The organism is Lysobacter panacisoli, from assembly GCF_009765165.1.
GTDB classification, from domain to species: Bacteria; Pseudomonadota; Gammaproteobacteria; order Xanthomonadales; family Xanthomonadaceae; genus Lysobacter_J; species Lysobacter_J panacisoli.
On sequence record NZ_VLNU01000001.1, the window covers coordinates 2035001 to 2150343 of the forward strand.

General features: G+C 67.8%; 97 protein-coding genes, 2 rRNA genes, 1 other RNA gene and 1 riboswitch (2 of these 101 running past the window's edge). Of the genes, 62 read left to right on the plus strand and 38 right to left on the minus strand.

The annotated features are described in order from the left end of the window. Positions 1-2841, plus strand: a 23S ribosomal RNA gene (locus FOF45_RS09600) (it extends 23 nt beyond the left edge of the window). 107 nt (positions 2842-2948) lie between these two features. After that, positions 2949-3063, plus strand: a 5S ribosomal RNA gene (rrf, locus tag FOF45_RS09605). Between the two features lie 187 nt (positions 3064-3250). Here rrf and FOF45_RS09610 read toward each other — a convergent pair. The 8 genes from FOF45_RS09610 to FOF45_RS09645 all read right to left on the minus strand — a co-directional run bounded on the left by FOF45_RS09610 (position 3251) and on the right by FOF45_RS09645 (position 12205). After that, positions 3251-4717, minus strand: coding sequence for a Y-family DNA polymerase (locus FOF45_RS09610; protein WP_158984291.1), 1467 nt, complete (start codon positions 4715-4717; stop codon positions 3251-3253). A 116-nt stretch (positions 4718-4833) separates the two neighbouring features. Beyond that, positions 4834-5496, minus strand: a complete 663-nt coding sequence (rpiA, locus tag FOF45_RS09615) for a ribose-5-phosphate isomerase RpiA (RefSeq protein ID WP_158984292.1) — start codon at positions 5494-5496, stop codon at positions 4834-4836. A gap of 42 nt (positions 5497-5538) precedes the next feature. Further along, complete coding sequence (locus tag FOF45_RS09620) at positions 5539-6009, minus strand: EVE domain-containing protein (RefSeq protein WP_158984294.1); 471 nt, start codon at positions 6007-6009, stop codon at positions 5539-5541. Then, positions 6006-6596, minus strand: coding sequence for a 5-formyltetrahydrofolate cyclo-ligase (locus FOF45_RS09625; RefSeq protein WP_158984296.1), 591 nt, complete (start codon positions 6594-6596; stop codon positions 6006-6008). The genes FOF45_RS09620 and FOF45_RS09625 overlap by 4 nt, the downstream gene beginning before the upstream one ends. 143 nt (positions 6597-6739) lie before the next feature. After that, a non-coding RNA gene (gene ssrS, locus FOF45_RS09630) (6S RNA) lies at positions 6740-6926 on the minus strand. A gap of 95 nt (positions 6927-7021) precedes the next feature. Then, on the minus strand, positions 7022-7327 hold the full coding sequence (locus tag FOF45_RS09635; RefSeq protein WP_158984298.1) for a cell division protein ZapA: 306 nt from the start codon (positions 7325-7327) through the stop codon (positions 7022-7024). A 7-nt stretch (positions 7328-7334) separates the two neighbouring features. Beyond that, a complete protein-coding gene (locus FOF45_RS09640) occupies positions 7335-7556 on the minus strand; it encodes a TIGR02449 family protein (protein ID WP_158984300.1) in 222 nt (73 codons plus the stop codon). A 74-nt stretch (positions 7557-7630) separates the two neighbouring features. Then, on the minus strand, positions 7631-12205 hold the full coding sequence (locus tag FOF45_RS09645) for an EAL domain-containing protein (protein WP_158984302.1): 4575 nt from the start codon (positions 12203-12205) through the stop codon (positions 7631-7633). A 116-nt stretch (positions 12206-12321) separates the two neighbouring features. Between FOF45_RS09645 and FOF45_RS09650 the strand changes: the two genes are divergently transcribed. Continuing rightward, positions 12322-12861: a UPF0149 family protein gene (locus tag FOF45_RS09650; RefSeq protein ID WP_158987407.1), complete on the plus strand. Its 540-nt coding sequence runs from the start codon at positions 12322-12324 to the stop codon at positions 12859-12861. A gap of 81 nt (positions 12862-12942) precedes the next feature. Then, on the plus strand, positions 12943-14268 hold the full coding sequence (locus FOF45_RS09655; RefSeq protein WP_158984304.1) for an aminopeptidase P N-terminal domain-containing protein: 1326 nt from the start codon (positions 12943-12945) through the stop codon (positions 14266-14268). Between the two features lie 68 nt (positions 14269-14336). On the opposite strand, the gene pepQ is transcribed toward FOF45_RS09655, so the two are convergent. The 8 genes from pepQ to rph form a co-directional block, all read right to left on the minus strand. Next, on the minus strand, positions 14337-15653 hold the full coding sequence (pepQ, locus tag FOF45_RS09660; RefSeq protein ID WP_158984306.1) for a Xaa-Pro dipeptidase: 1317 nt from the start codon (positions 15651-15653) through the stop codon (positions 14337-14339). An 88-nt stretch (positions 15654-15741) separates the two neighbouring features. Further along, positions 15742-16026 (minus strand): PilZ domain-containing protein, encoded by a 285-nt coding sequence (locus FOF45_RS09665; protein WP_233264115.1) that lies wholly within the window; start codon positions 16024-16026, stop codon positions 15742-15744. A gap of 62 nt (positions 16027-16088) precedes the next feature. After that, positions 16089-18551, minus strand: coding sequence for a DUF1631 domain-containing protein (locus tag FOF45_RS09670; protein WP_325063849.1), 2463 nt, complete (start codon positions 18549-18551; stop codon positions 16089-16091). Then, the gene (hemW, locus tag FOF45_RS09675; protein WP_158984312.1) at positions 18508-19716 is read right to left on the minus strand and encodes a radical SAM family heme chaperone HemW; all 1209 of its coding nucleotides are present in this window, start codon (positions 19714-19716) and stop codon (positions 18508-18510) included. Before hemW ends, FOF45_RS09670 begins: the two co-directional genes overlap by 44 nt. A gap of 25 nt (positions 19717-19741) precedes the next feature. Next, on the minus strand, positions 19742-20041 hold the full coding sequence (locus FOF45_RS09680; RefSeq protein ID WP_158984314.1) for an antibiotic biosynthesis monooxygenase family protein: 300 nt from the start codon (positions 20039-20041) through the stop codon (positions 19742-19744). A gap of 5 nt (positions 20042-20046) precedes the next feature. Next, positions 20047-20643 carry an RdgB/HAM1 family non-canonical purine NTP pyrophosphatase gene (gene rdgB, locus FOF45_RS09685; RefSeq protein ID WP_158987409.1) on the minus strand — a complete coding sequence of 199 codons (597 nt, stop codon included), beginning with the start codon at positions 20641-20643 and terminating at the stop codon, positions 20047-20049. A gap of 8 nt (positions 20644-20651) precedes the next feature. Next, on the minus strand, positions 20652-21041 hold the full coding sequence (locus tag FOF45_RS09690; RefSeq protein ID WP_158984316.1) for a VOC family protein: 390 nt from the start codon (positions 21039-21041) through the stop codon (positions 20652-20654). Positions 21042-21044: 3 nt separating this feature from the next. Then, positions 21045-21809: a ribonuclease PH gene (rph, locus tag FOF45_RS09695; protein ID WP_158984318.1), complete on the minus strand. Its 765-nt coding sequence runs from the start codon at positions 21807-21809 to the stop codon at positions 21045-21047. A gap of 80 nt (positions 21810-21889) precedes the next feature. Between rph and FOF45_RS09700 the strand changes: the two genes are divergently transcribed. The 5 genes from FOF45_RS09700 to FOF45_RS09720 all read left to right on the plus strand — a co-directional run bounded on the left by FOF45_RS09700 (position 21890) and on the right by FOF45_RS09720 (position 26669). After that, a complete protein-coding gene (locus FOF45_RS09700) occupies positions 21890-22750 on the plus strand; it encodes a YicC/YloC family endoribonuclease (RefSeq protein WP_158984320.1) in 861 nt (286 codons plus the stop codon). Between the two features lie 2 nt (positions 22751-22752). Beyond that, entirely contained in the window at positions 22753-23379 is a 627-nt protein-coding gene (gmk, locus tag FOF45_RS09705; protein ID WP_158984322.1) for a guanylate kinase, read from the plus strand. Between the two features lie 144 nt (positions 23380-23523). Beyond that, entirely contained in the window at positions 23524-23823 is a 300-nt protein-coding gene (rpoZ, locus tag FOF45_RS09710; protein WP_158984324.1) for a DNA-directed RNA polymerase subunit omega, read from the plus strand. Between the two features lie 191 nt (positions 23824-24014). Then, on the plus strand, positions 24015-26195 hold the full coding sequence (locus FOF45_RS09715) for a RelA/SpoT family protein (protein ID WP_158984326.1): 2181 nt from the start codon (positions 24015-24017) through the stop codon (positions 26193-26195). A 90-nt stretch (positions 26196-26285) separates the two neighbouring features. Beyond that, entirely contained in the window at positions 26286-26669 is a 384-nt protein-coding gene (locus FOF45_RS09720) for a RidA family protein (RefSeq protein WP_158984328.1), read from the plus strand. A gap of 69 nt (positions 26670-26738) precedes the next feature. Here FOF45_RS09720 and FOF45_RS09725 read toward each other — a convergent pair whose 3' ends face one another. Beyond that, positions 26739-27788: an AraC family transcriptional regulator gene (locus FOF45_RS09725; RefSeq protein WP_158984330.1), complete on the minus strand. Its 1050-nt coding sequence runs from the start codon at positions 27786-27788 to the stop codon at positions 26739-26741. 179 nt (positions 27789-27967) lie between these two features. Between FOF45_RS09725 and FOF45_RS09730 the strand changes: the two genes are divergently transcribed. The 11 genes from FOF45_RS09730 to FOF45_RS09780 all read left to right on the plus strand — a co-directional run bounded on the left by FOF45_RS09730 (position 27968) and on the right by FOF45_RS09780 (position 41593). Further along, positions 27968-29218, plus strand: coding sequence for a parallel beta-helix domain-containing protein (locus tag FOF45_RS09730; protein WP_158984332.1), 1251 nt, complete (start codon positions 27968-27970; stop codon positions 29216-29218). Continuing rightward, positions 29215-30366, plus strand: a complete 1152-nt coding sequence (locus tag FOF45_RS09735; RefSeq protein WP_158984334.1) for an SO2930 family diheme c-type cytochrome — start codon at positions 29215-29217, stop codon at positions 30364-30366. The genes FOF45_RS09730 and FOF45_RS09735 overlap by 4 nt, the downstream gene beginning before the upstream one ends. Positions 30367-30438: 72 nt before the next feature. Further along, positions 30439-32862 carry a TonB-dependent receptor gene (locus FOF45_RS09740; protein ID WP_158984336.1) on the plus strand — a complete coding sequence of 808 codons (2424 nt, stop codon included), beginning with the start codon at positions 30439-30441 and terminating at the stop codon, positions 32860-32862. 108 nt (positions 32863-32970) lie between these two features. Continuing rightward, positions 32971-35088: an ATP-dependent DNA helicase RecG gene (recG, locus tag FOF45_RS09745; RefSeq protein ID WP_158984338.1), complete on the plus strand. Its 2118-nt coding sequence runs from the start codon at positions 32971-32973 to the stop codon at positions 35086-35088. An 82-nt stretch (positions 35089-35170) separates the two neighbouring features. Further along, positions 35171-36190, plus strand: coding sequence for a glucokinase (locus FOF45_RS09750; protein WP_233264116.1), 1020 nt, complete (start codon positions 35171-35173; stop codon positions 36188-36190). A gap of 24 nt (positions 36191-36214) precedes the next feature. Next, positions 36215-37222 carry a glycosylasparaginase gene (locus FOF45_RS09755; protein WP_158984340.1) on the plus strand — a complete coding sequence of 336 codons (1008 nt, stop codon included), beginning with the start codon at positions 36215-36217 and terminating at the stop codon, positions 37220-37222. A 2-nt stretch (positions 37223-37224) separates the two neighbouring features. Further along, positions 37225-37950, plus strand: a complete 726-nt coding sequence (locus tag FOF45_RS09760) for a copper homeostasis protein CutC (RefSeq protein ID WP_158984342.1) — start codon at positions 37225-37227, stop codon at positions 37948-37950. Positions 37951-37987: 37 nt separating this feature from the next. Then, positions 37988-38923: a nucleoside hydrolase gene (locus FOF45_RS09765; RefSeq protein WP_158984343.1), complete on the plus strand. Its 936-nt coding sequence runs from the start codon at positions 37988-37990 to the stop codon at positions 38921-38923. An 80-nt stretch (positions 38924-39003) separates the two neighbouring features. Further along, positions 39004-39249 carry a type B 50S ribosomal protein L31 gene (locus FOF45_RS09770; RefSeq protein WP_158987413.1) on the plus strand — a complete coding sequence of 82 codons (246 nt, stop codon included), beginning with the start codon at positions 39004-39006 and terminating at the stop codon, positions 39247-39249. 415 nt (positions 39250-39664) lie between these two features. Continuing rightward, complete coding sequence (locus FOF45_RS09775; RefSeq protein ID WP_158984345.1) at positions 39665-40969, plus strand: citrate synthase; 1305 nt, start codon at positions 39665-39667, stop codon at positions 40967-40969. A 21-nt stretch (positions 40970-40990) separates the two neighbouring features. Beyond that, the gene (locus FOF45_RS09780) at positions 40991-41593 is read left to right on the plus strand and encodes a hypothetical protein (RefSeq protein ID WP_158984347.1); all 603 of its coding nucleotides are present in this window, start codon (positions 40991-40993) and stop codon (positions 41591-41593) included. Positions 41594-41614: 21 nt separating this feature from the next. Here FOF45_RS09780 and FOF45_RS09785 read toward each other — a convergent pair whose 3' ends face one another. Beyond that, entirely contained in the window at positions 41615-42280 is a 666-nt protein-coding gene (locus FOF45_RS09785; RefSeq protein WP_158984349.1) for a hypothetical protein, read from the minus strand. 249 nt (positions 42281-42529) lie between these two features. After that, positions 42530-45016: a penicillin-binding protein 1A gene (locus tag FOF45_RS09790; protein ID WP_158984351.1), complete on the minus strand. Its 2487-nt coding sequence runs from the start codon at positions 45014-45016 to the stop codon at positions 42530-42532. 247 nt (positions 45017-45263) lie between these two features. Here FOF45_RS09790 and FOF45_RS09795 point away from each other — a divergent pair, with 247 nt between their 5' ends. The 15 genes from FOF45_RS09795 (at position 45264) to FOF45_RS09865 (ending at position 63353) form a co-directional block, all read left to right on the plus strand. Continuing rightward, complete coding sequence (locus tag FOF45_RS09795; protein ID WP_158984353.1) at positions 45264-46322, plus strand: pilus assembly protein PilM; 1059 nt, start codon at positions 45264-45266, stop codon at positions 46320-46322. Continuing rightward, a complete protein-coding gene (locus FOF45_RS09800; RefSeq protein ID WP_158984355.1) occupies positions 46322-47101 on the plus strand; it encodes a PilN domain-containing protein in 780 nt (259 codons plus the stop codon). The genes FOF45_RS09795 and FOF45_RS09800 overlap by 1 nt, the downstream gene beginning before the upstream one ends. Beyond that, positions 47098-47826: a type IV pilus inner membrane component PilO gene (locus tag FOF45_RS09805; protein ID WP_158984357.1), complete on the plus strand. Its 729-nt coding sequence runs from the start codon at positions 47098-47100 to the stop codon at positions 47824-47826. The genes FOF45_RS09800 and FOF45_RS09805 overlap by 4 nt, the downstream gene beginning before the upstream one ends. A 1-nt stretch (position 47827) precedes the next feature. Next, positions 47828-48379, plus strand: coding sequence for a pilus assembly protein PilP (locus FOF45_RS09810; RefSeq protein ID WP_158984359.1), 552 nt, complete (start codon positions 47828-47830; stop codon positions 48377-48379). Between the two features lie 121 nt (positions 48380-48500). Continuing rightward, positions 48501-50345 (plus strand): type IV pilus secretin PilQ, encoded by a 1845-nt coding sequence (locus FOF45_RS09815; protein ID WP_425481954.1) that lies wholly within the window; start codon positions 48501-48503, stop codon positions 50343-50345. A gap of 198 nt (positions 50346-50543) precedes the next feature. Further along, the gene (locus FOF45_RS09820) at positions 50544-51593 is read left to right on the plus strand and encodes an AAA family ATPase (RefSeq protein ID WP_425481911.1); all 1050 of its coding nucleotides are present in this window, start codon (positions 50544-50546) and stop codon (positions 51591-51593) included. A gap of 44 nt (positions 51594-51637) precedes the next feature. Further along, positions 51638-52576, plus strand: a complete 939-nt coding sequence (locus tag FOF45_RS09825) for a DUF58 domain-containing protein (protein WP_158984365.1) — start codon at positions 51638-51640, stop codon at positions 52574-52576. After that, positions 52576-53070 carry a DUF4381 family protein gene (locus tag FOF45_RS09830; protein ID WP_158984367.1) on the plus strand — a complete coding sequence of 165 codons (495 nt, stop codon included), beginning with the start codon at positions 52576-52578 and terminating at the stop codon, positions 53068-53070. The genes FOF45_RS09825 and FOF45_RS09830 overlap by 1 nt, the downstream gene beginning before the upstream one ends. Continuing rightward, a complete protein-coding gene (locus FOF45_RS09835; protein WP_158984369.1) occupies positions 53070-54089 on the plus strand; it encodes a vWA domain-containing protein in 1020 nt (339 codons plus the stop codon). The genes FOF45_RS09830 and FOF45_RS09835 overlap by 1 nt, the downstream gene beginning before the upstream one ends. Next, positions 54086-55798 carry a VWA domain-containing protein gene (locus FOF45_RS09840; protein ID WP_158984371.1) on the plus strand — a complete coding sequence of 571 codons (1713 nt, stop codon included), beginning with the start codon at positions 54086-54088 and terminating at the stop codon, positions 55796-55798. The genes FOF45_RS09835 and FOF45_RS09840 overlap by 4 nt, the downstream gene beginning before the upstream one ends. After that, on the plus strand, positions 55795-57507 hold the full coding sequence (locus tag FOF45_RS09845) for a BatD family protein (protein ID WP_233264117.1): 1713 nt from the start codon (positions 55795-55797) through the stop codon (positions 57505-57507). The genes FOF45_RS09840 and FOF45_RS09845 overlap by 4 nt, the downstream gene beginning before the upstream one ends. Positions 57508-57557: 50 nt before the next feature. Continuing rightward, positions 57558-58910, plus strand: a complete 1353-nt coding sequence (locus FOF45_RS09850; protein ID WP_158984373.1) for a dicarboxylate/amino acid:cation symporter — start codon at positions 57558-57560, stop codon at positions 58908-58910. 108 nt (positions 58911-59018) lie between these two features. Beyond that, positions 59019-60335: a dicarboxylate/amino acid:cation symporter gene (locus tag FOF45_RS09855; protein WP_158984375.1), complete on the plus strand. Its 1317-nt coding sequence runs from the start codon at positions 59019-59021 to the stop codon at positions 60333-60335. A gap of 156 nt (positions 60336-60491) precedes the next feature. After that, a complete protein-coding gene (gene tkt / locus FOF45_RS09860; RefSeq protein WP_158984377.1) occupies positions 60492-62477 on the plus strand; it encodes a transketolase in 1986 nt (661 codons plus the stop codon). A 144-nt stretch (positions 62478-62621) separates the two neighbouring features. Next, a complete protein-coding gene (locus FOF45_RS09865; RefSeq protein WP_158984379.1) occupies positions 62622-63353 on the plus strand; it encodes a GAP family protein in 732 nt (243 codons plus the stop codon). Here FOF45_RS09865 and FOF45_RS09870 read toward each other — a convergent pair. The 4 genes from FOF45_RS09870 to FOF45_RS09885 form a co-directional block, all read right to left on the minus strand. Further along, the gene (locus tag FOF45_RS09870; protein ID WP_158984381.1) at positions 63325-65262 is read right to left on the minus strand and encodes an acetyl-CoA hydrolase/transferase C-terminal domain-containing protein; all 1938 of its coding nucleotides are present in this window, start codon (positions 65260-65262) and stop codon (positions 63325-63327) included. The two genes, FOF45_RS09865 and FOF45_RS09870, sit on opposite strands and share 29 nt — an antisense overlap. Positions 65263-65386: 124 nt before the next feature. After that, positions 65387-65806, minus strand: a complete 420-nt coding sequence (locus FOF45_RS09875; RefSeq protein WP_158984383.1) for a YeeE/YedE family protein — start codon at positions 65804-65806, stop codon at positions 65387-65389. Then, positions 65803-66228 carry a YeeE/YedE family protein gene (locus FOF45_RS09880; RefSeq protein WP_158984385.1) on the minus strand — a complete coding sequence of 142 codons (426 nt, stop codon included), beginning with the start codon at positions 66226-66228 and terminating at the stop codon, positions 65803-65805. Before FOF45_RS09880 ends, FOF45_RS09875 begins: the two co-directional genes overlap by 4 nt. A 6-nt stretch (positions 66229-66234) precedes the next feature. Next, on the minus strand, positions 66235-67101 hold the full coding sequence (locus FOF45_RS09885; protein ID WP_158984387.1) for an MBL fold metallo-hydrolase: 867 nt from the start codon (positions 67099-67101) through the stop codon (positions 66235-66237). A gap of 157 nt (positions 67102-67258) precedes the next feature. Here FOF45_RS09885 and FOF45_RS09890 point away from each other — a divergent pair, with 157 nt between their 5' ends. Together FOF45_RS09890 and FOF45_RS09895 are read left to right on the plus strand one after the other, a co-directional pair. Next, positions 67259-67546: an ArsR/SmtB family transcription factor gene (locus FOF45_RS09890; RefSeq protein ID WP_158987417.1), complete on the plus strand. Its 288-nt coding sequence runs from the start codon at positions 67259-67261 to the stop codon at positions 67544-67546. Then, positions 67543-68088, plus strand: a complete 546-nt coding sequence (locus FOF45_RS09895; RefSeq protein WP_158984389.1) for a protein tyrosine phosphatase family protein — start codon at positions 67543-67545, stop codon at positions 68086-68088. Before FOF45_RS09890 ends, FOF45_RS09895 begins: the two co-directional genes overlap by 4 nt. Here FOF45_RS09895 and FOF45_RS09900 read toward each other — a convergent pair whose 3' ends face one another. Together FOF45_RS09900 and FOF45_RS09905 are read right to left on the minus strand one after the other, a co-directional pair. Continuing rightward, positions 68089-68889, minus strand: coding sequence for a S1/P1 nuclease (locus tag FOF45_RS09900; RefSeq protein ID WP_158984391.1), 801 nt, complete (start codon positions 68887-68889; stop codon positions 68089-68091). Between the two features lie 72 nt (positions 68890-68961). Further along, on the minus strand, positions 68962-69585 hold the full coding sequence (locus tag FOF45_RS09905) for an OmpW/AlkL family protein (RefSeq protein ID WP_158984393.1): 624 nt from the start codon (positions 69583-69585) through the stop codon (positions 68962-68964). A gap of 174 nt (positions 69586-69759) precedes the next feature. Here FOF45_RS09905 and gap point away from each other — a divergent pair, with 174 nt between their 5' ends. From gap to FOF45_RS09925, 4 genes are all read left to right on the plus strand, one after another. Then, positions 69760-70764, plus strand: a complete 1005-nt coding sequence (gene gap, locus FOF45_RS09910; protein WP_158984395.1) for a type I glyceraldehyde-3-phosphate dehydrogenase — start codon at positions 69760-69762, stop codon at positions 70762-70764. Between the two features lie 80 nt (positions 70765-70844). Beyond that, positions 70845-71255: a group III truncated hemoglobin gene (locus tag FOF45_RS09915; RefSeq protein WP_158984397.1), complete on the plus strand. Its 411-nt coding sequence runs from the start codon at positions 70845-70847 to the stop codon at positions 71253-71255. Between the two features lie 131 nt (positions 71256-71386). Then, on the plus strand, positions 71387-74161 hold the full coding sequence (locus tag FOF45_RS09920; protein WP_158984399.1) for a DUF2339 domain-containing protein: 2775 nt from the start codon (positions 71387-71389) through the stop codon (positions 74159-74161). Then, entirely contained in the window at positions 74158-75495 is a 1338-nt protein-coding gene (locus tag FOF45_RS09925) for a DUF3999 domain-containing protein (protein ID WP_158984401.1), read from the plus strand. The genes FOF45_RS09920 and FOF45_RS09925 overlap by 4 nt, the downstream gene beginning before the upstream one ends. 42 nt (positions 75496-75537) lie before the next feature. Here FOF45_RS09925 and FOF45_RS09930 read toward each other — a convergent pair whose 3' ends face one another. Both FOF45_RS09930 and FOF45_RS09935 read right to left on the minus strand, forming a co-directional pair. After that, complete coding sequence (locus FOF45_RS09930; RefSeq protein ID WP_158984403.1) at positions 75538-76548, minus strand: ribonucleotide-diphosphate reductase subunit beta; 1011 nt, start codon at positions 76546-76548, stop codon at positions 75538-75540. A gap of 192 nt (positions 76549-76740) precedes the next feature. Continuing rightward, positions 76741-79104 carry a ribonucleoside-diphosphate reductase subunit alpha gene (locus FOF45_RS09935; RefSeq protein ID WP_233264216.1) on the minus strand — a complete coding sequence of 788 codons (2364 nt, stop codon included), beginning with the start codon at positions 79102-79104 and terminating at the stop codon, positions 76741-76743. 305 nt (positions 79105-79409) lie between these two features. Beyond that, a riboswitch (cobalamin riboswitch) is annotated at positions 79410-79641 on the minus strand. 188 nt (positions 79642-79829) lie between these two features. Here FOF45_RS09935 and FOF45_RS09940 point away from each other — a divergent pair. From FOF45_RS09940 to FOF45_RS09990, 11 genes are all read left to right on the plus strand, one after another. Next, complete coding sequence (locus FOF45_RS09940) at positions 79830-81005, plus strand: phosphoglycerate kinase (protein WP_158984407.1); 1176 nt, start codon at positions 79830-79832, stop codon at positions 81003-81005. Positions 81006-81178: 173 nt separating this feature from the next. Continuing rightward, positions 81179-81817, plus strand: a complete 639-nt coding sequence (locus tag FOF45_RS09945; protein ID WP_158984409.1) for an HAD hydrolase-like protein — start codon at positions 81179-81181, stop codon at positions 81815-81817. A 196-nt stretch (positions 81818-82013) separates the two neighbouring features. Next, on the plus strand, positions 82014-83477 hold the full coding sequence (pyk, locus tag FOF45_RS09950) for a pyruvate kinase (protein WP_158984411.1): 1464 nt from the start codon (positions 82014-82016) through the stop codon (positions 83475-83477). A gap of 72 nt (positions 83478-83549) precedes the next feature. Further along, on the plus strand, positions 83550-84059 hold the full coding sequence (locus tag FOF45_RS09955; protein WP_158984413.1) for a hypothetical protein: 510 nt from the start codon (positions 83550-83552) through the stop codon (positions 84057-84059). A gap of 138 nt (positions 84060-84197) precedes the next feature. Next, positions 84198-85208: a class I fructose-bisphosphate aldolase gene (locus FOF45_RS09960; RefSeq protein WP_158984415.1), complete on the plus strand. Its 1011-nt coding sequence runs from the start codon at positions 84198-84200 to the stop codon at positions 85206-85208. A gap of 200 nt (positions 85209-85408) precedes the next feature. Continuing rightward, positions 85409-85570: a periplasmic nitrate reductase, NapE protein gene (gene napE / locus FOF45_RS09965; RefSeq protein WP_158984417.1), complete on the plus strand. Its 162-nt coding sequence runs from the start codon at positions 85409-85411 to the stop codon at positions 85568-85570. Between the two features lie 3 nt (positions 85571-85573). After that, positions 85574-86077, plus strand: a complete 504-nt coding sequence (napF, locus tag FOF45_RS09970; RefSeq protein WP_158984419.1) for a ferredoxin-type protein NapF — start codon at positions 85574-85576, stop codon at positions 86075-86077. Then, complete coding sequence (locus FOF45_RS09975; RefSeq protein ID WP_158984421.1) at positions 86074-86376, plus strand: chaperone NapD; 303 nt, start codon at positions 86074-86076, stop codon at positions 86374-86376. Before napF ends, FOF45_RS09975 begins: the two co-directional genes overlap by 4 nt. Beyond that, a complete protein-coding gene (gene napA / locus FOF45_RS09980) occupies positions 86373-88865 on the plus strand; it encodes a periplasmic nitrate reductase subunit alpha (RefSeq protein ID WP_158984423.1) in 2493 nt (830 codons plus the stop codon). The genes FOF45_RS09975 and napA overlap by 4 nt, the downstream gene beginning before the upstream one ends. A 10-nt stretch (positions 88866-88875) precedes the next feature. Further along, positions 88876-89487: a nitrate reductase cytochrome c-type subunit gene (locus FOF45_RS09985; protein ID WP_158984425.1), complete on the plus strand. Its 612-nt coding sequence runs from the start codon at positions 88876-88878 to the stop codon at positions 89485-89487. Beyond that, positions 89487-90083: a cytochrome c3 family protein gene (locus tag FOF45_RS09990; protein WP_158984427.1), complete on the plus strand. Its 597-nt coding sequence runs from the start codon at positions 89487-89489 to the stop codon at positions 90081-90083. The genes FOF45_RS09985 and FOF45_RS09990 overlap by 1 nt, the downstream gene beginning before the upstream one ends. 339 nt (positions 90084-90422) lie before the next feature. On the opposite strand, the gene FOF45_RS09995 is transcribed toward FOF45_RS09990, so the two are convergent. Together FOF45_RS09995 and cysK are read right to left on the minus strand one after the other, a co-directional pair. Further along, positions 90423-90947 (minus strand): O-acetyl-ADP-ribose deacetylase, encoded by a 525-nt coding sequence (locus tag FOF45_RS09995; RefSeq protein ID WP_158984429.1) that lies wholly within the window; start codon positions 90945-90947, stop codon positions 90423-90425. Positions 90948-90957: 10 nt separating this feature from the next. Next, a complete protein-coding gene (gene cysK / locus FOF45_RS10000; RefSeq protein WP_158984431.1) occupies positions 90958-91914 on the minus strand; it encodes a cysteine synthase A in 957 nt (318 codons plus the stop codon). A 271-nt stretch (positions 91915-92185) separates the two neighbouring features. On the opposite strand from cysK, the gene FOF45_RS10005 reads away from it, so the two are divergent. From FOF45_RS10005 to FOF45_RS10020, 4 genes are all read left to right on the plus strand, one after another. Next, positions 92186-93277 carry an efflux RND transporter periplasmic adaptor subunit gene (locus tag FOF45_RS10005; protein ID WP_158984433.1) on the plus strand — a complete coding sequence of 364 codons (1092 nt, stop codon included), beginning with the start codon at positions 92186-92188 and terminating at the stop codon, positions 93275-93277. Positions 93278-93281: 4 nt separating this feature from the next. Then, positions 93282-96407 carry an efflux RND transporter permease subunit gene (locus tag FOF45_RS10010; RefSeq protein ID WP_158984435.1) on the plus strand — a complete coding sequence of 1042 codons (3126 nt, stop codon included), beginning with the start codon at positions 93282-93284 and terminating at the stop codon, positions 96405-96407. A gap of 281 nt (positions 96408-96688) precedes the next feature. Further along, on the plus strand, positions 96689-97252 hold the full coding sequence (locus tag FOF45_RS10015) for a GNAT family N-acetyltransferase (RefSeq protein WP_158984437.1): 564 nt from the start codon (positions 96689-96691) through the stop codon (positions 97250-97252). After that, positions 97242-98174 (plus strand): TrmH family RNA methyltransferase, encoded by a 933-nt coding sequence (locus FOF45_RS10020; RefSeq protein ID WP_158984439.1) that lies wholly within the window; start codon positions 97242-97244, stop codon positions 98172-98174. The genes FOF45_RS10015 and FOF45_RS10020 overlap by 11 nt, the downstream gene beginning before the upstream one ends. Before the next feature lie 142 nt (positions 98175-98316). Here FOF45_RS10020 and FOF45_RS10025 read toward each other — a convergent pair whose 3' ends face one another. The 6 genes from FOF45_RS10025 to FOF45_RS18470 all read right to left on the minus strand — a co-directional run bounded on the left by FOF45_RS10025 (position 98317) and on the right by FOF45_RS18470 (position 106144). After that, positions 98317-99207 carry a sensor histidine kinase gene (locus FOF45_RS10025; protein WP_233264118.1) on the minus strand — a complete coding sequence of 297 codons (891 nt, stop codon included), beginning with the start codon at positions 99205-99207 and terminating at the stop codon, positions 98317-98319. Positions 99208-99299: 92 nt separating this feature from the next. After that, positions 99300-100472, minus strand: a complete 1173-nt coding sequence (locus FOF45_RS10030) for a methyl-accepting chemotaxis protein (protein ID WP_158984443.1) — start codon at positions 100470-100472, stop codon at positions 99300-99302. Positions 100473-100778: 306 nt separating this feature from the next. Continuing rightward, the gene (locus tag FOF45_RS10035) at positions 100779-101831 is read right to left on the minus strand and encodes a protein-glutamate methylesterase/protein-glutamine glutaminase (RefSeq protein ID WP_425481955.1); all 1053 of its coding nucleotides are present in this window, start codon (positions 101829-101831) and stop codon (positions 100779-100781) included. Positions 101832-101848: 17 nt separating this feature from the next. After that, positions 101849-102451: a chemoreceptor glutamine deamidase CheD gene (gene cheD / locus FOF45_RS10040; RefSeq protein WP_158984447.1), complete on the minus strand. Its 603-nt coding sequence runs from the start codon at positions 102449-102451 to the stop codon at positions 101849-101851. Continuing rightward, entirely contained in the window at positions 102448-103293 is an 846-nt protein-coding gene (locus FOF45_RS10045) for a CheR family methyltransferase (RefSeq protein WP_158984449.1), read from the minus strand. Before FOF45_RS10045 ends, cheD begins: the two co-directional genes overlap by 4 nt. A 181-nt stretch (positions 103294-103474) precedes the next feature. After that, positions 103475-106144 (minus strand): methyl-accepting chemotaxis protein, encoded by a 2670-nt coding sequence (locus FOF45_RS18470; RefSeq protein ID WP_158984451.1) that lies wholly within the window; start codon positions 106142-106144, stop codon positions 103475-103477. A gap of 462 nt (positions 106145-106606) precedes the next feature. On the opposite strand from FOF45_RS18470, the gene FOF45_RS10055 reads away from it, so the two are divergent. The 6 genes from FOF45_RS10055 (at position 106607) to FOF45_RS10080 (ending at position 111259) form a co-directional block, all read left to right on the plus strand. Further along, positions 106607-106918, plus strand: a complete 312-nt coding sequence (locus tag FOF45_RS10055) for an energy transducer TonB (RefSeq protein WP_158984453.1) — start codon at positions 106607-106609, stop codon at positions 106916-106918. 217 nt (positions 106919-107135) lie between these two features. Further along, on the plus strand, positions 107136-107726 hold the full coding sequence (locus FOF45_RS10060; protein WP_233264119.1) for a penicillin-binding protein activator LpoB: 591 nt from the start codon (positions 107136-107138) through the stop codon (positions 107724-107726). Between the two features lie 51 nt (positions 107727-107777). Continuing rightward, on the plus strand, positions 107778-107915 hold the full coding sequence (locus FOF45_RS10065; RefSeq protein ID WP_158984455.1) for a hypothetical protein: 138 nt from the start codon (positions 107778-107780) through the stop codon (positions 107913-107915). A 13-nt stretch (positions 107916-107928) separates the two neighbouring features. After that, the gene (locus FOF45_RS10070; protein ID WP_199244467.1) at positions 107929-108405 is read left to right on the plus strand and encodes a putative periplasmic lipoprotein; all 477 of its coding nucleotides are present in this window, start codon (positions 107929-107931) and stop codon (positions 108403-108405) included. 17 nt (positions 108406-108422) lie between these two features. Continuing rightward, positions 108423-109250: a hypothetical protein gene (locus FOF45_RS10075; RefSeq protein WP_158984457.1), complete on the plus strand. Its 828-nt coding sequence runs from the start codon at positions 108423-108425 to the stop codon at positions 109248-109250. Positions 109251-109252: 2 nt separating this feature from the next. Beyond that, positions 109253-111259 carry a COG3014 family protein gene (locus FOF45_RS10080; RefSeq protein WP_158984459.1) on the plus strand — a complete coding sequence of 669 codons (2007 nt, stop codon included), beginning with the start codon at positions 109253-109255 and terminating at the stop codon, positions 111257-111259. A 66-nt stretch (positions 111260-111325) separates the two neighbouring features. On the opposite strand, the gene FOF45_RS10085 is transcribed toward FOF45_RS10080, so the two are convergent. From FOF45_RS10085 to FOF45_RS10095, 3 genes are all read right to left on the minus strand, one after another. Next, on the minus strand, positions 111326-111748 hold the full coding sequence (locus FOF45_RS10085) for a hypothetical protein (RefSeq protein ID WP_158984461.1): 423 nt from the start codon (positions 111746-111748) through the stop codon (positions 111326-111328). A gap of 301 nt (positions 111749-112049) precedes the next feature. Then, positions 112050-114317, minus strand: coding sequence for a methyl-accepting chemotaxis protein (locus FOF45_RS10090; protein WP_158984463.1), 2268 nt, complete (start codon positions 114315-114317; stop codon positions 112050-112052). A gap of 206 nt (positions 114318-114523) precedes the next feature. Continuing rightward, positions 114524-115343, minus strand: the 3' end of a protein-coding gene (locus FOF45_RS10095; RefSeq protein ID WP_158984465.1) for a methyl-accepting chemotaxis protein. 1028 nt of this gene lie beyond the right edge of the window; only the last 820 of its 1848 coding nucleotides appear in the window; its start codon lies off the right edge, out of view; it ends in the stop codon at positions 114524-114526.

The following is a 115343-nucleotide window of genomic DNA, read 5'->3' on the forward strand; positions in this document are numbered from 1 at the left end:
GTGGATGCCTTGGCGGTCAGAGGCGATGAAGGACGTGGCAGCCTGCGAAAAGCGCGGGGGAGCTGGCAACAAGCATTGATCCCGCGATGTCCGAATGGGGAAACCCACTGCGCAAGCAGTATCCTGCAGTGAATACATAGCTGCTGGAAGCAAACCCGGAGAACTGAAATATCTAAGTACCCGGAGGAAAAGAAATCAACCGAGATTCCCTAAGTAGTGACGAGCGAACGGGGACTAGCCCTTAAGTCGAATGAGTTTCAGCAAAACGACCTGGAAAGGTCGGCCATAGACGGTGACAGCCCAGTATGCGAAGGGGCTCATTCGATGAAATCGAGTAAGGCGGGGCACGAGAAACCCTGTCTGAACATGGGGGGACCATCCTCCAAGGCTAAATACTCCTGACCGACCGATAGTGAACCAGTACCGTGAGGGAAAGGCGAAAAGAACCCTGGTGAAGGGAGTGAAATAGACCCTGAAACCGTGTGCGTACAAGCAGTCGGAGCCCGCAAGGGTGACGGCGTACCTTTTGTATAATGGGTCAGCGACTTACTGTTCGTGGCGAGCTTAACCGTATAGGGGAGGCGAAGGGAAACCGAGTCTGATAAGGGCGCATAGTCGCGGGCAGTAGACCCGAAACCGGGTGATCTAGTCATGCCCAGGGTGAAGGTTGAGTAACATCAACTGGAGGCCCGAACCCACTCCCGTTGCAAAGGTAGGGGATGAGGTGTGATTAGGAGTGAAAAGCTAATCGAACCCGGAGATAGCTGGTTCTCCTCGAAAGCTATTTAGGTAGCGCCTCATGTGAATCTTCCTGGGGGTAGAGCACTGTTATGGCTAGGGGGTCATTGCGACTTACCAAACCATGGCAAACTCCGAATACCAGGACAGAATGCATGGGAGACACACGGCGGGTGCTAACGTCCGTCGTGAAAAGGGAAACAACCCAGACCCACAGCTAAGGTCCCAAATTTCGTGCTAAGTGGAAAACGATGTGGAAAGGCACAGACAGCCAGGAGGTTGGCTTAGAAGCAGCCACCCTTTAAAGAAAGCGTAATAGCTCACTGGTCGAGTCGGTCTGCGCGGAAGATTTAACGGGGCTAAGCACGGAACCGAAGCTTGGGGTGCACACTTTGTGTGCGCGGTAGAGGAGCGTTCCGTAAGCCGATGAAGGTGGATTGAGAAGTCCGCTGGAGGTATCGGAAGTGCGAATGCTGACATGAGTAACGATAATGCGGGTGAAAAGCCCGCACGCCGAAAGCCCAAGGTTTCCTTGCGCAACGTTAATCGACGCAGGGTGAGTCGGCCCCTAAGGCGAGGCAGAAATGCGTAGTCGATGGGAAGCTGGTTAATATTCCAGCACCTCGCGTAAGTGCGATGGAGGGACGGAGAAGGTTAGGTTGGCCGGGCGTTGGTTGTCCCGGTGAGAGAGTTGAGGCGGTCCCCTTAGGCAAATCCGGGGGGGCAACGTTGAGACTAAGGACCAGCCCATTAGGGCGAAGCAACCGATATCACGCTTCCAGGAAAAGCTCCTAAGCTTCAGCTTACGCAGACCGTACCGTAAACCGACACAGGTGGGCAGGATGAGAATTCTCAGGCGCTTGAGAGAACTCGGGTGAAGGAACTAGGCAAAATAGCACCGTAACTTCGGGAGAAGGTGCGCCCTTTTTGGTTAATAGCTGAGAAGGGCCGCAGTGACCAGGCCGCTGCGACTGTTTATCAAAAACACAGCACTCTGCAAACACGAAAGTGGACGTATAGGGTGTGACGCCTGCCCGGTGCCGGAAGGTTAATTGATGGGGTCAGCCGCAAGGCGAAGCTCTTGATCGAAGCCCCGGTAAACGGCGGCCGTAACTATAACGGTCCTAAGGTAGCGAAATTCCTTGTCGGGTAAGTTCCGACCTGCACGAATGGCGTAACGACAGCGGCGCTGTCTCCACCCGAGACTCAGTGAAATTGAAATCGCTGTGAAGATGCAGCGTTCCCGCGGCAAGACGGAAAGACCCCGTGAACCTTTACTATAGCTTTACACTGAACGTTGAGTTCTTCTGTGTAGGATAGGTGGGAGGCTATGAAACGCAGGCGCTAGCTTGCGTGGAGCCATCCTTGAAATACCACCCTGAAGTGCTTGACGTTCTAACCTGGGTCCGTAATCCGGATCGGGGACCGTGTATGGTGGGTAGTTTGACTGGGGCGGTCTCCTCCCAAAGTGTAACGGAGGAGCACGAAGGTACGCTCAGCGCGGTCGGACATCGCGCACTGTGTGCAAAGGCATAAGCGTGCTTGACTGCAAGATCGACGGATCAAGCAGGTACGAAAGTAGGTCTTAGTGATCCGGTGGTTCTGTATGGAAGGGCCATCGCTCAACGGATAAAAGGTACTCCGGGGATAACAGGCTGATACCGCCCAAGAGTTCATATCGACGGCGGTGTTTGGCACCTCGATGTCGGCTCATCACATCCTGGGGCTGTAGTCGGTCCCAAGGGTATGGCTGTTCGCCATTTAAAGTGGTACGCGAGCTGGGTTCAGAACGTCGTGAGACAGTTCGGTCCCTATCTGTCGTGGGCGTTGGAGATTTGAGAGGGGCTGCTCCTAGTACGAGAGGACCGGAGTGGACGAACCTCTGGTGTTCCGGTTGTCACGCCAGTGGCACTGCCGGGTAGCTATGTTCGGAAGCGATAACCGCTGAAAGCATCTAAGCGGGAAGCGCGCCTCAAGATGAGATCTCCCGGGAGCTTGACTCCCCTAAAGGAACCATCAAGACCAGGTGGTTGATAGGCAGGGTGTGTAAGTGCAGCAATGCATTGAGCTAACCTGTACTAATGATCCGTGTGGCTTGACCATATAACCTCAAGTGGCCTTGGACTCGACGATACGTCGACGACATTCGCCTGACTCGCTACTTTTCCACCCCATGCAAGCTGGCGCTCATGCGCCGCTTCACCCCCTTGTCCAGTGACCATAGCGGTGTGGTCCCACCCGATCCCTTTCCGAACTCGGAAGTGAAACGCACCCGCGCCGATGGTAGTGTGGCTTAAGCCATGCAAGAGTAGGTCATCGCTGGACATTTATCCCGAACGCCCCGTCCCAAAAGGACGGGGCGTTCTTCTTTGCGCCAAACATAATCCGAAACATTATCGCCGCAGCGACCTGCGGGCCGCGGACCTGAGGTTTGCGTTGGGGGTTCCCGGTGCGCTAGTGCCGGTTAGATGAGCCGAGAATCAAGGCAGCCGCCGAGTGCATCCGGTTGCGATCAAAACAACGACGGCGCTGTTTCATCCGAGTCCGAATCGGTTTGCGTGCGCACCCATCCGCCCGCGCCATACGCGGCGGGCAAGGTCGGTTTGATCGGCCGCGTGCGCGCTTGGCGATGAGCCAGTTCCGCCATGACCTTGAACTGCCGTTCGCGCTGGAGCCAGAGCTCCTCTCCTGAATCCCGTACCTGCTTGCGCGTGGTCACCGCATCCTCTTCCAGGCTCGCTTCCGGGATGTTCGAGAAGGGAATGCGCATCGGTGCGGCGTCCTGCGTGACGGCATCCTGCATTGCACCGAAGTACAGCGTGTTGTTGCCGTAGCGCCGGTTGATGGAGTCCAGCGTCGCGCTCAGCGCTTTCGCGCGGCCACGCGGCTGGAGGAGTTCGTGGGTCACGGCGTCACGAGCTTGAAGGTGCGTCAGGGTCACGGCCACGGACAGCGGCGGATGACGACGCGACCGGACACGCCCTAATCGATCCGTTCCGCGAAGCGCCTCGAGTTGTTCCCCCAGCAACCCGAGCAGCGTCGGCGTATCGTCCAGCGCCGCGAAAGTCATATCGCGTTCGAAGCGTTCTTCCACGCCGACGAAGCGAATCCGGATCGACAGGCCGCCGGCCACGAATCCCTCGTGCCGCAAGCGCATCGCGGCCTTGGCGAGCAGCTTGAACAGCACCGCTCGCGCACCATCGAAGCTGCGCAACTCCGGGCCGAGCACATGCGAATGGCCGAGCGAACTGCGCTGCTCGGCGGGTCGTGGCAGTTCGTGCCCACGGAGCTGCAGCCAATAGCGTTCGCCTTCCACGCTGCCCCAGGCCAGACGCAACTGTTGTCGCGATGCCGCGCACAGCTGCTCGACGGTGCGGATGCCGGCACGAAGCAGGCGTTGCTCCATCGAAGGCCCGATGCCACAGAACTCGCGCAGGGCAAGACCATGCAGCGCATGCGGAAGATCGGCGTCCTCGAGTACGGTCAATCCGTCCGGCTTCTGCATGTCGGACGCCGTCTTGGCGAGGAAGCGATTGGGCGCGATGCCGATCGAGCAGCGGATGGCGGGGCTCAATCCCTCGTCGACGAACCGTTGCTTGATCCGTCGCGCGATGGCCTCGGCGTTCTCACGCCGGCGCTCGCGTCCGATCAGCCAGCATGGAACTTCGTCGATCGACTCCGCCTTTCCGTGCGGGATGCAGTCCTCGATCGCCGCCATCAGCCGATGGTGCATGGCCACGTAGCGCGCGGGGCGCGCTTCGCGCAGCGTCAGGTCGGGGCATAGCTCCAGCGCTTCCCACACCGGCGTACCGGTTTTCACGCCGAACGCCTTCGCTTCGTAGCTGGCGGCGATGCAGCACGTGGTCGCCGACATCACGGGTACGACCGCGACGGGACGTCCGAGCAGGGACGGATCGTCGTACTGCTCGACCGACGCGAAGTACGAATTGAAGTCGACGAAAAGGCAGCGCAGGGTCATCGGCAATACCCGCCGGGTCGGACGGGGAAGTCAGTCTCGCAGCGCGCGGGCGCAGCCGCGCGCGCGATTCCATTGTCGCGAGACCGGGTCTCAGCGTGCGAGACGGCGGCGAGCCCTCAGAGGACGGTCGGCGGTTCGCCGCCGACGATCACCACATCGGCCGGACGACGCGCGAACAGGCCCACGCTGACCACGCCCGGGATCTGGTTGATCGCCTGCTCCAGGCCGACGGGATCGACGATGGACAGGCCGTGGATGTCCAGGATCACGTTACCGTTGTCGGTGACCACGCCCGCACCATCGGCGGATTGACGCCACACCGGCTGGCCGCGCGTCATCGCCTGGATCTCGCGCGCCACCAGGCTGCGTGCCATCGGAATGACTTCCACCGGCAACGGAAAGCGTCCCAGCACATCGACGCGCTTGCTCGGATCGACGATGCAGACGAAGGTCTGGCTCGCCTCGGCGATGATCTTCTCGCGCGTCAGCGCCGCGCCACCGCCCTTGATCAGCCGCTTGTGCGGATCGCATTCGTCCGCGCCGTCCACGTACAGCGACAGCGTGCCGGTGGAATTGAGATCGAGCACCTCGATGCCGTGCGCGCGCAGGCGCTGCGTGCTCTGGTCCGAACTCGATACCGCACCCTTGATGCGATCCTTGATCCGCGCGAGCGCATCGATGAAGAAGGCGACGGTGGAGCCGGTGCCGACGCCGACGATCATGCCGTCCTCGACGTACTCGATGGCTTTCTCGCCGGCCAGGCGCTTGGCTTCGCTCATTTCATGCAACCGTGTTTGGGAATTCGGGGGAGCTGGCGCGCGTCATTCCAGCGACAGCAGGTACTTCCACTGCGCCGCGGAGACCGGCAGCACCGACAGGCGATTGCCGCGGCGGATCAGTGCGAAGTCCTCGCCCAGTCGCGCGGCATGCTGCTTCATCTCGTCCAGCGTGATCGTGCGCGAGAACTTGCGCTCGAACGCGACGTCGACGAGGAACCAGCGCGGCTCCTCGCGCGTGCTCTTGGAATCGAAATAGACCGACTTCGAGTCGAACTGGGTTTCGTCCGGATACGCCTTGCTGGCGACGGTCGCGGTGCCGACGATGCCGGGCACTTCGGTATTGGAGTGGTAGAAGAGCACGCCGTCGCCGACCTGCATCCCGTCGCGCATGAAGTTGCGCGCCTGGTAGTTGCGCACGCCGTTCCAGGGTTCGGTCCGCACGCGCTCCAGATCGTCGATCGAGAACGTGTCGGGTTCGCTCTTCATCAGCCAGTAGCGGCGTCGGGCGCTCATGCGGGTGTCCTGCTGCAGTCGAGCGTGGTCGATTCGGTGCACACCGCGTCGAGGGCGACGTCCCAGTCCTCGCGGTCGAGGCGGTCGACGCGTTGGACGTCGAATGCCGCTCCGACCAGCCACGGCGGCGCAGGGCGCGTGTGCCGGGTCGCGAAGCTGCGATCGTACCAGCCGCCGCCCATGCCGAGCCGGTGGCCGCGCTCGTCGAAACCCACGAGCGGCGCGACGACCAGGCATATCTGCTCTGCATCCAGCAGCGATGTCGGCGCGATATCGGGCTCGGGAATGCCGTGCTGGTTGCTGACCAGCGCATCGCCGGGACGCCAGGGCGCGAAACGCAGGCGACCGTCTTCGTGCAGCACGGGCAGGCAGTAGACGCATTCAGCGGGAAGCTGCAGTTGCCACACATGCAGCGCGATCTCGCCGTCCGTGGCCCAGTAGCCGGCGACATAGCCCGACTGCGGCGCGAACGGCAGGGTCAGCAGCTTCGAGGCCAGCGATTCGGCAGCGGCGATCCGCTGCGAAGCGGGCAGCGCGCGGCGGCGTTCGCGGAGTTCACGGCGCAGCGCCGAGCGGTCAGCCGTCATGCGGCGCGGGATCCTCTGGTGCGGTCGGCGCGATCGCCGGCGGGTGAACGGGGCATCGTGCAGTGAACCGGACGCTGGAAAAGATGCGGGCGCGATTCCGCGCCCGAACCGGGACCCGGCCCGCGGGCCGTGATCGTGAAAGGAAGTCCTCCGCCAATGGCGATGCTTGCGAAACGACCTTGAACCCGGGGTTCAAGTGGGGACGCTTGGATGCCGTCGGGCTTCCCGCTACGAGGCGGACTTGCACTCCGGGCCTCCGCCGCGCCCCCGTGGTCGTCAATAAGGGACAAGGCGAATGTTTGCGCACGCTGTCGCGCACAGCAGAGGACGTGGACGAAGTATAGCGCGACGACCCCAATGGGTGTGCCCGCTCGTCGGCACGGTATGCGGAACGATTCAGCGCGATATGCGCAACGTCGAATGCATCAGCGCGCGGGCGCGTCGAACAGGTCGTCGAGGCGTCGGTGCAGATCGCTCAGCGTGCGCGTGAGATCGCGATCGCGCGTGGCGTTCTCGTCGCGGATCTGCTGCAGATCGTGCGCGAGGTTCAATGCAGCAAGCACGGCGACGCGATCGAGCGCGGCCATGCGGTTGTTGCCGCGCACCTCGCGCATCTTGCTGTCGAGCAGCTTCGCCGCGGACAGCAGGCTGTCGCGTTCGCCCGGTTCGCAACCCACTGTGTATTCGCGGTCGAGCAGGCGGATGCTCACCACTTCGCTGGTGCTGCTCATTGCATGCTCACGTGTGCTGTTCCAGCGATTTGAGTCGCGCGATCATCGCCTCGACCCGCGTGCGTGCCTGCTCGTTCTTCGCCAGCAGCGTGGAGCGTTCGCCCATCAGCTGTTCCTGCTGCTGGCGCAGGCTGCGGTTCTCTTCGCTGAGCCGGCGCGAACGCTCGGCCAACTGCTCGACACGGTCGACCAGCGACTGCAGTTGGGCGAGGAGTTGGGCCTGTTCCATGCCGGGCACGATAGCAGGGCCCGGGACCGGGTCAAGGCCACGCCGCGGGGCGTCCGGCCAGCGGCCGGACCGGTTCAGGAAACCGTGCCGACGGTCCCACCGCTGGTGGGCACCGAATGGGGCGTCCACGCACGGATGAAGGACAGGCAGCTGGCCGCTTCCAGCGGACGCGCGAGCCAGTAGCCCTGGATCTCGTCGCAGCCGCGTCCGCGCAGGAACTGCATCTGCGCTTCCGTTTCCACGCCTTCGGCGATCACGGTCAGGCCGAGCGAATGCGCCATCGCGATGACCGTCGTGGTGATCGCCTCATCGTCGGCGTCGCGGGTGAGGTCGCCGATGAATTCCTTGTCGATCTTCAGCGTGTTGATCGGCAGGCGCTTGAGGTAGGCCAGCGAGGAATAGCCGGTGCCGAAGTCGTCGATCGCCAGGCCTACGCCGAGCGCGCGCAGCGCATCGAGCGTCGCCGAGGTCTGCCCGGCGTTGGCCATGATCACGCTCTCGGTGAGTTCCAGCTGCAGCATCTCCGGCGGCACGCCGCTTTCGACCAGTGCGCGCGCGACCTGCTTGGGCAGGTTGCCGCGCAGCAGCTGCAGCGAGGAGACGTTGACCGCCATCGTGAGCTGGTCCAGTCCCTTCATGCGCCAGCCCTTGAGCACCGAGCACGCTTCGCGCAGCGCCCATTCGCCGATGTCGAGGATCAGGCCGCTCTCTTCCGCCAGCGGGATGAACTGCGCCGGCGAGATATCGCCCAGCTCCGGGCTGGTCCAGCGCAGCAGCGCTTCCACGCCGGTGATGCGCGACTGGTCCAGCGACAGCTTGGGCTGGAACACCAGGCGCAGTTCGTTGCGATCGAGCACGCCGCGCAATGCGGCGGAGATCGTGGCGCGGCCGCGGATCTCCACGTCCATCGCCTCGGTGTAACGCATGAAAGTGCGACGTCCCGCGGCCTTGGCCTGGTACATCGCGGTGTCGGCGTGCTTGAGCAGATCGGTCGGCACCAGCGCGTGGTCGGGATACAGGCTGATGCCGATCGACGGTGAGATCACCACGTCGTGGCGCTGGTCGATGTCGAGCGGCGTTTCGAACGCGAGCAGCACATCGCGCGCGACCTGTTCGGCCTGCTCGACCTGTTCGAGGTTCTCCAGCAGAACGGTGAACTCGTCTCCACCCAGGCGCGCGACCGTGTGCTGCGCGCCGACCGCCTGCTGCAGGCGGATCGCGGCCGCGCGCAGGATGCGGTCGCCGGCGGCATGGCCGAGCGAATCGTTGATGTCCTTGAAGCGGTCCAGGTCGAGGAACAGCATCGCGATGCGGCTGTTCTGCCGGCGCGCGCGCACGATCGCACGCGACAGCCGTTCCGACAGCAGCGCGCGGTTGGGCAGGCTGGTGAGCGTGTCGTAGTTGGCGAGGTAGCGCAGTTCCTGCTCGGCGCGCTTCTGGTCGGTGATGTCGCCCAGCACCGCGACGTAATGACCGTGCTGGCCGCCGGCATCGAGCACTTCGCTGCCCTGGAACCAGCACAGGAACTCGTCGCCGTTCTTGCGCTGCTGCCAGATCTCGCCCGACCAGCGCCCGTTGCGGCGCAGTTCGCCGCGCACGTGCTGGTAGAACGCGGGATCGTGCTGTTCGCTGTCGAGCAGGCGCGTCGGACGGCCGATCACTTCCGCGTCGCTGTAACCGGTCATGCGGGTGAACGCAGGATTGACCGAGACGAAGCGGAACTCCTGGTCGAACACCGCCACCGCTTCGATCATGCTGTTGAGCACCTGCCCGGCGATGCGGCGATCGCGCTCGGCGCTGCGGCTGGCGGTGATGTCGCGCGCGGTGCCGGCCACGCGCATCGCACGACCGTCAGCGTGGCGCTCGACCACACGGCCGCGTGCGCGCATCCACACCCACTTGCCGTCGGGCTCGCGCACGCGATGTTCGGACAGGTACAGCGCCGCTTCACCACGCAGATGGCGCTTGAGCTTGGCGATCGCGTGCGGCATGTCGTCGGGATGGATCTGCAGATTCGCATCGACCAGCGTCTGCACGCCGAGGTCCGGCGTCAGGCCGGCCTGGTCGTCTGCGCGCGTGCGGCGCAGCACGCGGTTCTCCAGATCGTAGTCCCAGAACTGTTCGCCCGAGGCCCACAGCGCGAGCTTCAGGCGCTCGTCGCGTTCGCGGATCTGCGCGAAGTAGCCGCGCTCGCGTCGGCGATCCTGGTGGCGTCGCCACGCCAGCGCGCCGATCAGCGCGAGCAGCACGACCACGCCGGCCGCGATCACCAGAGGATGCCGCCACAGCGGCGGCGCCACGGTGATCGGGATCTCCAGCGTCTGCGGATTCCACGAACCGTCGCGGGCAGTCACCTGCGCCTGGAAGGTGTAATGGCCGTACGGCAGGCGTGTGTAGGTGATGTCGGACTGCGCACCATTGTCGATCCAGTCCTTGTCGAAGCCATCCATCCGGTAGCGGTAGCGCAGTCCGGCGGTCGGCGCGAAATCCAGTGCGCCCACGCGCAGGCGCAACAGGCCCGCGCCTTCGTCGAGGTTGAGTTCCTTCGGCTGCCACAACGCACGCGGATCGGCGGTGGCCTGGTTGCCGACCCACGCACCGAGCAAGCGCAGCGGCGCGGTGTAACCCGAGTCGCGCATCTGCCGCGGATCGAACAGGTTGAGTCCGCGCACGCCACCGAACACGATGCGTCCGTCGCTGAGGTGCGCGACCGAGCCGCCGTGGAATTCCAGGTCCTGCAGGCCGTCGGCGAGGCCGTAGCTGCGCGTGCGCTCGCTGCGCATGTCGTAGCGCAGGATGCCCGCCGCGGTACTCAGCCACAGGCGACCCGCCGGGCCTTCGGCGATGGAGAACACCACCGGCACCTGCGTGCTGCTGAGCGTGCCGGTCAGCGGATGGGTGAAACGGATGCGATCGTCGCCGCCTTCGACGACGCGGCTCAGGCCGGCATGCGTGCCGACCCACAGCGAACCATCGTGCGCGAGGTGCAGCGCGCGCACGCGGTTGCCGGACAGGCTTTCCGGATCGTTGTTGTCGTGGCGGAAATGACGGATCCGCCCCGTCTTCGGATCGAGCATGTCGAGGCCGTCGCCGGTGCCGAACCAGACATGGCCGTGACGATCCTCGGCGATGGCGTGCACGACCGGATAGCTCAATCCGCTGGGGTCGTTCTCGCGATACGGGTAGTGCTGTAGTTCGCCGGTGTCGGGACGGTAGCGGTACACGCCGAAACCGTGGCTGCCGATCCACAGCGTGCCGTCGCGTCCGGCCGCGAGTGTGCGCAGCGGCGTGCGTCCGAGTTCCGGCACCGGTTGGTGTCGCGCGGTGCGGCGCTGCGGATCGAGCCGGTACAGGCCCGCGTCGGTCGCGACCCACAGATCGCCCGGGTCGGCCGGCGCGAAGCCGGTCACGTACGGTGCGCGGCCGTCCTCGCTGAGCAGACCGCTGAGGTCGTCGAAATGATCCTGCTTCTGGTCGTAACGCAGCAGCCGTGCGTTGTCGGTGCCCAGCCACAGCGCGCCGTCCTGAGCCTGTACGACCGCGCGGATGCTGTCGGCCGAGGCCGGACTGTCGGAGCGGCGCGGGCGTTCCAGGTTGAACACGTAGCGGAAGCGCGTGCCGCGCGGATCGGCCACCGCGACGCCGCGGAACTGCCCGCCGACCCAGAGCATGCCGCCGCGGTCGACCATCAGCGCATTGACCGAATCGTCCGGCAGGCTGGCGTCGATGCCCGGTTCCTCGCGCACCTCCTCCGCCTGGCCCGTCACGGGATCGAAGCGGCGCAGTCCGTAGCCATACACCGAGAACCACAGCTTGCGGTCCGGCGCCTGCGCGATGGCGCGCACCATCGGCACGAATCCGGCGTCGACGGGATCCTGCGGCCACATCCGCACCAGCTCGCGGCCGTTGCTGTGCAGGCGGAACAGACCATCGCGCCGGCCCAGCCACAGCTGGCCGCCGTGATCCTGGAACAGGCTGGTCACGGCGATGTCGGGACCGACGCGTTCCAGTGCGCTACCGCCGTCGAGCCGGTACAGGCCGAGCGGGCCGGCGTACCAGCCCACGCCGTCGCGCGTGGCGAGCAGGGTCTGCCGGCTCGCCGCGCCCTGGACCTGGCTTTCCAGCGGCAGGACCTTCTCGCGCTTGCCGGTTTCGGGATCGAGTCGCTCCAGCCCCGCCACCGTGCCGACCCAGATCTGGCCGCGGTACGGCAGGACCGCCATCACCTGTCGGTGCGGATGGCTGGGCGCGGATGCGGCGTAGCGGCGGATCTGGCCGTTGCCCAGATCGAGGCGGCTCAGGTATTCGGAGTAAGTGCCCACCCACAGGGCGCGGTCGCCGTCCAGCGCGAGCGCGGTGACATTGCTGTCGGGCAGGCTGGCCGGATCGCGGGGATTGTGGCGGTAGGGCAGGTAGCGCTGGCCGTCGTAGCGGTGCAGGCCGCCCTGCGTGGCCACCCAGACATAGCCCTGTCCGTCCTGGGCCAGGGCGGTGACGGTGTTCTGGGTCAGGCCGCGTTCGCTGCCCAGACGCGAAAAGTAGAAATCGCGGGTCGCCGCCACGGCCGAGGGCGCCAGGGCCACCATGAGGGCGAGGACCGGGCCGGCGAAGCGGGCGATGCGGAGTGCGGAAGAAGAATGCGGACGCACGGACATCCATGGCTGGGGCGCGGCAGTGACCAGTGTGTAGGCAGGCGTTCGCGCCGGCAACAACCCTTCGGTTGTTACACTGCCCGCAATCCCCCGTTCCGACGACCGTGTCCGAAATCGAACTGCCCGACCTGACCGCGATCGAGGCCGAGAGCCGCCAACTGGCGCTCGCCGCTTCGCCCTTCGAACTGCATGGCGCCCTGTGCGGCTGGCTCGCCGGTGGCGGCGGTTCCGTCCGCGAGTGGCCCGCCAAGGTGCTGGCCGACGACGCGCTGCCGGCGCCCGTCGAAGGCGGTGCGCTGGACGAACTGCGCAAGGCCAGCGCCGCGCAACTGGCCGATCGCAGTTTCGACTTCGCCCTGCTCCTGCCCGAATCCGACGCCAGCCTGGCCGAACGCAGCGGCGCGCTGTTCGAGTGGTGCCGCGGATTCCTCGGCGGTTTCGGCCTCGCCGCCGGCGCGCGCCCGCGCCTGTCGGAGGAAGGCACCGAGGCACTGGGCGACCTCGCCAAGCTCGCCGGCGCGCAGGCGCAGGCCGATGGCGACGAAGAGGACGAAGAAGCGCTGGTGGAGATCGAGGAATTCGTGCGCGTCGCGGTGCTGCTGTTGCACGGCGACTGCGTGCTCGCCGCGCAGCATCGACAGAAGTTGAACTGATTAGCGGGAAGGGATCCGGGTCGGCGGATTCGATCCGGGGCATCCCGTGAATCCCGGGCCCGAACCATCAATCACGTCCGCATGCGCAAACCCATCACCATTCCCGCCCGCGCCTATGCGCGCCGCCGCAAGCAGCTCATGCGCATGGCCGGCGACGACGCGATCCTGGTCCTGCCGTCAGCGCCCGAACGCATCCGCAGCCGCGACACGCACTATCCGTATCGCCAGGATTCGGACCTGCTCTACCTCACCGGCTTTCCGGAACCCGAAGCGGTGCTGGTGCTGGTGCCCGGGCGCAAGCATGGCGAAGTGATCCTGTTCTGCCGCGAACGCGATCCCGAACGCGAAGGCTGGGACGGACCGCGCTTCGGTCCCGAAGGCGCGGTGGAAGCCTTCGGTCTCGACGACGCGTATCCGATCACCGACCTCGACGACATCCTGCCGGGCCTGCTCGAAGGCCGTTCGCGCGTGTACTACCACTTCGGTCGCGACCAGGAATTCGACCTCAAGCTGATCGGTTGGCTCAATCGCGTGCGCGCGATGGCGCGCCTGGGTGCGCAGTCGCCGCATGAATTCCTCGAGCTGGGCCACCTGCTCGACGAACTGCGCCTGTTCAAGGATCGCGACGAACTGCGCCTGATGCAGCGTGCCGCCGACATCAGCGTGCTCGCGCATGAAGCCGCGATGCGCGCCGCGCGCGCCGGCATCCATGAGTACGAACTGCAGGCCGAGGTGGAACGCGTGTTCCGCGCGAACGACGCCGAGCCCGCCTACAGCAGCATCGTCGGCGCTGGCACGAACGCATGCGTGCTGCATTACCGCGCCAATGCCGCGCAATCGCGCGACGGCGAACTGGTGCTGATCGACGCGGGCGCGGAATACCGAGGGTATGCCGCCGACATCACGCGCACGTTCCCGGTCAACGGACGCTTCAGTCGTGAACAACGTGCGCTGCACGACCTCGTCGGCGAGGCACAGGCCGCCGCGCTGGCGGTGGCACGCGCCGGCATTCCCTACGAAGCCGGGCACGTCGCCGCGGTCGAAACGTTGACCGAAGGCCTGCTGCGCCTCGGGCTGCTGAAAGGACGACTGGAGAAGAACCTCGCCGACGGCAGCTACAAGCGCTTCTATCGGCACAAGACCGGGCACTGGCTCGGCCTGGACGTGCACGACGTCGGCGAATACCGCCTAGACGGCGATTCGCGCCTGCTCGAACCGGGCATGGTGTTCACCATCGAACCCGGTCTCTACGTTTCGCCCGACGACACGTCGGTCGATGCGAAATGGCGCGGCATCGGCATCCGCACCGAAGACGACGTGCTGGTGACGTCCGACGAGCCGCAGGTGCTCACGCACGCGCTGGCGCGCAGCGCGGACGAGATCGAGGCGTGGATGGCCGCGCGCTGACGCGCGGCGCTGCGTTCAACGCAGGTGCGGCGCGATCGCGATGCGTCCGCGATCGCGCTGCGGAGCCGTCAGGCTTCGGCGAAGCCCTCGCGGGTGAGATTGGCCGGCGCGCCGTCCGTGCAGGCCACGTCGTCTTCGATCCGGATGCCGCCGAACGGCTTGAACGCCTCCACGCGCGCCCAGTCGACGCTGTCGCCGTGGCCGTTGCGCTTCACTTCGTCCAGCAGCATGTCGATGAAGTACAGACCCGGCTCGATGGTCACCACCATGCCCGGCTCCAGCACGCGGGTCAGGCGCAGGTAGGGGTGGCCGTCGGGCTTGGCGATGGTGCCGCCTTCGTCGGATGCGGCGAAACCGGCGACGTCATGCACCTGCAGGCCGATGCCGTGGCCGATGCCGTGCGGGAAGAACGCGCTGCTCACGCCGGTCGCGACCGCCGCTTCGGGCGACACGTTGATGACGCCGAAATCCTTGAGGATGCCGGCCAGCGACAGGTGCGCATCGAGGTGGATCTGCTTGTAGTCGATCCCGGCGCGGACCTGGTCGCACATCTTCAGCTGCGCGGCGTCGACCGCGTCGATCATCGCCTGGAACTCGCTGCCGAGGTTGTGCGCGTAGGTGCGGGTGATGTCGCAGGCGTAGCCGTGATGGGCGGCGCCGGCATCGATCAGGAAGCTGCGCGCAGGCTGCGGCGCGACGAGGTCGCGGTCGGTGTAGTGCAGCACCGCGCTGTGTTCGTTGAGGGCGATGATGTTGTTGTACGGCAGGTCGTTGGCGTCCTGTCCGGCCGCCTGGCAATACACCAGGTGGATGCCGAACTCGCTGGCGCCGGCACGGAACGCGCGCTCGGCGGCGCGGTGCGCGCGCACGCCACGGCGCGTGGCCTCGCGCATCATCTCGATCTCGTACGGCGTCTTGAACGCGCGGTGGTACTCGAGGTAGTTCACCACCGGCGCGGGATTGTTCGGCGCGTAGTCGCCGATCGCGCTCTGCGGCTCGCCGAGGATCGCGCTGCGTGCCGCGTCGGGCAGATGCTGCAACGCTTCTTCGGGCTTGCGGATCACCACGATGTCGAAATGCTCGACCCAATGGCCGCTCGGCGCCGACGGCACCACGTGCCAGTAGTCGAAAGGCTGCAGGAACAGCAGCGTCGGCTTGTTGCCCGGCGTGAACACCAGCCAGCTGCCCGGCGCGCGCGTGAGTGGCAGCCAGGCCTTGAACTGCGGGTTCACCGCATACGGATAGTCGCGGTCGTCGAAGACCTGATAGTGCGAGGTGCCGCTGGGCACGACGAGATGGTCGAAGCCGCCACGGGCCAGGGCCAGTTCGGTGCGGCGTTGCAGTTCGGCGAGGTGTTGCGGGTAGAGCGCTGCGGCAGTGGTCATGCGGGGGGCGATCTCGGGGCGGATAGTGCGGAATGCCGCCTATTTTGCCGTAAAGCCCCTCTGCGTCCTGTGCACGACCGGTCGGCGCTCAGGCCGGCCGGCCGTGGCTGGAGTCCAGCCAGTGGCGCAGCTGCTGCAGTTCGCTCTCGAGCATGCTGATGAAGCGGAAGCCGGTCCAGGTCTGGCCCGGCGTGCTCGTCTTGTCCTGCCACAGCAGGTGCGCGCCCACTTCGATCGGCGAGCTCTGGTGCGGCGTGCCGCGCAGGTTGAAGCGCAACTGGTACAGCGCGTCCTCCACCAGCGGTGCGGTGGCGATCAGCAGCATGCCGCTCTCGGACAGGTTGCTGAGCTGGCCGATCACGGTGTCGGTCATGGTATCGACCACCTGGACCGGTTCCTGGACGGCGCGGCGGCGGGCGCGGCGGAACTCTTCCATCATGCGTGGGCCTCGGAAGGAGCGGAGTTGCCGACGAGATGGCCGAGCGCGCCCATCACCGCGCTCCACGCGCGATCGACCAGGCGGCTCTTCTCGACGGTGACGATGCGGACGCGGCCGGCGGCCATCTGCCGGGCGAGGCTGTCGAGCGACTGCTCCGCCACGCGCTGGCCGCGCTGGTTCACGAACAAGGCGTTGTCGGTGACGGGGCTGAACCACGACAGGCGGCGGCGGACGATCTCGCCCGTGTCGCCGAGGTCGAACTCGAACCAGGTACCGAACGGCAGCGTGCGCAGGTGGCGCCAGCAGTCCTGTTCCTGCAGGGTGCGTTGCGGAAGCTCGGGGCGCGGCGCGTCTTCGGTGCCCAGGCGCGTGCGCGACTTGAGCTTGAGCGCCAGCTCCGTACGCGATGCGGCGTCGTCGTTGGCGGCGGTGCCGGTGACGAGCTGGCGGGTGATCGCGCCGGCGTCTTCGGTGTGATAGCCGACCTGGGTCAGCGCCGCCTCGATGTCCTCGCCCATCGCGTTGGACACCTGGCCGCGCTGGCCGGCGGCGTTCGCGTCGACGATCGCGCGCGTCGCCTCGAGCTGGCGTTGCCACTCTTCCGAATCCTCGCCGTTGCGCAGCAGGGTCAGGGTGAGCACGTCGGTCCACGCCTGCGTCAGCAGGGTGTGGACGAACTTCGGCAGCTTCTGTTCCTGGACGATGCTTTCGATCGCCTCGCCGGCCTGGCGCTTGGCCATGACCAGTTTTTCCTTGCCGCGCGCGGCTTCGACGTGGCGGCGTTCGGCGACTTCGGCCTTGCGCGCCATCGTGCGCAGGTGTTCCTGCAACTGCACGTTCGCGGACTCGAACACGCCCGCATCGCCGTCGTAGTTGTCGACGACGTGGTCGACCGCGCGGCGCAGTTCCTCGTTGAGCTGCGGATCGTTTTCTTCCTTGGGCAGCCAGTGCGCGCCGGCCTCGGCGACCGCGTTGAGCAGCTGCCGCGCCGGGTGTTCGTTGCGCACGAAGAACCCACGGTCCTCCAGCGCCAGTCGCACCAGCGGTACCTGAAGTCGGTTCAGCAGGTTGCCGATCGCCGCGTCCGAACGCAGTTCGCGGCCGATCTCGGTGTAGAACAGGTCGAGCAGTTCGAACGCGTCGCTGTCCTCGCGCGAGAGGAACGTCGCCTCGCCACGCTGCTGGCGCGCCTGCGCGAGCAGGGTCTGGCGAACGTCGGTGAGGTTGCGCGGCGGCGTCTGGTGCAGCGGCAGCGATTGCAGCGAGGCCAGTGCGCCGAGCAGCTCGTCGCGCGACATCGTCGGGCGTGGGCCGCCGGCATCCGCGCCGCCCGGGCGCAGCTTGCCCATCAGGTCGCGTCGTGCCGCCAGCATCTCCTGCAGCATGCTGAAGGCTTCTTCGTCGATCGCACCGCTGGCCGCGCCTGCATCGGACTGGCCGGGCCAGGCGGTGGTCGGCCGTTCGCGCGCGGCGGCCGGATCGACCGGTTCCGTGCGGCGCGGCGGCGCTTCGTCGCGATGGCTGGAAGAACGGTTGCGGATCGGCACGAACGACAGGCTCGGCAGCACGTTCTCGCGCGCGAGCAGGGCGTTCATCGTCTCGACCAGCTGGGCATAGCCCTGCATGACGTGCTGGTCGTACACGCGATACAGATGCATGCGTGCTTCGGGAGTGATCTGCAGCGCGTGCGCGGCCTCGGACAGGATCCGCCCGAACGCGTACGGGCCGACCGGCAGGCGTTCGGCATCGAAGGCCGGTGCGCCGGCGAGCACGCCGAAGCGCTGGCCGAGCAGCAGCAGCGGCAGGCTCGCGCGCGATTCGTGGCGCGCGGCGATGGTGTGCAGCAGGTTGGCTTCATCGGCCTCGCCGTGCTCGACCAGGCGCATGTCGCGGAAGGTCGGGGCGATACCGGTTTCCTCGACGGCCGAAGCCGGGTCGCGGACGGTGGTCAGTTCGGTCTCGATCAGAGCCAGGAAGCGCGGCACCAGGTCGGCACGATTGAGCCGGGTGGTGCGCAGCGTTTCCAGGTGGCTGGCCTGCTGCGCCGAGCTGCGCGCCTGGTCGGCATGCTTGAACAACTGCTGCTCGAACTCGCCGAGCATGTGTTCCAGCTGCCGCGACATCTCGTCGGAGACGAGGGCGTAGAGGTGTTCCAGCACGCGCCGCACCCGTCGGGGCAGGGCCGCCGACGCCAGGGTAGGACGAGGGATCGAACTGCCAAGGGGTTCGAAGGTTGCGGACATTTCTGGGATCACCGTCTCGATCGGGACGATCATTGCATCGACCCATCCGTGCCCGCCAGTCATTCCTGCACCAGCGGTCCCCAGGGGGCGGCCACTCCATCTAACGGCGCGGCACCTCCTCAGCGGCCAGTACGCCGGATGTCCTGCGGACATTCGAGAAGCGACGCGGGTCCTAGACGACGGTGTAGCCGGCGACTTCGTGCGCGCCCGCAGCATCGGCTGCGTCGTCGCCGAGGAAGAGTTCGATCACGTCGTTGGTGAAGCGGCGGCCCAGTTCGGTCGGCCGCACGCGGTCGCCGTCGATGGTCAGCCATCCCTCGGCCACGGCCGCTTCCAGTTGCGGGGCGATGGCTGCGCGCGCGAGCCCGGTGCGTGCTTCGAAGGCATCCAGCGCGAAGCCGTCGACCAGGCGCAGGGCATTGAGCATGTATTCGAACGGACGCCGCGCCGGTTCGATACGGTCGTCGCCGCCGATCGCTTCGACATGGCCGGCGCGCGCGAGGTACTGGGTCGGATGCTTGACCTTCCAGCGACGCAGGATGGTCTGATCGGCGCCGAGGGTGATCTTGCCGTGCGCGCCGGCGCCGATGCCGAGGTAGTCGCCGAACTGCCAGTAGTTGAGGTTGTGGTGGCATTGCCGGCCGGGTCGCGCGTAGGCGCTGACCTCGTACTGCGCATAACCGGCGTCGGCCAGCAGCGCCTGGCAGTGCTCCTGCATGTCCCAGCTGATGTCGTCGTCGGGGATGTCCTGCGGTGGGCGCGCGGCGAAGACCGTGTTGGGTTCCAGGGTCAGCTGGTAATGGCTGACGTGCGTGGGCTGCAGGGCGAACGCGCGGGCGAGGTCGTGTTCGGCCATCGCCAGGGACTGGCCGGGCAGGGCGTACATCAGGTCGAGGTTGAGGTTGTCCAGGCCCGCGTCCTGCGCCAGCTTCACCGCGGCCTCGGCCTCGCCGCTGTCGTGGATGCGGCCCAGCCGCTTGAGGCTCCCGTCGTCGAAGCTCTGCACGCCGAAACTCAGGCGGTTCACACCGGCTGCGCGGTAGAGCTCGAAGCGGCCGTGCTCGGCGGTGCCGGGGTTGGTCTCAAGGGTGATCTCGCATCCCGGCGCGAAACGCAGGCGGCTGCTCGCGCCCTGCAGGAAGCGGTCGATGTACTCCGGCGGGAACAGGCTCGGCGTGCCGCCGCCGAAGAACACCGAATGCACCGTGCGTCCCCACACCAGCGGCAGGTCGAAGTCCAGATCGGCCAGCAGCGCATCCACGTAGGCATCGAACGGCAGCGCGCCGCGGCCTTCGTGCGAGTTGAAGTCGCAGTAGGGACACTTGCGCACGCACCAGGGAAGGTGGACGTAGAGCGACAGGGGCGGCGTGGTGAGGGACACGTGGGTGGGCAGGTGAGCGTGGACGTCAGTCGTCCGCGGTGGAGAACGCGCCAAGATGGCGTTCGGCGAGCGTCAGGGCGTCGCCCTGTGCGTCGAGTTCGGCGTAGCGCGCGGGCAGTCGCGCGCGGAAGTCAGTGTAGTCCTGCGCGGTGCGCCAGCGGTCGAGCGTGAGGTAACGGCCGTTGTCGCCGCGCAGCAGTTCGGTGCGCAGGTAGCCCGGATGTTCCCGGAACAACGCCACCCAGGCGCCGTCGGCGCCGTACAGCACCTCGAACGCGGCCTCCGCTCCGGCGCGCACTTCGTACTCCCAGACGGTGACGAACACGTCGCCTACCGCGCCGCGTCCAGCAGCTTTTGTTGCAACGCCGCCAGCGCACGACCGCGATGGCTGATGCGGTTCTTCAGCTCCGTGTCGAGTTCCGCCGCCGACAGACCCTGTTCCGGATCCAGGAACACCGGGTCGTAGCCGAAGCCGCCGTCGCCGCGGCGTTCGTGCAGCACGCGTCCCGGCCAGATGCCTTCGGCGATCAGCGGCTGCGGATCGTCGGCGTGACGCAGCAGCACGATCACCGCGTAGAAGTGCGCGGTGCGTCGTGCGTCGGGCACGTCGCGCAGAGCGTCGAGCAGCTTGTCGATGTTGGCCTGCGCATTGCCGTGTTCGCCGGCGTAGCGCGCCGAATACAGTCCGGGTCCGCCGTCGAGCGCATCCACGCACAGGCCCGAGTCGTCGCCCAGCGCCGGCAGGCCGGTTTCGCGCGCGGCCTTGCGCGCCTTGAGCAGCGCGTTCTCGACGAAGGTCAGGCCGGTCTCGTCGGCGTCGCCCACGCCCATCTCGCCCTGGGTGACGAATTCGATGCCGCTGCCGTCCAGCAGCTCGCGGAATTCCTGCAACTTGCCGCGATTGCTGCTGGCGATGACCCACTTCACCGGCGTGCTCACGCCTTCGGCTCCAGCAGGTCCCAGCGATTGCCGTACAGGTCCTCGAACACCGCGACGCTGCCGTAGGCCTCGTGGCGTGGCGCTTCGAGGAAACGCACGCCGCGCGCCTGCATCGCCGCATGGTCGCGGGCGAAGTCGTCGGTGTGCAGGAAGAAGCCCACGCGCCCGCCGGTCTGCAGGCCGATGCTCGCGCGCTGTTCGTCGCCGTCGGCCTGTGCGAGCAACAGCGCGGTTTCCGCACCGCTCGGCGCGACGCGAATCCAGCGCTTGCCGCCGCCCAGATCAGTGTCTTCCAGCAGGTCGAAGCCGAGCGCGCCGGTGTAGAACGCGATGGCCTCGTCGTAGTCGCGCACGACGAGGGTGACGCTGGCGATCGTCCGGCGCATGGCTCAGCCTGCGAGCGCTTCGCGCTGCTTCGCGATCAGCTCGGCGATGCCGGCCTGTGCGAGCGCGGTCATCGCATCGAGCTCCTCGCGGCGGAAGGCATGGCCTTCGGCGGTGCCCTGCAGTTCGATGAAGCCGCCGCCGTCGTTCATCACGACGTTCATGTCGGTGTCGCAGTCGCTGTCCTCGGCATAGTCGAGGTCCAGCACCGGCACGCCGCGGTACACGCCGACGGACACGGCGGCGACCGCGCCGAAGATCGGATCGCGCGGGATCTCGCGGCGCGCCTGCAGCACGCGCACCGCGTCGGCCAGCGCGACGTAAGCGCCGGTGATGGCCGCGGTGCGGGTGCCGCCGTCGGCCTGCAGCACGTCGCAGTCGAGGGTGATGGTGCGTTCGCCCAGCAGCTTGCGGTCGATGCATGCACGCAGCGAACGGCCGATCAGGCGCTGGATCTCCAGCGTGCGTCCGCCCTGCTTGCCGCGTGCGGCTTCGCGATCGCTGCGCGAATGGGTGGCGCGCGGCAGCATGCCGTACTCGGCCGTGACCCAGCCTTCGCCCTTGCCGCGCAGGAACGGCGGCACCTTGTTCTCGATGCTGGCGGTGCACAGCACGCGGGTGTCGCCGAAGGCGATCAGGACCGAACCTTCGGCGTGACGGGTGTAGCCGCGTTCGATGCGGACCTCGCGCAGTTGGTCGGGAGCGCGTCCGCTGGGGCGGGCGACGGTGGCCGGGAGGCCGGCGGAAGGGGCAGCGGGCGTGCCGGACATGGCCTGTATTACCGGTTTGAGGGCGCGCGAGTTTACCATTCGCTCCCTGTCGGCCCCCTGTGCCGACGTTGGATTCCGCGATGATCCGCAGCATGACCGCATTCGCCAGCGGCGAACGCACCACTCCGTGGGGCACGCTCGGCTGCGAGCTGCGCTCGGTCAACCACCGTTTCCTCGAGCTTGGTGTGCGCCTGCCCGATGAGCTGCGCGCGCTCGAACCGGCGCTGCGCGAGCGTGTCGCCAGCCGCGTGGCGCGCGGCAAGATCGACCTGACCCTGCGCCTGCGCGCACCGGAAGGCGAGGCCGCGCTGCAGCTCAATCCCGCGCGACTGCGCGAACTGAGCGAGCTGGCGCTGGACCTGGAAGCGCGCTTCCCGCGCCTGCGCACCGAATTCACCGAGCTGCTGCAGTTCCCCGGCGTCCTGCAGGCGCAGGCCGGCGATCCCGCCGCGCTGCAGGCGCAGGCGCTGGAACTGCTCGACGACGTGCTCGACGAATTCGTCCGCGCCCGCGAGCGCGAGGGCGCCAAGCTCGCCGCCGTCATCATCGAACGTGTCGACGGCATCGCCGCGCTCGCCGCGCAGGTGCGTGAGCTGATGCCGGCCATCCGCGCCGGCCAGCGCACCAAGCTGGAAGCGCGCGTGGCCGATCTGGCCCAGCCGCTCGACAACGGCCGGCTCGAACAGGAGCTGGTGCTGTGGCTGCAGAAGCTCGACGTGGACGAGGAACTCGATCGCCTCGACTCGCACGTCGCCGAAGCGCGCCGGGTGTTCAAGCTGAAGGAAGCGGTGGGCCGCCGGCTCGATTTCCTGCTGCAGGAATTCAACCGCGAGGCCAACACCCTGGGTTCCAAGTCCGTCGACGCGCGCAGCTCGGCCGTGGCGGTGGAACTGAAGGTGCTGATCGACCAGGTCCGCGAACAGATCCAGAACATCGAGTGACCATGCGCGGAACCCTCTTCATCGTCGCTGCGCCTTCGGGTGCCGGTAAATCCAGCATCGTCAACGCCGTGCTGGCGCGCGATCCCAACATCTGCCTGTCGATCTCGTTCACCTCGCGCCAGCCGCGTCCGGGTGAACGCCACGCCGAGCACTACCACTTCGTCAGCGCGCAGGAATTCGAGGACATGGTCGCCGCCGGCGACTTCTTCGAGCACGCGCTGGTGCACGGCGACTGGAAGGGTTCGGCGCGGCAGTCGGTGGAACCGCAGCTCGCCGCGGGCAAGGACGTGCTGCTGGAAATCGACTGGCAAGGCGCGCGCCAGGTGCGCGACAAGGTGCCCGACGCGGTGAGCGTGTTCATCCTGCCGCCCTCGCGCCAGGCGCTGGAGCAGCGCATGCGCAACCGCGGGCAGGACAGCGAGGAAGTCATCGCCCAGCGCCTGGCCGCTGCGCGCGAGGAAATGTCGCACTACGGCGAGTTCGACTTCGTCATCGTCAACGAGCACTTCGAGACGGCCGTGGACGAGATGTGCGCGATCTTCGTCGCCAGCCGGGTCCGCCGCGACCAGCAGGTGGCCCGTCATTCGCGCCTGATCACCGCCCTGCTGGCCGACGATCCGGGCCGCTGAAGCCCTCCCGGGGCCGCCAGTCGGCCTCTGTGGCGCCGTAACTGCCTGATTCCCAAGGCGGCGCTTGCCTCTTGCGGGGTCCGCGACTACACTCTGCGGTCCCTTAAAGCCTGTATGGACGGCCCGCCGGCCGCCAGGAGCCCCATGGCCCGCATCACCGTTGAAGATTGCCTGGAAGTGGTCGACAACCGCTTCGAACTCGTCATGATGGCCGCCAAGCGCGCGCGCCAGCTGGCCAATGGCGTGGACCCGCAGCTGGACAACAGCGAATCCAACGACAAGCCGACCGTGCTGGCGCTGCGTGAGATCGCCGCGCGCCGCATCGACACCGACTACATCGACGCCGTCGAGAAGTCCGAGCGCGAGCGCAAGGAGCGCGAGGCGCTGGAGTGGGCGGCCGCCGAAGTCGTGGCCGACGACGACCTGTCCAAGGGCGACGACTGAGCCCTTCCGCGAACCGGCCCTGCCGGTCTCGCGACACGCACGGCCCCGCTCTGGCGGGGCCGTTTGCATATGGGGTCCGTGACGGCGTTGCGGGGGGCTTCCGGGCCTTTGGATGCGCCGATCCGCAACCATATTCAGCTACGTCCTTCCTTTCGTTGCGCAGCGCGCCGCGGCGCGCGTAGATTCCCCTCATGGCCCCAGAATCCGCGCTCAGCCTGCATCCGGTGGACATCCGCGACGACGCGGACGTCCCCGATTACGTGCGCGAACTCGAACTGGCCGCCGACTACCTCCCCGGCGACCAGCGCCTGTCGCTGCGCCGCGCCTGGGCGATCGGTGCTGCCGCTCACGCGGGCCAGACCCGGAAGTCGGGCGAGCCGTACATCACCCATCCGGTGGCGGTCGCCAAGGTGCTCGCCGACCAGGGGCTCGACGTCGAGACCCTGATCGCGGCGATCCTGCACGACACCATCGAGGACACGCCGCTCACCTACGACGGCCTGGTCAGCGAATTCGGCGAGACCGTGGCCGAGTTGGTGGATGGCGTCACCAAGCTGGACAAGCTGCAGTTCCGCGATCGCCAGGAAGCCGCCGCCGAAAGCTTCCGCAAGATGCTGCTGGCGATGTCGCGCGACCTGCGCGTCATCCTGATCAAGCTCGCCGACCGCCTGCACAACATGCGCACGCTCGGCGCGCAGAGCATGGAGGCGCGCCACCGCATCGCGCGCGAAACGCTGGAGATCTACGCGCCCATCGCCCAGCGCCTGGGCATGAACCTGATCAAGGCCGAGCTGCAGGACCTGGGCTTCCGCGCGCTGCATCCGTGGCGCCATGCGGTGATCGAGAAACGCATCCGCACCCAGCCGGTGGTGCGGCGCGAATCGCTGGTGCAGATCGAGGCGCAGCTCGCGCAGCGACTGGCGAAGGAGAAGCTCGCGCACCGGCTGGTAAGTAGGGTGAAATCGCCTTGGAGCATCTACACCAAGATGCGATCCGAGCACAAAACCTTCGCGCAGGTGATGGACGTGTTCGGCTTCCGCATCGTCGTGCGCACGGTGCCGGACTGTTACCACGCGCTCGGCGTGGTGCATGCCTCGTACAAGCCGCTGGATTCGCGCTTCCGCGACTTCATCGCGATCCCCAAGGCCAACGGTTACCAGTCGCTGCACACGGTGCTGTTCGGTCCGTACGGATCGCCGATCGAAGTACAGATCCGTACCGAGGAAATGGACCTGATCGCGGAGCGCGGTATCGCCGCGCACTGGTCGTACAAGCACGGCGGCGACGGTCCCAACAGCGCGCAGAGTCGCGCGCACAGCTGGATCGCCAGCCTCGTCGAGTCGCAACGCTCCACCGGTTCGTCGCTGGAATTCCTCGAGAACGTGAAGGTCGACCTGTTCCCGGACGAGGTCTACCTGTTCACGCCCAAGGGCGACATCATGTCGCTGCCCCGCAACTCCACCGCGCTCGATTTCGCCTACGCGGTGCACACCGACGTTGGCAACCGCGCCGTCGCCGCGCGCGTGGACGGCAAGCTGGTGCCGCTGCGCACCAAGCTCGCCAGCGGCCAGCGCGTGGAGATCATCACCGCCAAGTCTTCCTCGCCGAAACCGCAATGGCTGGAGTTCGTGGTGTCGGGCAAGGCGCGCACGTCGATCCGCCAGCAGCTCAAGCAGCTCGAACACGAGGACGCAGTGCAGCTGGGCCATCGCATGCTCGACCGCGCGCTGGAAGCGGTCGGCATCTCGCTCGACCGCGTGCCCTCGGTGCGGCTGGATGCGTACCTTTCGGAGTTCCGCTACCCGCGTCTGGAAGCGCTGCTGGCCGACATCGCGCTGGGCAACCGCATGCCGCAACAGGTCGCGCAGGCGCTCGCGCGCGAAGCGCCGGGCAAGCCGCTGCGCCAGGCCGCGAGTCCGCTGCCGCTGTCGCAGGACAAGATCCTGATCACCGGCCACGAGCGCGGCGTGATCAGCTTCGCCAACTGCTGCCTGCCGATCCCCGGCGACGAGATCATGGGCTACCACACCGCCGGCAAGGGCATCGTGGTGCATCGCCTGGACTGTCCGAACGTCGCCGACTACCGCAAGTCGCCCGACCGCTGGGTGCCAATTGGCTGGGACCGCGAGGTCGCCGGCGATTTCGCCGCGGCGCTGAAGATCGAGGTCGACAACCGCCCCGGTTCGCTCGCGCAGGTGGCGGCCGCCATCGCCGAGGCCGAGTCGAACATCGACCGCGTCGAATACCTCGACCGCGACGCCAACATCGCGGTGATGCGCTTCGCCATCGAAGTCAGCGATCGTCGCCACCTCGCCGACGTCATGCGCCGCGTGCGCCGGCTCAACGTGGTGCTGGGCGTGCAGCGGATGTAAGCGGGTCGGGATTCGGGATTCGCAGGAGCAGCGACGTCCGTGCGACTTCTGTTCTAATCTCGAATCCCCAATCTCCAATCCCTGACACTTATGTCCCGCCAGATCATCCAGACCGACAAGGCGCCCGCCGCGATCGGCCCGTATTCGCAGGCCGTGCGTGCCGGCAACACCGTCTACCTGTCCGGCCAGATCCCGCTCGACCCGGGCACCGGTCTGCTGGTCGAAGGCGACATCAGCGCGCAGGCGCGCCGTTCGTTCGAGAACCTCAAGGCCGTGTGCGAAGCCGCCGGTGGTTCGCTCGCCGATGTCGTCCGCCTCGGTCTCTATCTCACCGATCTGGACAACTTCGCCGCCGTCAACGCGGTGATGGGCGAGTTCTTCAAGGCGCCGTACCCGGCGCGTTCGACCATCGAAGTCGCCGGCCTTCCCCGCGGCGCGGGCTTCGAGGTCGATGCGGTGATGGTGCTGGACTGATCCACGCGTATCGTCGCGCGGACGGCGTTCCGTCCGCGCGGTGCGTGATTCGGGCTTCTCTCAAGCCGCCTAGGCTTCCGACTTCTCCGCCGCCCGCATCTCCCGCGGCGCCACGCCGGTCCAGCGCTTGAACGCGCGGCGGAACTCGCGTGCATCCTTGAACCCCACCGCTGCGCCGACGTGGGCGATGCTCATGCGCGCGTCGACGAGCAGCGCGCGCGCGGATTCGCTGCGCACGCGGTCGTGCAGTTCGCTGAAGCTGGTCTGCGCGGCCTGGAGTTGCCGGCGCAGGGTGCGTTCGGTGAGGTGCAGTTCGCCGGCGATGTCCACGAGTCGCGGGTTGTCGGCGATGCGCTGGCGCAGCAGGCGTTCGACCACAGCCACTATCTCGCTGCGCGGCTGGCCCGCGGGCATTTGCTCTTCGCACAGCGCGATGATCTGCTGCGCGCTCGCGGTGTTGCCGGCGGGCATGGCGGTGCGCAGCCACACCGCGTCGATCGTCACCCGGTTGATCGGCGCATCGAAGCGCACTTCGCAGCCGAACAACGCGCGGTAATCGTCGGCGTAGTCCGGCGCGGGGTACGCCAGCTCCAGCACGCGCGGGACGAACTGTGCGCCGAGCAGGCCGCGGCACAGCATCAGCGAACTGGCAAACAGCTCTTCGCACAGGAACGGTTCCAGCTCCGCATCCGGCGTGCGCATGCGCGCGATCACGCCCATTGCGCCGTCGTCGCCTTCGTCCAGGTCCAGTTCCATCATCGCGCCCGTGATCGGCGCGTATTGCACGCCCAGTCGCAGCGCTTCCGCGAAGCCCGATGCAGTCAGCATCGCCAGGCCGAGAAGGCCGAAATGGCCGATGTTCTGGCGCTCGCCGAGTACCAGCCCGGCGCCGCGGATCGGCAATCCGCGTACGGCGCGGCGGATGATCTGGCAGGCCTGCCGGTAGGAGAGGTAGACCGGTGTTTCGCCATCGAATTCGGCCGGCCCGAGGCGCAGCCCGGAGAACCAGTTCTCGCAGCCCACGCCGTGCTCGCGCGCCATCGCGACGAGCCCGGCGACGATGCCGCTCTTGATGTTGGCGATGCTCAGGCGTGGGTCGTCACGATCGTAATGCGGCATACGCTGGCGTACTTGTCCGGTTTCCCCCCCTGAGTATGCCGGCTTTGCCCTCCACCCGCGCCACCCGATGGTCACAGACTTCGGGAGGGGCCGGGGGACGCCATGCCGCATCGATGCGGCGGTGGCGGACGTTCGGTGGGTATCGCGGCCAAAGGCCGCGCACGACAGGACGGAGTCGGATGAAGCGCATCATTCTCGGCATGGCGATCACCAGCGGCCTGGCCATGCTGGCCGGCTGCCAGCAGCAGCCCGCGGCACCGGCGGCCAACGCCGATTACCAGAAGGTGCTGATCGAGCGCCTGCTCGACGCCAAGCCTGGCGACGTCATCGAGATCCCGGCCGGTCGCTACGCGTTCGACCGCAGCCTCACGCTGCGCGTGAATGGCGTGACCATCCGCGGCGCGGGCATGGACAAGACTATCCTGAGCTTCAAGGGACAGAAGGCCGGTGCCGAGGGTCTGCTGGTCAACGCTGGCGACTTCACCCTGGAGAACCTCGCCATCGAGGACACCAAGGGCGATGGCCTGAAGGTCAACGAAGGCGAGAACATCACCATCCGCGGCGTGCGCGTGGAATGGACCGGCGGTCCGAAGACGACCAACGGCGCCTACGGCATCTATCCGGTGCAGACCACCAACGTGCTGATCGAGGATTCGGTGGCGATCGGCGCGTCCGACGCCGGCATCTACGTCGGTCAGTCGAAGAACGTCGTCGTCCGCCGCAACCGCGCCGAGCGCAACGTCGCCGGCATCGAGATCGAGAACACCATCGGCGCCGACGTCTACGAGAACACCGCCACCGAGAACACCGGCGGCATCCTTGTGTTCAACATGCCCAACCTGCCGCAGCCGGGCCACACCACGCGCGTCTACCGCAACCAGGTGATCGCCAACAACACCGGCAACTTCGCCGCCAAGGGCGCGGCCGTGGCGAGCGTGCCGGCGGGTTCGGGCGTGGTGATCAACTCCAACGACAAGGTCGAGATCTTCGACAACGACATCGCCGACAACCAGACGGCGAACGTGATCGTCTCCAGCTATTTCTCCACTGGCTACATGACCGAGAAGGGCGTGGCCAAGGCGTTCGATCCGTACCCGGAGGAGATCGCCATCCACGGCAATCGTTTCAAGGGCGGCGGCGACAAGCCCGACGGCCTGGACCTGAAGGCGCTGAAGGTGGCGATGTTCGGCCTTGGCGGGCGCCTGCCGGACGTGCTGTGGGACGGCTACGTCAACGCGCAGCGTCCGGGTGGCGCGCAGATGTGCGTCGACAACGGCGACGTGGCGACGCTCAACGCCGACGGCCCCAACAAGTACAAGAACCCGAGCGTAGTCACCGACGCGGTGCGCTGCAAGCTGCCGCCGCTGCCGGTGGTGACCCTGCCGGGCGATGCCGCAGCCACGAGCGCGAAGGCGGCTCCGGCGGCATGAAGCGGATGATCGTGATCGGCGCGGCGCTGGTTCTGGCCGCGATGTCCCTCGCCGGCTGCAAGCGCAATGAGTCGCCTGTGCAGTTCCATGCGCAGGGACAGCCGCAGAGCCTGTCGGAGTGGCACGTGCTCGACGTGCGCGACGGGCGGCTGCGCTTCAACGCGGGCGTCGAGCCCTACGCGCTCAACACCGCGCTGTTCAGCGACTACGCACACAAGCTGCGCACGATCTGGATGCCGGCCGGCACGAAGGCGAACTACCACGCGCAGGACGCGTTCGACTTCCCGGTCGGCACCATCATCAGCAAGACGTTCTACTACCCGCGTGGCGAAGGCGATGCCGTGCTGCGCGTGGCCGAGAATGCCGACGAAACGCGCGACGGCCTCGACCTGTCGAAGGTGCGCCTGATCGAGACGCGCCTGCTGGTGCGTCGCGAGAACGGTTGGGTCGCGCTGCCGTACGTGTGGAACGCGGAGCAGACCGAGGCGACGCTGGCGCGCGCCGGCGAGACGATTCCGCTCACCCTGCACAAGCCCGACGGCAGCGCGAAGCAGGACTTCGCCTACATGGTGCCCGACGAGAACCAGTGCGCCGGCTGTCACGGCACCAACAACACCACGCGCGAACTGCACCCGATCGGTCCGAAGGCGCGCCATCTCAACCGCGAGAGTCCGTGGCATCCGGGCGAGAACCAGCTCGCACGCATGGTCGCGCTCGGTCGCCTTGAAGGCCTGCCGAAGGACGGCGTGCCGCACAACGCGCGCCTCGATGATGCGACCGCGAGCGTGCAGGACCGCGCACGCGCCTATCTCGACGTCAACTGCGGCCATTGCCACAGCAAGGTCGGTCCGGCCGATACCTCGGGCCTGTGGCTCGATGCCGGCACCGAGGAGCCGCGCCGTCTGGGTCTGTGCAAGCCGCCGGTCGCGGCGGGGCAGGGCACGGGCGATCACCTGTTCGACATCGTGCCCGGACGACCGCAGGATTCGATCTTGGTCTACCGCATGGACAGCCTGGATCCGGGCGCGATGATGCCCGAACTCGGGCGCAGCACCGTGCACGAAGAAGGCGTCGCGTTGATCAGCGAATGGATCGGGGCCTGGCTGGGCAGTTGCAGCAGCGCGGACCCGAACGTCGCAATGCAGTGAATCCATGCGTCGCGCGGTAAGGGGCTGCGCGGCGTTAAATACAACAAGAAAGTCATTGGGAGGGGAGTTCCGATGTCGCCACGCAAGAGCAGGCTCGCCATCAGTCTGGGCCGCGCGCTGTCCGGTCTCGCATTCACCGCGGCCATGCCGCTGGCGATGGCGCAGCAAGCGCCGGATGCCGGCCTACCGTCCGCCACGCAACTGGACACCATCACCGTCACCGCGCAGAGCCGCGAGCAGGAACTGCTCGACGTGCCGATCGCGCTGCAGGTGGTCACCGAACAGCTGATGGAAGACGTCGCCGCCGAGGATCTCGGCGACATCGACAGCTTCGTCCCGGGCCTGAAGGTCAACAGCCTGCAGCCGACCCAGCCGAGCTTCCAGCTGCGCGGCATCCAGACCGACGACTTCGGCATCGGTACCGACCCGGCCGTGGGCGTGTACGTCGATGGCGTCTACGCCGGCCGCGGCGGCGGCGTGCTCCTGCCGTTCACCGACGTGCAGCGCATCGAAGTGCTGAAGGGACCGCAGGGCACGCTGTTCGGCCGCAACACCGCGGCCGGCGCGATCTCGATCATCACCAACCGCCCGCAGACCGACGGCAACCACGCGCGCGGCAAGCTGCGCCTGGGCAACGAGGGCAAGACGTACTTCGACGGCATGGCCAACTTCGCCGTCAGCGAAGACTCGGCCCTGCGCTTCAACGGCATCTTCAACACCGGCGACGGCTGGATCAAGGACGACGTCACCGGCAAGGACCTGGCGCCGGAGAACAACTGGGCCACGCGCGCTGCGTTCCAGACGCGCTTCGGCGACAACACGCGCGCGTTCGTCGCGTGGGACCACGAAAGCCTCGACCAGCTCGGGCAGGCGACGATCGGCGTGGTGCCGATCCCCGCGCTGCCCGCGCTGCCGCAGGCGCCGGCGGATCCGTCCTCGTTCGTCGATCCGCTCGACGCGCGCGTCGCGGTGGACGCGGTCGGCAACGCCGAGACGCGCACGTTCGACGGCGTGACGGCGATCATCGACCACAACTTCGGCTGGGGCAGCCTGACCTCGACCACGGCGTGGCACGACTACGACTCGCTCAACCGCGTCGAGGAAGACGGCACCGACCGCAGCTACCTGTACGTCGATTCGACCAACACCGAAAGCAACACGAACTTCTACCAGGAGTTCAAGTTCAGCGGCTCGACCGACAGCATCGACTGGATCGCCGGCGTCAGCTACTTCCAGGAAGACGCCGACCAGACCAGCGAAGTCAACGCGCTGACCGATTCGGTCGACACCATCGCCAACAACCTCGGCCTCGCGCCGGGCGGCCTGTACGGCCCGCTGACGATGGCGGCCAACATGTTCGGCATCCCGGTCGATCTGACTGGCCTTCCGTGGAACGAGAAGTTCGTCAACACGCTCGACACCAAGGCCTATGCCGCGTTCGGCGACGTGATCTGGCACGCCAGCGACAAGCTCAACCTGACCTTCGGCCTGCGCTACACGCGCGACGAGAAAGACTTCACCTGGTTCAACGACCTGCGCAGCGCGCCGGAGCTGGACGCGCAGCTGGCGCTGCTCGACCGCGTCGGTTTCCTCGATGCGGCTGGCATCCCGCTGGAAATGCTGGTGTTCGACATCGCCTTCATCGATCCGCCGGCGGTGATGAACAAGGGCGTGCTCAACCGCGCCAAGAAGTCGTGGGACGACTGGAGCCCGCGTTTCGTCGTCGACTACCACTTCACCGACGACATGATGGGCTTCGCCTCGCTCGCCAAGGGCTACAAGGCCGGCGGCTTCAACGCGCTGCAGATCGGCAGCGAGTTCGAGAACGAGGACGTGTGGAACTTCGAGACCGGCTTCAAGCATGAGCTGCCGGACTATCGCCTCGCCTACAACGTGTCGGCGTTCTACTACGTCTACGACAACCGCCAGGCGGTCACGCTGGACATGACCACCGACATCCCGCGCTTCCTGGTCAACACTTCCGACCAGGAAGCCTGGGGCGTGGATTTCGACATGCGCTGGCAGGCGACCGACGGACTGGGCTTCGACTTCAACGCCGAATACCTGGACTCGACCTACAAGACCTACACCAATCCGCAGGGCGTGGACCTGGGCGGCGAACCCACCGGTGCGCCGGAGTGGTCGCTGGCCGGCGGCGTGAACTACGTCTGGCGCATGGCCGACGCGGGCGACATCCGCGCCGCGGCGCGCTACTCGTACGTCGGCAAGTGCCGCGAGAACGACGAGTCGGTCTCGCAGCTCGCCTGCGGCCGCTTCGGCCGCATCGACGCGGGCGAGGCGCAGGAGCTCCTCGACGCGCGCATCGGTTGGACCTCGGCGACCGGCCATTGGGGCGTGGCCGTGTACGGCAACAACCTGCTCGACAACCAGTACGTGAACTCGTTCGGCACCTACGGCATGACCGTGCTCGGCGCCGTCGGCGCGCGCATGACCGAGCCGCGCACCTACGGCGTGGAGCTGACCGCGAACTTCTGACGTCCATCCGCGGCCGTCTTTCGAACTGACGGGTTTTCCGTCGAAACCCTACCCCGGCGCACATGCGCCGGGGTTTTTGTTTGCGGCCATTCGCGTCATCCTTGCGCGATGCCGATTCGCAAGGGCGGGGCTTCCGTCGATCTCCAGCAGCAACCGATCAGCAGCCTGCGCGGGGTCGGTCCGCGCGTGGCCGAAAAGCTGGCCGCGCGCGGACTGACGACCCTGCAGGACCTGTGGCTGCAGTTGCCGCGCCAATACGAAGACCGCACGGCGATCACCCCGATCCGGATGCTGCAGCCCGGCGTGGCCGCGCAGGTGGAAGGACGCGTGGAAGCGGTCGAACGCGGCTTCCGTTATCGACCCTTGCTGCGCGTGGCGCTGGGCGACGAATCCAGCGGCACGCTGGTGCTGCGCTTCTTCCATTTCCGCGCCGCGCAGGTCGCGCAGTTCCAGGTCGGCGCGCGCGTGCGCTGCTACGGGACGCCACGACCGGGCCAGCACGGGCTGGAGATCGTCCATCCCAGCTATCGCCTGGTCGACGACGCCGAAGAGGACGGACTCGGCAGCAGCCTGGATCCGGTGTACCCGGCGATCGAGGGCATCGGACCGGTCGCGCTGCGCCGGCTGATCGGACAGGCGCTGGACCGTCTGCCCGACGAGGAATCGCTTGAGCTCCTGCCGCGCGAGCTGCGCGATGGGTTCCGGTTGCCCTCGCTGCGCGAGGCGCTGCTGACCGTGCATCGTCCCGCGCAGGACGCCGACGTCGCCGCGCTGCTGGCCGGACGCCATCCGGCGCAGCGACGGCTCGCGTTGGAGGAACTGCTCGCGCACCACCTCAGCCTGCGCCGCCAGCGCATCGCGCAGCAGGCGCACGCCGCACCGGTGCTCGAGCGCACCGCGCTGGCCGATCGCCTGCGCAAGACGTTGCCGTTCGCGCTGACCGGCGCGCAGCAGCGTGTGTTCGAACAGATCCGCGTCGATCTCGCCAAACCGCATCCGATGCTGCGCCTGGTGCAGGGCGACGTCGGCAGCGGCAAGACCGTGGTCGCGGCCATGTCGGCGATGTGCGCGGTCGAGGCCGGCAAGCAGGCCGCGCTGATGGCACCGACGGAACTCCTTGCCGAGCAGCACCTCAACAACCTGCGCGGCTGGCTGGAACCGCTCGGCGTGCGCGTGGCCTGGCTGGCCGGCAAGGTCACCGGCAAGGCACGCGCGAAGGTGCTGGAGGAGGTCGCCAACGGCGAAGCGCAGGTGGTCGTCGGCACACACGCGCTGATGCAGGAAGGCGTGGCCTTCCGCGACCTCGCGCTCGCCATCGTCGACGAACAGCACCGCTTCGGCGTGCACCAGCGGCTGGCGCTGCGCGACAAAGGCACCGGTGGCAGCGGCAACGGCGATGCCATCGTGCCGCACCAGCTGGTGATGACCGCAACCCCTATCCCGCGCACGCTCGCGATGGCGGCCTACGCCGACCTCGACGTGTCGGCGATCGACGAACTCCCGCCCGGACGCACGCCCGTGCAGACCGTCGCGCTCAGCGCGGAGCGGCGCCCCGAGCTGGTCGAACGCATCCGCAAGGCCTGCACCGAGAAGCGCCAGGCGTACTGGGTCTGCACCCTGATCGACGACAGCGACGAGGTGGTCGCGCAGGCCGCGCAGTCGACCTTCGAGGAACTGTCCAAACGTCTCCCGGAAGCACGCGTCGGACTGGTCCACGGGCGCATGAAGGCCGCGGAGAAGCAGGCGACCATGCGCGCGTTCAAGGACGGCACGATCGACCTGCTGGTGGCGACGACGGTGATCGAGGTCGGCGTGGACGTGCCCAACGCGTCGCTGATGATCATCGAGAACGCCGAGCGCCTGGGCCTGGCGCAGCTGCACCAGCTGCGCGGTCGCGTCGGCCGCGGCAGCGCGGCGTCGAGCTGCGTGCTGCTCTACCAGGCCCCACTGTCGCAGATGGCGCGCCAGCGCCTGGAGACCATGCGCGAAACCAACGACGGTTTCGTCATCGCCGAGAAGGACCTGGAACTGCGCGGCCCCGGCGAGCTGCTGGGCACACGCCAGACCGGCCTGGCCCAGTTCCGCGTGGCCGACCTCGGCCGCGACGCCGACCTGCTGCCGCAGGTGCAGGACCTGGGCGAGCGCCTGCTGCACGAATCGCCCGGACTGGCCCAGCGGATCGTCGAGCGCTGGGTCGGCGGCGCGGTGCGTTTCGCCGCCGCTTGACCCCTTCCGGGCGCCGCCGGCTGCAGGCTTGTGCCCAAATGGGCATCATGGACGCCCGTCGTTGCCGTCGATTTCCCCGCCCGTGATCTCCGCCCCGATCGAAAGTCCCCCCGTCCGGCACGGCTCGCCGCCGTTCATCGCCGCCGACGTGGGCGGTACCCACGCGCGCCTCGGCCTCGTCCAGGTGCGGCCGGGCGGCAAGGTGGACGTGATCGACTACCGCCGCTACGCCTGTGCCGAGTACGCGAGCCTGGCCGCGATCATCGACGACTTCGCCGGCGCCTACGAGGCCGACCGCACCCATGCGGTGGTCGCCATCGCCGGCCGCCTCGAAGGCGACACGCTGATCAACAGCAACCTGCCGTGGGCGGTGTCGGTCGAACGCACGCGTCGCGAGGCCGGCATCGCCTACCTGGCGCTGCTCAACGACTTCGAAGCGGTGGCCTGCGCGATGCCCTACATCGACGTGGCCGCGATGACCCGCGTCTGCGGCCCGCTGCAGGCCGGCGACGGCCCGGCGCTGGTGCTCGGCCCCGGCACGGGATTCGGCGCGTCGCTGTGCCTGCCGCGCACGCTGCAGCAGGGTGCATCGCGACGTGTGCTCGCCAGCGAAGCCGGCCATGCGTCGCTGGCCGTGGGCACCGAACGCGAACTGGCGCTGGTGCAGCGCCTGCTCAAGCGCTGGCCGCACGTCGACAACGAGCGCGTGCTGTCCGGTCCCGGCCTGGTGAACACCTACGCCGCACTGTGCGAACTCGACGGCGCCACGCCCACGCTCGACACGCCCGAAGCCATCGCCGCCGCGGCGCAGAGCGGCGCCGACACACACGCACTGGAAACGCTGCGCACGTTCTGTGCGCTGCTGGGCAGCCTCGCGGGCGATCTCGCGCTGACCTTCGGCGCCGACGCGGTGTACCTGGCTGGCGGCATTCCGGCGCAGATCCGTCCGTTCCTGCTCGACAGCGATTTCGCCGCACGTTTCCGCAACAAGGGCGTGCTGGGCGAAGTGCTCGGCCGCGTGCCGGTGTGGCTGGTCGACCACGGCCAGCTCGGCCTGGTCGGCGCGGCGGCGTGGTACCACGAGCGCCATTCCGGCTTCTGAAACCACTCCACGGGGAAACCACGCATGGGCGATCGTCGCCAGTTCCTGCAGGCCTCGCTGCTCGCCGCCGGGGCTGCCGCGATTCCGCGCGTGCGCGCTGCGACGACCGCGAAAGGCGCGCGCGTCGTCTCGACCTGGGATTTCGGCGTCGGCGCGAACGCGGCCGCGTGGACGGTGCTGGGCAAGGGCGGCAGCGCACTCGACGCGGTCGAAGCTGGCGCGCGCTGGGCTGAAGGAGACTTGTGCAATCCGACCGTCGGACGCTGCGGCAATCCTGACCGCGACGGCGTGCTGACCCTGGACGCCAGCATCATGGACGGCGATGGTCGCTGCGGCGCGGTCGCCGCGCTGGAAGACATCGCGCATCCGGTATCGGTCGCGCGCGCGGTGATGGAGAAGACGCCGCATGTGATGCTGGTGGGCGAGGGCGCGCAGCAGTTCGCCGTCGCGCAGGGATTCGAGAAGACGCCGCTGTTGACCGAACAGGCGCGGCAGGCATGGCGCGAATGGCTGAAGACCTCGCAGTACGCGCCGCAGATCAACGCCGAACGCCAGTCGCGTCCCGGCGACAAGAGCAACCACGACACCCTCGGCATCCTCGCACTCGATGCGAAAGGGCGACTCGCGGGCGCATGCACCACCAGCGGCATGGCGTGGAAGATGCACGGCCGTGTTGGCGACAGCCCCATCGTTGGCGCGGGCTTGTACGTGGACAACGAAGTCGGCGCGGCGACGGCGTCCGGCGTGGGTGAGGAGATGGTCCGCAATGCCGCGAGTTTCCTCGTGGTCGAACTGATGCGTCAGGGGCGATCGCCCGCGGACGCATGCCGCGAGGCCATCGAGCGCGTGGTGCGCAAGCGCCCGGAAGCGAGCAAGCGCCTGCAGGTGTGTTTCCTGGCGATGAACCGCGACGGCGAAGTGGGCGCGTTCGCGCTGCACAAGGGCTTCGTCTACGCGATGCACGACGGCGGCGCCGGTCCGCACGATCGTCTGCACGATTCCGCCTCCGTGTACCGGACCGAACAGACCTGAGCATGGAGCGCGTCGCGCTGGAGATCGCCGCGAACTCCCTTGCCGCCGCGCTCGCGGCGCAGGAAGGCGGCGCGGACCGCGTCGAGCTGTGCGAGAACCTTGGTGAAGGCGGCTGCACGCCGTCGCACGGAACGATCGCGATGGCGCGCGACCGGCTGCGCATACCGCTGCACGTGTTGATCCGGCCGCGCGCCGGTGACTTCCTCTACGATGCGCTCGAACGCGACACGATGCTGCTCGACATCGAGAACTGCGTGCGGCTGGGCTGCGACGGTATCGTCGTCGGAGCGCTCGACGCGGACGGCGATGTCGATTCGGCCTTGTGCGCGCAACTGCTTTCGGCAGCGGGCGCGCTCGGCGTGACCTTCCACCGCGCGTTCGATACCGCGCGCGATCCGCTGCGCGCGCTGGACGACATCATCGCGCTGGGCTGCGAACGCGTGCTGACCTCGGGCGCGCGCGCCACCGCGTTGCAGGGGGCGGAGTTGATCGCCTCTGCACAACGTCGCGCCGAAGGACGGCTGGCGGTGATGGCCGGTGCCGGCATCACCCCGGACAACGTGCGCGATGTGGTCGCGCGCACCAGTGTGCGCGAAGTGCATGCGTCGGCGAAGTCGCTGCAGCCGTCGCGCATGCGCCATCGCAGCGACCTCCCCGGGCTCGAAGCGGGTTCGTGGCGCAGCGACGCCGCCATTGTCCGCGCGCTGCGCGACGCGCTCGGCGCCTAACGTCGTCCTGTCGCATTGGCTGGGCCATAATCGCCCGATGAACGACAAGATCCCCCTGCTGATCGACACCGACCCGGGCGTGGACGACGCGCTCGCCCTGCTGATGGCGTTCAACGACCCGCGCCATCGCGTCGTCGGTCTCACCATCGCCGCCGGCAACGTCGGCCTGAAGCACACCGTCGGCAACGCGCTGAAGCTGTGCGAAGTCGCCGGGATGGACATTCCGATCTTCGCCGGTTGCGCAGGACCGCTGCTGCATCCGGCACCGGACGCAGGTTACGTGCACGGCGAGAACGGCTTCGGCGATGTCGCCTTCGAACCGGCGCGGCGCTCGGTCGAGGCAGAGCACGCGGCGCAGGCGATCCTGCGCCTGTCGCACGAACACGCCGGCCGCCTGCTGCTGGTCGCGCTGGGTCCGCTGACCAACATCGCGCTGGCGCTGAAACTCGATCCCACCCTGCCGCAGCGCGTCGCGCGCTTCGTGGTGATGGGCGGCGCGGTGACCGCGCACGGCAATATCACGCCGGCCGCGGAGTTCAACGTCTACTTCGATCCGGAAGCGGCGCACATCGTGTTCGAGGCCTTCCCGCAGGTCGAATTGGCCGACTGGGAGGCCACCATCGCCCACGGCCTGCTGCACGATCGCGTGGTCGAATGGCTCGCCGCCGACTCCGATCGCGCGCGCTTCTACGCCGACATCTCGAAGAAGACCCGCGAGTGGTCGGCCGATCGCCGCGGCGATCACTGGTTCGCCGCCGACGCGCTGGGCATGGCCTTTGCGCTGGAGCCGGAGGGCGTGGTGGAGGAGGCGCACCGGCCGCTGGCGGTGGATCTGGGCCACGGCCCGGCCCGCGGTATGACCGTGGTCGACTGGCGTCGCGAAGGAGGTCATCCGGACCGTTTCCGGATCCTGCTGCGCTACGACCAGGCCCGTTTCGAGGGCCTGATCCAGGCCGCGCTGGCGGCCCGCTGACCGCGTCCAGCCAAGACTTGCAAGGTGGGGAGGGTGGCCGCTATACTGCTGCGCTTTCCCCGAACGATTTGGTGAGTGCCATGAAGGCCGGCATCCATCCCGACTACCGCGACGTCATCTTCCAGGACGTCACCACCGACTTCCAGTTCCTCACCCGTTCGACCCTTGGCAGCAAGGAGACGATCAAGTGGGAAGACGGTAACGAGTACCCGCTGATCAAGGTCGACATCAGCTCGGCCTCGCACCCGTTCTACACGGGCAAGCACAAGATCATGGACACGAGCGGTCGCGTCGACAAGTTCCGCAAGCGTTACGCCCAGAAGTAAGGGCGTCGGCCGCCTCGAGCGGTCGTGCAAGCGGATGGTCGCGACACCGGAACATTCCGGTAGTACGGGTCTATCGCAATTCCTCGACGGCTGCCGCAAGGCGGCCGTCGTCGTTTCCGGTTTCCGGTATGCCGCGCGCCAGGTCCGCTGCGCGAGCACTGTCTGGTGTTTCTTCGGCCGTCCGTGGCGACGCGCGACCGCCTTCGGAGCGCCCGGCCCGGCCATCCCTGGCCGGGCGTTCGGCAGGCCGCGCGGCAGTGCCGCGCAAGCGGCCTGCCTCTCCCACCAAAGTCCGAGCCAGCGCTCCGGGACGTTGTGCGATAATTCACGGATCGCGGTGCCGTCTGCGCCGTGACCCCCGTCCCCGCTCCGTGTCGCGCCTCCCGCGGCGGCATGCAGACTTGAGGAGTGTTTCGTGTCCGATTCCACCAAGTCCGGTTTCGATCAGGTCACCCTGACCGCCGGCGACAAGACCGTGACCCTGCCGGTCCACCATCCCGTCCTCGGCCAGCCGTGCATCGACATTGGCAAGCTGCCGAAGGAAACCGGCGCTTTCACCTACGACAACGGCTTCACTGCCACCGCCAGCTGCAAGTCGGCGGTGACCTACATCGACGGCGATGCCGGCGTGCTGCTGTACCGCGGCTACCCGATCGAGCAGCTGGCCGAGAAGTCGAGCTTCCTCGAAGTCGCGTACCTGCTGATGAACGGCGAACTGCCGAACAAGGGCGAGTTCGACAAGTTCGAGCACGAGGTCACGCATCACACGATGATGCACGAGGCCTTCCGCACCTTCCTGTACGGCTTCCGCCACGACGCGCATCCGATGGCGATGCTGGTCGGCATGCTCGGCTCGATGGCGAGCTTCTACCACAACGATCTCGACATCGACGATCCGGAACAGCGCCGCCTGGCCGCGATCCGCCTGCTCGCCAAGGTGCCGACGATCGCCGCCGCGTGCCACCGTTATTCGATCGGCTGGCCGATGCGCTATCCGAAGAACAACCTCGAGTACACCACGCGCTTCCTGCACATGATGAAGGAAGTGCCGAGCGAGCCGCTCGAGCTGAACCCGGTCGCCGCCAAGGCGCTGGACCTGCTCTTCATCCTGCACGCCGACCACGAGCAGAACGCCTCGACCTCGACCGTTCGCCTCGTCGGTTCCACCGGTGCCAACCCGTACGCGTGCGTCGCCGCCGGCGTCGCCGCGCTGTGGGGCCCGGCGCACGGCGGTGCGAACGAAGCCGTGCTCAAGATGCTCGAGGAGATCGGCCGTCCGGAGAACGTCGGTTCCGCCGTCGCCAAGGCGAAGGACAAGGAATCGGGCTTCCGCCTGATGGGCTTCGGCCACCGCGTCTACAAGAACTTCGACCCGCGCGCCAAGATCATCCGCGAGATGACCCACAAGGTGCTCGGCGAGCTGGGCATCAACGACCCGCTGCTCGAAGTGGCGATGAAGCTGGAAGAGGCCGCGCTGAAAGACGAGTACTTCGTGCAGCGCAAGCTCTACCCGAACGTCGACTTCTACTCCGGCATCATCTACAAGGCGCTGGGCATCCCGGTGGAGATGTTCACCGTGATGTTCGCCATCGCCCGTACCGCGGGCTGGGTCGCGCACTGGCTGGAGCAGCAGAACGACCCGGAGAACAAGATCGGCCGTCCGCGCCAGATCTACATCGGTTCTCCGCAGCGCGACTACACCGACCTCGGCAAGCGCTGAGGTCCACGTCCGGACCGCTTCATGCAGGCATGGAGCACCGACGCTGCATCGAAGCCGCGGCATCGCCGCGGCTTCGTCGTTTTCAAGTGGACCATCTACGCGCTGCTCGCCATCGACGTGGCGCTGTACGCGCGCTATGGGCGATTGACCGAACTGATCGACACCGCCGCGTGGCTGGTGCTGTTGCTGCTGTTCGAATGGGAAACCGGTGGCTGGAAGCTGCCGCCGCGCTGGCGGCCGGTGCTGCACGGCGTGCGCCTGCTCGCCGCGGTCGCGGTGGTCATCGCGGTCGTGGGCTACGCACTCGAACGCGTGTGGCTGGATTTCGCCAACGAGACCGTGTGGCTGGGTGTGATCGCCCTGCTCGAACTGGAAGTGCGCCTGCCGCCCGATGCCGCGCGCCTGCATCGCCTGCGCCGCCTCGCCGCCGGCGCGCTCTATCTCGCGCTGGTGGGGTTCCTGTTGACCTGGGCGGCGATGGGCTTCGGCGACGAGAACCCGCAGGCAGCGTGGCTCGATACGTGGGACGCGTTGTTGTGGCTGGTCGCGTTCGTGGTGATCGAACTCAACGTGTTCGGGCTGGATGCACGCGCGGATGCGCGACGTATCCGCGCGCCTGCCTAGCGATCGGTTCCGCCGAAGGCGTCAGCGACTCTCGCCGGCGCCTTCGTAGCCGGAGATTTCCTCTTCCGCCAGCAACTGCCGCACCTGCGCGACAGTGGCGCGCTTCATCGGCTTCTCGTCGATGTTCGACAGCGGTGCCTGGCGCAGCAGATCGAGCGGCAGCACGGTCAGGTCGAACGCCAGCTCTTCGGCGCTGAAGACCAGTACCGGGAATTCGCCCACGCGCTCGCGATCCAGTCGCAGGCGGCGGCTGCGCGATTCGCTGGGAATGCCGTGCTGATCGAGGAAGCGCGGAGCGGCATCGGGATCGTCGGCGAACAGTTGCAGCATGACCGGGCTGCGCGTGTCGGCCGTGCCGTCGAGCACCGCGCCGACGAGCCGCGGCTGGAACGCGGTGAAGAATTCCATCGCGCGCAAAGCGGCTTCGCGCCGTTCGCGCAGGGCCGGGATGTTCTCGCGCTGGAACAGGCGCTGGTACTCGCGCAGCGCATCCTCGATCTCGCGATTCCGCGGCAGCGAGGCGTCGTCGAAGATGCCCAGTCGTTCGGCTGCTTTCAGCTTGGCCTGGTGGTAATCGCGGATGCCGCCCTCGGCCATCAGCCGGGCGGCTTCAGTGGCGAGACGGTGGCGTCGTTCGCGGGTGCGCGTCTGCGCGTGCTGGTGAGCGTGCTGTCGGGCGTGGGGCATGATGACCTCCGCGGCTGGCACCACGACGGCGGGAGTTCGCCGCGGCCGGCATGCCGGCAAACGAACGCTAGCATGTTTTATCGGCGCGCAACGTTACCGCTCGCGCTGTGTCGAAGGCGTGGACAGTGTGCGTCCAGCATGAACGCCGGCCGTACGTTCGTTCGATGTTCGCGGCCGGCGTGCGCGATCGGCGGAAACGAAAACGCCGGGCGTGACCCGGCGTTTTCGTTCGGTGCGGTGCGGCGAAGGTCAGAAGATGTCGAACTCTTCCTCGGTCGGCGCCGCTTCTTCCGGACCGTAGTCCACGTAGTTCTGCATGCGGTCGAGGTCTTCGGCCTTGACCCATTCCACGATGCCGCCGCCTTCGCCCGGGATCAGCGCACCGCTGGCGGAGACCGACACCTTGATCATGCCTTCCGGCGGCTCGTTGGTCGCCAGCGGCTGGTCCTTCAGCGCCACGCGCATGTAGTCGATCCAGATCGGCAGCGCGGCCTTGCCGCCGTACTCACGGTAGCCCAGCGACTTGTAGTTGTCGCGGCCGACCCACACGGTGGTCACGTACGGGCCGCCGAAGCCGGAGAACCATGCGTCGCGGTGGTCGTTGGTCGAGCCGGTTTTGCCGCCGATGTCGTCGCGCTCCAGTACCTTGGCCGGCGTGCCGGTGCCGCGCTTCACCACGTCGCGCAGCATCGAGTTGACCTGGTACGCGATGCGGCTGTCGATCGCGCGCGGCGCCAGCACCATGTTGCTGGTGTCGATGGCCGGCTTGGCCGGCTCATCCTTCGGCGTCTCGGACTGTGCCGGCTGGGACGCGTTCGGGCCGAGGTTGAAACCGTCCACCACGGTGGTGTTCTGCACCACGCGGCCGACGCCGCCGGGATTGGCGCACTGCGGGCAGGCCACGGCCGGCTTTTCCTTGAACACCACCGCGCCTTCGCGGTCCTTCACTTCGTCGATGAACCACGGCGTGATGCGGAAGCCGCCGTTGGCGAACGCCGCGAAACCGCGCGCGACCGAGATCGGCGTCAGCGACGCGGTGCCCAGCGACATCGACAGGTTCGGCGGCAGCTCCGCTTCGTCGAAGCCGAAATGGCTGATGTACTTGCGCGCGTAGTCGACGCCGATCGCGTCGAGCAGGCGCACCGAAACCAGATTGCGCGACTGCACCATCGCTTCGCGCAGGCGCATCGGGCCGGCGAAGTTGCCGGTGTCGTTCTGCGGACGCCAGATATGGCCACGGCGATCCTTGAACACCACCGGCGCGTCGAGCACGACCGAGGCCGGGTTGAAGCCGCGCTCGAACGAGGCCGAGTACACGAAGGGCTTGAAGCTCGAACCCGGCTGGCGGCGCGCCTGCGTGGCGCGGTTGAACTTGGCGCCGGCGAAGCTGTAGCCGCCGGACAGCGCACGCAGCGCACCGTTGGACGGTTCCAGCGAGACCAGAGCGGCCTGCGCCTGCGGTACCTGGTCAAGGCGCCACACGGCGGGCGGCGCGGCCTCGCCGGGCTTGGGCGGATTGGCCGGCTCGATGCGGCTCACCCGCACCAGGTCGCCTCGCTTGACCAGGCTGGCCGGCGCGCGGCCGTTCCAGCCGCGATCGGCGCCGAGGCGGACTTCGGTGCCGTCGGCGAGCACCAGCTGCACCTCGGTCCCGACAACGTTCGTCACCACGGCCGGCTGCAGCGAGGCCTGCGGCGCGACGTTGCGCAGGCGGGCGCGGATGCTCGCCGCGTCTTCGTCTGCGGCGAGGTCGAAATGCTGTTCCACGCCGTGCCAGCCGTGGCGGCGGTCGTACACCGACAGGCCATCGCGCACGGCCTTGTCGGCCGCGGTCTGCAGCACCGGATCGATGGTGGTGGTGACGTGGTAACCCTTGGTCAGCGCTTCGGCGCCGAACTTGGCGACCATCTCCTGGCGCACCATCTCGGCCACGTACGGCGCGTACACCTCGACCGGACGCTCGTGCGGCGTCGCGTGCATCGGCACGGCCTTGGCCTGCGCGGCCTCGGCGGCGCTGATGAATCGCTGCTCCACCATGCGATCGAGGATGTAATCGCGACGCACCTTCGCGCGCTCGGGATTGCTCAGCGGATTGCCGCTGGACGGGAACTTCGGAATGCCGGCGAGCGAAGCCATCTCGTCGAGCGAAAGCTCGTTGAGCTTCTTGCCGTAGTAGAACTCCGCGGCCGCGCCCACGCCGTAGGCGCGATTGCCGAAGAAGCTCTTGTTGAGGTACAGCTCGAAGATCTCGTCCTTGCTGAGTTCGCGCTCCATGCGCATCGCCAGCAGCATTTCGGCGAGCTTGCGCGTGTAGCTGTATTCGTTGCTCAGGAAGAACTGGCGCGCGACCTGCTGCGTGATCGTCGAACCGCCCGGCACGCGCTTGTCGTCGGTGGTGGCCAGCAGCCACACCGCACGTGCGACGCCCTTGAAGTCGACGCCGTGGTGCTTGTAGAAGCGCGAGTCCTCGATGGCCAGGAACGCCTGCTTCTGGCGCTCGGGTACGTCCTGGATCGAGATCGGATAGCGGCGCGTCTCGCCGAACAGCGCCATCAGGCGCCCGTCGCGCGCGTACACGTACATCGGCTCCTGCATCTCGACGGTGCGCAGGGTCTCCACGTCGGGGAGCTTGGGGGCGACCAGGTAGTACAGGGTGCCCAGCGCGACGGCGCCGAGCAGGGCCAGGCCGGCGAACGCGAACAGCGCCCAGCGCAGCAGGCGGCGGAGACGGGGCATCAGGATCAGATTCCGATTGCGGGTGTAGTGGGCGTGGAGTATAGAGGAGGCGGGGAGTGGGACTTTGAGGTGTAGTCGCGGTCTTGGCCCGGGGCGGGTCAGGCCGGTTCAGGGGCGCCGTTGCGGGGTGGAAAGTGACGCAGTAAGGCAATTCCGCACGAAACGGTTGCCAGCCTGTGCAAACTTGGTTATTTAAAGCGGGGTCACACGAAGCGCACGTAAGCGCCTGTGACAAGGGGAGAATACCGTGGGGATCGTCACAAAAAGCCAGCCGGCACTCGTCGGCGTGGATATCAGTTCGACTGCCGTAAAGCTGTTGCAGCTCTCCCGGGCCGGCAACCGCTACCGGGTCGAGCATTACGCGGTCGAACCGCTGCCGCCGAACGCCGTCGTCGAGAAGAACATCGTCGAGGTCGAGGCCGTGGGCGAGGCGATCCGTCGCGCCGTGCAGCGGTCTGGCACGCGCGCCAAGCACGCGGCCGCGGCCGTCGCCGGTTCCTCCGTGATCACCAAGGTCATCCCGATGCCGGGCGACCTGGACGATGACGGCCTGGAATCGCAGGTCGAACTGGAAGCCGTCAATTACGTTCCGTACCCCATCGAAGAAGTCAGCCATGACTTCGAGGTGCTGGGTCCGGTGCCGGGCAGTCCGGACATGCTGCAGGTCCTGCTGGCCGCCTCGCGTTCGGAGAACGTCGAAGTGCGCGCCTCCGCGCTGGAGATCGGTGGCCTCACCCCGAAGGTGATGGACGTCGAGGCCTTCGCGCTCGAGAACGCCTTCGCCCTGGTGGCCGACCAGCTCGGCGGCCCGCGCGACGGCCTGATCGCGCTGGTCGACTCCGGCGCCACCATGACCACGCTCAACGTCCTGCGCCAGGGCCGCAGCCTGTACGCACGCGAGCAGGTGTTCGGCGGCAAGCAGCTCACCGACGAGGTGATGCGCCGCTACGGCCTGAGCTACGAGGAAGCCGGCCTGGCCAAGCGCCAGGGCGGACTGCCGGAAAGCTACGAGGCCGAGGTGCTGGAGCCCTTCAAGGAGGCGATGGTCCAGCAGATCAGCCGCCTGCTGCAGTTCTTCTACGCCGGCAGTGAGTTCAACCGCGTCGACCAGATCGTCCTGGCCGGCGGTTGCGCGTCCATCGCCGGCATCGCCGAAATGGTCGAGGAACAGCTGGGCGTGCCGACCACCATCGCCAACCCGCTCGCACACATGACCCTCGGACCGCGCGTGCAGGCGCATGCATTGGCCCAGGACGCACCGGCGCTGATGATCGCCTGCGGCCTCGCCCTGAGGAGCTTCGACTGATGGCACGCATCAACCTCCTCCCGTGGCGCGAAGAGCGCCGCAAGCAGCGGCAGAAGGAATTCGCCGTGATGTTCGCCATCTCGGCGTTCGGCGCGGTGCTGCTGTCGTTCATCATCCTGAGCTACTACAACGGCCAGATCGACGGGCAGAACGAACGCAACGCGTACGTCCAGCAGCAGATCGACGAGGTCAAGAAGCGGAACGAAGAGATCGACCAGCTCGAGGCGAAGAAGTCCAAGCTGCTGGCGCGCAAGGAAGTCATCGAGGAACTCCAGGCCAACCGCTCGCAGATGGTGCACCTGTTCGACTCGCTGGTGCGCACCATCCCCGACGGTGCGGTGCTGACCTCGATCAAGCAGGACAACGAGACCCTGACGCTGGAAGGCCGGGCGCAGTCGAACGCGCGCGTGAGTACCTACATGCGCAACCTCGAGGGTTCGGGCTGGATGACCAATCCTGACCTGTCGATCATCGAGGCGAAGGGTGTCGACAAGGGCCTGCCGTACCAGTTCAAGCTGCAGGTGAAGCTGGCCAACCCGAACGCGCCGAAGGACGAGGACAAGGACGGCGTGCCGGATGCGCCGGCCGCGCAGATCGCGCAGTCCGGTGATGCCGCCGCCACCGCGGGCGCCGCCGATGCCGCTGCCGCGCCTGCCCAGGGCACGGCTCCGGCCGGTGCTGCCACGCAGCCCGCCGCGGCTCCCGCCGCACCGGGCGCCACGCCTGCCAATGCGCCCTCGGCGCCGACCGCCACGCCGGCCAAGGGAGCGGCGTCATGAGCAAGAAGAAATCGTTCAAGCTCAACGAGCTCGACTTCAACAACATCGGTTCCTGGCCGCAGCAGGCCAAGATCGGCTTCTGCGCCATCATCGCGGTGGTGATCGTCGGCCTGGCCTGGTACCTCCTGGTCAGCGACAAGCGCGAAGAGCTTCAGCGCCTGGAACGCCAGGAAGCCGAGCTGCGCGGCGACTTCGAGAAGGAACAGGGCAAGGCCGCCAACCTCGAACCGCTGAAGCAGCAGCTCGCGCAGATGGAGCAGCAGTTGCAGCAGATGCTGCGCCAGCTGCCCAGCAAGACCGAAATGCCTGACCTGATCGTCGACATCTCGCAGACCGCGCTGGCCACGGGCATCACCAACGAGCTGTTCCAGCCCGGTGGCGAGCAGCCCAAGGAGTTCTACGCCGAGAAGCCGATCGCGCTGCGCATGGTCGGCAGCTACCACCAGTTCGGTGGCTTCGTCAGCGGCGTCGCCTCGCTGCCGCGCGTGGTCATCATGACCATGCACGACATCTCGCTGAAGCCGCGCGGCAAGGGCCCCGAAGGCGTGATCACGCCCAACAGCCCGCTGGAACTGGCCGGTACGGTCAAGACCTACCGCTACCTCGACGAAGAGGAAGTGGCCAAGCAGGAAGAGGCTGCAGCCAAGGCCGAAGCCGGCAAGGGCAAGAAGGGCGGCAAGAAGAAGGCATCCGAGAAGAGCGACAGCAAGAAGGGGGATGCCTGAGATGCGCGCAATCCTGATTCGTGACGGCGCCCCGTTCCGTGCCCTGGCATTCGCCGCGCTCGCACTCGCCCTGGCGGGTTGCTCGCGCAGCGTCACCAGCACGCCGGGCGAAGCGCCGAACCTGGAGAAGTGGGTCGCTGAAGTGAAGGCGCGTCCTGCGCCGCCGCTGGACCCGCTGCCGGTGATGCAGCAGTTCGAGACGTTCGAGTACAACGCCTACGCGATGCGCGATCCGTTCAGTACGGCCTTCACCGATGAAGGCGGCGGCAACGGTCCGCGTCCGGATGCGGCACGCCGCAAGCAGACGCTGGAGCAGTTCCCGCTCGACAGCCTCGACATGGTCGGTACGCTCGGCCGCGGCGACAACGTCGTTGCACTGGTGATGGCACCTGACAAGGTGACCTACCGCGTGCAGCCGGGGAATTACATGGGGCAGAGCGATGGCCGCGTCACCTCGGTTTCCGAGGATCGCATCGAGCTGGTGGAACTGGTGCCGGATGGCGCGGGTGGATGGCTGGAACGTCCGGCCACGGTCGCGTTGGAAGATCAATAGGATTCTGGGGGATAGCACGATGACCGTTTTTAATCCGGGACGCCTCAAGCCGGCATGTCCGAACGCCACTAGCGCGCGGCCGAACCGCCCCCTGCTGCTGCGCAGCGGGTCCGTCGGGTTGATGGTCGGCGCGCTCGCCGCCATCAGCGCCGTCCACGCGGCAGCACCCGCTCCGGCGACCGCGCCGGTCGCGGTCGCACCGACGCCCAACGCGGATCCGGCCAAGCAGCTGCCGGGCGCCGTCGAGGTGTCCAACATCGACTTCAAGCGCGGCGCCGACGGCTCCGGTCGCCTGGTCGTGAAGTTCAGCGGCGACGGCGCCTCGCCGGACCTGCGCAACAACGGTTCCAGCGTGGTGGTCAACGTCGGCAATGCCACGCTGCCCGCCAGCCTGCGCAAGCCGCTGAACGTCGTCGACTTCGCGACTCCGGTCCAGCGCATCGACGCGCGCACCAGCGGCAGCGGCACGCAGTTGGTGCTCGACACCAGCGGCAACTTCGAGTCGCTCGCTTACCAGACCGGTCGCGAGTACATCGTCGAGATCGTGCCGCGCACCGGCGCTGCCCCGACGAGCCGCGCGGTCGGCCAGTCCACCACCGGCAAGCCGTCGGCGGCCGGTACCCGCGGTTACAGCGGCCGTCCGGTGACGTTCAACTTCCAGGACGTCCCGGTGCGCACGGTGCTGCAGCTGATCGCTGAGGAGTCGAGCCTGAACGTCGTCGCCGCCGATACGGTGTCCGGCAACGTCACCCTGCGCCTGATGAACGTGCCGTGGGACCAGGCGCTGGACATCGTCCTGCAGGCCAAGGGCCTGGACAAGCGCCGCAGCGGCAACGTCGTGTGGGTCGCCCCGCAGGCCGAGATCGCCAAGTACGAGCAGGACAAGGAAGACGCGCGCATCGCGCTCGACAACCGCACCGACCTGCAGACCGAGTACGTGCAGATCAACTACCACAACGCCGCGCAGATCTTCAAAGCGCTGACCGAGGCCAAGGGCATTGGCGGCGGTGGTGGTGGCGGCAACCAGAACCTCGACGGTGGCTTCCTGTCGCCGCGCGGTCGCCTGGTGGCCGATGAGCGCACCAACACCCTGATGATCAGCGACATCCCGAAGAAGGTGTCGCAGATGAAGGAACTAATCCACGTGATCGACCGTCCGGTCGACCAGGTGCTGATCGAGGGCCGCGTCGTGATCGCGCAGGACACGTTCGCCCGCGAGCTGGGCGCGCGCTTCGGCATCGCCGGCACGAAGGACGGCAAGTACTTCTTCAACAACACCATCGAGAACAACGATCTCACGCGCGATTCGTACGTCGAGAACGCGATCTCCGGCACCCCTGGCTTCGAACTGGCCAAGGGCGCGATGAGCAACCTCGGCGTGGTCAACCCGGCCGGCTCGATGGCGCTGCAGATCCTCAACGCCGGCTACGCGCTCGACATCGAACTGTCGGCGATGCAGGAAGAGGGTCGCGGCGAAGTGATCTCGAACCCGCGCATCGTCACCAGCAACCAGCGCGAAGCGGTCATCCGCCAGGGCCAGGAAGTCGGCTACGTGACGATCTCGCCGTCGCAGGGCAGCACCACGATCCCGATCCCGAACGTGCAGTTCAAGGACGTGCTGCTGGAGCTGAAGGTCACCCCGACCATCACCCACGACGGCCGCGTGTTCCTGAACATGAACGTGAAGAAGGACGAGGTCGAAGGCTTCGTCGACACCTCGATCGGCCAGGTGCCGACCATCGCCAAGCGCGAGGTCAACACCGCGGTGCTGGTGGAAGACGGCCAGACCGTCGTGGTCGGCGGCGTGTACGAGTTCCGCGACCGCAGCGACATCTCCAAGGTCCCGTTCCTGGGCGACATCCCCTTCCTGGGCAACCTGTTCAAGAAGAAGGGTCGCAGCAAGGACAAGGCCGAGCTGCTGATCATGGTCACCCCGAAGGTGATGAAGGTCGAGCAGAGGGGGTGAGGCAGGCCGCTACGCGGCACTGCCGCGTGGCCTGCCGAACGACCGGCCAGGATGGCCGGGCAGGGCGATCCGAGCCCGCAGCGCAACGCCACGGATGGCCGCGAAAGATACGCAGGATCCGGTGCCCGCACGGCACCGCAAAGAAAGGGCCCCCACCGGGGCCCTTTTTCATTCAACCCTGAATGGTCGGCTCCGGTGGTGAACCGGAGCGTCTGTCTTCGGTCAAACTGGCTCCGAGCCCCCGCCGAGAACGTCATGGACCGCCGCAGCGACGATGCGCCCCGCCTGCACGATGCCTTCCGCGCGCTGCGCGAGGCGCTGTCGGCCGAGATCGTCGGCCAGGCCGCGCTGATCGATCGCTTGCTGATCGCGCTGTTGGCCGACGGCCACCTGCTCGTGGAGGGCGCGCCGGGTCTGGCCAAGACCAGCGCCATCCGCGCGCTGGCCGCACGCCTGGAAGCGGATTTCGCCCGCGTCCAGTTCACGCCCGACCTGCTCCCCGCGGACCTCACCGGCACCGAAGTCTGGCGTCCGCAGGAAGGCCGCTTCGAATTCCAGGCCGGCCCGATCTTCCATCCGATCCTGCTCGCCGACGAGATCAACCGCGCGCCGGCGAAGGTGCAGTCGGCGCTGCTCGAAGCGATGGGCGAACGGCAGGTCACCGTCGGCCGCGCCACCTACGCGTTGCCGTCGCTGTTCCTGGTGATGGCCACGCAGAACCCGATCGAGCAGGAGGGCACGTTCCCACTGCCCGAGGCCCAGCTCGACCGCTTCCTGATGTACGTGCGCATCGGCTACCCGGAAGCCGCCGCAGAGGCGGAGATCCTGCGCCTGGCGCGCGATCGCGCCCGCCAGGTGATGCGCGCCGAAACCCCGGTCGTCCAGCGCATGCCGATGCAGGACGTCTTCGCCGCTCGCGACGCGGTGCTGTCGTTGCACGTGGCGCCGGCGGTGGAGCGCTACCTGATCGAACTCGTCCTAGCCTCGCGCGATGCCGCACGCTACGACGCCGCACTGGCGCGACGCATCGCGTGGGGCGCAAGTCCGCGCGGGTCGATCGCACTGGAACGTTGCGCACGTGCGCATGCGTGGCTGGCCGGTCGCGATTTCGTCACGCCCGACGACGTCCGCGCGGTCGCGCCCGACGTCCTGCGCCATCGCATTCTGCCCAGCTACGAAGCGACCGCCGAAGGCTGGGATGGCGAGCGCCTCGTCGCCGAACTGCTGCAACGCGTGCCGCTGCCCTGAGCGCAGCGTCGAGCCGTTCCCCACTCGGATGACGTGTCGCTGACATGCCCAATCCACCGCCCGTTCCCGCGATGACACACGACCGCAGCGGCGAAGGCATCGTGCCGACGCTGCAGGAGCTGCTCGCGCTGCGCGCCGCGGTCGCCGGCCGTGGCCAGGCACGTCGTGGGCGCCACGGCGTCAGCGGCCATGCGCTCTCGCCGCTGCGCGGTCGCGGCATGGAGTACGCCGAATCGCGCGAGTACGTCGCCGGAGACGACGCGCGCCACATCGACTGGCGCCTCACCGCGCGCACCGGACGCGCGCACACCAAGTTGTTCCAGGCCGAGCGCGAGCGGCTGAGCCTGATCGTCGCCGACACCGCGCCGTCGATGTACTTCGGCACGCGCGTGCGCTTCAAGTCGGTGCAGGCCGCGCGCGCCGGTGCGGTCGCGGCGTGGGCCGGCGTACGCGACGGCGACCGCATCGCCGCATTGCGCGGCAGCCGCAGCGAAGCGCCGATCGCACCCGCATCGGGCCCACGCGGTGCGCTGCGCGTGCTCGATGCGCTGGTTCGCTGGTACACGCAGCCGCCGAGCGACGACGCCGGGCTCGCCGTCGCGCTGGACCACGCGCAGCGTCTGCTGCGTCCGGGCTCGCGGCTTGTCGTGCTGGCCGATCCGTCGAGCATCGCTGCGCTGCCCGCGCAGCGCTGGCCCGCGCTGGCGCACCATCACGAAGTGATCGTGCTGCTGCTGACCGATCCGCTGGAAAGCGCGCCGCCGAAGTCGTCGCTGCCGTTCCAGGCACAGGACCATCGCGTCGACGTAGACCTCTCGGTCGCCGCGCAGCGGCAGGCATGGCGCAACGAATTCACGCGTCCGCTCGAACAGGCGCTCGCGCAGTTGCCGGCACGCGGCGTGCGCGTGCAGGCGCTGTCGACGGCGATGGCGAGCGAATCCTGGCAGCCGCTGCTGGGACGCAATCCACCGCTGGTGGCGTGATGGCCGCGACGACCCTCGTCCTGCGCGACATCCACCAGACCGCCGCGCCCCCGTGGTGGCCGCCCGCACCGGGCTGGTGGGTGGTGATTGCGATCGTGCTGGCGCTCGTCGTTGCATACGCGTGGTGGCGCAGGCGCGAAACCCGACGCCGGCAGGCGATCGCGCGATGGTTCGATGGCGAACTCGATGCCGCCACCTCCGCGCCCGCGCAGATCGCGGCGATGTCGGAACTGCTGCGTCGCGCCGGACGCCGACGCGATCCGCGCGCCGATCGCCTTCACGGCGAGGAATGGCTGGTGTTCCTCGACGACGTCGAACCTGTCGCCCGCCGTCGCCGCGGATCGCATGGGCGCACGCCGGTGCGCGTGTTCTCTGAAGGCGACGGCCGCCTGCTGCTCGACGGTGCGTTCCGTCGCGACGTCGATGCGGCACGCGTCGATGCCCTGCGTCGACTCGCACGCGAGCGCTTCCTGCGCTGGATGGGTGCGTCGTGATGGACGCCTTGCTCGCGCCGTTGGCGGTCGCGCGCGATGCGTTCGCATGGCCGTGGATGCTGCTCGCGCTACCGTTGCCGTGGCTCGCGCGCTGGCTGTTGCCGCCGGTGCGGCACGACGCATCCGCGGCGCTGCGCGTGCCGTTCGGTGAGCGCATCGATCGCGTCGCGCGCGCGGGCGGGCGCACTGCGTTCGGCGGCCGCGTCGGTTGGCTGGCATGGCTGGGTTGGATCCTGCTGTGCGTGGCCGCAGCGCGACCGCAGCAGCTCGGTGAGGCAGTGCAGCCGCCGCAGGCGGGCCGCGACCTGATGCTCGCCCTGGACCTCTCCGGCAGCATGCGTGAGCCTGACATGGATCTGGGCGGACGCACGGTCGATCGACTCACCGCGGCCAAGGCCGTGCTCGCCGACTTCCTCGATCGTCGGGGTGGCGATCGCGTCGGGCTGATCGTGTTCGGCCGGCGCGCGTATGCGTTGACGCCGCTCACGCACGATCTCGCCTCGGTTCGCCAGCAGCTCGAAGACAGCGTGATCGGCTTGGCCGGGCAGGAGACCGCGATCGGCGATGCCATCGCGCTCGCGGCCAAGCGCCTGCGCGCACAGCCCGCGGAGCAGCGCGTGCTGGTGTTGCTGACCGATGGCGTGAACACCGCCGGCATGCTGCAGCCGAAGAAGGCCGCGGAGATCGCCCACAACGAAGGCGTGCGCATCCACACCATTGCCTTTGGTGGCGAAGGCTCGCTGTCGCTGTTCGGCCTGCAATTGCCGATGCCGGGTGCGGGCGACGAGATCGACGAAGCGACCCTGCGCGAGATCGCGCGCAGCACCGGCGGGCGCTTCTTCCGCGCACGCGACACCTCGCAGCTGGTCGGCATCTACGCGGAGATCGACCGGCTCGAACCGGTCGAACGTCCCGGCCAGGCGGTGCGTCCGCGCATCGAGCGCTATCCGTATCCGCTTGCCGCATCGCTGGCATTCGCGCTGCTCGCATTCGCCTGGCCGAAGCGGAGGCGCGCATGAATCTGCCCGCCGGCATCGATCTCGCGGCGTTGCACCTGCTGCGCCCGCAGTGGCTATGGGCGCTGCTCGCATTGCCGTTGCTGATGGCGTTCTCGCGCGTGCGTCGCCGTCGCACGAGCGTCTGGCGCGAATCGGTAGACGCACACCTGCTGCCGCACCTGCTGGTCGAACGCGGCGATGCGCGTGTGCGTCGCGCGTGGGGCGTTGGCATCGCGGCGTACGTGCTTGCCGTGATCGCACTCGCCGGACCGAGCTGGCGCCAGAGCGAGCAGCCGTTGTGGCACGACCGCACGCCGCTGGTGATCGCGCTCGATCTGTCGAGCGCCACGTCGGCCGGCGACCTGCCGCCGTCGCGACTCGCGCAGGCGCGCGCGAAGATCGACGCGCTGTTGCGCGCACGTGCGGACGGGCAGGTCGCGCTGGTCGTGTTCGCCGATGATGCCTACACCGTGGCGCCGCTCACCGAGGACGCGGCCAACGTCGCGCTGTTCCTCGATGCGCTGGAACCCGACGTGATGCCCGTCGACGGACAGCGTCCGGATCGCGCGATCGAATGGTCGGCGAAGCTGCTGAGGCAGTCGGGCTTCGATCGCGGCGTGATCCTGCTGCTCACCGATCGCGCCGACGACCGTGCGCGCGATGCCGCGGCGGCCGCGCGAAGCCAGGGCGCGCGCGTGGACGTGATGGGTCTGGGAACGGACGCCGGAGCGTCGTATCGGCGTGGCGACGGCACATTCGGGCAGGCGCGGCTCGACGCCGCATCGCTGCGCTCGCTCGCGTCGGCGGGCGGTGGCCGCTATGCCGCCATCGCCACCGACGATGGCGACCTGCGCGCGCTGGACGTACTCGATCCGGACACCACGCTCGGCAGCGGCGATGCAAAGCAGAGCGATGCGACGCGCGGTCGTGCGTGGCAGGACGATGGCTTCTGGCTGCTGCCGCCGCTGATGCTGTTGGCGCTGTTCGCGTTCCGTCGTCGCGCGGCGCTCGCGGTACTGCTGCTGTGCATCGGCTGGCCGCCGGCACAGGCCGCCGACTGGTGGCGTCGTGCGGACCAGGTCGAACATGCACAGATGGACGATGGCAATCGCGCGTACCGCAAGGGCGATTTCGCCGATGCGGCGCAACGTTACGAGCGCGTGGACAGCGCCGACTCGCATTACAACCGAGGCAATGCGCTGGCCAAGGCGGGAGAGTATCCGCAGGCGATCGCCGCCTACGACGAAGCCCTCAAGCGCGCGCCGGGCATGGAGGACGCCATCGCCAACAAGCGCGCGGTCGAAGCGGCGATGAAGCGGCAGCAGCAATCGTCGCCGAAGGGCGGTGGCGGGCAGTCGCAATCGCCGAAGGACCAGAAGCCGTCGCAGGGCGGACAGGGTGCACAGTCGCCGTCGTCGCAGCAGCAGAAACAACAGTCGTCCCAATCGCCGCAGCAACAGCCCGGGCAGGCGCCCAAGGCCGGCGATGCGCAGTCGCAACGCGAGGCCGACCGTGCGCAACGCGAACGCATGCAGCGGGCGCTGGAGCAGCAGCGCGGCGACAAGGCGCCGAAGCCCGGCGAAGAGCCCGTGCAGGAAACACCGCAGCAACGCGAGCGTCGCCTCGCCAACGAAGCCTGGCTGCGCCGCGTGCCGGACGATCCGGGTGGACTGCTGCGCGAGAAACTGCGCATCGAACACGAACGCCGTCAATTGCAGGACAAAGAATGATCCCGACGACGACCCCGCTGCGACGCTTCGCGATGCAGGCGATGACGCTGGTGCTGCTGGCGCTGGTGAGCCTCGCGGCCCCTGCACAGGTGCGCGCGTGGGTCGACCGCGACCGCATCGCGATGGGCGAGACGGTGACGCTCAACATCGAGACCACCGCGGCCACCGTCAGTGAGCCCGACTACGCGCCGCTGCTCACCGATTTCTTCCTCAGTGGCCACACCAGCCGGCGCGAGTTCGTGAGGAGTGGCGGGCGCAACATGGCGCGCACGCTGTACGCGGTCGCGCTGCGGCCGCGACGCGACGGCGTGGTGACCGTGCCGCCGCTGTACGTCGGCAGCCAGCGCACGCAGCCGATCATGCTGACGGTCGCACCGTCCGCCGCGCCGTCGTCGTCGCGCGCCGGTGCCGATGTCTTCATCGAGAGCGAAGCCGACGACGACGATCCCTACGTGCAGCAGTCGGTCGGCTGGGTGGTGCGGTTGTATTCGGCGACGCCGCTGGTGTCGGGGCAGCTCGACCAGGCGCCGCCTGACGGCGCGTCGCTGCAGCGCGTCGGCGACGATGCGCAGTACCAGCGCGACCTCGGCGGTCGCCGCTACAGCGTGGTCGAACGTCGCTTCCTGCTGGTTCCGGAACGAAGCGGTCCGCTGGTCATTCCGCCCGCGCATTTCGAAGGCCGCGGTGCGGGCGGATTCTTCGACGATCTGCTCGGCAACCGCGGCGGCGCGCTTGCCGCCGACGCCGCGCCGCGCTCGCTGCAGGTGCGACCGGTGCCGCCGAACGCGCCGCAGCCCTGGCTGCCGCTGCAGAACCTGCAACTGCGCTACCAGTCCACGCCGCAGGAACTGCGCGCCGGTACCGCCGCGACGCTGGTGGTCGAGGCCGTCGCCGACGGCGCCACCGCCGCGCAGATGCCCGAGCTGCAACTGCCGACCATCGACGGCGCGCAGGTCTTCGCCGAACCGGTGCAGGCCGACGAGCGCTTCGTCGATGGCCGTCCGCGGGTGAAGCTCACCCGTCGCTTCTCGGTCGTGCCGGCGCGGGCCGGTAGCGCGCGCCTGGGTGGGATGGAAATGACGTGGTGGGACGTGCGGGCCGGCGCCGAGCGCACCGCAAGCCTGCCTCAGTTGAACTGGAACGTACTCCCCGCGCCGGCGGGCGGCGCGGCCACCGCGACAGCGCCGACGCCGGTGCCATCCGCCTCGACGTCGATCGTCGGAAACGCCGCGCCCGCGCAGTCGGTCATCGATTTCGGTGGCGCCAATCGCATCTGGATACTCGCCGCGCTGCTGTTCGCCGCGCTGTGGCTGTTCACCCTGGTCTGGGGACTGCACCGCGGTGACACGCGTGCCGGAGCGGTTCGTGCCGAGCCGTTGCCGTCGGACGCGCCGCCTGCTGCGGGCACGGACCTCAAGCGGTTGATCGATCGTGGCGACTTCGGCGACGTTGCCGACGCCCTGTGCGCGATGGCGCGTCCGCCGGTCCGCGACCTGGATGCCCTGCGCGGCCGGCTCGACGACGCGACCCAGCGCGAGGCCATCGATGCCCTGCAGCGCGCCCGCTGGGGCGGCGGCAATGCGGTGGCCGCCCGCGAGCTGCTGCGCCGCGCCTTTGCCGGCGGACCACGCTGGCGGGCCGTGGCGGCCGAGGCGACGCCGCCATTGCCGCCACTGTACCCACGCGCACGGCCGGAAAAGCGGGGCTGAGGGGGGCGGGCTGGTGTAATCTCGCCGGCTGATTTGCCCGAGAGAACCGCATGAGCCACATCAGCCTGCCCGAAGCCAAGATGCCGACGAAGGGGATGCCCCTCCACATCAAGGTGATGCTGGGCTTCGTCCTGGGCGCGACCCTGGGCCTGCTGGCGCACTTCATCGCGCCGGGCTCGCCGCTGGTGCTGGGCCTGGTGGGCTACGTCGCGCAGCCGGTCGGACAGGTGTTCCTCGCACTGCTGTTCATGCTGGTGTTGCCGCTGATGTTCTCCGCGCTGGTGCTGGGCGTGGCCGAACTCGGCGACGTCGCCAGCCTCGGCCGGCTCGGCTGGCGCACGCTGATCTATACCGCCGTGGTGACGCTGATCGCGGTCGCGATCGGCCTGTTGATGGTCAACCTGATCGGGCCCGGTCACGGACTGGATCGCGGCATGCTCGACCAGGCGATGGCGCAGGGCGCGCAGAAGGCCGGCGAGATCGCGGCCACCGGCCAGCAGCTCGACTTCATGAAGATGCTGCTCGGCATCGTCCCGAAGAACGTGCTCGCCGCGGCGGTGGACGACAAGCAGAAGCTCGGCGTGATGTTCTTCGCGCTGATGATCGGCATCGGCCTGGTGATGACGCCCAGCCCGCACACGCAGGCGTTCAAGAACGCGATCCAGGGCCTGTTCGAGATCTGCATGCGCCTGATCGGCATGATCATCAAGCTCGCGCCGTACGCGGTGGCGTGCCTGATGTTCGCGCTGTGCGCGCAGTTCGGCTGGGAGCTGCTGCTGGTGCTGGGCAAGTTCGCCTTCACCGTGGTGCTGGCGATCGCGGTGCACATGTTCATCGTGCTGCCGCTGTGGGTGAAGTTCATGGGCGGCATGAGCCCGCGCGCGTTCTTCCGTGGCAGCCAGGAAGCGCTGCTGACCGCGTTTGCGACCGCGTCCTCGACCGGCACGCTGCCGGTCACGCTGCGCGTGGCCGAGCAGAACCTCAAGCTGCCGCGCAAGGTTTCGCGCTTCGTGCTGACCGTCGGCGCTTCGGCCAACCACCACGGCACCGCGCTGTTCGAAGGCATCACCGTGCTGTTCCTGGCGCAGGCGTTCGGCGTGGAGCTGACCCTGATGCACCAGGTGATGGTACTGGGCCTGTGCCTGCTCGGCGGTATCGGCACCGCCGGCGTGCCGGCCGGTTCGCTGCCGGTGATCGCGATGATCTGCGCCGTGCTCGGCATCCCGGCCGAGGGCGTGGGCATCATCCTCGGCGTCGACCGTTTCCTCGACATGTGCCGCACCTCGCTCAACGTCACCGGCGACCTGGCGACGGCGGTCGTGGTCGCGCACCGCAGCGGCGACGTCGCCGAAACCGAGGCCGATATCCTGCCGGCCGAGCCCGCGCCCGAAGCCGCAGGCTGACGCGCGCACACCACCGGCACGTCGATGCCGGTGCCCCCGGGAGGGGATGAAGACGCCCTCCACGCGCGTTTCTGCATCATCCGGAGTCCCCCCGCGTGGAGGGCCCGGATGGCGGCCGAACGACAACCCGACGACGGCAAGCGCCGCTTGCCGCTGCACTGGAAGATGGCGATCGGCTTCACCGTCGGTTTGCTGCTGGGCCTGATCGCGCATTACGTCGTCGGCGCATCGTCGCCCGGCGTGCTGTGGTTCACCCAGAACGTCACGCAGCCCGCGGGCAACCTGTTCCTGCGCCTGATCTTCATGCTGGTGATCCCGCTGCTGTTCTCGGCGCTGGTGATCGGCGTGGCGGAGATGGGAGACGTGCGCTCGCTCGGTCGCATCGGCTGGCGCACGCTGGGCTACACGGTGGTCGTGTCGGGCATCGCGGTGGTGCTGGGCCTGCTGCTGGTGAACTGGCTCAAGCCCGGCGCGGGCATCGATCCGGCGCGCGCGCAGCAACTGCTCGATGAAGGCTCCGAGCGCGCCAGCGCCATCGTCAGCAGCACCGGCAGCCAGCCCAAGGGGCTGGAGATGCTGGTGTCGATCGTCCCCGACAACGTGGTCAGGGCCGCGGCCGAGAACACCATCCTGGCGGTGATGTTCTTCGCGCTGATGCTCGGCATCGGGCTCGTGCTCACGCGCAGCAAGTCCACGGAGATCCTGCTGCGCGGCATCGAGGGCCTGTTCGAGGTGTCGATGACGCTGATCGGGCTGGTGATCCGGCTCGCGCCGTACGCGGTGTTCTGCTTCATGTTCAACCTGGCCGCGCTGTTCGGCTGGGAGCTGCTGCGCAGCCTCGGCGCCTACGTGGGCGTGGTGGTGCTGGCGCTCGCGCTGCACATGTTCGTGGTGTACTCGCTGGTGCTGAAGCTGGCGGGCGGCTATTCGCCGGCGAAGTTCTTCCGCGGCGTGCAGGAGGCGATGGTGATGGCCTTCTCCACTGCCTCGTCCAACGCGACCCTGCCGACCGCCTTGCGCGTGGCCGACGAGAAACTCGGCCTGCCGCGCCGCATCTCGCGCTTCGTGCTGACGGTCGGGGCCACCGCCAACCAGAACGGCACCGCGCTGTTCGAAGGCGTGACGGTGCTGTTCCTCGCGCAGTTCTTTGGGGTCGAGCTGACCCTGGCGCAGCAGGTCACGGTGATGTTCGTATGCATACTCGGCGGCGTGGGCACCGCCGGCGTCCCGGCCGGCTCGCTGCCGGTGGTCGCGCTGATTTGCGGGATGGTGGGCGTGCCGCCGGAGGGGATCGGCCTGATCCTCGGTGTGGACCGCTTCCTCGACATGTGCCGGACCACCCTCAACGTCACCGGCGACCTGATGCTTGCCACCGTGGTCTCGCGCGGCGAACCCGACGGCCCCTCGGGCCTGGAGGAGGCCTGAGCCCCGCCGTGGGCGGGAAACCGCAGTCCCGTGCCTCCAATGGGGCGACAGCGCGGCGTCCGGGTGGGAGAATGGCTGGCCGCTCGGCCCGACGTGTCCGTCGCCCGGCCCCTCGCGCGGCACCCTCCCCGCAGCCGAAGACCGCCTCCCGACGCCATGACGACGCCCAGCCGCCGCGACCTCGCCAACGCCATCCGATTCCTCGCCATCGACGCCGTACAGGCCGCCAACTCCGGCCACCCGGGCATGCCGATGGGCATGGCCGACATCGCCGAGGTGCTCTGGAACGACTACCTGCGCCACAACCCGAAGAACCCGCTGTGGCTCAACCGCGACCGCTTCGTGCTGTCGAACGGCCACGGTTCGATGCTGCAGTACGCCCTGCTGCACCTGGCCGGTTACGACCTGCCGATCGAAGAGCTGAAGAACTTCCGCCAGCTCAACTCGAAGACCCCGGGCCATCCGGAGAACTTCATGACGCCGGGCATCGAGACCACCACCGGTCCGCTCGGCCAGGGCTTCGCCAACTCGGTCGGCATGGCGCTCGCGGAGAAGCTGCTGGCGCAGCGCTTCAACCGGCCCGGCTTCGACCTGATCGACAACCGCACCTGGGTGTTCATGGGCGACGGCTGCCTGATGGAAGGCATCTCGCACGAGGCGGCGTCGCTGGCCGGCACCTGGGGCCTGCACAAGCTCGTCGCGTTCTGGGACGACAACAAGATTTCCATCGACGGCAACACCGACGGCTGGTTCACCGACGACACGCCCAAGCGTTTCGAGGCCTATGGCTGGAACGTGGTGCGCAACGTCAACGGTCAGGACGCGGTGGAGATCAAGACCGCCATCGAGACCGCGCTGAAGTCCACCGACAAGCCGACCCTGATCTGCTGCCGCACCACGATCGGTTTCGGTTCGCCGGGCAAGGCCGGCAAGGAATCCTCGCACGGTGCACCGCTGGGCAAGGAAGAGATCGTCGCGACCCGCGAAGCGCTGGGCTGGAAGTACGGCGACTTCGAGATCCCGCAGGACATCTACGACGGCTGGCGCAAGCGCGATCACCAGGCCGAGGAAGGCGAGTGGGACCGACTGTTCGATGCGTACTCGAAGCAGCATCCGGAGCTGGCCGCCGAACTGCTGCGCCGTGCACGCGGCGACCTGCCGGAAGGCTTCGTCGCGGCTGCCGACGCGTACATCGCCAAGTTGCAGGCCGAAGGCCCGACGATCGCGTCGCGCAAGGCTTCGCAGATGGCGATCGAGACCTTCGCGCCGCTGCTGCCGGAACTCATCGGCGGCTCGGCCGACCTCGCGCATTCCAACCTGACCCTGTGGAAGGGCAGCAAGTCGGTCGCGACGAAGGATCCCAACGCCAACTACGTCTATTACGGCGTGCGCGAATTCGCGATGACCGCGATCAGCAACGGCATGGGCCTGCACGAGTGCTTCATCCCGTACGACGCCACGTTCCTGGTGTTCAGCGACTACGCGCGCAACGCCGTGCGCATGAGCGCGCTGATGGGCGCGCACGCGATCCACGTGTACACGCACGACTCCATCGGCCTGGGCGAGGACGGTCCGACCCACCAGCCGATCGAGCACCTCGCTTCGCTGCGCTACATCCCGGACAACGACGTGTGGCGTCCGTGCGATGCGGTCGAGTCCGCCGCATGCTGGAAGGCCGCGATCGTGCGTAACGACGGCCCGAGCTGCCTGATCTTCTCGCGCCAGAACCTCATGCACCAGCCGCGCACCGCGCAGCAGGTCGCCGACATCGCGCGTGGCGGTTACGTGCTGAAGGATTCCGTCGGCGCGCCGGAGATCATCCTGATCGCGACCGGTTCCGAAGTCGGACTGGCCACGCAGGCCGCCGCGCAGCTGGGCGACAAGGTGCGCGTGGTGTCGATGCCGTCGACCGACGTGTTCGACCGCCAGGACGCCGCGTACCGCGAATCCGTGCTGCCGAAGGCCTGCCGCAAGCGTGTCGCCATCGAAGCCGGCGTCGGCGCGTTCTGGCGCAAGTACGTCGGCCTGGACGGCGCGGTGATCGGCATCGACGAGTTCGGTGCATCCGCGCCGGCCGAGAAGCTGTTCCCGCACTTCGGCTTCACGGTCGAGAAGGTCGTAGAGGCGGCGAAGTCGCTCTGAGTTCCAGTCAATCGGGCGATTCCACGAAGCGGCTCCGGCCGCTTCGTGCGTTTTGGGCATCCGCGTAGCGACGACCGGCACATGCGCACGGTGTGAGTCGTACCACTACACTGCGCCGGCGACTTATCCGGCGCAGGTTCCCGCATGACGAGTGTTGCGATTCCGGTCCTCGGCCTCGCCGTGGTCGACGCCATCAATCCCTCGGCGCTCGCGGTGGCGCTGTGGTGGCTCGCGCGTCCGGGTGCGACGCCACGGTTGCTCGCGTACATCGCCGGCATCGTGAGCGCATATCTCCCGCTCGGCATCGCGCTGATGCTGGGTGCGGGCGCAGTGGCGCACCGCTTCGGCGATTCGCTCGACCATCCCGTCGTGCTGTCGTTGCAGCTCGCTATCGGCTTGGCGCTGCTCGGTTACGCCGTGTTTGCGCCCAAGGCGAAAGCCGCAGCCGACGAACATCGCGAGCCGCGCGTAGGCGGGCTTCTCGGCATGCTGCTGCTGGGCATCACCGTGACCGTGGTGGAACTGACGACGGCGATGCCGTACTTCGCGGCGATCGCGGTGATGACCTCGGCGGAACTATCCGTCGCGCAATGGTTGCCGCTGCTCGTCGTCTACAACCTCATCTTCATCGCGCCGCCGTTGTTGCTGGTGGCGCTGAACGCAATGTTCGGACGACACCTGCAGGGCCGGTTCGCACACTGGCGCGTGCGCCTGCAGGCCGGCGCGCGTGAGGCGGGGCTGTGGGTGATGGCACTGGCTGGCGTCGCGCTGGCGGGCGATGCGGTCACACGCTTCATGGGCGAACGCGGCGAGCGCGAACGTGCCATGCAGTCGATTGTCGCGCCGGCTACGTCGTCTCCGCCAGCGCAAGACTGAGCAGCCGCGCCTCCAGCCGTTCGCCGAATCCCTGCGGCGATGCGAGGTCCATGCGCTGCAGCGCCTCGCTGTCGAGCGGATGCGAGCCGAATGCGCGCAGGACGGTGCGCAGCTTGGCGCCGCGCGTCGCGGTGTTTGCCTTCAACCACGACAGCGCCTTGACCAGTCGCTGCTCCACCGGCGTGAAATCGCTGCCGAGCGGATAGTCGGGCAGTGCACCATTGCGGCGGAACGGTGCCAGCGCCTTCGCCAGGACTTCAGGCGTATTGCGCGCCGCGCGCGCGGGCAGGGCGAAATCCGCCCGCAGCTTGCCCGAGCGCTTCGCGCTGTCGAGCAGCGCCTGCTGGAAACGCGCATCGGCGATGGCCGCCATGCCGATCACGCAGTCCTCGTCGCTGCGGCCGCGGATGTCGGCGATTCCGTACTCGCTGATGTAGGTGTCGCGCAGGTGCCGCGGGATGGTGGTGTGGCCGTAGTTCCACACCACGTTCGACGTCACCTGGCCGCGCGCCTCGCGACTCGCGCGCAGGAGAAGAACGGAACGTGCGTCGGGCAATGCGTGCGCCATCGCCACGAAGTTGTACTGCCCGCCGACGCCGGATACGACGCGACCGTCCTCGAGCGCATCCGACACCGCCGCGCCGAGCGCGGTCGCCATCATGCAGGTGTTGAAGAAACGTGCGTCGCGACGTTGCAGTCGTTCCAGTGCCTCGTCGCCGCCGTAGAGTTCGTTCACTTCGCCGACGCGCTTCATGCCGATGCCGCGGCGCACGTCCGGTGCGAGGTTGCGCAGCCATTCGTAGAACTCGGGCGAGCCGAGATAGAAGGCGCCGTGCAGGAACTCGCCCTGTTCCTCCAGCATGGCCAGGTCGTGCGCGCTGGCGGCACCGGCGTTGATGCGGCGCATCGCCGACACGTCGTCGACGACACGGCGGCGCAGCACGCCCACCTCCACCAGCCGGCGGAAGCCTTCGTTGATCATCTCGCTGCAGCCGTACAGCCCCTGCGCGAACGGCGCCAGCGCCGGATCGTCCGCCGATGCCGAGCCGAGTGCGCGCAGCACCGCGCGGTAACTGGCGTTGTCCGTGTGGCGCAGTGCCAGCGCATGGCACAACGCGTCCGCGAGCGCGCCGATGCCGACCTGGAACGTACCACCGTCGACGACCAGCGTGCTGGCGTGGAAGCCGATCGCGTAGTCGATGTCGTTGACCGGCTGTCGCGGCAGACCGAACAGTTTCGGGTGAGGGCCCGGCGGCGTCACGATCGCGTCGAAGTACTCCGCGTCCACCGCGGCGCTGCCGTCGAGCCAGGGCAGTTCCGGATCGATTTCGGCGATCAGCAGCGGACGCGGCAGTCCGCGCTCGGTGAGCGCATCGACGGTGTCGAACGTGAGGTCGGTGTTGCACGACAACGACAAACGTCGGCCGTCGGGCGAACGCGCGACGCGCTGCACGATGGCGTTGACCCCGCGGTCGGCCAGAGCGCGCGCGACGTGCGTGTAGTTGAGACTGGCATAGCGGCGCTGTACCGGGATCGAGTCGAGCATCGCGCCCGACTGCAGGTAGAACTCTTCGATCTCGATGTGCGCCGGCAAGGCGTTGCGCTTGAGCGCCTGCACGTAGGCCAGGCGCGGGAAGTCCTTGCCGAAGTGCCGCTCCGCGAACGGCTTGACGAAGCGTCCTTCCAGTCCCTTGCCGCCGCCCGGCGGATCCAGCGACAACGCGGTGTAGAGATGCAGCGGCTTCGACGGATCGTTCTCGACGCGCGCGTACAGCGCATTGAGCAGCCGGTGCGGCTTGCCCAGGCCGAGCGGCGCGCCGACATGCAGCGGGCCGCGGATGCGCGACAGCAGCAGGTCGACGGCGGCGTCGAGGGAATCGAGCAGGACGGGGGCGGGGCGCGCGTTCATTCGGCAAGGATAGACGCTGGCGGCGGGCTCGACCGTATCCGAACCTGCTCTAGTGCGTTTCCTTCAGGTCGACGACCTGGATCGATTCAATCTGGCGGATCCAGCGCGCCGGACGACGCCGCACTCATCGACGACCCCGATTGACGATGCGGACGAGCTGCGAGCCTGCCAGCATCGCCACGACGAATACAACCGCTTCCGACCAGCCGTGCGCGAGGCTGGCGAGCGCGGGACCGGGGCAATAGCCCGCCAATCCCCAGCCGATGCCGAACAGCGCGCTGCCGAGCAACAGGCGAAAGTCGATTGCGTCAGACGGCGGCGAGGGCAGGGCATCGCCGCCAAGCGTGCGGCCGCGTCGTCGCAACCACGCGAAGCCGGGAATCGACACTACCAGTGCCGCGCCCATCACCAGCGCGAGCGAGGGATCCCACGATCCGGCGATGTCGAGGAAGTTGAGCACCTTGTCGGGCGTGGTCATGCCCGAGATGGCGAGGCCAAGGCCGAACAGCGCGCCCGCGATGGCGCCGTGCACGATCCGGTTCATGCGAAGCCACCGGCGATGTGGCGCACCACGTACACGGTGACGATCCCCGCGCCCATGAACACCAGCACCGCCCACAACGAGCGCCGCGAAAGGCGCGCGAGTCCGCAGATGCCGTGTCCGCTGGTGCAGCCGTTGCCCAGTCGCGTTCCCGCGCCGACCAGTACGCCGGCGATGGTCAATGCGAGCCACGGAAAGCCGCTGCGCGGCGATGCGCCCCACAGCGCGAACCACGCACCTGCGGCGACGATCATCGCGATCAGGAAGGCCAGTCGCCAGCCGCGCTCCTCGCGCGTATCGACGGCGCGGTTGAGGATGCCGCTGATACCGGCGATGCGGCCGATCGTGGCGAGCAGCCACGTCGCGGCGAGGCCGATCAGCGCGCCGCCGATCAGTGCGGAAACGGGAGTGAATCCGGTAGGCATGGGTGGTTACAGTCGATCGATGGGAAGTTTCAGGTAGCGCACGCCGTTGTCCTCCGGCGCAGGCAGCGCACCGGCGCGGATGTTGGTCTGCACGGCGGGCAGGATCAGTGCGGGCATCGCCAGCGTCGCATCGCGCGCTTCGCGCAGCGCGACGTAGTCGTCCTCGCCAACGCCATCGCGCACATGGATGTTCTCGCGCTTCTGCGCGCCGAGCGTGGTCTCGCAGGCGACGGCACGCCCGTTCGGGCCGTAGTCGTGGCAGACGAACACACGCGTTGCGTCGGGCAGCAGTCCGAACAGGCGGTGGATCGAGCGGTACAGCGTGCGCGCGCTGCCGCCGGGGAAATCGCAGCGCGCGGTGCCGCTGTCGGGCATGAACAGCGAATCGCCGGTGAAGAGCGCATCGCCGACGGCATACGCACAGCTGTCGCTGGTGTGGCCGGGCACGGCGATCACGCGCGCTTCGATCGCACCGACGCGGAACGTGTCGCCGTCGGCGAACAGTCGATCGAACTGCGAGCCATCGACGGGAAAGTGTTCGCCGAGGTTGAAGATCGGCACGAACGCCTTCTGCACCTCGCGGATGCCTTCGCCGATCGCGAGCGTGGCGCGCGGCCATTGCGACTTGAGCCAGTGGCCCGCGCTGAGGTGGTCGGCATGCGCGTGTGTTTCGATGATCCAGTGCACATCGAGGCCGTGCTCGCGGACGAAGTCGACCAGCGCCTGCGCTGAGCGCGTGGACGTACGCGCGGACTTCGCATCGAAGTCGAGCACCGGGTCGATCACCGCCGCGGCGTTGCCCGCAGGATCGCGCACGACGTAGCTCCAGGTGTTGCTGTCGGCGTGGAAGAAGGGATGGACCTCGGGTTGCATGGCGGCCTCCGTCGGGTTTTACATATTAGACATTGCTAATTTAGCGTTGTCGAATAAAATGGCGGCGACCCATCCCGGCCCGACCCGCGGACACACCTTGCCCCGTTCCAGCCGCCCGCTCAAATCCAGTTCGCCGCCGAACGCCGACCTGGCGCGCATGCAGGCGCACGCGGGCGAGGCCGCGACGCTGCTGCGCACGCTCGCCAACGAACAGCGTCTGCTGTTGCTGTGCCATCTGGTGGACGGCGAGCAGGGCGTAAGCGCGCTGCTGTCGCGCGTGGAACTTTCGCAATCCGCGCTCTCGCAGCATCTGGCGGTGCTGCGTGAAGCCGGTCTCGTGCAGGCCCGGCGCGAGGCACAGCAGGTGTTCTATTCGCTGGTGCCCGGACCCGCGCAGCAGGTCATGGCCACGCTGCATTCGATCTACTGCGGAGACGACGCATGAACCGCCACGCTTTCCTCGCTTGCACGACTGTCGTCGCGCTCGCCTTCCTGCCTTCGTTCTCGACGGCTTCGCCGCCGACATCTTCGATGCCCGCCACGACCATGCACGACGCCATCCCGAACCTGCGCGAACCGCGCGCGAACCTGCTGACCGGCGGCCAGCCCGATGCATCCGCGTGGCAGGTGCTCGCGACCCAGGGTGTCACCACCGTCATCAATCTTCGTCCCGATGCGGAACTGGGCGGACGCGACGAAGCGGCGGAAGTCGCCGCGGCAGGCATGGCCTACGTGTCGATTCCCGTGGCCGGCGCGGGCGAAATCACGCCTGCGAACGCACGCGCGCTGTCGGATGCGATCGCGAAGGCGAGCGGTCGCGTGCTCGTGCATTGCGCGTCTGGCAATCGCGTCGGTGCATTGCTTGCGCTCGGCGCAGCACAGGAGGGCGCCGATGCGCAGGCGGCGCTGGAATTCGGCAAGGACGCCGGTCTCACCGGCGCCGAACCGCGCGTGCGCGAACTGCTGGGATTGCCGCCCGCGCCGTGATCAGCGCGCCAGTGCGGCGTTGAGCGTCGCCGCCAGCTGAGCGCCGCCGCGGCGCAGCTGCACTTCGGCGACGGGGCGCCAGGACTGCACATAGTCGTCGCCGATCTTCGCGCCCGCCGGATACAGGCCGGGACGCGTCGCGATACGGCACGAATCCTCGGCCCATTCCACCGATGCCGGCGGTAGCGGATCGCGTGCCATCGCCACTGCCAACGGCATGGCGCGCAGACGCTGCAACCAGTTCGCTTCGTCGAGGTTGGCGGCGTTGAGCATGCCGCTGTCCCACAGCGAATGCAGGTTGCTGCCGCGACCGTCGAAGTTCACCTGCACGTCGTTGCCGCCCTTGTCGCGCGCGTAACCCGCGTGCAGCGGCTGGTGCACGTCGCCGACGAAATGCACGACGAACTTCAGCGCCTGCAGGCGTTCGGCCTTCGTGCGCGTCGTGTCGGCGAGGATCGCGGTCTGCGCGCGGATCGCCTCGACCACGCAGTCGCCGTTGGCGCAGTGCTTCGCCTGCTCGTACTCGCAGCCGTCCTCGGCGATGTTCACGTAATGCCACTTGCTGGTCTTCTTGCCGAGCTGCGGATCCTTGTCGCGCAGTTCGTCGGCCCAGCTGGCGATGCCCGGCAGCGTGGGATCGGCTTCGCCTTCCAGCAGCTTCGCGATCTGCGCGCGTGCCTGCGGCGTGAGGTCGTCCCACGCGAGCGCGGCGACGAGGCGGTGGCCGAGGCGGCCCCATGCAAAGGCGTCGCCCGGAACGGCGAGGGTGAGGATCAGAACAATGCAAAGGAGACGGGTCATGCCGGCCACTTTAGCCGACACGACCCGTCCCCATGATTGCCGGGCCTGCGCTTTCGCGACAGGTGGCGTGGATCAGAACTTCATGACGTAGGCGGCGCCGTACACTATCGGGTCGATGTTGACCGTGCCGATGTCCGCACCGTTCAGCTTCACGTCGGTGTCGATGTCGATCCAGCGGGCATCGACGCGGATCGCGCTCTTCTCGCCGACGGCGAAATCGATGCCTGCGTGCGCGGCCAGGCCCCACGAGTTGTCGAGCTTGAGGTTCGCGCCCTCGAGCGCGCCGCTGGCGTCTTCGCTGAAGAAGGCCGTGTAGTTCACGCCGGCGCCGAGGAACGGCGAGACCTTGCCCTTGCTGTTGAAGTGATACTGCAGCGACACGGTCGGCGGCAGCTGCTTGGTGCTGCCCACCTTGCCCAGGCCGTGGATCGAGATGTCGTGCTCGAACGGCCATGCGGCGATGACTTCGACGCCCAGGTTGTCGCGCACGAAGTACTCGAACGTCAGGGTCGGCTTCACGTCGGTGTCGACATCAACCTTGGCCGTGCCGCCGAGCAGGCTGCCGTTGTCGGACTTCGGATCGACGGCGTGGACGCCGACGCCGAGGGTCCAGTCGCCGGCGGACTGGGCGAACACGGGCGTGGCGGCGGCGCCAAGGGCCAGGGCCAGGGCGCAGGTGAGCAGGGTCTTTTGCATGGAGGGAGCCTCGTTTGGGATGGCTCCAGTGTCGGCACCTGTATCTGCGGTCGCCTTGATCATGATCAATTCAGCCTTGGCCGAAGAACAGGCCCGCCACGCTGCGCACTGCTAGAATATGCGCTCCCGTCCACCCCCCGCCGCGCCGGGCGCGGCCGCAGGAGCTTGCAAGTCATGACCATCAAGGTTGGTATCAACGGCTTTGGCCGCATCGGGCGCAACGTGCTGCGCTCGGCCGTGCAGAACTTCGCTGGCGAGATCGAAATCGTCGCCATCAACGACCTGCTGGAGCCGGATTACCTGGCCTACATGCTGAGCTACGACTCCGTGCACGGTCGCTTCAAGGGCGACGTGAAGGTCGAAGGCAACACGTTGATCGTCAACGGCAAGAAGATCCGCCTGACCCAGGAACGCGATCCGGCCAACCTGAAGTGGGACGAAGTCGGCGCCGACGTCGTCATCGAATCCACCGGCCTGTTCCTCGACAAGACCACCGCGCAGAAGCACCTCGATGCGGGCGCGAAGAAGGTCGTGCTGTCGGCGCCGTCGAAGGACGACACGCCGATGTTCGTCTACGGCGTGAACCACGCCAAGTACAACGGCGAGGCGATCGTCTCCAACGCGTCGTGCACCACCAACTGCCTGGCGCCGCTCGCCAAGGTCCTGAACGACAAGTGGGGCATCAAGCGCGGCCTGATGACCACCGTGCACGCAGCCACCGCGACGCAGAAGACCGTCGATGGTCCGTCCAACAAGGACTGGCGCGGCGGCCGCGGCATCCTCGAGAACATCATTCCGTCCAGCACCGGTGCGGCGAAGGCCGTCGGCGTGGTGATCCCGGAACTCAACAAGAAGCTCACCGGCATGGCGTTCCGCGTGCCGACCTCCGACGTGTCGGTGGTCGACCTGACCGTCGAGCTGGAGAAGTCCGCCACCTACGCCGAGATCTGCGCGGAGATGAAGGCGCAGTCGGAAGGCGCGCTGAAGGGCATCCTCGGCTACACCGAAGACAAGGTCGTCGCGACCGATTTCCGCGGCGACGTGCGCACGTCGATCTTCGACGCCGAAGCCGGCATCGCGCTCGACGGCACTTTCGTCAAGCTGGTCAGCTGGTACGACAACGAGTGGGGCTACTCCAACAAGTGCCTCGAGATGGTCAAGGTCGTCGCCGCCAAGTAAGGCGCGACGCGTTTGTGTATCGACAAGGGCCGGCATTGCCGGCCCTTGTTTTTTGCGCCACGGAACCCCAATTGCACGGCATGAACGACACGCGCGAATCCGACGGACTCACCGAGCAGCACCTGGCGACGCTGGTCGATCGCTTCTACGAGAAGGTCCGCGCCGATCCCGAACTCGGTCCCGTCTTCAACGCCGCCATCGACGACTGGCCCGAGCACCAGCGGATGCTCACCGCGTTCTGGTCGTCGGTCGCGCTCGGCACGCGCAGTTATCGTGGCAATCCGATGTCGGCGCATCGCCCGCATCCGATCCGGGTCGAACACTTCGATCGCTGGCTGTCGCTGTGGCGCGCAACCGCCGCGGAAGTACTGCCGGTCGAACACGTGGATCGCGTGTGCGGCTATGCGGAGAAGATCGGCTACAGCCTGCGTTACGGCCTGGGCCTGATGGACAAGGCGGGTGCGCGGCCGCTCGGACTGCCGATGGCGTGACCGTCGGCGCCGGATTTTTTCCGGTGCGCCGCGTATTGCATTGAGCCGGCCTTTCCCGGAGGCTGCGGTCCAGATGGGCTGGGGGATGGCCATACCGCCGACCGGCGGAAACCCCGGCCCGGGGGCACCGGATGGAAGGCTTGCTGGTCCTGCTTGGACTTGCCGTACTCGCCGTACCCGTTCTTCTGATCGTCGCGCTGGTCTCGCTCGGTGGAGTGAAGACGAGGCTCGACGATGTCGAGCGCCAGCTCCACGAGCTTCGCAACGCGCCCGTCGCACGTGGCGATGAAGGTGCGCTGGCCGGCCTGAAGGCCCGGGCCGCCGATCTCGAACGCCAGGTCGAAGCGCTGTGGCGTCTGGTGTCCCCGGGGCGCGCCGAAGCGACGACGCCCCTGCGCGAACCGCCCGCGCAGCGTCGCGCGCCCGAGCCGCCCGTCGCGGAGCCGCCTGCGCCGGAAGCGGTGCAGCCGACCGCGCCACCCGCGCGGGATGTTCCGCCGCCGCTTCCGTTCGAAACGCCCGCGCCTCGCACCGACATTCCGCGCGCCGAAGCACCGCGCCCGCGCAGGCCGCGCGACGAGCCCGCGCGACCCGATCCGGTCACCGTCGCAGTGCGCGCGGTGAAGCACTGGTTCATGACCGGCAACGTGCCGGTCAAGATCGGCATCCTCGTGCTGTTCGCAGGTGTCGCCTCGCTGCTGAAGTACGCGAGCGACCAGGGCTGGATGCGCATGCCGATCGAACTGCGCCTGGCCGGCATCGCGGCTGCCGCGCTGGCCGCGCTGGTGTTCGCGTGGCGCAAGCGCGAGAGCCATCGCAGCTTCGCGCTGAGCCTGCAGGGCGGCGCCATCGGCATCCTGCTGCTGACGGTGTTCGCCGCATTCAAGCTTTACGGGTTGCTGCAGGCGGGGCCAGCGTTCGCGTTGAGCCTCGTGCTGATCGCCGGCGCGGGCGCGCTGGCGGTCCTGCAGAACGCGAAGGCGCTCGCGATCTTTGCGTTGCTCGCCGGCTTCCTCGCGCCGATATGGCTGTCGACCGGCAGCGGCAACCACGTCGCGCTGTTCTCGTACTACGCCGCGCTCAACTTGGCGATCCTCGGCGTGGCCTGGTGGAAGTCGTGGCGCGTGCTGAGCGTCCTTGGCTTCGTCTTCACCTTCGGCATCGGTGCGCTGTGGGGCGCTTACGACTACACGCCGGAGAAGTTCGCCAGCACCGAACCGTTCCTGCTGCTGTTCTTCGCGCTGTATCTGGTGATCCCGTTGCTGCATGCGCGTCATCAGCCGGAGAGCCGGCGCGGTCTGGTCGAAGGTTGCCTGGTGTTCGGCATGCCGCTGGTCGCATTCGCGCTGCAGGCGGGACTGTTGCAGGGCGAACGCCTGCCACTGGCCTTCAACGCGCTCGGCCTCGCCGCGATCTACGCCGTGCTGGCGTGGTGGTTGCGACGTCGCGAAGGCTACGCCGCACTGATGCCGATGTACGCGCTGCTCGCGTTCGGATTCGCCACGCTGGCGGTGCCGCTGGCCTTGTCGGCTCGAGCGACGGCGAGCGTGTTCGCACTCGAGGGCGCGGCGCTGGTGTGGCTCGGCCTGCGCCAGCAGCGCATGCTCCCGCAGCTGGGCGGCGCGCTGCTGCAACTGCTCGCGGCGCTCGCGTTCGCTTCCGGCGATACGGCAGCGGGCGATGCGCCCATCGCCAATCCAGTGTTCATGAGCGCGCTGCTGATCGCGCTCGCCGGTTTCGCCAGTGCCTGGAACTACCGCCGCCGGGACGAGGATGGGAGTGCGCTCGCGTTCCCGTACTACCTGTGGGGGTTGGCATGGTGGATCGGGCTGGCCGTGAACGAAGTGGGCCGGTTCGTGCCCCATGAGCACCGCGTCGATGTGCTCTTCGTCTTCGCCGCGGTCACCGGCTGGCTAGCCGCGGAAGTGCAGCGTCGCCGCGCGGCCACCGCGCTGATCGCGACCGCACTGGCCGCGCTGGCCGCGGCCGCGCCGGCCGCACTGATGCAGGACAGCGTGCACGAGCATCCCTTCGGCGGTTACGGTGCGTGGGCGTGGCTGGTGTATGCGGTGCTGGGCGTGCGCACGCTGGTATGCCTGCGTCGCAGTGAGCATCCGCTCGCATCATGGGCGCAGTTCGTGTGGCTGCTGGTGTGGCCGCTGGTGCTGTCGCTGATGTTCGACTGGCTGAGCGCACGTTATGGACTCGCCGGTGGCTGGCGCGTCCTCGGCCTCGTGTTCCCGTGGTGCATGCTCGCGGCGCTGAGCCTGTTCCGCTGGCCGTGGCTGTGCACGCCGCTGGGCGAACAGTTCGATGCGTATCGCGGCGCCTTGCAGGCGACCTGCTTCGCGGTGCTGTCGCTGGCGTGGGTGTTCGCGCTGTTCATGGCCGACAGCGGTGCGCCGCTGCCGTGGATTCCGCTGCTCAATCCGCTCGAACTGGCGCAGCTCGCGATCCTGGTGCTGGTCGCATGCTGGCTGTGGTCCGACGACGCGCCAGAAACGCTGCGCCGCGTGCGTCCGCTGGGGCTGTCGCTGGCAGGCTTCCTGCTCGTGACCGCGAGCGTGCTTCGCACCGTGCATCACTGGGGCAGCATCGCGTGGAGCGATGGCCTGCTGTCGACCAGCCTCGCGCAGACCAGCCTCAGCGTGACGTGGAGCGTGCTCGGCGTGCTCGGCTGGGTGATCGGCTCGCGGCGCGGCCAGCGCGGTCTGTGGCTTGCCGGCGCGGTGCTGATGGGCGTGGTGCTGGCCAAGCTGCTGCTGGTGGATCGCAGCAATCTCGGCAACGTGCTCGGCATCGCGTCGTTCATCGCCTACGGGTTGCTGTGCACGGTCGTGGGTTACATCGCGCCGGTGCCGCCGCGCCGCGAGGAATCGGAATCCGCCGAGGGCGAACCTGCATGAAGAAGCTCCTGTGGCTCCTGATGGTTCCGCTCGCCGCGAACGCGGGCAGCGACTACGCGCGCCAGTGGCCGTTGCAGCTGGAAACGCCGGATGCGGGCGCGTATCGCGTCGTGCTGGACGAAACGGTCTATCGGCAGTTGCAGTCGCCCACGCTGGCCGACCTCGACGTGCTCGACGCGCAGGGGCGACCCGTGCCGACCGCGCTGATCGATCCAGTCGTGCCGGAAGCACCGCGTGCCCGTGCGGTCGAGCTCCCGTGGTTTCCGCTGCCTGCAGGTCGCGAATCGAGCGACATCGCCTCGATCAGCGAGATCGCCACCGATGGCAGCCTGCGTCGCGTCGAATGGCGCACGGCTACGAGCGATGGCGCGGCCGGCGGATTCCTGCTCGACGCGAGCCAGCTCGATGCGCCGATCCATGCACTTCGCGTGCAATGGACGGCAGGACAGGCGCCGTTCGACCTCGCCGTGCGTGTGAGCGCATCCGACGATCTGCGCGACTGGCGCACCGTCGCCGACGACGCGCATCTGGTCGAACTGGAGAATGCGGGCCGGCGTGTGCTGCGCGACCGCATCGAACTCTCGCCGGCGAAAGCCCGCTATCTGCGCGTGATGCCGCTGGATCCGCGCGCGCGTCCGCTGCAGGTAAATGCGGTTACGGCCGAACTCGACGCGCCTGCGGTCGCCTTGGACTGGCAATGGCGCACGCTGCAGGGAACGCGCGTCGAGGCCGCCGACAAGTCGGTGCATTACGAATTCCAGCTCGACGGTCGTTTCCCCGTCGTGCTGGCCGACATCTCACTGCCGGGCAACAGCAGCGGCGAATGGCGGCTGCAGGCGCGCGAGGACGCGAGTGCGCCGTGGCGCGACGTCGCGCCGCCGTGGATGGCGTATCGCCTCGAACAGTCCGGGCAGAGCGAAGCATCGCCACCGCAATCGCTGTCCGGTGTGCATCGCGACCGTCTGTGGCGGCTGACACCGCGCGGCGGTGCGGGTGTCACCGACGTGCCGCAGCTGCGCCTGGGGTATCGCCCGGAAGCGCTGGTCTTCGTCGCGCAGGGAGCGGAACCATTCGCCCTCGTCGCCGGCAGCGCACGCGCGCATCGCGCCGAAGCGCCGCTGGGCGGGATGATCGATGCGATGCGCGCCAAGCGCGGCATGCAATGGCAGCCGGCACGCGCGACGTTGCACGCATCGACCGTGCTGGGCGGCGACGAGGCACTCGCACCTGCGCCCAGGCCGCGCGACTGGAAGACCTGGCTGCTGTGGGGCCTGCTTGTGGCGGGCGCGGTGCTGGTGGGCGGCTTCGCGGTCAGTCTGCTGCGTCGCTCGTGACGTTGCATGGCGTGCCGCTGACGGCACGCCATGCGCGCAGGATCAGAACGCCGCGTCGAATGCCACTTCGCCTTCGACGCCGACCTGGTACGCCGACACGCGGCGTTCGAAGAAGTTGGTCACTTCCTGCACGTCCTGCAGATCCATGAACGCGAACGGATTGCTTGCGCCGAAATGGCGCGGCATTCCCAGCTGCACCAGTCGCTGGTCAGCGCAGTACTGCAGGTACTGGCGCATGTCCTTCGGCGACAGGCCGGCGACGCCGCCGGACAGCACGTCCTGCGCGAACTGCATCTCGCATTCGACCGCCTCTTCAAGCATGCGCACGACCTGCGCCTTAAGCTCGTCGTCGAACAGCTCCGGCTCCTCGCTGCGCGCGGTGCGGATCACTTCGAACGCAAACGCCATGTGGCAGCTTTCGTCGCGGAACACCCAGTTCGTGCCCGACGCCAGTCCATGCAGCAGTCCGCGCGAGCGCAGGTAGTACACGTAGGCGAACGCGGCGAAGAAGAACAGGCCTTCGATGCAGCAGGCGAAGCAGATCAGGTTGAGCAGGAACTGGCGACGCTGCGCGGTGGTCTCGATGCGCGACAGGCCCTGGATCGAGTCGATCCACTTGAAGCAGAACTCGGCCTTGGCGCGAATCGACGGAATGTTCTCCACCGCATCGAACGCCTTCGCGCGCGCGACCGGATCGGGCAGGTAGGTGTCGAGCAGGGTGAGGTAGAACTGCACGTGCAGCGCTTCCTCATACAGCTGGCGCGACAGGTACATGCGCGCTTCCGGCGCGTTGATGTGCTGGTAGAGGTTCAGCACCAGGTTGTTCGCGACGATGGAATCGCCGGTGGCGAAGAACGCGACGAGGCGTTCGATCAGGTGGCGCTCGGCCGGGCCGAGCTTGTGCTTCAGATCGTTGACGTCGAGCGAGAAATCGACTTCCTCGACCGTCCACGTGTTGCGGATCGCATCGCGGTACATCTCGTAGAACTGCGGATAACGCATCGGCCGCAGCGTGAGGTCGAAGCCGGGGTCGAGCAGGTGGGACTGTGTCATTACGGATCCTTGGAGTGACCCTCTCCCCTTGTGGGAGAGGGTGGCGCGCAGCGCCGGGAGAGGGCGCGCGCAGCGCGGGAGAAGGGCGCCAGGGGAGGGATCGCTCGGCGTTCTAGGGGAGGGATGCCTCGCGTCCCCTCTCCCTGGCGCCTTCGGCGCCTGTCCCTCTCCCGCAAGGGGAGAGGGAAGAAATCACTGGCAGGCCTCGCACGCCTCGGGATTCTCCAGCGAGCACGCCACGGCTTCGACCGGCGTGTACTCGGGTTTCGGCGTTTGCGCAGCGGTACCGCTGACCGTCGCCTTGGCGATCTTCGTCGCCGGGCGCGAGCGCAGGTAGTAGGTCGTCTTCAGCCCCTTCTTCCACGCGTACATGTACATCGACGACAGCTGGCCGATGTTCGGGCTTTCGATGAAGAGGTTCAGCGACTGGCTCTGGTCGATGAACGCGCCGCGCTCGGCGGCCATGTCGATCAGCGAACGCATCGGCAGCTCCCACGCCGTGCGATAGACCGCGCGCAGCGATTCGGGGATCGCATCGATGCCCTGGATCGAACCCTCGGTCATCTTGATGCGGTCGCGCAGTTCCGGCGTCCACAGTCCGAGCGCCTTCAGCTCTTCGACGAGGTAACGGTTGACCACGAGGAAGTCGCCCGACAACGTCTCGCGCTTGAACAGGTTCGACACCTGCGGCTCGATGCATTCGTAGCAGCCGGCGATGGACGCAATCGTCGCGGTCGGCGCGATCGCGATCAGCAGCGAATTACGCAGGCCGTTCTCGGCGATGCGCGCACGCAGCGCATTCCAGCGATCGTCGTCCTCCGGCGTCACACCCCAGGCTTCGAACTGCAGCTCGCCCTGCGCCGCGCGCGTGTCCTCGAAGCCCGGATGGCGGCCGCGCTCCATCGCCAGTTCGTTGGACGCCGACAGCGCGTGGAAGTAGATCGCCTCGGCGATCTTCTTCGACAGTGCGCGCGCGGCATCTGAATCGAACGGAAGGCGCAGCTTGAAGAACACGTCCTGCAGGCCCATCACACCGAGGCCGACCGGACGCCATTTCAGGTTCGCGCGGCGCGCGGTTTCGATCGGGTAGTAGTTCAGGTCGATCACGCGGTCGAGCTGGCGTACGGCCAAGCGCACGGTCTCGGCCAGCTTGTCGAAGTCGAAACGGCCAGCCTCGCCGTGCAGCGGACCGTCGTCGAAGAGCTCGACGTGGTGCGACAGGTTGATCGAACCGAGGTTGCACACTGCCGTTTCGTCCTGCGAGGTGACTTCGAGGATCTCCGTGCACAGATTCGACAGGTGTACGACGTTGCCGTCGCGCAGGGTCTGGTTGCAGGCGCGGTTGGACTTGTCCTTGAAGTTCATCCAGCCGTTGCCGGTTTGCGCCAGCGTGCGCATCATCCGCGCGTACAGGTCGCGCGCCTTGACCTTCTTCACCGCCAGGCCCGCGACTTCCGCGGCGTGGTAGGCGCGGTCGAACGCTTCGCCCCACAGGTCGGTCAGCTGCGGCACCTTGGCCGGATCGAACATCGACCACTCGCCGTCGGCTTCGACGCGGCGCATGAATTCGTCCGGGATCCAGTTGGCGAGGTTGAGGTTGTGCGTGCGGCGCGCTTCGTCGCCGGTGTTGTCGCGCAGCTCGAGGAATTCCTCCATGTCCGCGTGCCACGGTTCCAGGTACACGCAGGCCGCGCCCTTGCGCTTGCCGCCCTGGTTCACCGCTGCGACGGAGGCGTCGAGCGTCTTCAACCACGGCACGATGCCGTTGGACAGGCCGTTGGTCGAACGGATGAGCGAGCCGCGCGAACGGATGCGCGTGTACGACAGGCCGATGCCGCCGCTGAACTTGCTCAGCTTCGCCACGTCCATGTAGCGCTTGTAGATGCTTTCCAGCGAGTCCTCTGGCGAGTCGAGCAGGAAGCAGCTCGACAGCTGTTCGTGCGTGGTGCCCGAGTTGAACAGCGTCGGCGAGGACGGGATGTAGTCCAGCTGCGCCATGCGCCGATACAGCGCCAGCGCCTCGTTGACGTCCTCGCTCAACGCGCAGGCGATGCGCAGGAAGAACTGCTGCGGCGTCTCGATCACCGTGCGCGCGGTCGGATGGCGCAGCAGGTAGCGGTCGTACAGCGTGCGCAGGCCGAAGTAGTCGAAGCGCTGGTTCAACGAGGGATCGATCGCGTCGTTGAGCTTGCGCGCGTTGGCCTGCACGAACGTCAGCAGGCGGTCGTTGATGAGGCCCAGTTCGTGCCCGCGCTGCACCGACTGCGAGAACGCATGGATCTCAAGCCCCGCGACTTCCTTCTCGATCACGCCGGCGAGCAGGCGCGCGGCGAGGCGGCCGTACTCGGGCTCCTCGGCGGTGAGCAGTGCGGCGGTGCGGATCGACAGTTCGTCCAGCTCGCGCGTGCTTGCGCCGTCGTAGAGGCCGGAGATGGTGCGCGTGGCCACGCGCATCGGATCGACCGCGAACAGGCCTTCGCCGTTGCGCGTCACCGCGCGCACGATCTTGTTGAGGTCGACCGGTTCGCGACGGCCGCTGCGCTTGGTCACCGTCATGGTGACGTTGGCGGCGGGCGGGGTCAGGGCGAAGCCCGGCGACGGCTCGGCGTCGCGGTTCGACGCGGCGGCGGGCGCCGCGACGGCGGACGCTTCGGTGATGGCATTCATGGCGGACTCCAGTGCGTGGGCGCACGTCTGGCCGTCCTCTCCCTCGAAGGACGACGCGGGCGCGGGGCCATCAGCATGGAAACGGGGTGTCGCGCAGCCCGAGACGGACCGGCGCGGCGACGGCGGAAACCGTCACCGGATGCGACACCGACCGTCTTCCCTCCGAAGACTCCCTGGCCGGTCACCACGCGGTGTGCAACGCGCGGCTGTCGGCAGGTCTTCGGGCTCGGGACCAGACGCGCACGTGTGCCGCGTCGCCTACCGGTGGCCGCTTCCCAGGCGTGACGCCCAGTGCCAAGGCCACTTTCGTTTCCCATACCGCTGCGGGGCAGCGCCGGCCTTGGAGGCGATGCCTTTGCATCGCGTCCGCACCGGCTTCCCTTTTAATCCGACCCGTAGGTCGGCACCGACGGCCACAACATAGTGGGGGCTGTCGGATCCGTCAACGCAAAATCTTGTGGATAACCGCAGATTCGGCACGTCGTTCGATTTGCCCGTGCGTGACTCGCGGGGGACAATGCACGGCCCGACGGACGCGAAACGTGCGGCCCGCCGACCTCCCGATCACCCCCCATCCGACCCTTCCCCGCGGAAGGGCAGCAGAGGAAGCACCCATGTCCATCGTCCGCATGTCCGACCTCGATCTCGCCGGCAAGCGCGTGTTGATCCGCGAAGATCTCAACGTGCCGATCGATTCCGGCCGCATCACCTCCGAGCAGCGCATCACCGCGTCCCTGCCGACGATGAAGCTGGCGCTGGAGAAGGGCGCGGCGGTGATGGTCACCTCGCACCTGGGCCGTCCGAAGGAAGGCACCTGGACGCAGGAGGATTCGCTCGCGCCGGTGGCCAAGCGCCTGTCGGAGCTGCTCGGCATCGACGTGCCGCTGGTGAAGGACTGGGTCGATGGCGTGGACGTGAAGCCGGGCCAGCTGGTGCTGCTCGAAAACTGCCGCATGAACGTCGGCGAGGCCAAGGACGACGAAGCGCTGTCGAAGAAGTACGCCGCGCTGTGCGACGTGTATGTCATGGACGCTTTCGGCACCGCGCACCGCGCGCAGGCGTCCACGCACGGCGCGCTGCGTTTCGCCAAGGTCGCCGCCGGCGGCCCGCTGTTGATGGCCGAACTCGACGCGCTCGCCAAGGCGCTCGACAACCCGGCGCGCCCGCTGCTCGCCATCGTCGCCGGCTCCAAGGTGTCGACCAAGCTGGAACTGCTGGCCTCGCTGGTGTCCAAGGTCGACCAGCTGATCGTCGGCGGCGGCATCGCCAATACCTTCATCGCCGCGATGGGCCACGGAGTGGGCAAGTCGCTGGTCGAGAACGACCTGATCGACACCGCGAAGAAGATCATGGCCGACGCGAAGGCGCGCGGCGCCGACATCCCGGTGCCGACCGACGTCGTGGTCGCGCCGGCCTTCGCCGCCGACGCGCCGGCGACGGTCAAGGCGGTCGACGCGGTCGGCGCGGACGACATGATCCTCGACATCGGCCCGCAGACCGCCGCGCGCTACGCCGAGTTGATCAAGGCCGCCGGCACGGTGGTGTGGAACGGTCCGGTCGGCGTGTTCGAGTTCGACGCGTTCAGCAAGGGCACGGAAACGCTGGCGCGCGCCATCGCCGCGAGCAAGGCGTTCTCCATCGCCGGCGGCGGCGACACGCTCGCGGCCGTGGACAAGTACGGCATCGAACGCGACGTGTCCTACATCTCCACCGGCGGCGGCGCGTTCCTGGAATTCCTGGAAGGCAAGGAACTGCCGGCCGTGGCGGCGCTGAAGGCACGCGCGAAGTAACGATCCCCATGTTCTTCCCTCTCCCATTGAGGGAGAGGGACAGGCCGCCGCAGGCGGCCAGGGAGAGGGGTAAGGCTGTCGAACACGCCGCTTAGCGGCTCCCCTCTTCCGCCCTTCGGGCACCTTCTCCCGCGAGGGGAGAAGGAAAATCTTCGTGAGGAAACGGACACGTAATGGCCACGCTCTTCTTCGACATGGACGGAACGCTGATCGACTCGGCGGTCGGCATCACGCGCTGCGTCGAACACGCGCTGGTGAAGATGGGCCTGCCGGTACCGGCCGAATCCGAACTGCGCCGCTGGATCGGTCCCGCGCTGCGCACCAGCTTCGGCCCGCTGCTCAACGATGAAGCGCGCGTCGAAGAAGCGGTGCTGCACTACCGCGATCGCTTCGAGAGCCACGGCTGGGCCGAGCACGAGGTCTACGACGGCATCGGCGAGACCATCGAATCGCTGCATGCCGCCGGGCATCGCCTCGCGGTCGTCACGGCGAAGAACGAACCGCATGCGCGCAAGATCGTCGACCACCTGCCGTTCGGACACGTCTTCCTCGACGTCGTCGGCGCCACGCTCGACGGACGCATCAGCCACAAGGACCAGCTCATCGCCGAGGCGCTGCGACGCTTCGACCTCCCGCCCGATGCGTGCTGGATGATCGGCGACCGGCGCATGGACATCGAAGGCGCGCGCCACCACGGCATGCGCAACGTCGGCGTACTGTGGGGCTTCGGCGGCGAGGACGAACTGCGCCAGGCCGGCGCGCTGCACCTGGCGTCCTCGCCGCGCGACCTGCCGGCGCTGCTCGCGGCCTGACCCGCGTCACGTTTGCGCGCGGCCGGTCGGCTGCGCCCGGCGTGCGCGGCCTTGCGGCGCTGGTGGTCTGCTTTCGGCCGGGGGTTTTCAGACCACTTCGACGGATGCGCCGCGGTATGGCGGGGCTGCGGAAGCGTTCAATCCGAAAACATGGGGAGCTGTGCTAGCGTCGCGAGGTTATTTGGACATGCACTCGATGACGACCAGACGCCGCACCAAGATCCTCGCCACCCTCGGCCCGGCCACCGATCCGCCGGGCGTGCTGGATGCACTCCTCACCGCCGGTGTCGATGTCGTCCGGCTCAACTTCTCCCACGGCGATCCGTCCTCGCAGATCGCGCGCGCCGAAGCAGTGCGCGAGGCCGCGCAGCGTGTCGGCGTGGAGGTCGGCATCCTCGCCGACCTGCCGGGTCCGAAGATCCGTATCGAGCGCTTCGCCGAAGGCCGCGTGCTGCTCAAGACCGGCGACCGCTTCGATCTCGTCGCCAGCACCGACGCACCGCCGGGCAACCTGCGCGAGGTCGGCGTGAGCTACCTCGGCCTGCCCAACGACGTGCGCCCCGGCGATGTGCTGCTGCTCGACGACGGCCTGCTGCAACTGCGCGTGGGCGCGGTCGAAGGCGAGCGCATCGTCACCACCGTGCTCAACGACGGCGTGCTGTCGGACCGCAAGGGGCTAAACAAGCTCGGCGGCGGTCTGTCGCTGGGTGCGCTGACCGAGCGCGACAAGGAGCTGATCAAGGTCGCGGCCGAACTGGGCGCGGACTTCATCGCCGTGTCGTTCTGCCGCAATGCCGCCGACATGAACGAAGCGCGCCGCATCGCGCGCGAGAACGGCAGCGACGCCGCGCTCGTGGCGAAGGTCGAGCGTGCCGAAGCGATCGAGAACCTGTCGGAGATCGTCGACGCCAGCGACGTGGTGATGGTCGCGCGCGGCGACCTGGGCGTGGAGATCGGCGACGCCGAGCTTCCCGGCCTGCAGAAGAAGATCATCCGCGAGGCGCTGGAGCGCAACAAGGTCGTCATCACCGCCACGCAGATGCTGCAGTCGATGGTGGACAGCCCGATCCCGACGCGCGCGGAAGTGCTCGACGTCGCCAACGCCGTCATCGACGGTACCGACGCGGTGATGCTGTCGCAGGAATCCGCCGCCGGCCGCTATCCGGTCAAGGCCGTGGAAGCGATGGCGCGCATCTGCCTCGGCGCCGAACGCCAGTTCAACCACGACACCGATTTCGAGGCCGCGCCGCGCAACCTCGAACGCGCCGACCAGGCCATCGCGATGGCTGCGATGTTTCTGTCCGAGCACATCGGCGTGCGCGCGATCATCGCCATGACCGAGTCCGGCGGCACCGCGCGCTTCCTCTCGCGTTTCCGTTCGCAGGTGCCGATCTACGCGCTGTCGCGCCACGACGGCGCGCGTCGCCGCATGGGCCTCATGCGCGACGTGGTGGCGCACGATTTCGACAGCCGTGGCCTGACCTCGCGCGACGCCGCACGCAAGGCGGTGAAGTCGCTGTTCGACCAGAACCTGCTCAGCGCCGGCGACCGCGTGATGTTCACCAGCGGCGACCACATGGAGCAGCTCGGCGCGACCAACACCCTGCGCCTGCTGCAGGTCGGCGAGGGCGGAACGGCGGAAGGGCTGGGCGAGCTGTAAGCTCGCCCGATCCGAAATGGAACGCCTGGGGAGGCGTGCATGACAAGGACGAATGCCTACAGCCTGCTGTGCATGATCATCCGTGCGGTGGCGGTGTGGTCGCTGGGCAAAGTGGCCCTCTCCATCCCGGGCATGCTCATCGCGGTGCGTGAGTCGCCTTCATCCGGGTTTGGCCCGGGCTGGCTTCTTGCCTCCATCGGGCTGGAAGTGCTGATCATCGCGGCGCTGTGGCTGTTCGCGGACAAGCTGGCGAAGCTCGCCCTCACGCGGCCACAGGAGGTGGCGTTCGAAAGCAGCATGGATCCGGCGACCTGGTTGGGTCTGCTGTTGTCGGCGATCGGCGCCTGGTTTTTCTTCGGGGGCGTGGTCACCGCTTTCTACATGGCGGTGCGATGGTTCGTGGTGATACGCATGTACCGCGAGTACGGCGCGATGGACGCGGACACCTTTGCCAACATTGCGTCGACGGTGCTGGAAATCGGGCTCGGCGCGCTGCTGGTCCTGCGCGGTCAGGGCCTGTCGCGCTGGATCCACCGCATGCGCTACGGCGTCGAGCAGGCGCCGGCCGAACCAACGGCCTGAAAACGCATACATCCCAAGTGGTATTGAAATTCGGGGTGCGTGGTCTGCAAGTGTTTGATTTCAGGTCGCGTTGACCGGCCGCTGCCGGATCAAGGCGGCTATAATGCTGGGCTTCCCACCGCTCCCGCAGGACGACCCATGAGCATCGAACAGCTTGCCGAAACCGCCTTGGCCATGGTGGCCCCGGGCAAGGGCATCATCGCCATCGACGAGTCGGGCGCGACCTGCGCCAAGCGTTTCGCCGGCGTCGGCATCGAGAACACCGAAGAGAACCGCCGTCGTTACCGTGAGCTGCTGCTCACCACGCCGAAGCTGAGCGACTACATCTCCGGTGCGATCCTGTTCGACGAGACCATCCGCCAGTCCACCAGCGATGGCGTGCCGTTCGCCAAGTACATGGCCGACAACGGCATGATCCCGGGCATCAAGGTCGACAAGGGCACGCACAACCTGGCCGGTTTCCCGGGCGAGGTGGTGACCGAGGGCCTGGACGGCCTGCGTGCGCGCCTGGAGGAGTACTACAAGCTCGGTGCGCGTTTCGCCAAGTGGCGCGCGGTGATCAACATCGGCGATGACATCCCGTCGGGCACCTGCATCGACGCCAACACCCACGCGCTGGCCCGCTACGCCGCGCTGTGCCAGGAGCAGGGCCTGGTGCCGATGGTGGAGCCGGAAGTGATCATGGACGGCAGCCACGACATGGAAACCTGCTACGAGGTCACCGAGGTCACGCTGCGTTCGCTGTTCGCCTCGCTGTACGAGCACAACGTGCTGCTGGAAGGCACCATCCTGAAGGCCTCGATGGTCGTGCCGGGCACCACGAGCGGCGACACCCACGACTTCGAAGAAGTCGCCGCCGCCACCCTGCAGTGCCTGAAGTCCACCGTGCCGGCCACGCTGCCGGGCATCGTGTTCCTGTCGGGTGGTCAGTCGGACGAAGCCGCCACCGCGCACCTCAACTCGATGAACCAGATGGGTCCGAACCCGTGGCCGCTGTCGTTCTCGTACGGCCGCGCCATGCAGGCCGCCGCGCTGAAGCTGTGGTCGCAGGACCTGGTGAACAACTTCGCCAAGGCCCAGCAGACCGTGTACGAGCGCGCCCGCGACAACGGCCTGGCCGCGCTGGGCCAGTGGAAGCAGGCCGCGTAAGCGAACCGCTCCCTCGCGTCACGAAGAAAAGCCGGCCTCGCGCCGGCTTTTCTTTTGCGTGTCCGGCCTCCCATGCACGCGATCCGGACAGATCGTGCAAACCATCGGCATGCCGGTGAATGGCCTTCACGTCGCGTCGCCACGACCATCGGCGTACTATCGGTCCGCAAGCGTTTTCTCGTGCAGCTATGGAGCAGTCCATGGAATCGCCACACGAGCAGTCCGCAAAAAGCCGGGAGCGCGTCGCGTTCCTGTTGTTGACGGCAGTGGTGTTCCCGCTGCTGACCGTGATGATCGTGGCCGGATACGGTTTCCTGGTCTGGATCTGGCAGATGTTCGCCGGGCCGCCGACGGGGCACTGAGCCATGTCCGCCGCGCCCGATTCCTCCCGTCGCGCGCTCCTGTTCGGCCGTCGTGCCGCGGTCGCGCCGTTGCGTCCGCCGTGGGCGCTGGACGAAAACGACTTCATCGACGCCTGCACCACCTGTGATGCGTGCGTGCAGAAGTGCCCCGAGCGCGTGCTGGTGCGTGGCGCGGGCGGTTATCCCGTGTTCGACCCGGGACTGGGCGAATGCACGTTCTGCGGCGAATGCGAATCCGCGTGCGAACCGCGCGCGCTCGATCGCACCCGCAGGGATGACGCGTGGTCGCTGCGCGCCGTTGCCGGCGACGCCTGCCTGCCGCGCCACGGCGTGGTGTGTTCGAGCTGTCGCGATGCGTGCCCAGAGCGCGCCATCGCGTTCCCGCTGACCACGCGCGTGCCGCTTCCCGCGATCGACACCGCGCACTGCACTGGCTGCGGTGCCTGCGTCGGCGTGTGCCCGGTCGATGCGATCTCCCTTGCCGCGCGCGCCACGGAGGCCGCATGAAATCCGCCGTCGAAGACGTCCACATCGCCAGTTTCGTCGTGCAGCACCGCGCGGAGGCCGCCGATGCGATGGCCGCGCACATCGCCGGCAGCGACGACATGGAGCTGGCCCTGCGCGGCGAATTCCGCAGCGTCGTGCTGTGCGAATGCGACAACCAGTACCTCGTGATGGACCGCATCGAAGCGCTGCGCGCGCTGCCCGGCGTGCTCAACGTGTCGCTGGTCTACCACCACGCCGAACCGGGCGAATCGCTCGACGCACCGGTGTCATCCGCCCCCTCGTCCGGAGCCAAGCCATGACCACACGTCGCGAGTTCATCCGCAACACCGCCGTCGCCACCGCGGCCGCGGCGGCCGGCATGTCGTTGCCGGGCGATGCGGCCAACGTGATCACCGAGGGCGACCTCACCGCGCTGAAGTGGGACAAGGCGCCGTGCCGCTTCTGCGGCACCGGCTGCGGCGTCAACGTCGCGGTCAAGAACGGCCGCGTCGTCGCCACACACGGCGACGTGCATGCCGAGGTCAACCGCGGCATCAACTGCGTCAAGGGCTATTTCCTGTCGAAGATCATGTACGGCAACGATCGCCTGACGATGCCGCTGCTGCGCAAGAAGAACGGCGCGTATGCGAAGGACGGCGAGTTCACGCAGGTGAGCTGGGACGAGGCCTTCGACGTGATGGCCGCGCAGTTCAAGCGTGTACTGAAGGAAAAGGGCGGTGACGGCATCGGCATGTTCGGCTCGGGCCAGTGGACCATCTTCGAGGGCTACGCCGCCAACAAGCTGATGAAGGCAGGCTTCCGCAGCAACCACATCGATCCGAACGCACGCCATTGCATGGCGTCGGCGGTGATGGGCTTCATGCGCACCTTCGGCATGGACGAACCGATGGGCTGCTACGACGACTTCGAGGCCGCCGACGCGTTCGTGCTGTGGGGCTCGAACATGGCCGAGATGCATCCGATCCTGTGGACGCGCGTCACCGATCGCCGGCTCGCGCATCCGCACGTGAAGGTCGCGGTGTTGTCGACGTTCGAGCACCGCAGCTTCGAGCTGGCCGACATCCCGATCGTGTTCAAGCCGCAGACCGACTTGGTCATTCTCAACTACATCGCCAACCACATCATCACCAGCGGCAAGGTCAACCGCGATTTCGTCGACAAGCACACGAGCTTCAAGCAGGGCAACGACGACATCGGCTACGGCCTGCGGCCGGAGCATCCGCTGGAAGTGAAGGCGAAGAACGCGAAGGACCCGGGCGGCGGCAAGCCGATCACGTTCGAGGAGTTCGCCGCGTTCGTGCGTCCATACACGCTCGACAAGACGGTCGAGATGACCGGCGTCGAACGCGGCTGGCTGGAGAAGCTGGCCGAGTTGTACGCCGATCCGAAGGTCAAGGTCACTTCGTTCTGGACGATGGGCTTCAACCAGCACACGCGCGGCGTGTGGGCCAACAACATGGTCTACAACATCCACCTGCTGACCGGGAAGATCGCCACGCCCGGCAACAGTCCGTTCTCGCTGACGGGCCAGCCATCGGCATGCGGCACCGCGCGCGAAGTCGGAACGTTCAGCCATCGCCTGCCCGCCGACATGCTGGTGGCCAATCCCGAACACCGCAAGCACGCCGAGGAAATCTGGAAAGTCCCGCACGGCATCATCAATCCCAAGCCTGGCTACCACGCGGTGGAGCAGAATCGTGCCCTCAAGGACGGCAAGCTCAACGCGTACTGGGTGCAGGTCAACAACAACATGCAGGCCGCGGCGAACCTGCGCGAGGAAACCTGGCCGGGCTATCGCAATCCGAAGAACTTCATCGTCGTCTCCGATGCGTATCCGACGGTGACCGCGCAGGCGGCGGACCTGATCCTGCCCGCCGCGATGTGGGTCGAGAAGGAAGGCGCGTACGGCAACGCCGAGCGTCGCACGCAGTTCTGGCACCAGCTGGTCGACGCGCCCGCGCAGGCGCGCTCGGACCTGTGGCAGCTGATGGAATTCTCCAAGCGCTTCACCACCGATGAGTGCTGGCCGGCGGAGATCCTCGCCGCCAATCCGCAGTTCAAGGGCAAGACGCTCTACGACGTGCTGTTCAAGAACGGCAACGTCGACAAGTTCCCGACTTCCGACGTCGAAGCCGGCTACGCCAACGACGAGTCGCACCACTTCGGCTTCTACGTGCAGAAGGGACTGTTCGAGGAATACGCCGCGTTCGGACGCGGCCACGGCCACGACCTCGCGCCGTTCGACGATTACCACAAGGCGCGCGGCCTGCGCTGGCCGGTGGTCAACGGCAAGGAGACGCGCTGGCGTTATCGCGAAGGCGCCGATCCGTACGTGAAGCCAGGCACCGGGTATCAGTTCTACGGCAACAAGGACGGACGCGCGGTGATCTGGGCGCTGCCGTACGAGCCCGCGGCGGAATCGCCGGACGACGATTACGACCTGTGGCTGGTGACGGGTCGCGTGCTCGAGCACTGGCATTCGGGCTCGATGACCATGCGCGTGCCGGAGCTGTACAAGAGCTTCCCGACCGCGGTGGTGTTCATGAACCCGGATGACGCGCGCAAGCGCGGACTCAAGCGCGGCGACGACGTGCGCGTGGTGTCGCGTCGCGGCGAGATGCGCACCCGCGTGGAGACGCGCGGCCGAAACCGCATGCCACCGGGCGTGGTGTTCGTGCCGTGGTTCGATGCCGGCCAGCTGATCAACAAGGTCACGCTTGACGCGACCGATCCGATCTCCAAGCAGACCGACTACAAGAAGTGCGCGGTCAAGATCCTGGGCGCATAGGAGCCACGCCATGAGCAACGCATTCGCACGCAATCGTCCGCTGTGGCTCGCGCTGATACTTGCCGTCGTGGCGCTGGCGCTGGTGTTCGTCGCCGGGTGGTGGTTCGGCCGCGTCGCCGAGCGCAGCCATGAGGCGAAGGAAGTGGCGCACGCCGCACAGCCCGCGCCGCGGGATTCGGCGCTCGGCCGCGCCGACCTCACTCAGATCGACGGCCTGCGTCGCGGCATCCCGGTCGACCAGGAAGCCGCGCCGTTGCCGATGGCACGCGTGCAGAACCTTGATGTGAAGCGCGAGCGCGCCTATCCGATGCAACCGCCGACCATCCCGCACGCCATCGACGGCTACCAGGTCGACAAGAACAGCAACCGCTGCATGCTGTGCCACGCGCGTGCGAACGCCGAGAAGTTCCAGGCGCCGCCGGTCAGCGTGACCCATTACATGGACCGCGACGACCAGTTCCTCGCCTCGATCTCCTCGCGCCGCTACTTCTGCAACCAGTGCCACGTCGTGCAGACCGACGCGCCGCTGCTGGTGAACAACGCCTTCGAGGACATCGACCAGGTGCTCGCCGCCGCGGAAGCCGGCACCGCCACCGCCGAAGCCGCCGGGAAGGTGCAGTGATGCGCCGCCTGCTGGAGTGGCTCAAACCGTACTGGCGCACGTTGCGCACGCCGAGCGTGCATTACAGCCTCGGCTTCCTCGTGGCGGCGGGCTTCGTCGCCGGCATCCTGTTCTGGGGCGGCTTCAACACCGCACTGGAAGCGACAAACACCGAGAAGTTCTGCACCAGTTGCCATGAGATGCACGACAACGTGTTCCAGGAACTCAAGTCGACGATCCACTACGGCAATCGATCCGGCGTGCGCGCGACCTGTCCCGACTGCCACGTGCCGCACAACTGGACCGACAAGATCGCGCGCAAGATGCAGGCGTCGAAGGAAGTGTGGGGAAAGATCTTCGGCACCATCGACACACGCGAGAAGTTCGTCGACCACCGGCTTGAACTGGCGATGCATGAATGGGCGCGGCTGAAGGCCAACGATTCGCTGGAGTGCCGCAACTGCCACGACTACGACTCGATGGACCTGACCCGGCAGGGCTCACGCGCCGCGCAGATCCACAAGCGCTGGCTCGGTACCGGTGAGAAGACCTGCATCGACTGCCACAAGGGTGTGGCGCATCAGTTGCCGGATATGGCCGGCGTGCCGCAGGGGTGAGGCAGGCCGCTAACGCGGCACTGCCGCGTGGCCTGCCGAACGCCCGGCCAGGGATTGGCCGGGCAGGGCGACCCGAAACCGGTCGCGTAACGCCAGGGATGGCAGCGACAACATCACCGAAGACGATGCCCGCGGCACTGCCGCGCGTCGCGACGAACGACCGGCCAAGGATGGCCGGGCAGGGCGACCCGAAGCCAGTCGCGTAACGCCAGGGATGGCAGCGGCAACGCCACCGAATGCGATGCCCGCGGCACAACCGACGAACTAGCGGTGATCGCTGGGCGAGCCGAACAGCACCCCTCCCCAACAAGCAGGGGAGGGCGGAAGCGGGAGCAACACTCAAACCCTGCCCAACACTTCGCGATACCGCCTCGCCATGTCCGCGCCGAAGCACGCGAACACCACGTGGTCAGGCGATGGGTGCACCTCCATCCACGCCCGCACTTCCGCCACCGCCAAGGGCACCGCTGCCTGGAGCGGATAGCCGTAGATCCCGCAACTGATGGCGGGAAACGCGATCGATGCGATCCCATGCTCCTCGGCCAATCGCAGGCTGCTGCGATAGCAAGCCGCCAGTAATTCTGGTTCGCCCGAATTACCGCCGCGCCAGACCGGTCCCACCGTGTGGATGACGAAACGCGCGGGCAACGCGTGCCCGCCAGTGATGCGCGCCTCGCCGGTCGGGCAGCGCACGCCGGGGCGCATTTCCGGCAGGCGCCGGCACTCATCGAGCAGTCCGCGGCCGGCGGCGCGATGGATCGCGCCGTCGACTCCGCCGCCGCCGAGCAGCGTCTCGTTGGCGGCGTTGACGATGGCGTCCACCGTCAACGTGGTGATGTCGCCTTCGAAGACCTCGATGCGCATCGCGCCGCGCTCAGCCCTGGCTGGCGAGCCACTCGTCGTCGGAGCTCTCGTTCACGCCCTCGAACAGGAACGTGCTGAGGTAACGCTCGCCAGTGTCGGGCAGCATCGCGAGGATCACCGAGCCCTTCTCCGCATTGCGTGCCACTTCCAGCGCGGCCGCGGCGGTGGCGCCGGCGGAGATGCCGACGAAGATGCCTTCCTCGGTGGCGAGGCGACGCGAGGTGTCGCGTGCGAGCACGTCGTCGATGGGGAGGATCGCGTCGGCGACGTCGCGGTTGAGCACTTCCGGCACGAAGTCCGGCGTCCAGCCCTGGATCTTGTGCGGCTGCCATTCCTTGCCCGACAGCAGCGCCGCGCCGGCCGGTTCGCACGTGGTAACGCGCACTTCCGGACGCGCGACCTTCAGCACTTCGCCCACGCCGGTCAGCGTGCCGCCCGTGCCCCAGCCGGTGACGAAGTGGTCGAGCCGCTGGCCGGCGAAATCGCGCAGGATTTCGGCCGCCGTGGTCTGCCGGTGGTAGGCCGGGTTGGCGGGATTGGTGAACTGCCGCGCGAGGAACCAGCCGTGCTTCTTCGCCAATTCGTCGGCGCGGCGCACCATGCCGCTGCCACGCTCGGCCGCGGGCGTCAGGATCACTTTCGCGCCGAACGCGCGCATCAGCTTGCGGCGTTCGATCGAGAAGGTCTCGGTCATCACCGCCACGAAGCGGTAGCCGCGCGCGGCGCAGACCATCGCCAGGGCCACGCCGGTGTTGCCGGAGGTGGCTTCGATGACGGTGTCGCCGGGTTTCAGCAGGCCGCGCGCCTCGGCGTCGAGGATGATGGCCAGGGCGAGGCGGTCCTTGACCGAGCCGCCCGGATTGAACGCCTCGACCTTGGCATAAAGGGTCACGTGCGAGGGGGCGAGCCGGTGCAGGCGGACGACGGGGGTGCGGCCGATCGTGTCGAGAATGCTGTCGTGGATCATGGGAAACGACTCCTGGGCGAAAAGGCGTGGAAGTCGGGGCGGCCGCGCGGCCGCCGGTCGGATGCGCTGCGCTCGGCCGCTGACCTGCACGCGGCCGTCACCGGAGAGTGCCACAGTCGTGATACAGGTTCCGTTTTGCGTCCATACCGGGGTCCCCGGAGGGCTGGCCGGCTGTGCGCAGTGTGTTGTCAACCAATGGCCCACGCAGGCGTTGATACTCGGCCGCTAGAATCGCCCGATTTGGCACCGCCGAACCTTTTCAGAGAGCCGCATGCGTCTTAGCCCCGGATTCCGCGCCAGCCTGCTGCTGGCCATCGTCATCGCCGTTTCCGCATGCGGCAGCAACGGCGCCGAACAGCGCGGAGGCGGCGGCGACCGCCCGATCCCGGTGACGACGCAGCAGGTGCGCATGCAGCCCTGGAGCGACACCGTGATGGCGCTGGGCAACGTCAAGGCGCGCGAGGCGGTCACCGTCACCGCCAAGGTCAGCGAGACCGTGCAGCAGGTGCATTTCGAGAGTGGCGACGTGGTCGCGGCGGGCGCGCCGCTGGTGACCCTGAGCGGACGCCAGCAGCAGGCCGCGCTGGAACAGGCCGAGGCCACCTCGAAGGAAGCCGAGCGCATGTACGACCGCCAGATGGAACTGGCCAACCAGCAGCTGATCGCGCGTTCCTCGCTCGACACGCAGCTGGCGATCCGTAACGCCTCGCGGGCGCGCGTCGCGCAGATGCGTGCCGACATCGGCGATCGCGTGATCCGCGCACCGTTCGGTGGCGTACTGGGCATTCGCCAGGTCAGCCCGGGCGCGCTGGTCCAGCCGGGTACCGCCATCGCCACGCTCGACGACACCGCGCGCGTCTACGTCGACTTCCCGGTGCCGGAGGCGATGCTCGCCGCGCTCGCGGTCGGGCAGAAGGTCAGCGGCACCAGCACCGCCTATCCGGGCCGCCGCTTCGACGGCGAGGTCAGCACGATCGATGCGCGCATCGACGAAGCGACGCGTTCGGTGGTCGTGCGCGGCGACTTCGCCAACGCCGACCGCGCGCTGCGCCCGGGCATGCTGCTGCAGGTCACGCTGTCGCGTCCGCAGCGCCAGGCGCTGGTGGTGCCGGAGATCGCGGTCGTGCAGGTCGGTACGGACTCGTTCGTCTACCGCGTCAAGCCGGATTCGTCGGTGGAGCGGGCGGACGTGAAGGTCGGCGGCCGCCGCGAGGGCATCGCCGAGATCATCAGCGGCCTCAACGAAGGCGACCGCATCGTGGTGGACGGCACCGGCAAGCTGCGTGTCGGCGCCCGTATCGTCGATGCGCGCGGGGACAAGCCGCCGGCGAGCAACGTCGACGCCGCGCCCAAGCAGGGCTGATGCCATGAACCTGTCCAATCTTTCCATCCGCCGTCCCGTGTTCGCCACGGTGATGAGCCTGCTGATCATCGTGCTCGGCGTGATGGCGTTCTCGCGGCTCACCCTGCGAGAGCTGCCGGCGATCGATCCGCCGATCGTCTCGGTCGACGTCAACTATCCGGGCGCGTCGGCGGCGGTGGTAGAAACGCGCATCACCCAGATCCTGGAAGACGCGCTCGCCGGCGTGGAAGGCATCGAGACCATCGAGTCGCGCAGTGTCAACGGGCGCGGTTCGATCAGCATCGAGTTCAACCTCTCGCGCGAGATCGAGGCCGCGGCCAACGACGTGCGCGACGCGGTCAGCCGCGTCACCAACCGCCTGCCCGAGGAAGCCGATCCGCCGCAGATCGAGAAGGTCGAGGCCGACGCCGATCCGATCCTGTGGCTGAACATGAGCTCCACGCGCATGGACACGCTGCAGCTGTCCGACTACGCCGAGCGCTACGTGGTCGATCGCCTGTCCTCGGTGGACGGCGTCGCGCAGGTGCGCATCGGTGGCCAGCAGCGCTACGCGATGCGCGTGTGGCTCAACCGCGACGCGCTGGCCGCGCGCGGCATCACGGTCAACGAAGTCGAGTCCGCGCTCGAAGCGGAGAACGTCGAACTGCCCGCCGGCCGCATCGAATCCGATGCGCGCGACTTCACCCTGCGCGTGGCGCGCAGCTACCAGAAGCCGGAGGATTTCGCGCAGGTTCCGCTGGGCAAGGGCACCGACGGCTACATCGTGCGCCTGGGCGACGTGGCGCGGATCGAACTGGCTTCGGCCGAGCGCCGCGCGTACTACCGCAGCAACGGCGAGCCGAACATCGGCCTGGGCGTCGTCAAGACATCCACCGCCAACAGCCTCGACGTCGCCCGCGCAGTGCGCGAGGAAGCCGAGCGCGTGCAGAAGACGCTGCCGGAAGGCACCAAGATCTTCGTCGCGTTCGACACCACGGTGTTCATCGAGTCGGCGGTCGAGCGCGTGTACCACACGCTGATCGAAGCGATCGTGCTGGTGCTGCTGGTGATCTGGCTGTTCCTGGGCAGCTTCCGCGCCGCGCTGATTCCCGCGGTCACGGTGCCGGTGTGCCTGATCGCCGCGTTCATCCCGCTGTACCTGTTCGGCTTCTCGATCAACCTGCTCACGCTGCTCGCGCTGGTGCTGTGCATCGGCCTGGTGGTGGACGACGCGATCGTCGTGCTGGAGAACATCCAGCGCCGCATCGACCTCGGCGAGCCGCGCCTGGTTGCGGCCAAGCGCGGCACCCAGCAGGTGGCTTTCGCGGTGATCGCCACGACCGCCGTGCTGGTCGCGGTGTTCCTGCCGGTGGGCTTCATGGAAGGCAACACCGGCCGCCTGTTCCGCGAACTCTCGGTGGCGCTGGCCGGCGCGGTGGCGATCTCCGCCTTCGTCGCGCTGACGCTGACGCCGATGATGTCCTCCAAGCTCGTGCGTCCGCACAACGAGGAGAAGTCGAACGTCGTCAACCGCTGGGTCAATGCGCGACTGGACGGACTCGGTGCGCGCTATCGCCACTTCCTCGATCGCAGCGTCGATCGCCCGTGGCTGTTTGGCGCGCTGATGGTGGTGGCGATAGCGCTCAGCTTCGTGCTGTTCAAGTTCGTGCCGTCGGAGCTGGCGCCGCCGGAAGACCGCGGCTCGTTCCAGATCACCATCCAGGGCCCGGAAGGCGCGGGCTTCGACTACACCGTCGGCCAGGTGCAGCAGGTCGAGAAGATCGTCGCCAGCCACACCGGTCCGGGCCAGGTGATCCAGCGCTACAACCCGCGCGTGCCGGGTGGTTTCGGTGCGAGCGAGGAAATGCACACCGGCCGCATCGCCGTGTTCCTGCAGGACTGGCGCGAGCGCGACATCAGCACCGCCGCGGTCGCCGACAGCCTGCGCGCCGAACTGGGCAAGCTGCCCGGCGTGCGCGCGATGCCGCAGGTCAGCGGCGGCCTGGTGCGCGGCCGCGGCCAGCCGATCAACATCGTGCTGGGCGGTCCGGAATACGCCGAGCTGGCGCAGTGGCGCGACAAGATCCTCGCGCGCATGGAGAAGAACCCGGGCTTCTTCTCGGCCGACTCCGACTACAAGGAAACGCGTCCGCAGATGCGCGTGGAGATCGACCGCCAGCGCGCCGCCGACCTCGGTGTGCCGGTGACCGACATCGGCCACGCGCTCGAAACCATGATGGGCAGCCGCCGCGTCACCACCTTCGTGCAGAACGGCGAGGAGTACGACGTGATCGTGCAGTCCGACCGCGAACTGCGCGCGTCGCCGGCGGACCTGGAAGCGATCCAGGTGCGCGCGCGCGACGGTGCGCTGATCCCGCTGTCGAACCTGGTGACGCTGCGCGAGCTGGCCGAACCCGGCAGCCTCAACCGCTTCAACCGCCTGCGCGCGATCACCATCAGCGCGGGCCTGACGCCGGGCTATCGCATGGGCGATGCGATCGAATGGCTGCAGCAGGCCGTGCGGGAGGAACTGCCCGAGCACGCGCAGATTGACTGGAAGGGCGAATCGCGCGAGTACCTGCAGGCCGGCGGCGCGGTGCTGCTGACCTTCACGCTCGCACTGCTGATCGTCTACCTGGTGCTCGCCGCGCAGTTCGAGAGCTTCATCCATCCGTTCGTGATCATGCTGACGGTGCCGCTGGGCGTGCTCGGCGCGCTGATCGGCCTGGCCGTCACCGGCGGTACGCTCAACCTGTTCAGCCAGATCGGCATCGTTATGCTGGTGGGCCTGGCAGCGAAGAACGGCATCCTGATCGTCGAATTCGCCAACCAGCTGCGCGACGAAGGCCGCAACATCCACCAGGCGATCGTCGAAGCGTCGGCGGTGCGCCTGCGTCCGATCCTGATGACGTCCATCGCGACGGTGGTCGGCGCGATCCCGCTGGTGTTGGCCGGCGGCCCGGGCTCGGCGAGCCGCGCGACGATCGGCATCGTGGTGATCTTCGGCGTGTCGTTCTCCACGCTGCTGTCGTTGTTCGTGGTGCCGGCGTTCTACGTGCTGCTGGCGAAGTACACGCGTTCGCCGGAAGCGGTGTCGCAGGAGCTGGAGAAGCTGGAAGCGGAAACGCCGTCGGTGGGCGGGCACGCGTAAGGGCTTTCCCTCTCCCCCAACCCCTCTCCCGCAAGGGGAGAGGGGAGCGGAGCAAGGTGAGGTGAGGTGAGGTGAGGTGAGGTGAGGTGAGGTGAGGTGAGGTGAGGTGAGGTGAGGTGAGGTGAGGTGAGGTGAGGTGAGGTGAGGTGAGAAGGCACGCCGCGCTTCCCCTCTCCCCTTGCGGGAGAGGGACAGGCCGACGAAGTCGGCCAGGGAGAGGGGCGGAGTACCCTGAACACCCGTTCGGATTTCACGCCCCCTGCACGGGTACCCTGTCGGCCATGAGCCTCGACGCCCGCCCGCTCCACGACGCACGCCTGCCAGGCGAAGGCTTCGTGCTGCGGCCGTGGCGCCGTGACGATCTGGAATCGCTGCTGCGCCACGCCGACGATGCGTCTATCGCGCGTGGCCTGAGCGACCGTTTCCCGTACCCGTACACGCGCGAGGACGGTGAGCGCTTCCTCGCCGGCGACGTGGTCGACCTGCGCGATCCGGTGTTCGCCATCGAGGTCGATGGCGAAGCCTGCGGTGGCATCGGTGCGCGACCGGGGCAGGGCGAGCGTCGCCACGGCGCCGAACTGGGTTACTGGCTCGGCCAGCGCTTGTGGAACCGCGGACTGATGACGCGCGTGGTCGCGAGCTACGTGCCGTGGCTGATGCAGATGCGCGCGCTGCTCCGCGTGCAGGCGACCGTGCTGGACACCAACCCGGCCTCGGCACGGGTGCTGCTCCGGAACGGGTTCGTGGAAGAAGGCGTACAGCGTTGCGCCGTTGTGAAACATGGCGACGTGCACGATCTGCGCGTGTTCGCCAAAGTACGAAGGAGTCTGTCCGATGCGCCATGATCCCCCCAGCCGTCCGCCGCGTGGCCCGCGTCCGCCAGGCGAATCCCGTCCGTGGGACCGCAGTGGCGTTCGCTCGCGCCAGGAGCGCTTCAGCGAGCGCACCGCGCAGGTGCAGCGTCCGCGCGACGACGATTCACTCCACGAGCACCAGCACGAACACGAACACGACGCCAACCACGCGCTGCGCGAACGCCGCAGCGCCGAGCTGCGCCTGTACGGACTCAACGCGATCCAGGCGGTGTTTTCGCGACGCCCGCAGGCGATCCGCAAGCTGTACCTCGCCGAGGCGCGCATTCCCGCGCTGCAGCCGTTGTTGAAGTGGTGCGTGGCCAACCGCGTGGGCTATCGCGTGGTCGACGAACTCGACCTGCACAAGCTCGCCGCCAGCAGCCACCACGAAGGCATCGTCGCCGACGTGCTGCGCGAAGAACCGCAGCCGATGTCGAGCTGGCTGCGCGATCTGCCGGCCGGTCCGCAGTGCGCGATCTGGCTCGACGGCGTCGGCAATCCGCACAACTTCGGCGCGATCCTGCGCTCGGCGGCGCATTTCGGCATCGCCGCGATCCTGTTGCCCAAGCATTCGACGCTGGCGCTGTCCGGCGCCGCCGCACGCGTGGCCGAAGGCGGCGCCGAAGCCGTGCCACTGGTGCGCATGGGGCGCAGCGACAACGCGATCGCGCAGCTGCGCAGCGCCGGCTTCACGCTCGCCGCAACGGTCGTGCAGGGCGGCAGCGATGCGTTCCGCACGGAACTGCCGCAGCGGCTCGTCTACGTGCTCGGCGCGGAAGGCGAGGGCATGGACCGCGAACTCGCCCAGGCCTGCGATCTGCGCCTGTCGATTCCGGGATCGGGTCTGGTGGAAAGCCTCAACGTCGCTTCAGCGGCGGCGGTGCTGCTAGCCGCGTGGCGCGCGAAGCGATAGCCACGTGTAGCTTCGCGTTGTAGCCCGGGTAAGGCCGAAGGCCGCACCCGGGTTCGCAGGCGTCGGGTCGAGTCTCTTCGTCGCGTCGCCTCGGTGCGCTTCGCTTACCCGGGTTACGGCGTTGACGCCGTGGGACTGAGGATCAGCCCGGCGCGCGCAGCGGCAGGCAGGCGCGCACGCAGGTGCCGGCGCCCGCCACCGTCTCGATGTCGAACGTGCCGCCGATCTGCTGCGCGCGTTCGCGCATGGTGATCAGGCCCAGGCCGCTGGAGTGTTCCGGGTCGAAGCCGCGGCCGTCGTCGATCACCGACAGCAGCAGTGCGTCCTCGCGCGGTGCCAGCATCACCGTCACCCGGGTCGCGCCGGCGTGGCGCAATACGTTGGTCAGCGCTTCCTGCGCGATGCGGAAGCAGGCCAGTTCCACCGCGGGCGCGGGGCGTTCCGGCAGGGGCATCAGGTCGAGTTCCAGCGTCGGCTGACCACCGCGGAACAGGCGCTCGCACTGCCAGCGCAGCGCCGCGACCAGTCCGAGCGCGTCGAGTTGCGGTGGCCGCAGCAGGATAGAGATGTCGCGCAGCTTGGCGATGGTCTGGTCGGAGATGCCGACGATCTCATCGATGATCTCGCGGCGCCCCGCGTCGTCCTCGCCGTCGAGCGAGGTGGCGGACATCTTGATCGCCGAGATCGCCTGGCCGATGTCGTCGTGCAGTTCGCGCGAAAGCCGGCGGCGCTCGTTTTCCTGCACCTCGATGAGGTGGCCGGCGAGCGCATGGAGTTCCTGTTGCTGGCGCTGCAGGTGCTCGGCGAGTTCTTCCTCGCGCGTGTCGGAACACGTGCGCCGCAACAGCAGGAACAGCAGCGCGGCGACGATCGGCAACGACAGCGCGTTGGCGATCCAGTGCGAGGCGTCGCCGAACCAGCGGCGCAGCTCCAGCGCCAGTGCCGGTGCGACCATCACCATCCACACCACCGCCAGCGTGGCCATCGCCACGCACAGCAGGAAGCCAGCGCGCCCACGCAGACGGGCGCGCAAGCTTGCGCGCCCGTTGGGCGATCCATGCAGCGGGCCGGTCGGCCCCGCCGCGGGTGGTGGAGGCGTCGCGTTCATTCCGTCGCGCGGGTTCCTCAGAAGAGCTCGACGCTACCAGCATCCATCGACTGCTGCATCACCGCCTTGTGCGGCGGACGCTCCCATTCCACGCGCATCTGCGCGATGCGCTGGCCGAGCTGGTGCAGGGCCTGGCGTACTTCCGCATCGGCGCGGTCGGCGCGGTGCAGCAGCTGGTGCAGGGCGGTGGCCTCGCGGTTGATCGCGCTCAGGCGGTCCAGGTGCGTGGTGGCCGCGCCCAGGGCCTGGGTGGCGATGTCCTCGAACTGCAGCGAACGCACCGCCTCGGCCACGGAACCGTCGATCGAGCGGCCGCAGTCGGCGATCTCGCGCATGCCGTTGCCCAGGCCGCGGTTGATGCCGTCCACGCGTTCCAGCATCGCCGCGGCTTCGGCGCGGGCGCCGCGCGAGCGGTCCATGTCCCGCGAGGCCATCGTGCTGACCGTGTCGCGGACGCGGGCGATGGAGTCCTTGGAGCTGTGCGCGAGCTTGCGGATCTGCTCGTTGAAGGCGGTGGAGCGTTCCGACAGGTTGCGCACCTCGTCGGCGACGACCGCGAAACCGCGTCCCGCTTCGCCGGCACGCGCCGCTTCGATCGCTGCGTTGAGCGCGAGCAGGTTGGTCTGGTCGGCGATGGACTTCACGTCCTCGAGCAGCGCGAAGATGCCGTCCAGGTGTTCGGCCATCGCGTCGATGTGGGTGACGGTGGTGGTGCTCTGGCCGCTCACCGCTTCCAGCGCCTCGACCAGCTGTTCCATCTGCTGGCTGGCCTGCAGGGCGAAGCGCGAAACGTCCACGCCACCGTGTTCGCCGTCGGTGCGGTCGATGATGCGCGACACCACTTCGCTCTGTTCGCGCGACTTGCGGTTCACCGCCTCGAAGCTCACGCCGAGCTTGGCGACGGACTCGCGGATCAGGCCGCGGGTGCGCTCGATCTCGCCGCGCGAACCCTGCACTTCGGAACTGACGAAGTTGCGCAGGTCGTCGAGCAGTCGGGTCTGTTCGCGCAGCATCGCTGCGTCGTTGTGGCTGGGACGCTGCATTGTCCAGGCGAAGCCGAGCCACGCGAGCGTCATCGCGACCAGCGCGCCCCATCGCACGGCGTCGGGCCAGCCCAGCGCTTCGGCGGTAATCAGCAGGGAAGTCAGCACCACGGGCGCTGCAAGGCGAATCAGTACGCGGGAATCCATCTTCGATCTCACCGAATGGGGCAAGTTAGATAACGGCTGGTGTGGCGGGTGCTTTAGCGGGAAATGCCGGGGAATTCGGGGTTTGTGCTGCGTGATGGCGGTCGCGGTTCTGCGCGCCCGACCCCTCTCCCTGGCCGACTTCGTCGGCCTGTCCCTCTCCCGCAAGGGGAGAGGGGAGCGCATGTTCACGCCGAAGGTGTGTTCTGCTGCTTCTGTTGCTTCTGTTGCTTCTGTTGTTGCTGTTGTTGCTGTTCCCTTCTCCCCTCGCGGGAGAAGGTGCCCCGAAGGGGCGGAAGAGGGGGCGCCTCAATCGTGCGCCGTGCCCGCCAGCAACCGCTGCGCGACCTGCGACAACGGCACCGTGTCCTGTGCCGCACCGAGTGCGACCGCCGCGCCCGGCATGCCCCACACGACGCTGCTGGCCTCGTCCTGCGCGATCGTCGCCGCGCCGGCCTTGCGCAATGCGAGCAGCCCGCGCGCGCCGTCGTCGCCCATGCCGGTCAGCAGCGCCGCGCTGGCGTTGCCGCCGACGTGTTCGGCGACCGATTCGAACAGCGCGTCCACGCTGGGACGATGGCGGCGGATCGGATCGTCGTCGCCGAGCCGGCAATGCCAGCGCGCACCGCTGCGGTACACGCGCAGGTGGCGACCGCCCGGAGCGACGTAGGCGTGGCCGGGCAACAGCTCCTGGTCGCGCTCCACGTGCACCACGGTCATGCGGCTGTGGCGGTCGAGGCGATCGGCGAACGGCGCGCTGAACGCGCCCGGGATGTGCTGCGCGATCACCGTTGCCGGTGCATCGGCGGGCATCTGCGCCAGCACTTCGCGGATCGCCTCGGTGCCGCCGGTGGATGCGCCGATCGCGATCAACCGGTGCGTCGTGCGGTAGGCGACGGCCGGCGCGTTCGCGGCGATCTCGCCGATGCGTTCCGGTTTGTGCGCGACCACACGCGCCTTCGCTGCCTGCTTGATCTTCTCGACCAGCAGGCCGGCGTATTCGGTCAGCCCGCGCGCGACGTCGAGCTTGGGCTTGGCGATGAAATCCACCGCGCCCAGCGAGAGCGCGTCGAGCGTGACCTGCGCGCCGCGCTCGGTCAGCGTGGACACCATCACCACCGGCATCGGCCGCAGGCGCATAAGGTTGCGCAGGAAGGTCAGGCCGTCCATGCGCGGCATCTCGACGTCGAGGGTCAGCACGTCGGGATTGAGCTGCTTGATCTTGTCGCGGGCGATGTACGGATCGGCGGCGGCGCCGACGACCTCGATGCCGGGGTCCTCTTCCAGCAGCTGCGTCATCAGCTGGCGCACCAGCGCCGAATCGTCCACCACCAGGACCTTGATGCGATGCTGCCTGGCGATCTTCGGTAACGCGTTCATCAGAACAGTTCCACGCTGCCGCTCGCCGGCTCTTTCGCCAGGCGTCCGTAGTAGGCGCGCTCGGCGTCGACGATGACGTCGTTGCGCGCCGACGGCAGGCGCTTCACCAGCGTGCGTCCGGTCTGGGCGAAGAAGCACACCTTGCGCGGGTGGATATCGCCCAGGTCCTGCGCGACGACCGGGATGCGTTCGGCCGCGAGGTAGTCGAGCACGAAGCAGGCGTTGCGCGTGCCGATCGGATCGCTGTAGAAGCCGCTGAGAACGTTGCCGCCGCCGAATACCTTGGCCTGCAGGCGCGAGCGTCGAGCGCCGCGCTTGAGCAGATCGTTGATCAGCAGTTCCATCGCGTGCGCGCCGTAGCGCGAGGACACCGCCTCGGCGTCGCCGCCGGGCAGCATGAAGTGGTTCATGCCGCCGACCGCGAGCAACGGGTCGTACAGGCACGCGGCGACGCACGAGCCGAGCAGCGTGACCAGCGCGATCGGCCGATCGGTGACGCGGTAGTCGGCCGGCAGCAGCTTGATCGCCTCGGTCTGCAGCACCGGGTCGTAGTAACTGCCGGGCTCGACGGGTGGTCTGGCGAGGGAAGTGGCGGCGGTCATCGGCGCAGTCCTGCGGCGGGGCGGTAGGTCGTTCGGCCGCAGGGAGTGATCAGGTCATGGGCATGACCGAAGCTTTCCGAGTGTCCGGCGAAGAGGAGGCCGTCGGGTGCGATCAGCGGTGCGATCCGCTGCAGCACCTGGTACTGCGTGGCCTTGTCGAAATAGATCATCACGTTGCGGCAGAACACCGCATCGAACCCGCCGCGCAGGCCGTAGTCGTCGGCCAGCAGGTTGAGCGGGCGGAACTCGATCAGCGCCTGAAGTTCCGGCTTGACCCGGCACAGGCCGTTGTTGGCGCCGCTGCCGCGCTGGAAGAACTGGCGCCGCCGCTGCAGCGACAGGGTGTTGATGCGTTCCACCGGATACACCCCGCGCGCGCCGGTCTGCAGCACGTTGGTGTCGATGTCGGTGGCGAGGATGCGTACCGGCGGCGTCATCGTGCCGTACGCCTCGCAGGCGGTGATCGCGAGCGAATAGGGCTCCTCGCCGGTCGAGGCGGCGTTGCACCAGATCGTCTGCGGCTTCGCACCGCGCGAACGCAGGTGGCTGGCGAGGATGTCGAAGTGGTGCGATTCGCGGAAGAACGACGTGAGGTTGGTCGTGAGCGCGTTGACGAAACCCTGCAGCTCTTCGTCGGGCTCGGCCTCGACGAGGTCGAGGTAATCGCCGAAGCGGTCCATGCCCAATGCCCGCACGCGTCGCGCCAGGCGGCTGTAGACCATGTCGCGCTTGTGCGGGTGCAGGTGGATGCCGGCACGGTCGCGGATCATGCGGCAGACGCGGCGGAAGTCGCGTTCGTCGAAGGTGAATTCGCGTTCGTCTTGGCTGCGCGAGGGACGCATGGGGGGCTCGGAAGTATCGCGTTCGTAGCCCGGGCAAGCGAAGCGCACCCGGGGCGTTTGCATCGTTGGAACCGGGCGGTGAAGAACCCGGGTGCGGCCACCGGCCTTACCCGGGCTACATGTGTTGCGGTTGCGCCAGCTCCCTCCCCTGCGTGCAGGGGAGGGGATCACGTCGTTACTTTCAGAACTCCTGCCAATCCGGCTCGGCGCTGTTGGCGGCGGCGGTCGCGCGGACCTTGCGCGTCGTCGCGGCCTTGGCGACCGGTGCGGCCGGCTTGGCCTTGCCCGGCTTGCCGGCGGCCATTTCGACCACCGTCGCCTGCGTGCGCGTGGACTGCGCGGCGTGGGCGAGACGGAACACCGCGACCGTGTGCACCAGCTGTTCGGACTGCTGTTCCAGGCTGCGCGCGGCGGCCGATGCCTGCTCGACGAGTGCGGCGTTCTGCTGCGTGCCCTCGTCCATCTGGGTGATGGCGTTGTTGACCTGCTCGATGCCCGAGCTCTGTTCCTGCGACGCCGCGGAGATGTCGGCGATGATGTCGGTGACCTTCTTCACGCTGGTCACGATTTCGTCCATCGTGCGACCTGCGTGACCGACCAGCACGCTGCCTTCCTCGACCTTGGTCATCGAGTCGGTGATCAGCTGCTTGATCTCCTTGGCGGCATTGGCCGAACGCTGTGCGAGCGAGCGCACTTCCGCGGCGACCACCGCGAAGCCGCGGCCCTGCTCGCCTGCGCGCGCGGCTTCGACCGCGGCGTTCAGCGCCAGGATGTTGGTCTGGAAGGCGATGCCGTCGATCACGCCGATGATGTCGCCGATCTTCTTCGACGAAGTGGTGATCGCGGTCATCGTCTGCACGACTTCGCCCACCACCGTGCCGCCCTGGCCGGCGACTTCGGCCGCGCTCTGCGCGAGCTGGTTGGCCTGGCGCGCGTTGTCGGCGTTCTGGCGGACCGTGCTGGTCAGCTCTTCCATCGACGAGGCGGTTTCTTCCAGCGATGCGGCCTGCTGCTCGGTGCGCTGCGACAGGTCGTTGTTGCCGGCGGCGATCTCGGCGGCGGCGCTGCTGATCGCGTCGGAACCCTGGCGGATCTGGCCGACGATCTGCGCGAGCTGCTCGACGGTGCGGTTGGCGTCGTGCGAGAGACGCCCGAACTGGCCGGGCAGTTCGACTTCGACGCGACGGTTGAGATCGCCGTCGGCGACGGCCGCCAGCAACGAACCCACTTCGTGCAGGCCTTCCTCGGCGGTGGCCATCAGCTGGTTCAACGACTGCACGACGTCGCGGTACACGAACTCGAAGCGCGCAGCGTCGCCACGGCGGCTGAAGTCGCCGGCGACGGCGGCATCGACCAGCGTCTTGATCTCGGCGTTGATCGCCTGCATGCCGTGCTTGACCGAATCGACCGAGTCGGTGATGCGCGCCTTCTGGCCCGGCAGGCGGTCCATGTCCATCGACAGGTCGCCGCGCGCGTAGGCTGCGACGATCTCCATCGCACGCGTGTTCACCTGGATGTGCGAATCGACCAGCGTGTTCACCTCACCGGCCATCTGGCCGTACGCGCCCGGGAAGTCCTCGCTGCGCAGGCGGCGATCGATCTCGCCGGCCTGGTGCGATTCGAACAGGTCGCGCTGTGCACCGGCGAAACCGCGCAGCGTGTTGATGGCGCGTTCCAGGCCACGCGCGATGTCGCGCACTTCGTCGCGGCTGTTCACGCGCACCGCGTCCGGGAACTCGCCGCGGGCGAGCAGCTCGGATGCGTTCTGCACTTCGCGCAGCGAGTTGCGCGTGCTGCGGCTGAAGCCGAGGAACAGATAGGCGGCGATCAGCAACAGCAGCGTGCACGCGCCCAGCGTCAGCGCGGTGCGCTGCTGCAGGCGTGCGATTTCGGCGCTGGCGGCGTCGTCGAGCGAGGCGTTGGCGGCCGACATCGCGGCGGCCAGGGCCATGCGGGTGGCTTCCACGCGCGCGGCCATGATCTTCACCGGCAGCACCGGCGTTTCCGCATCGAGCACATGCTTCTGGATGTCTTCGTTCTGCTTGGCCACGGCATCGAGCGCCTTGCGGAACGGCTTGCCGATGGTGTCGGTGAGCGCCGGCATTTCTTCCTCGGCGTCCTTCAGCTCGACTTCCGAACGCGTGCGCACGTAGTCCTGCATGTTCCGCGACACGGCCAGGCCAGTGCGATCGTCGACCCAGATCGCGCCGTCGCCGAGCACGCGCAGCACGGTGGCGCTCTGCTGGGCGGTGTACTCGGCCAGCGTCGGCACCCACACGGTCGCGGTGCGGCCCATGTACAGCACCGGCGCGTTCTGCGCCTGCGCCAGACCGGTTTCGTCGGCGATCAGGCTGTGGATGTCGCCGAGCTTGCGCACGGCGGCCAGGTGGTCGGCGGATGCGGCGGCCGAGTCGGCATGGTCGCCGGTGGCCTTGGCCCACGCGGTGCGCGCTTCCTGCAGCGCGCCGGCCACGGTGGAGTCGGGGAGCTGGCCGCGCTGCCATGCGGCGAGGCCGTCGAGTTCGCGGCCGACCTGCGCGGCGGACTGTTCCAGCGCCTGCGCGCCGATCTCATCCTTGGCGAACTTGCGCACCACCAGCTGCTCGTGCTGCTGCATGCCCAGCATCGCGCGGTGCAGGTGGCCCAGGCCGACCACGGCGGCGCGCTGGCTGCGCGCGGCGTCGATCTCGGCGTTGGAGCGGACGACCAGGATGCCCGCGAGCACGCCGCAGGTCAGCATGAAGGCGGCGCCGATCACCATCGCCTTCTGGTTGAAGCGCAGCTGCGACATCAACTGCGTGGCCGGACCCAGGATGCGGTCGAGCAGGGTGGAAGTTGAGCGGGTGGACATGGTGCCTCTCGGTGCGAACTGACCCGTCGCGGGTCGACATCCGCGGCATCGGCCCGGGGCGCCGAAACTTTAGGTTGAGGCAGCTCGCTTACGCGGCATGCCGCGTGAGCTGCCGCAAGCCCGGCCAGGGATGGCCGGGCCGGGCGATCCGAAGGCGGGAGGTCGCGCCAGGGGTGGCGTCGTGTCGCTTTCCGGCAGTCGGGCTCCCGGGTGCGCTGCGCTTACCCGGGCTCGTCGTTTTTCCTTCTCCCCTTGTGGGAGACGGTGCCCGAAGGGCGGAAGAGGGGTCGCGCGAAGCGCGCTGCCGTCCACCCCTCTCCCTGGCGCTTCGCGCCTGTCCCTCTCCCACAAGGGGAGAGGGACCAGCGGGGCCGGTCATCTTCGATTTTTCGAGTCCTAAAGAATCCGCTTCCGCGGCCGATGTCCGGGGTGTCGCCCGACACCAGTCCCCAAGGAGTTCCCATGCGCCATTCCTTCATCCTTGCCGCCGGCCTCGCCGCGCTGGCCCTGTCTTTCGCTGCCCCGGCCTCGGCCGACCTCAGGCCGACCAAGCGCGTCGAGCCGCAGTACCCGCCGGAAGCCGCCCGTTCGGGCACCCAGGGCTTCGTGGAAGTCGAGTTCGTCGTGGACGAAGGCGGCAAGGTCGCCAGCGTCTCGGTCGTGAACGCCAAGCCGGCCCGCGTGTTCGAGCAGTCGGCCGTGCGCGCCGTGAAGCAGTGGGAGTTCGCGCCGGGTGGTGGCAAGGGCAAGGTCCGTCTGGACTTCTCGCTGTAAGCCACGCCGCCCGTGCGGTCCCGAAGAGCGCGCCGGCACCGGCGCGTTCTTCGTTTCGGGGCCGGCGAACGGTCGCCCTGCCCGCGTCAAAATATTGACCGTTGTCACGTTTGAAAGCCTCTGCTAACTTGCGGCCCCACAGGGGGCCTCCGACACCGGAGGCAGGGGAAAACAAGTGATTACTTCTCAAGCGCGCCGCGTTTGCGCGGCGGTATGCGTGCTCGTCCTGGCGGTGGCTTCGGCGCATGCGCGCGACCGCAACCAGGGCGCCACCGACATCGATCCGACCCAGAAGGGTCCGGTCTCCGGCCTGGGCATCGAAGGCCAGGACATCACCTCGATGGCCGACCGCATGGTCCGCGACATGCTCGGCAACGCCACGCTCGCCGGCCGCAGCAAGCCGCCGCGGATCATCGTGGACAGCGCGTACTTCACCAACGAAAGCACGCAGCGCATCAACAAGAACCTCATCACCGACCGCCTGCGCGTGGGTCTCAACCGCGCCAGCCAGGGCCGGATGGTGTTCATCGCGCGCCAGAACGCGGCGATGATCGAGGAAGAGCGCGCGCTCAAGCGCGAAGGCGTGACGGACGTCGGCACCACCGGCATGACCCGCGCGCAGGCCGGCGCGGACTACCGCCTGACCGGCAACATCGCCTCGACCGACGCGCGCGATCCCAAGACCGGCCAGATGCAGCGCTTCACCCAGATCGTGTTCGAGATGGTCGACCTGGAGAGCGGGATCATCGAGTGGTCCAACAGCTACGAGATCGCCCGCACCGCCACGGACGACGTGATCTACCGCTGATCCACCGCCGATCCGCGTGGTCGGCGCACACAACAACAGGGGACAACCGGAATGAAAACGAGCTGCCTGCGGCTGCTGTCGCTGTGCCTTGCGCTGTGCGTGTGTGCGTGCGCGTCGAAGACGCCGCGTCCCGTCGATCCCAACGCGCAGGTGCCGCCGCCGGCCGCCGCGTCCACCGTGTCCCGCTGAGGAGATCGCGACGATGCGCATGCAAGCGATGATCGCGCTGCTGGTCGCGGCGCCTTTCCTGGCCCAGCCGCTGTACGCGGCGGAGAACCAGGTGGTCAAGTGCAAGACCCGCCAGGCGCGCAAGTCCGCGCCGTACGCCGGTCCCGCGCTGGTGGCCAACGTGCCCAAGTCGATGACGCCGATCGATCTGAACTCGGTGCAGTTCACTGACAAGGGACTCACGCGCCAGGTGCTGGTGGAGGGCCTGTTCGCGCGCCGTACCGAAACCGACACGGTGGAAGTCACCGCACGCCTGATCAACTGCACCGGCGAGCCGCTGCAGGTGCAGGCTCGTTCGTCGTTCATGGACGCCGCGCAGGCGCCGACCGAGCCGACGTCGACCTGGTCGAAGGTGTTCATCCCGGCCTACGGCACCGGTATCTACCGCGAGCGCTCGATGGCACGCGATGACGTCAGCTACTACCTGATCGAACTCTCGTCGGCGCCCTGAGCCGGAGGACTGCGAACATGGCCATGCGCTCCATCCTGCCGCTCGGCGGCGTCCTGCTGTGCGCGCTGGCGATACCGGCGCAGGCGCAGTACCGCGAAGGCATGCCCGAGGTGATGGCCGCGCCCGTCACCGCATCGGCCGATCCGGCCGCCGATACCGCCGCGTTCGGCGCTGCGTACCGCAAGGCCGGCAAGCCGCGCATGGCGGTGCTGTGGAACCGCGAACTCACCGACACGCTCTCGACCGGCCATGATCAGGTCGCGCAGCTGACCCAGGCCGGGCAGGGCGCAGCCGTCACTGCTGTCGGCGAGGAAGGCCGTTCGGTGGCGCAGGTGGCCGGTGCGTCGTCGGTGACGACGCTGCGCGTCGGCGAGCGCCAGGCTGAGCCGGATGCGCAGCGCAGCTCGCTCGCCGAGAACGAGGACTGGCCGCTGATGACCGCGTTCAACACGCGCCTGCGCAACGCCGGCGTGACGCTGGTCGATCGCAACGTCGCCATGCGCGGCAAGGCCGCCGCCGGTTCCGCCGCACAGCGCAAGGACGTGCAGACGCTGGAAACGCAGGCGCTGCGCGACAAGGCCGACCTGCTGGTCGAAGTGCTGCAGACGCCGGATGCGAAGGCGCCGTTCGGCGTGCTGTTCCGCGTCGAGGTGAAGCGCATTTCCTCCGGTGAACTTCTGGCCAGCCTGGTCAGCGACGGCAAGGGGGCCGAACGCGGCCCGGGCCGTTTCGTCGCCGGCGCCAAGGGCTTCGTGCGTGAGGCCGCGCCCGAACAGACCCTCGCCGAAGCCGGCGACGTTGTCGCCGCCGCCACGCTGCGCGCGCTTGCCGCGTACTGGAACTGAACATGCCGAACACCTTTTCCCCGATGTTGCGCAACGCGCTGGGCCTGATCGTCCTCACCGTCGCGGCCGCGCTGCCGCTACGCGCATCGGCACAGACCGTCGAGCGCGTCGCACCGACGGTCGAACTGGCGATGGACGAACAGACCAGGCACAAGATCCCGTCGATCCCGATCTTCTACGGCGAGCGTTACGAAGGCGTGCTCGACGACAACAGCGCCTACTTCGCGGCGATGGAGACGCTGTCGTTCTTCAAGGTGCAGCCGTCGAACTTCAACGTCGCGTTCTTCGACATCGACCTGCTCAAGGGCGACACGCTGACCTACGGCGTCGTCCACGATGTCGAGGACGGCGTGATGACCTCGGTCTACTTCCAGAACACGAACAAGAAGGGCGTGACGGAATGGAAGCCCGTGGCGTCGATGGGCGCCTGGTGGTCGCGTCGCAGTAACGAATGCACGCATACCGTCAGCGTGCCCGAGTCGAGCAAGTACCGCATCGCGGTGTACACCAACAAGCCGATGCCATCGCTCCACTACAAGCTCTACGTGCTGCCCAAGGCGAAGCCCGCCGCATGCGGCAAGCGCGTGGACCAGGAAGACAAGGATTTCATCGCCGCGCCGGGCAAGCCGGCGTCGCAGGCGATCGCGGATGCGTGGGAAGGCCGCGAGCGCTTCCACGTCGCCGCCGCGACCGCGCCGTACCTGATGCCCGAGACGGATGACGCCAACGCCTACGCGCAGTCCAAGCCCGAAGCGCTGCGTCCGTTCTACCGCACGCTGTTCCTCGACGGCGAACACAACGCGGTGCTGAACTTCCAACGGCTCGGCCTGGCTGCGATGGAAAGCGGTGATTACGCCGCCGCCGAATGGGCCTTCGACGAAGCGCTCGGTCGCATCGAAGCGTTCTACGGCCAGACCGCGATCGCCAAGGACGCGCGCTCGAAGTGGACCAAGGAAGGCATCAAGGACTACAAGGGCGAGCCGTACGAACGTGCGATGGCCTACTACTACCGCGGCCTGCTGTACCTGCGTGCGGGCGACTACCAGAACGCGCGTGCGTCGTTCATGTCGGGCGAATACCAGGACACGCTGTCGGAAGTAGAGGAGTTCCAGGGCGACTTCGCGGTGATGAACTACCTCGCCGGCTGGGCGTCGTACTGCATGGCCGACACCGGCAATGCGCAGGACGCCTTCGCTGCCGCGACCGCGGTGAATCCGTCGGTGCGCGTGCCGACCACCGAGAACACGCTGCTGATCGCCGAACTCGGTCGTGGTCCGCTGAAGATGGCGCGTGGTAGCCAGAACAAGCTGCTGACCTTCGCCGACGTGCCCGACAGCGGTCGCGGCGAGAGCGCATCGTTCGCGCTTGGTGGCAAGGTCAAGCCTGCGCCCGCGAAGGGCAAGGGCAAGGCAGCGCCGGCGCCTGCACTGTCGCCGCTGGCGGTCTACAGCGACGTGCATTACCAGGCGACCACGCGTGGCGGCCGTGCGTTCGATGCGATCCTAGACGGCAAGGCGCAACTCAAGAACGGCCTGTTCGGCACCGCCGAGATCGGCTACCTGCTCACGCAGAGCGGTGTGCTGCCGGTGGTCGCCGCAGGTGCGGTGATCATGATCGCGACCGGCGCGATCGGTAACAAGGTCAAGCCCGACGCCGACGTGCGCGTGTGGGACAGCCTGCCGCAGCAGATCTCGGTCGGCCTGGCGGGTTCGGGCAAGACCACGCCGACGGTCGATTTCCGCATCGTCGACGCCGACGGCCAGGCCAGGACCGCGATCGCGCCGATGACCGCGCGCCACGGCCGCTGCGGCATCGCGTGGACGCGTTCGCGTTCGGCGCTGGACGTGCCGGCCGGCGCGCCGGGCAACGACGAGGACTTCGTCAAGGCTCGCCTGAAGAACAAGGAAGCCGTCGCGCGCGACGCATCCTTCCGTACGGCGCTGCTGTCCGACGTGCCGCAGCCCGTCGCCGAGGGTGCGGGCGCACCGGCCGCGACCGGCGCGCGCTGATCATCACGCCGAAGCGTGTTCGAGAACGGGACGCCGCGAGGCGTCCCGTTTTCGTTACGGCAACCGTCAGAGACTGCGCTTGGCCTGCGCCGCGCAGGCGACGACGTGGTTGTAGTCGCTGGACATGCAGCGGTAGAACTCGCGCTGCGGCCCCGTCGCACTGCGGCAATCCTGGTCGGTCACCTGCGCGCGGAACGCCTTGAGCTTCGCCGCGCTCGCCTCGTAATCGGCGCGCTTGAGATAGCCCGTGTCGAGGTTGCGCTGGCCGACCTCGAGCATCGTATCGAGCCCGTAGTGCGCGTTCTCCACGGCCTTGTCGCAGGAAAGCTCGACATCGGCGTCCTGCACGCGCGTGAGCTGTTGGGCGACCTGTTCGACCATTTGCTGCGCACCGGGCGGAAGCTCGCGCGGGGTGTCGTCGGCGTGGGCCGACGGAATCGAAGCGATGAACATCAGGGCCGCGAGTGCGGCCGGAGCGATCGTTGCCAAGTGCGAGTCCCTGCCGGTGGCGTGCGCGCGACGGCGCGCAATCGAGGGCGAGTATAGCGACTCGACCTTCTTCCACAGGGAGATGGTTCGGATGAAGTTCCGGACATGCGATGCGCGGTGATCGCTTCGCCATTGCGCGTTCTTCCCGCGAAGGCGGGGTCTTTCGGGCCGCCGAAGGGCGGCTCTATCCACCTGTCCGGGTACTCAAGCCATCCGTGGAGCGTGATACGTCGGAGCGTTGGATCCCCGCCTTCGCGGGGATGACGTCAGCCGCTCTGAATTTCCTAGTAATAACCCGCGATCAGAACTCCTGCCAGTCGCGGTCGCTGTTCGCCGCCGACTGCGCGCGCACCGCGCGTGCGACCGGCGCCGGGCGTGCCGGCGCGGGTGCACGGCGGACCGGTGCGCCGATGACGACGTCCTCGCGTACGCGAGCCGGTGTCGTCGACTGCGCGAGGCGGAACACCGCCACCGTCTGCACCAGCTGGTCGGCCTGCTGTTCCAGGCTGCGCGCGGCGGCGGATGCTTCTTCCACCAGCGCGGCGTTCTGCTGCGTGCCTTCGTCCATCTGGGTGATGGCGTTGTTGACCTGCTCGATGCCGGCGCTCTGTTCCTGCGATGCCGCGGAGATGTCGGCGATGATGTCGGTGACCTTCTTCACGCTGGTCACGATCTCGTCCATCGTGCGGCCGGCCTGGTCGACCAGCTGGCCGCCCTGGTTCACCTCGACCACCGAATCGGTGATCAGCTGCTTGATCTCCTTGGCCGCGTTCGCCGAACGCTGCGCCAGCGAGCGCACTTCGCCGGCGACGACCGCGAAACCACGGCCCTGTTCGCCGGCACGCGCGGCTTCGACCGCCGCGTTCAGCGCGAGGATGTTGGTCTGGAATGCGATGCCGTCGATCACGCCGATGATGTCGGCGATGCGACGCGACGATTCGTTGATCGCGTTCATCGTCTGCACGACCTTGCCGACGATCTGGCCGCCCAGCGACGCGACTTCGGCGGCGGTCTGCGACAGGCCGTTGGCCGACCGCGCGTTGTCGGCGTTCTGGCGCACGGTGCTGGTCAGTTCTTCCATCGACGATGCGGTTTCTTCCAGCGATGCCGCCTGCTGCTCGGTGCGCTGCGACAGGTCGTTGTTGCCGGCGGCGATCTCGCCGGCCGCGCTGCTGATCGCATCCGAACCTTCGCGGATCTGACCGACGATCTCGGCCAGGCGATCGACGGTCTCGTTCGCATCCTGGCTCATCTGCGCGAATACGCCGCGGTACTCGCCCTGCATGCGCTGGCTCAGATCGCCGCGCGCCACGCCGCGCAGCAGCACGGACAGCGCGGACAGGTTCTCGTCGGCAGTCGCCATCAGGCGATTGAGCGTGTCGAGCATCGCGCGGAAGTCGTGCTGGAAGCGCGTCGCGTCGCCGCGCGCGGCGAAGTCGCCGTCGGCGGCGGATTCGGCCAGCCGCTGGATCTCGCCGTTGATCGCGCGCAGGTTCGTCTTCACCGAATCCATCGTGCGCGTGAGCACCGCCTTCTCGCCGGGCAGGCGGTCCATGTCCTGGCTCAGGTCGCCCACGGCGTAGCGCTCCATGATGGAAAGCGCGCGCTGGATCGCATCGATGTGCGAGGCGACCAGGCCGTTGGTCTCGCGCACCATGCGTCCGTACGCGCCGGGGAATGCGTCGGCGTCGATGCGGTAGCTGATCTGGCCTTCGTCGTGGCGACGCGCCATTTCGCCCTGCGCTAACGAATAGTCGTTCAGTCGCACGCGCATGCGGTCCAGCGCCTGCAGCAGCTCGCCGATCTCGTCGCGTGCCATCGTCCCGTCGCCGCTGCGCAGGTCGAGGTCGAAGTTGCCGTCGGACATCGCCTTGGCGGCCTGCGTGGCGCGGCGCACCGAGGCGGCGATGCTGCGTGAGATCAACACGCTCAGCAGCACCACCGCGGCCAGCGCGACGAAGCCCGCCAGCAGCAGCATGCCGGCGAAACGCCATGCGCGCGCGGCGATGTCGTCGGTGTACTCGCCGCTGCCGACGACCCAGCCCCAGCGCGGCTGCAACGCGACGTAGGAGATCTTCATCACCGGACCGTCGACGCCCGGCTTGGGCCATTCGTAGTCGACGTAACCGCCGCCGGCACGCGCGGTCTTCACCATCTCCACGAAGATGCGCTTCTTGTCGGCGCTGATGAAGTCGGTCAGGTCCTTGCCGTTGAGCGCGGTCTGGTGCGGGTGCATGAGCATGCGCGGATGCTCGTCGTTGACCCACAGGTAGTCGGTGCCGTCCTTGCTGCGCAGGGTTTCGATCACCTTCAGCGCTTCACGCTTGGCGACGTCTTCCGGCAACTTGCCGGCCTGCGCGAGGTCGGCGTAACGCTGCACGACCGTCATGGCCGCGCCGACGCGCTGGTGCAGGCGCGCGCGTTCGAACTCGATCTGGCCGGAGTGGTTGCGCTGCACCGCGATGGCGGCGAGGACGACGATGCCGAACGCGAGCACGGCGATCATCCAGGTGAAGCGGGCGCGCAGGGAAAGGGCGGAGAAGCGGAACAGCGACGAAGCGTTCGGCATGGGGCACCGGGTTCAGGGACTCGACGCGGTTCGCGTCTTGCCTCTGTTAACGGCCGCGATTGCGAATGATCGAGGCCGAGAATTGGCACGATGCGCATTCAGCAAGTGGAAACTGCAAAGCGCGTCCCCTTTCGCGCGTGTCCGTCGCGCACGAATGCGAACGCCCGGCCGAGGCCGGGCGTTCGTGTCGACGATGGTGGCGCGGATCAGACCGGGCGCAGCACCGGACGCGTCGAGTGCGCACGCGACGAGGCGGCTGCTGCCTCGCCGGGGACGCCGAGGCGGAACGCGGCGACCGTGTCCATCAGCTGCTGCGCCTGCTCCTCCATGCTGCGCGCGGCGGCGGAGGCCTCCTCGACCAGCGCGGCGTTCTGCTGCGTGCCCCGGTCCATCTGCATGATCGCCTGGTTGACCTGCTCGATGCCGGTGCTCTGTTCCTGCGTGGCGGCGCTGACGTCGGCCATCAGGTCGCTGACGTGCTTCACGCCGACCACGATCTCGTCCATCGTGCGCCCCGCGCCTTCGACCAGTCGCGTGCCCAGCTCGACCTTGTCGACCGAATCGCCGATCAGCTGCTTGATCTCCTTGGCGGCACTGGCCGAACGCTGCGCGAGCGAGCGTACCTCCGAGGCGACCACGGCGAAGCCGCGACCCTGTTCGCCGGCGCGCGCGGCTTCCACCGCGGCATTCAACGCCAGGATGTTGGTCTGGAACGCGATGCCGTCGATCACGCCGATGATGTCGACGATGCGGTGCGAGGACGCGCTGATCTGCGACATCGTCGATACCACTTCGTGCATGACGTGGCCGCCCTGCGCGGCGACGTCGACCGCACCGCGCGCGAGCTGCGTCGCCTGGCGCGCGTTCTCGGCGGTCTGGCGCACCGTGCCGGTGAGCTGTTCCATCGAGGTCGCCGTTTCCTCCAGCGATGCCGCCTGCGCCTCGGTGCGTTGCGAGAGATCGTTGTTGCCCGAAGCGATCTCGCCCGCGCCGACGCCGATGGTGTCGGCGGCGACCTTGATCTGG

Excerpts from the sequence above, each read along its gene's own strand:
- FOF45_RS09610 (WP_158984291.1), bottom strand. The coding sequence starts at position 4,717 with ATGACCCTGCGCTGCCTTTTCGTCGACTTCAATTCGTACTTCGCGTCG.
- rpiA (WP_158984292.1), bottom strand. The coding sequence starts at position 5,496 with ATGAGCGAAGCCAAGCGCCTGGCCGGCGAGAAAGCCATCGAGTACGTC.
- FOF45_RS09620 (WP_158984294.1), bottom strand. The coding sequence starts at position 6,009 with ATGAGCGCCCGACGCCGCTACTGGCTGATGAAGAGCGAACCCGACACG.
- FOF45_RS09625 (WP_158984296.1), bottom strand. The coding sequence starts at position 6,596 with ATGACGGCTGACCGCTCGGCGCTGCGCCGTGAACTCCGCGAACGCCGC.
- FOF45_RS09635 (WP_158984298.1), bottom strand. The coding sequence starts at position 7,327 with ATGAGCAGCACCAGCGAAGTGGTGAGCATCCGCCTGCTCGACCGCGAA.
- FOF45_RS09640 (WP_158984300.1), bottom strand. The coding sequence starts at position 7,556 with ATGGAACAGGCCCAACTCCTCGCCCAACTGCAGTCGCTGGTCGACCGT.
- FOF45_RS09655 (WP_158984304.1), top strand. The coding sequence starts at position 12,943 with ATGCGCAAACCCATCACCATTCCCGCCCGCGCCTATGCGCGCCGCCGC.
- pepQ (WP_158984306.1), bottom strand. The coding sequence starts at position 15,653 with ATGACCACTGCCGCAGCGCTCTACCCGCAACACCTCGCCGAACTGCAA.
- FOF45_RS09665 (WP_233264115.1), bottom strand. The coding sequence starts at position 16,026 with ATGACCGACACCGTGATCGGCCAGCTCAGCAACCTGTCCGAGAGCGGC.
- FOF45_RS09670 (WP_325063849.1), bottom strand. The coding sequence starts at position 18,551 with ATGCTGCGGGCGCGCACGAAGTCGCCGGCTACACCGTCGTCTAGGACC.
- FOF45_RS09690 (WP_158984316.1), bottom strand. The coding sequence starts at position 21,041 with ATGCGCCGGACGATCGCCAGCGTCACCCTCGTCGTGCGCGACTACGAC.
- rph (WP_158984318.1), bottom strand. The coding sequence starts at position 21,809 with ATGTCCGGCACGCCCGCTGCCCCTTCCGCCGGCCTCCCGGCCACCGTC.
- FOF45_RS09700 (WP_158984320.1), top strand. The coding sequence starts at position 21,890 with ATGATCCGCAGCATGACCGCATTCGCCAGCGGCGAACGCACCACTCCG.
- gmk (WP_158984322.1), top strand. The coding sequence starts at position 22,753 with ATGCGCGGAACCCTCTTCATCGTCGCTGCGCCTTCGGGTGCCGGTAAA.
- rpoZ (WP_158984324.1), top strand. The coding sequence starts at position 23,524 with ATGGCCCGCATCACCGTTGAAGATTGCCTGGAAGTGGTCGACAACCGC.
- FOF45_RS09715 (WP_158984326.1), top strand. The coding sequence starts at position 24,015 with ATGGCCCCAGAATCCGCGCTCAGCCTGCATCCGGTGGACATCCGCGAC.
- FOF45_RS09720 (WP_158984328.1), top strand. The coding sequence starts at position 26,286 with ATGTCCCGCCAGATCATCCAGACCGACAAGGCGCCCGCCGCGATCGGC.
- FOF45_RS09725 (WP_158984330.1), bottom strand. The coding sequence starts at position 27,788 with ATGCCGCATTACGATCGTGACGACCCACGCCTGAGCATCGCCAACATC.
- FOF45_RS09730 (WP_158984332.1), top strand. The coding sequence starts at position 27,968 with ATGAAGCGCATCATTCTCGGCATGGCGATCACCAGCGGCCTGGCCATG.
- FOF45_RS09735 (WP_158984334.1), top strand. The coding sequence starts at position 29,215 with ATGAAGCGGATGATCGTGATCGGCGCGGCGCTGGTTCTGGCCGCGATG.
- FOF45_RS09740 (WP_158984336.1), top strand. The coding sequence starts at position 30,439 with ATGTCGCCACGCAAGAGCAGGCTCGCCATCAGTCTGGGCCGCGCGCTG.
- recG (WP_158984338.1), top strand. The coding sequence starts at position 32,971 with ATGCCGATTCGCAAGGGCGGGGCTTCCGTCGATCTCCAGCAGCAACCG.
- FOF45_RS09755 (WP_158984340.1), top strand. The coding sequence starts at position 36,215 with ATGGGCGATCGTCGCCAGTTCCTGCAGGCCTCGCTGCTCGCCGCCGGG.
- FOF45_RS09760 (WP_158984342.1), top strand. The coding sequence starts at position 37,225 with ATGGAGCGCGTCGCGCTGGAGATCGCCGCGAACTCCCTTGCCGCCGCG.
- FOF45_RS09765 (WP_158984343.1), top strand. The coding sequence starts at position 37,988 with ATGAACGACAAGATCCCCCTGCTGATCGACACCGACCCGGGCGTGGAC.
- FOF45_RS09770 (WP_158987413.1), top strand. The coding sequence starts at position 39,004 with ATGAAGGCCGGCATCCATCCCGACTACCGCGACGTCATCTTCCAGGAC.
- FOF45_RS09780 (WP_158984347.1), top strand. The coding sequence starts at position 40,991 with ATGCAGGCATGGAGCACCGACGCTGCATCGAAGCCGCGGCATCGCCGC.
- FOF45_RS09785 (WP_158984349.1), bottom strand. The coding sequence starts at position 42,280 with ATGCCCCACGCCCGACAGCACGCTCACCAGCACGCGCAGACGCGCACC.
- FOF45_RS09790 (WP_158984351.1), bottom strand. The coding sequence starts at position 45,016 with ATGCCCCGTCTCCGCCGCCTGCTGCGCTGGGCGCTGTTCGCGTTCGCC.
- FOF45_RS09800 (WP_158984355.1), top strand. The coding sequence starts at position 46,322 with ATGGCACGCATCAACCTCCTCCCGTGGCGCGAAGAGCGCCGCAAGCAG.
- FOF45_RS09805 (WP_158984357.1), top strand. The coding sequence starts at position 47,098 with ATGAGCAAGAAGAAATCGTTCAAGCTCAACGAGCTCGACTTCAACAAC.
- FOF45_RS09810 (WP_158984359.1), top strand. The coding sequence starts at position 47,828 with ATGCGCGCAATCCTGATTCGTGACGGCGCCCCGTTCCGTGCCCTGGCA.
- FOF45_RS09815 (WP_425481954.1), top strand. The coding sequence starts at position 48,501 with ATGGTCGGCGCGCTCGCCGCCATCAGCGCCGTCCACGCGGCAGCACCC.
- FOF45_RS09825 (WP_158984365.1), top strand. The coding sequence starts at position 51,638 with ATGCCCAATCCACCGCCCGTTCCCGCGATGACACACGACCGCAGCGGC.
- FOF45_RS09830 (WP_158984367.1), top strand. The coding sequence starts at position 52,576 with ATGGCCGCGACGACCCTCGTCCTGCGCGACATCCACCAGACCGCCGCG.
- FOF45_RS09835 (WP_158984369.1), top strand. The coding sequence starts at position 53,070 with ATGGACGCCTTGCTCGCGCCGTTGGCGGTCGCGCGCGATGCGTTCGCA.
- FOF45_RS09840 (WP_158984371.1), top strand. The coding sequence starts at position 54,086 with ATGAATCTGCCCGCCGGCATCGATCTCGCGGCGTTGCACCTGCTGCGC.
- FOF45_RS09845 (WP_233264117.1), top strand. The coding sequence starts at position 55,795 with ATGATCCCGACGACGACCCCGCTGCGACGCTTCGCGATGCAGGCGATG.
- FOF45_RS09850 (WP_158984373.1), top strand. The coding sequence starts at position 57,558 with ATGAGCCACATCAGCCTGCCCGAAGCCAAGATGCCGACGAAGGGGATG.
- FOF45_RS09855 (WP_158984375.1), top strand. The coding sequence starts at position 59,019 with ATGGCGGCCGAACGACAACCCGACGACGGCAAGCGCCGCTTGCCGCTG.
- tkt (WP_158984377.1), top strand. The coding sequence starts at position 60,492 with ATGACGACGCCCAGCCGCCGCGACCTCGCCAACGCCATCCGATTCCTC.
- FOF45_RS09865 (WP_158984379.1), top strand. The coding sequence starts at position 62,622 with ATGACGAGTGTTGCGATTCCGGTCCTCGGCCTCGCCGTGGTCGACGCC.
- FOF45_RS09870 (WP_158984381.1), bottom strand. The coding sequence starts at position 65,262 with ATGAACGCGCGCCCCGCCCCCGTCCTGCTCGATTCCCTCGACGCCGCC.
- FOF45_RS09875 (WP_158984383.1), bottom strand. The coding sequence starts at position 65,806 with ATGAACCGGATCGTGCACGGCGCCATCGCGGGCGCGCTGTTCGGCCTT.
- FOF45_RS09880 (WP_158984385.1), bottom strand. The coding sequence starts at position 66,228 with ATGCCTACCGGATTCACTCCCGTTTCCGCACTGATCGGCGGCGCGCTG.
- FOF45_RS09885 (WP_158984387.1), bottom strand. The coding sequence starts at position 67,101 with ATGCAACCCGAGGTCCATCCCTTCTTCCACGCCGACAGCAACACCTGG.
- FOF45_RS09890 (WP_158987417.1), top strand. The coding sequence starts at position 67,259 with ATGCAGGCGCACGCGGGCGAGGCCGCGACGCTGCTGCGCACGCTCGCC.
- FOF45_RS09895 (WP_158984389.1), top strand. The coding sequence starts at position 67,543 with ATGAACCGCCACGCTTTCCTCGCTTGCACGACTGTCGTCGCGCTCGCC.
- FOF45_RS09900 (WP_158984391.1), bottom strand. The coding sequence starts at position 68,889 with ATGACCCGTCTCCTTTGCATTGTTCTGATCCTCACCCTCGCCGTTCCG.
- FOF45_RS09905 (WP_158984393.1), bottom strand. The coding sequence starts at position 69,585 with ATGCAAAAGACCCTGCTCACCTGCGCCCTGGCCCTGGCCCTTGGCGCC.
- gap (WP_158984395.1), top strand. The coding sequence starts at position 69,760 with ATGACCATCAAGGTTGGTATCAACGGCTTTGGCCGCATCGGGCGCAAC.
- FOF45_RS09915 (WP_158984397.1), top strand. The coding sequence starts at position 70,845 with ATGAACGACACGCGCGAATCCGACGGACTCACCGAGCAGCACCTGGCG.
- FOF45_RS09920 (WP_158984399.1), top strand. The coding sequence starts at position 71,387 with ATGGAAGGCTTGCTGGTCCTGCTTGGACTTGCCGTACTCGCCGTACCC.
- FOF45_RS09925 (WP_158984401.1), top strand. The coding sequence starts at position 74,158 with ATGAAGAAGCTCCTGTGGCTCCTGATGGTTCCGCTCGCCGCGAACGCG.
- FOF45_RS09930 (WP_158984403.1), bottom strand. The coding sequence starts at position 76,548 with ATGACACAGTCCCACCTGCTCGACCCCGGCTTCGACCTCACGCTGCGG.
- FOF45_RS09935 (WP_233264216.1), bottom strand. The coding sequence starts at position 79,104 with ATGACGGTGACCAAGCGCAGCGGCCGTCGCGAACCGGTCGACCTCAAC.
- FOF45_RS09940 (WP_158984407.1), top strand. The coding sequence starts at position 79,830 with ATGTCCATCGTCCGCATGTCCGACCTCGATCTCGCCGGCAAGCGCGTG.
- FOF45_RS09945 (WP_158984409.1), top strand. The coding sequence starts at position 81,179 with ATGGCCACGCTCTTCTTCGACATGGACGGAACGCTGATCGACTCGGCG.
- pyk (WP_158984411.1), top strand. The coding sequence starts at position 82,014 with ATGACGACCAGACGCCGCACCAAGATCCTCGCCACCCTCGGCCCGGCC.
- FOF45_RS09955 (WP_158984413.1), top strand. The coding sequence starts at position 83,550 with ATGATCATCCGTGCGGTGGCGGTGTGGTCGCTGGGCAAAGTGGCCCTC.
- FOF45_RS09960 (WP_158984415.1), top strand. The coding sequence starts at position 84,198 with ATGAGCATCGAACAGCTTGCCGAAACCGCCTTGGCCATGGTGGCCCCG.
- napE (WP_158984417.1), top strand. The coding sequence starts at position 85,409 with ATGGAATCGCCACACGAGCAGTCCGCAAAAAGCCGGGAGCGCGTCGCG.
- napF (WP_158984419.1), top strand. The coding sequence starts at position 85,574 with ATGTCCGCCGCGCCCGATTCCTCCCGTCGCGCGCTCCTGTTCGGCCGT.
- FOF45_RS09975 (WP_158984421.1), top strand. The coding sequence starts at position 86,074 with ATGAAATCCGCCGTCGAAGACGTCCACATCGCCAGTTTCGTCGTGCAG.
- napA (WP_158984423.1), top strand. The coding sequence starts at position 86,373 with ATGACCACACGTCGCGAGTTCATCCGCAACACCGCCGTCGCCACCGCG.
- FOF45_RS09985 (WP_158984425.1), top strand. The coding sequence starts at position 88,876 with ATGAGCAACGCATTCGCACGCAATCGTCCGCTGTGGCTCGCGCTGATA.
- FOF45_RS09990 (WP_158984427.1), top strand. The coding sequence starts at position 89,487 with ATGCGCCGCCTGCTGGAGTGGCTCAAACCGTACTGGCGCACGTTGCGC.
- FOF45_RS09995 (WP_158984429.1), bottom strand. The coding sequence starts at position 90,947 with ATGCGCATCGAGGTCTTCGAAGGCGACATCACCACGTTGACGGTGGAC.
- cysK (WP_158984431.1), bottom strand. The coding sequence starts at position 91,914 with ATGATCCACGACAGCATTCTCGACACGATCGGCCGCACCCCCGTCGTC.
- FOF45_RS10005 (WP_158984433.1), top strand. The coding sequence starts at position 92,186 with ATGCGTCTTAGCCCCGGATTCCGCGCCAGCCTGCTGCTGGCCATCGTC.
- FOF45_RS10010 (WP_158984435.1), top strand. The coding sequence starts at position 93,282 with ATGAACCTGTCCAATCTTTCCATCCGCCGTCCCGTGTTCGCCACGGTG.
- FOF45_RS10015 (WP_158984437.1), top strand. The coding sequence starts at position 96,689 with ATGAGCCTCGACGCCCGCCCGCTCCACGACGCACGCCTGCCAGGCGAA.
- FOF45_RS10020 (WP_158984439.1), top strand. The coding sequence starts at position 97,242 with ATGCGCCATGATCCCCCCAGCCGTCCGCCGCGTGGCCCGCGTCCGCCA.
- FOF45_RS10030 (WP_158984443.1), bottom strand. The coding sequence starts at position 100,472 with ATGGATTCCCGCGTACTGATTCGCCTTGCAGCGCCCGTGGTGCTGACT.
- cheD (WP_158984447.1), bottom strand. The coding sequence starts at position 102,451 with ATGACCGCCGCCACTTCCCTCGCCAGACCACCCGTCGAGCCCGGCAGT.
- FOF45_RS10045 (WP_158984449.1), bottom strand. The coding sequence starts at position 103,293 with ATGCGTCCCTCGCGCAGCCAAGACGAACGCGAATTCACCTTCGACGAA.
- FOF45_RS18470 (WP_158984451.1), bottom strand. The coding sequence starts at position 106,144 with ATGTCCACCCGCTCAACTTCCACCCTGCTCGACCGCATCCTGGGTCCG.
- FOF45_RS10055 (WP_158984453.1), top strand. The coding sequence starts at position 106,607 with ATGCGCCATTCCTTCATCCTTGCCGCCGGCCTCGCCGCGCTGGCCCTG.
- FOF45_RS10065 (WP_158984455.1), top strand. The coding sequence starts at position 107,778 with ATGAAAACGAGCTGCCTGCGGCTGCTGTCGCTGTGCCTTGCGCTGTGC.
- FOF45_RS10070 (WP_199244467.1), top strand. The coding sequence starts at position 107,929 with ATGCGCATGCAAGCGATGATCGCGCTGCTGGTCGCGGCGCCTTTCCTG.
- FOF45_RS10075 (WP_158984457.1), top strand. The coding sequence starts at position 108,423 with ATGGCCATGCGCTCCATCCTGCCGCTCGGCGGCGTCCTGCTGTGCGCG.
- FOF45_RS10080 (WP_158984459.1), top strand. The coding sequence starts at position 109,253 with ATGCCGAACACCTTTTCCCCGATGTTGCGCAACGCGCTGGGCCTGATC.
- FOF45_RS10090 (WP_158984463.1), bottom strand. The coding sequence starts at position 114,317 with ATGCCGAACGCTTCGTCGCTGTTCCGCTTCTCCGCCCTTTCCCTGCGC.